The following is a 115,343-nucleotide window of genomic DNA, read 5'->3' on the forward strand; positions in this document are numbered from 1 at the left end:
GGCATGCACGTCTGCGTCGTCGAGCCGGCGCAGCGCTTCGACCATCGTGCGGGAACCGCCACCGATCACCACCGAGACCTCGTCGACACCGGATTCGTACGCGGGTTCGCCGAGACCGATATCCGCGAGAATGCGCTGTGCGGGCGCCGGATCCTGTCCGGGTTCCAAGGTGATGGTGAGACGTTCCCCGCCGATGGAGGATTTGAGTTCGTCGGCCGAACCGCGGGCGATGACCCGGCCCTTGTCGAGCACCGTGATCTGGTCGGCCAGCCGATCCGCTTCCTCCAGATACTGAGTGGTGAGCAGGACGGTGGTGCCGTCACTCACGAGTTCCCCGATGACCCGCCACATATCGTTACGGGCCCGTGGGTCCAGCCCGGTGGTCGGTTCGTCGAGCACCACCACCGGTGGGCGGGCGACCAGCGCGCCGGCCAGGTCCAGCCGCCGGGTCATTCCGCCGGAATAGGTCCCGGCCCGGCGGTCCGCCGCCTCCTCCAGCCCGAATTCACCGAGGAGTTCCCGGGCCCGGGCCGCGGCCTGCTCACGCGACATACCGTAGAGCCGCGCGACCATGCGCAGGTTCTCATACCCCGTCAGATTGGCGTCCACCGCCGCGTACTGCCCGGACAGTCCGATGAGCCGGCGGGCCGCGGCCGGATCGTGGAGGACATCGACTCCCGCGACGTGCACGGATCCGGCCTGGGGCCGCAGCAGGGTGGTGACGATCCGGACGATGGTGGTCTTACCGGCGCCGTTGGGCCCGAGTAGACCCATCACTGTGCCGGCGGGAATTTCGAGGTCCACCTCGTCCAACACCCGGATTCGGCCGTAGTTCTTCACCAGGCCGGTGATTCGCACCGCGGGCTTCACTGAGCTGTCTCCTTTGTATCGATAGCGAGCTGAATTTCCGATGCCGCACCGCATCGCGGGTCATCGAGGTGTTTCCGGAGTACGGGCCCGATCACGGCCAGCGATTCCACGGTCGTCATCTCGGCGTGGGTACACGCCACCTCGTGGGCGCGCACCGTGCCGGTGACGAAATCCCGCCAGGCCTCGGGGGTGCGGTCGTCGGCCGCGCGGTTCACCGGGTCGGCGGCGGCGGCGAAGAACAGGAGGTCACCGTCGAACACACCGGGACGGAATCCATGGGCTTGGGCGTGGCCGTCGGCGTAGCCGGCGTACAGCCGTTCCAGATGTTCCGCGGTGAGTGCCGCGAACGGCCCCGGCCGGGATCGCAGGAGCTCCGCGGCTTCGGCGAGGGTGGGTTCGGCACCGTCGCCGCCGAGTTCGCCGCCGAATTCACCGAGGATCTCGCCGAGTCCGGGAACGGCTTCGGCGGCCAGATCATCGGAGAGCCGGTAACTGTCCAGCAGGCTCAACAGCGCGACCTCCTCTCCGGCCGCCTGCAACCGGACTGCCATCTCGTGGGCGATCAAACCGCCGAGAGACCAGCCGAGCAGATGGTAGGGGCCGCGTGGCTGCACGGTCCGGATATGCCCTATGTAGTGCTCGGTGGCTTCGGTGATGGATCCGAAGCCCGGCTCCCCGTTCGCCTGGGGCGCCTGCAGACCGTAGACCGGCTGATCGACCGGCAGTTCGGCGAGCAGCCCGGCGTAACACCAGGACAGCCCGATCGCCGGATGCACACAGAACAGCGGCGCGCGGCCGGAACCGGTATCCGGGCGCAGCGGCAGCAGGGGCGCCAACGCCAGGCTCATGGCGTCGGCGGTGGTGCCGTCACCGAGGCGTGCCGCCAGGGCCGCCGGAGTGGATTCGCCGAACAGCAACTGCATCGGCAGATCGAAACCGGCTTCCCGGGCCCCGGCGACGACCTTCGTGGCCAGCAGCGAGTTACCCCCGAGTTCGAAGAACCCGTCGTCGGCGCCGACCCGCTCCAGGCCGAGGACCTCCGCGAAGATCTCGCACAGGGCGGCTTCGGCTACGGTGGCGGGCGCCCGGTATCCCTCGGCCGTGCTGAACACCGGCTCGGGCAGGGCCGCGCGGTCCAGTTTGCCCACGGGGGTGAGCGGCAACCGGTCGATCAGCATGATCGCCTGCGGCACCATGTAATTGGGCACCAGTTCGGACACGTGAGCGGTGAGCTCGGCGGTGGTGGTCCCCGGACCGGCCTTCACATACGACACCAGGGCGGTGGCCCCGGCGGCGGTGCGATGACCGAGGGTGTGGGAGAACTCCACGGCCGGATGCCGGCCCAGTGCGGCGTCGATCTCACCTGGTTCGATCCGGAAACCGCGGATCTTCACCTGATGATCGGTTCGGCCGACGTATTCGATATCACCGGGTCCGCCGTCCGCACCGGTACGGAGACGCACCAGGTCGCCGGTGCGGTACATCCGCTCCCCCGGCTTGCCGAAGGGATTGGCCACGAAACGCTGGGCGGTGAGTGCGCAACGATCGTGATAGCCCCGCGCCAGCGCGCCACCGGCCAGATAGAGCTCACCGGTGACCCCCAGCGGCGCCGGCCGCAGCCGCGCGTCGAGCACCATGGCGGCGACACCGCGAATGGGTTCACCGATCGGAATCGGCCCGCCCGGCACCAGCGGTGGCGAGATGACGGTGACGATGGTGGTCTCCGTGGGCCCATAGACATTGTGCAGTTTCCGGCCCGGCGCCCAGCGGGCCACCACCTCCGCCGGGAGCGCCTCGCCGCCGACCAGCACATGCTGGAAATCGGTGATCCCCGCCGGGTCCACGGTGGCCAGCGCCGCCGTGGTGATGAAGGCGTGGGTGATCCGCTCGGCGATCAGCACGCGGGCCAGATCCGCGCCGCCCACCACGCCGGGCGGGGTCAGCACCAGGGTCGCGGCGCCGCCGAGCGCGAACAGCAGGTCCAGCATGGCGGCATCGAAACTGGGGGTGGCGAAATGCAGAACGCGGCTGTCCGGCCGCACCTCGAAACGCTGCGCCGTCTCCGCCGCGAAGTTGGAGAGTCCGCGATGGGTGACGACCACGCCCTTGGGTGTGCCGGTGGACCCGGAGGTGTAGACGACGTAGGCGGGGTTGTCCATGCGCAGCGGCGCGATCCGGTCCGCGTCGGTGACCGGCGCACTGGACGCCCGCAGCACCTGCGCGCGGACGGCCTCGTCGTCGAGAGCCAGCCAGCGGACCTCGCCCGGCAGGTGGTCGCGGTATTCGGCGAGTGTGACACCCAGCGACGCGGCGGAGTCGGAGAGCATATGGCTGATCCGCGCCGCGGGGTAACCGGGATCCACCGGAACGAACGCCGCGCCCGTCTTGGTGACCGCCAGGACGGTCGCCACGGATTCGACGGTCCGCGGAATACCCAATGCCACCAATGTTTCCGGGCCGACACCGGAGCCGATGAGAACCCGGGCCAGCCGGTTGCTCCAGCGGTCGAGCGCATCGTAGGTGATTTCGGTGCCCGCCGCGGCCAGCGCGACGGCCCGCCGATCGACGGCCACCGCGGCGGCGAATACCTCGGGCAGAGTGGCCGGATGGTCCGGATCGGCCCGGCGCACCGGGGCCAGCGCCGACCATTCTTCGGGTTCCAGCAGTTCCAGATCGCCGACCGGCACGCTCGGATCGGCCGCGATCGCGCCGAGCAGGCGGACGAACCGCCGGCCGAGCCGGGCCGCGGTCGGCGCGTCGAACAGGTCCGAGCTGTAGTTCACCGCCACGGTGATCCCGTCCGGCGCCCGGCCGCCGGTACGGCATTCGGTGAGCGTGAACTGAAGATCGAATTTCGCGATACCGGCATCGGTATCCATCACCTCGATGCTCAGGCCCGGAAGTTCCAGGGCCCGCACGGGTTCGTCGCGGACCGACAACATCACCTGGAACAGCGGGTGGTGGGCCTGGGATCGGGCCGGGTTCAACACCTCCACCAGCCGTTCGAAAGGCAGTTCGGCGTGACCGAACGCGTCGAGATCGGTATCGCGCACGGTCTCCAGCAGATCGGTGAACCGCTCACCGGGTTCGACCCGGGTCCGCAGGACCAGCGTATTGACGAACATGCCGATCATGCGGTCCAGTTCGGGCCGGCCGCGGCCCGCCACCGGGCTGCCGACAGCGATATCCCCGGCCCCGCTCAGCCGATGCAGCAGTACCGCCAGGGCGGCGTGCAGCACCATGAAGAGGCTGACATCGTGGCGTGCCGCCAGTTCCCGCAGCTCCCGGTGCACGCGGGCGTCGAGCCGTGTCTCGACCGTACCGCCGCGGTAGGACGGGACCGCCGGCCGCGGACGGTCCGCCGGAACCGTCAGCAACTCGGGCAGGCCCGCGAGGGCCTCGCGCCAGTAGTCGAGCTGGGTACGGATCAGTGAGTGGGGATCGTCCTCGTCGCCGAGCAACTCGCGCTGCCACAGCGTGTAATCGATGTACTGCAGCCGGTCGGTATCCGGTTGCGGACCGGCGCCGAGGCGTACCGCGCGATAGGCGGCGGCCACATCGGCGGCCAGCGGTTGCAGCGACCAGCCGTCCATCGCGATGTGATGCACCACCAGTACCAGGATGTGCTCGTCCGGGGCCACCGTGAACAGCGCCGCCCGAAGGGGGATATCGGTGGCCAGGTCGAACCCCGGCGCGATGAACCGCTCGATCGCGGCCTCGTACTCCTCCGGCCCGGCCTGCGGTGTGTGCAGGGTGACCGCGGCGCGGGCGATATCGAGCACCACCTGGGTGGGCGTACCGCCGACCTCCCGGAACACCGTCCGCAGCGTTTCGTGCTGTTCCTGCACCCGGTGCAGCGCGGTGACCAGCGCGACGCGATCCAGCGGCCCGCGCAAGCGCAGCACCACCGGGATGTTGTAGGCGCCCCCGGACGCGCCGGACCCGCCGAAACGTTCCAGGAACCACAGGCGCTGCTGGGCGGGCGAGAGCGGTACTCGTTCCGGTCGTTCCCGGCGCACCAGCGCCGGTCCCCCGGCGGCGCCGGGATTCTCGCCGTCGAGCCGAGCGGCGAGTTCGGCCACTGTCGGGGCGCCGAAGACCGTACGCACCGCCAGGCGTACGCCAGTGGCCGCGCTCAGCCGGCCCACCAGCTGGGTGGCCAGCAGTGAGTTCCCGCCGAGGTCGAAGAAACTCTCGTCCACATGCGCTATCGCGACGCCGAGCAGCTCACCCATGATCGCGGCGACCAGGCGTTCCCCGGCCGTTTCCGGAGCGCGACCGGCCCCGGCCGTGGGCAGCGCCCGCGGTTCCGGCAGGGCGCCGACATCCAATTTGCCGACCGGGGTCAGCGGGATCTCGTCCAGCAGGGCGAACGCCGCCGGGACCATATGCCGGGGCAGCCGCTGCGCCATATGGTCACGCAGCTCCTCCGGTTCGGGCGCGCGGGCCGGGTCGGCCGGCTGGACATAGGCGACCAGCCGGTCCACCCCGCCGAGCGCGCGGACCTCGATATGGGCGAAACGAACCGCCGGATGCGCGGTGAGTACCCCGGTGATCTCGCCGAGTTCGATACGGAAACCACGCACCTTCACCTGGTTGTCACTGCGCCCCAGATATCGCAGATCACCGTCGCGGGTCCAGCGGACGATATCGCCGGTGCGGTACATCCGGGTGCCCGCCGGACCGCAGGGATCTGCCACGAACCGGGCCGCGGTGAGCGCGGCTCGCTCGTGGTAGCCGCGGGCCAGGCCGGGACCGCCCAGGTAGAGCTCGCCCGGAACACCGGTGGGCACCGGTCGCAGTCGTTCGTCCAGGACCAGCGCGCGGCTACCGCGGATGAGATCGCCCATGGTGGCGGGATGGTCCGCCGTCACCGGGGTCACCGATACCACCACGGTGGTTTCGGTGGGGCCGTACACATTGAACATCCGCCGGCCCGGCGCCCAGCGCGCCACCACTTCCGTACCGACGCGTTCCCCACCGACCATGAGCCCGCGCAGCCGGGGCAGCGGCCACCGCATGTGATCGATGGTCGCGAGCGCGGCGGGGGTGATGAAGGCGTGCGTGACCGCGGCGTCGGTCATGAGTTCGGCCAGTTCGTCGCCGCCGTAGACGTCCGGCGGGACGAGCACCATGGCCGCGCCCGCGCCCACCGCGAACAGCAGTTCGAGCACGGCCGCGTCGAAACTCGGCGACGAGAAGTGCAGAACGCGCGCGACCGGGGTCACGGCCAGCCGGTCCCGGAATTCGTCGGCGAGATCGGCGAGCGAACCGTGGGTGGCGATCACTCCTTTGGGTTTTCCGGTGGAACCGGAGGTGTAGATCACATAAGCGGGATCGGCGACCCGCACCGGGCGGATCCGGTCGGTATCGGTGACCGGATCGCCCGCACAGCCGTCGATTTCGCGGCGCCCGGCGGGGGTGTCGAGCAGCAGCCAGTCGATATCGGCACCGCCGGCGGCGCGCAACCGGTCGGCATGGCCGGTCCGGCTGATCCCGGCAGCGCATCCGGAGTCGGCGAGCATATGCCGGATCCGTTCGACCGGATAGTTCGGATCCACCGGGACGAAGGCGGCTCCGGATTTGGCGATGGCGAGCGCGGCGGTCACCGAATCGGGGGAGCGGGTGAGACCGAGGGCGACCTTGTCCCCCGTGCCCAGTCCCCGCCGGATCAACGCCCGCGCCAGTCGATTGGCGCGGCGGTCGAGTTCGGCGTAGGTGAGCACGGTATCGCCGGCGTACAGCGCCGGGCGGGGGCCGTGGGCGAGCGCCGCGGCGCCGAAGAGCGCGGGCAGGGTTCGCGGGATACCGGGAACCGGCCCCCGGGCCGGGGCCAGGGCGGCACGTTCGGCGTCGGTGCGGGTATCGATATCGCCTACCGGCACCGCCGGATCCGCCGCGATCGCGGCGAGTACGCGCAGGAACCGATGGGCCAGCACCTCCACCGTCGCCGCGTCGAACAGTTCGTCGGCGTAGACGAATTCCAGCTCGCCCGTGGAGAGATCGCCGGCGCGCAGTTCCAGATCGAATTTGGCGCGCGCGATATCGAGGGCCGATGCCCGCACCGAGAGCCCGGGCAGCTCCAGCTCCGGCGCCGGGACATCGCGGACGGTGAGCGCCACCTGGAACAGGGGATGGCGGGCACCGGCGCGCGGATCGTGCCCCAATGCGGTGACGACCTGTTCGAACGGGATATCCGCGTGCGCGAGGGCGCCGAGCTCGGTGTCCCGATCGGCGCGCAGCAGCTCGGTGAACGCGCGGGCGGGGTCCACATCCGAACGCAGCACCAGCGTGTTGACGAACATGCCGACCAGATCCTCGAGCCGGCGGTCGGTACGCCCGGCGACCGGGGTGCCGATGGCGATATCCCGGCCTCCGGTCACCGATCGCAGGAGCACCGCGAGCGCCGAACGCAGCAGCATGAACGGGCTGACGCCCTGCTCCCGGGCCAGCTCGGCCAAGGCCCGGCGCGTCCGCTCCGGGATATCGCAGCGCACGATCCCGGCGGTCTGTTCGGGTTCGGCGGGGCGGGGCCGGTCGTAGGGCAACGGCAGTTCCTCGGGCAGTCCGGCGAGCTGCTCGCGCCAGTAGCCGAGCTGCCGGGCCGCGAGACTGCCGGAATCGTTGTCGGCGCCCAGGTATTCGCGATGCCACAGACCGAAATCGGCGTACTGCACGCTCAGCGGCGCCCATTCCGGATCGGTCCCTTCGCACCGGGCCCGGTAGGCGAGGACCAGATCCCGGGTGAGCGGTGCCATCGACCACCCGTCGGCGGCGATATGGTGTACCACCACGCCGAGCCGGTACCGGTTGTCCGCCACCCGCAGCAGTACCGCCCGCAGCGGGGTACCCACGGTGAGATCGAATCCGGTGGTGGCCACCCGGTGCAATGCCTCGGCGGCACCGGCCGGATCGGTTTCGGTGAGATCCAGCGCGGGCAGCGCCCAGACCGTCGGCAGGATCCGCTGCTGGGCGCCGTGACCGTCGTCGGGGAAGACAGTGCGCAGCACCTCGTGCCGTTCGACGATATCGCCCAGCGCCGCCCGCAGCGCGGGCATATTCAGCCGGCCTTCGATATCGAGAACGAACGCGATGTTGTAGGCGCTGGACTCCGGCGCGAACCGGTTCAGGAACCACAACCGTTGCTGGGGCAGCGCCAGCGGAATCCGTTCGGGGCGTGGGTCGTACGCCGTGAGCGGCAGCCGGGCCGTAACCGGGGTGCGCACCACGTGTTCGGCCAGCGCGGCCACGGTCGGCGCCTCGAATACGGTACGCACCGGCAGGTCCACACCGAACCGTTCGTGCAGCAGGGCCACCAGCCGGGTGGCCAGCAGCGAGTTACCGCCCTGGTCGAAGAACCCGTCCTCGGCACCGGTGACCTCACGGCCCAGTACTTCGGAGAACATCTGCGCGAGGGCATGTTCGGTATCGGTCTCGGGCGCCCGGGAGGTGGCGTGCGCGCCGAAGAACACCGGCGCGGGAAGCGCCTTGCGGTCGAGCTTGCCGGAGGGGGTCGTCGGGAACTCCGCCAGCACGGTGACCGCGTCGGGGACCATATAACCGGGCAGTCGCCGGCGCACGGCCGCCCGGACGGCGGTCGTGTCCAGGGACGGGTCCGCCACCACATAGGAGACCAGGTGCTCCCGGGAATGCGCGTCGGTGTGCACCACGGTCAGTGCCGACCGCACTCCGGGATGGGCGCGCAGCACATGGTCGATTTCCGTGAGCTCGATCCGGAAACCGCGCAGTTTCACCTGATCGTCGGCGCGGCCCAGGAACCGCAGCCGGCCGGACCGGTCGGCGACCACGAGATCCCCGGTCCGGTACATCCGCTCCCCGCGGCGGCCGTACGGGTTGGCCGGGAAGCGGGCGGCGGTCAGCCCGTGCCGGCCGTGGTATCCGCGAGCCACCCCGGGACCGGACACGTACAGTTCCCCTGGAGTGCCCGGCGGCACCGGGAGCAGGCGCGAGTCCAGGAGGAACAGCCGCATTCCGCGCACCGGGTGCCCCAGCGGGACCGGGCGCCCGGGGCGCATGGGCCCGGAGATGGTGGCGGCGACCGTCGCCTCCGACGGGCCGTACATATTGTGCATGCGGTAGCGGCCCGCCCAGGCCGCCACCAGCTCCGGCGCACAGGCCTCGCCACCCACCATGACCGAACGCAGCCGGTCCAGTCCGGTGGGGTCGACGGTGGCCAGCGCCGCCGGGGTGACGAAGGCGTGGCTGATGTGTTCGTCGCGCAGGAAGGTGGCCAGTTCGCTACCGCCGTAGAGCTCCGGGGGTGCGATCACCACGGTCGCCCCGGAGACGAAGCCGAGCAGCAGTTCGAGTACCGAGGCGTCGAAGCTCGGCGAAGCGAAGTGCAGCGTGCGTGATGCCGGGGTGACCCCGAACAGATAGCACTGTTCGGCCGCGAACGAGGCGAGCCCGGCGTGGGTGATCACCACCGCCTTCGGGGTGCCGGTGGATCCGGAGGTGTAGACGAGGTAGGCCGGATGCGTGGTGCGCAGCGGGCGGATCCGGTCCGTATCGGTGACCGGCGCGGACGACACCGCGGCCACGGCTCGTTCGACCTCGGGGGTACCGAGTACCAGCCAGCCGGCTACACCGGTCCCGGTGGGCAGCGAGGGGAACTGATCCGGGCCGGTGATCCCGAGCCGTGCGCCGGAATCGGAGAGCATATGGGCTATCCGCTCCGCCGGGTAGGCGGGATCGACCGGTACGTAGGCGGCGCCGGATTTGGCCACCGCCCAGAGCGCGGTGATCGCGTCCAGGCCGCGCGGCAGCGCGAGGGCGACCACGGTCTCGGGCCCGGCGCCCCGCGCGATCAGCAGCCGGGCCATCCGGTTCGCTCGTTCGTCGAGGTCCCGGTAGCTGATATCCCGGCCGCGGTAACGCACCGCGATACCGTCGGGATCGCGGACCGCGGAGCGGCCGAGGAGTTCGGCCAGCGAAACCGGGGGTTCGGCGGGTCCGCCGGCCACCGGCACCAGGTTGCCGTATTCGCGGCGGTCCAGGACATCGATATCGCCGATCGGCCGCTCCGGTGCGCCGACCACCGCCTCCAGCACGGTGACGAACCGGCGGGCGATCGCGGCGACCGTCCGCTCGTCGAAAACGTCGCACGCATAGCCGATTTCGGCGTGCAGTTCGGCACCCGCGTTGTCGTCGTGCACTTCGAGCTGCAGGTCGAACTTGGCGATATCGCTGTTCAGCGGCAGTATTTCGGTGTGTACGCCGGGCAGGTCCAGTTCGGGTTCCCCGGCGTTGTCGTAGGACAGCATCACCTGGAAGAGCGGGTGCCGGGCCCCGGAACGTTCCGGGTTCACCACCTCCACCAGCCGCTCGAACGGCACATCGGCATTGGCGAAGGCGTTCAGATCGGTTTCCCGGACGATATCGAGCATCGTGGTGAAACCGGCCGCGGGATCGACCTCGGTGCGCAGTACCAGGGTGTTGACGAACATCCCGACCAGCTCGTCCAGCGCCGGGTCGGAGCGGCCGGCGATGGGGGTACCGATCACGATATCGGTGCTCCCGCACAGCCGGGACAGCAGCGTCGCCAGCGCGGCGTGCACCACCATGAACATGCTCGCCCCGCGCGCGGCCGCCAATTCGGCCGCAGCGCGCCGGGTTTCCGCCGGGATGGTGAAGGCGATCCGGCCGCCTTGGGTGGACCGCTGCGGCGGACGCGGCCGGTCCAGCGGGAGATCGAGTTGTTCGGGCAGGCCGGCCAGTTCGGCCCGCCAGTGGGTCACCTGACGGCTCAGCGCGCTCGCCGGATCGGATTCCTCACCCAGCAGTTCCCGCTGCCACAGCGCGAAATCGGCATACTGCACCGGCAGCGGAACCCAGTCGGGGGCACGGCCCGCCGCCCGCGCCGCGACCGCGCTGGTCAGATCGCGGACCAGTGGCGCCACCGACCAGCCGTCACCGCAGATGTGGTGCAGCACCAGAACCAGCACATGGCAATCGGCTTCGGTGGCATACAGGGCCACTCGGAAGGGGTATTCGGTGCGCAGATCGAACGACCGGGAGACGAAATCGGCCGCCAGATCGGTTACCTCGCCGCCTTCGGCCTCGATCACCTCCAGCGCGACCGGTACCTCGGAGACCGGATGCACCAGCTGGTGCGGGCCGTGTTCACTGTCCGGGAACGTGGTGCGCAGGCTCTCGTGGCGCTCCACGACGTCCAGCAGACCCGCGCGCAGAGCCTCGATATCGAGGTTGCCGTCCAGCTGGACCGCCAGCGGCATGTTGTAGGCGGCGGCGTGTTCGGCGAACCGGTTCAGGATCCACAGCCGCTGCTGGGCCGGGGAGAGCGGAATCCGCTCCGGGCGCGGCCGCGGCGTCAGCTGCGGGGAGGCCAGATCCGGCTCCTCCATGGTGAACCGTTCGGTCAGTACCGCGATCGTGCCCGCTTCGAACAGGTCTCGAATGGTCAGGGCGGTACCGAGGGTGGTGTTGATCCGCGCCACGGCGCGCGCCGCGACCAGCGAATTACCGCCCAGTTCGAAGAACCCGTCGTCGATTCCGACCGCGGGGACCCCCAGCAGTTCGGCGAATATCCGCGCCAGCTCCGCTTCCACCGCGGTGCGCGGCGCCGTATGGGACCGGGCCACGGCCGGCCCGGGAAGCGGAAGACCGGCCCGGTCGATCTTGCCGTTGCTGTTCAGCGGCAGTTCGGCGAGCTCGGTGATGGTGGCGGGCACCATATAGGTGGGCAGTGTGCGGGCCAGGCGGGTCCGGAGCGAATCGGTATCGAGCTCCGTATCGCCGCGGGCCACCACATAGGCGGCCAGTTGATCGCCCGTGGGAGTGCTGTGCGCGATACAGACCGCGCGGGTGATGCGGTCATCGGCCAGCAGGGCCGCTTCGATTTCCCCGAGTTCGATCCGCAGCCCGCGGATCTTCACCTGGAAATCGGTGCGCCCCAGATACTCCAGCACCCCCTGCCGGGTGTCCCGCGTGCCCACTCGCCAGCGGGCGAGGTCACCGGTGCGATACATTCGCGCCCCCGCTGTGAACGGGTCGGCGACGAACCGCTCGGCGGTCAGCGGCGCCTGTCCGAGGTATCCGCGGGCCAGTTGCACACCGGACAGGTACAACTCACCCACCGCTCCCGGCGGGACCGGCCGCAGCGCGGCATCGAGGACATAGGTGCGGGTGTTCCACACCGGTGAGCCGATCGGGACCACGTCGGCGTCCGGCGGGCAGGGCCAATAGGTGACGTCGACCGCGGCTTCGGTGGGTCCGTACAGGTTGTGCAGCCGCGGACCCGGCAGGGCGGTGTGGAAATCACGCACCGTCGCAGGCGGTAGCGCTTCACCGCTGCAGAAGACCCTGCGCAGCGACACACATCCGCCGATTTCGGCGTCGGTGACGAAAACCGAGAGCATGGACGGTACGAAATGCGCTGTGGTGACGCCCTTTTCCTGGATGATCCGGGCGAGGTAGACGGGGTCGCGATGTCCGTCCGGCCGCGCCACCACCAGTCGCGCGCCCGTCTGCAACGGCCAGAAGAACTCCCAGACCGAGACATCGAAGGTGGCCGGGGTCTTCTGCAGTACCGCGTCGGTGTGGTCGAGCGGATACTCGTGCTGCATCCAGCACAGCCGGTTCACGATCGCGCGGTGGGTGACGCCCACACCCTTGGGGGTCCCTGTCGATCCGGAGGTGAAGAGCAGATAGGCGAGATGGTCGGCGCGCAGTGATGCGCCGCGGTCCGTATCGGTGACGGGCGCGGGGTCCAGGGCGGACAGGTCGAGAGTGTCGAGTGCGAGGGTACGGACGTTCGCGGGTGCGGTGAGTTCGTCGCGTGCGGCCGTCAACAGGAGAATCGGCCGGGCCCGGGCCACGATCTCTTCCAGCCGCTGGACCGGATGCTCCGGGTCCAGGGGCAGATAGGCGGCACCGGATTTGACCACCGCGTACATCCCCACGACCAGTTCGAGACCGCGGCGCAGGCACAGGCCGACCACCCGTTCCGGGCCGGCTCCCGCGGCGATCAGCAGACGGGCCAGCCGGTTCGAATGCGCGTCGAGTTCCCGGTAGGTCAGCGCCGCTCCCTCGAACTCCACGGCGATGGCGTCGGGGCAGGTGGCGGCCCGTTCGGCGAAACGATCGACGAGTGTGCCGGACCGCACCTCGGCCGCGGTGTCGTTCCAGGTGTGCAGTACCTGTTGCTGTTCGGCCGCGGTGATGACGGGCAGATCGCGCACCGGGGTGCCGGTCTCGGCGGTGAGGAAACGGTTCAGGAAATCCTGGAACCGGTGATGGTGCGCGCCGACTTCCTCTTCGCTGTAGAGCAGCGGGTTGGCCTCGAAGTCGAGGTGGACCCGGCCGCTACCGCCGTTGTAGAGGTTGACCGACAGATCTTCCACCGGGCCGGTGGCCAGCACATGAAAGGAAGCCTCGAGGTCGGCGAACCGGACCGGCTGGACGAACAGCATGATGTTGATCATCGGCCCGAAGAAACCGCGGGTATCGCGTTCGTATCCGCAGTCCCGGCGGATATCGTCGTGCCGATAGCGCTGATGCCGCAGGGCACCGGTGATCTGCCGTTCCACCGCACGCACCACATCCACCACGGTGGTATCGGGTGCGAAACGGAGGCGCAGCGGCACCACGTTCGAGACCACTCCCGCCGATCGGCGCAGCGATACCGTGGTGCGCGCGGAGACGGGCAGGCTCAGCACCACGTCGTTCTCTCCGGTCATGGCTCGCACGTAGCAGGCCATGGCCGCGATGAACAGCGGCGCCTCGGAGGTGTCCCGGGCCGCGGCGGCCGCGGCGACCGCGGCCTCGGTGTTTTCGCCGAGCGCAGCGGAGACCCAGCGCCGGTCCGCGGCCGTGGCGGCTTCGGTATGGGGCACGGTGGACAGGCTCACCACCTCGCCCACTCCGTCGAGGACCTCACGCCAGTACGCGGCATCGGTGGCGCAACGCTTCGAATGCCGGTACTCCATCTCCCCCGCGTACAACTCGCGCAGTGGGGTGGCGCGGGAGACCGACGGCTCCCGGAACTCGCGGTAGGCGTTGTAGATCTCCGCCGTGCGGGTCAGGCTGTTCGACGCGGCGTAGCCGTCGACGCTGATGTGGTGGGCCCGGGAGTACCAGATGTAGTCGCGGTCGCCCGTGCGCAGTACGGCGTTGAGGATGAGGGGATCGCGGTCGAAATCGAGCGGTGTCCTGGTGCGCTCCTTCATCCAGCGCAGCGCCGCGGCATGCGGATCGGGTTCGTCCCGCAGGTCCAGGCGGGCCCACCCGAGCCGGCGATCCGGATCGAGCACCTGATGCGGTACACCGTCGATCTGCACGATTCGCTGCGCCGCCACACCGGTCTCCACACCGAAGCGTTCGATCGCGTACAGCAGCAGTCCCGGATCCAGATCGCCGTGGAACTCCACGTACTGGGCGATGACGAGGGGGATATCCGGCTGTATGCGCTGCGCGTACCACATAGCCGTCTGCGCCGGCGTGAGTGGAAAGGGTTCGGCCGAAACTTCCGCCGACGAACTGCTTTCGACCCCGGTGGCCGACGATCTCATCAATCACTCCGTTCTACAGCTTGATACTCCCCGAACAGCCCGCGACCGACCCCGACCGGTCGTGGGGTGTGATTCACGACTGTTTATTCGGAGCATCGCCTTGTATGGATTGGCAGTCGAAACCGAATAGTTATCTCGCGCCGGAGAACTCGACGAACAACCCTGTCCGAAAACCGGCACATCTGTGACGCCACGATCCGGAATCCCGGCCAACTTCTCACTCGGGGCGCCGGACACCGATCTAGATACTACGCACAACGAGCCGTTGTGCTTACCCTGCGAGAGCGAAAACCAAACCGATTACCCATCGGTACGAAATCGTATCCAGCAAATATTCGGCAACGCGGCGAGTGGTGGCACCACACCCGGGCTGCCGTTTGTCGTGGAACACCTACGCCATCGCCGGCTCAGCGGCGCGTGTTACACCGGCGCAGCAGTACGACCCCCGCGCCCAGTACGGTCAGGAGCACGGCGGCCAGCTCCGGCCAGGGCCCCAGAAAGGTGGCCGGAGTACCGGTATCACGCAAGGGAACCGCCGCGACCAGCGCTTCCGGTTCGAAGAGCGTACTTTCCTGCCGCACACTGCCATCGGCGGCGATGATCGCGCTGACCCCCGAGGTGGCGGCGACGACGAGCGACCGGCCGTGCTCCACTGCCCGCACCCGCGACATCGCGAGTTGCTGATAGGTCATTTCACTGTCACCGAATGTCGCATTGTTCGTGGGCACAGCCAGCAATTGCGCACCGGACCGTAACGAATCCCGGAAAGCCCGGTCGAAAGCCACCTCGTAACAGGTTGCCACCCCGATTTCCGTACCGGAAGCCCGAATTGTGCCGTCGCCGTGACCCGGAACGAAGTAACCGGCCCGGTCGGCATAGTCGGAGAACAACCGGAAGAAACCGCGCATCGGCAGGTATTCGCCGAAAGGCTGGACGATCTTTTTATCGTGACGCTCCCCCGGCCCGTCCTCCGCGGTCCAGACCATCACCGAATTCGTCGTGGTCCGATCCCCGTTCACCAGCACGGCGCCCACCAGAATCGGCGCGGAGATACGCCGCGCCGCCCGGGTTATGAGCGCGGCGGCATCCGGATTGCGCAAAGGGTCGATATCGGAGGAATTCTCGGGCCAGACGACCACATCCGGCGCCGGAAACCGACCGGCGCTCACCTCATCGGCCAGTTGTTCGGTCCGCCGGACATGATTGTCGAGCACGGCCCGGCGCTGCGCATTGAAATCCAGGCCCAATCGGGGCACGCTGCCCTGGATCGCGGCCACGGTGATGGTGCGATCCCCGTCGTGCGGACCGGGCAGCGCGGCACGTAGCGCCGATCCGGCCACCGGAAGCAGCAGGCAGGTCAGCGCGGCCACCGCCGTCGCGACCCGGCGGCCGCGGTCGTCGTCGCGCGGCATCGCCTCCACGGCACGGAAACGGCCGGATCGGACAACAGCGAGGACGACGGCCGCGCCGCAGACACCACAGAGGGCTACGGCGAAACTCACCAGCGGTGCCCCGCCGAACGCGGCCAGCGGTAGGAACCATCCATCCGCCTGACCGAAGGCCAGCCGTCCCCAGGGAAACCCGCCGAACGGGAAACTCGAGCGGGCCCATTCGGTGGCCGTCCAGGCCAGCGCGAGCCACAGCGGCCAGCCGGGTAGCCGGCCGACCACCCGTGCCAGCACCCCGAACAGGCCCAGATACACCGCGCAGGCCGTGGACAGGGCCAGCCAGGGCAGCGGACCCACATAGATACCCGTCCAGGGCAGCAACGGCAGGAAGAAGCCCCCTCCGGCGAGGAAGCCGTAGCCGAATCCGGAACGCCACCGGCTCCCGCTCCGCAGCACCAGGGTGAGCAGCGCGATCCCGGCGGGTGCGAGGAACCACCAGGGCCGGGGCGGGAAACTACCGAACAGCAGCAGTCCGGCCGCCACCGCGGCGGCCGATCGTAGGAGCACCGGATACCGGGTGAGCCGCTCGGTCCACCGGACTGCCGTCCTATCGCCCTGAATCACGATTCACTTCCTGTTGTTCCCGAATACGGATCCGAGAAGCGCTCTCGAAGCCGCTTTCTCGCCCTGTGGGCGGCCGCCGCCGGCCGCGCACCTCGCCGTTCCCGCTACCGCCGCCCGGTTCTGTACGTACGGGTGCACGTGCAGACCGGATGCCGGACGTACGGGCGGGCCGGAACGCGGGCCGGCGGGCGGAGTCACGCACCGAACACGGTGACGCCCCGGTGCACGGTGCACAGACAGCGGGGCAGCGCGTGCTCCGGGCTCAGCGGCGGCAATCCCGGAACCCGGGAGCGCGGGTCGGTGGACCAGCGCTGTACCGAATCCGCGGGCGCGGTGACCACCAGCTCGTCCGCTGCCCAGACCGCGTACGAGGCGGGCGCACCCGGAACCAGCGTGCCCGCCACCCCGTCCCGCACCCCACCGGCGCGCCAGGCACCCCGGGTGGCCGCGGCGAACGCGGCCCGGGGAGAAAGCCCGTGCCCGGGGGTGCGGTGATACACGGCAGCGCGGATCGCGGCCCACGGATCGAGAGCGGTCACCGGCGCGTCGGATCCGATGGCCAGCGAGATACCCGCCGCGGCCATGGCCGCGAACGGGTTGAGCGCGGCGGCACGGGTGGCGCCGAGCCGTTCGGCGTACATACCGTCGGGGCCACCCCATTCGCGGTCGAAGACGGGCTGCACGCTGGCGATGACCCCCCAGGACGCGAGGGCCTCGATCTGCGCGGAGTCGAGCAGTTCCGCGTGCTCCACCCGATGGCCGCGCGCCGCGACCGCCGGTCCGCCCAGTTCGGCCACCGCCTGTCCGAAGCCGGCCACCACCGCGTCGAGCGCCGCGTCGCCGATCGCGTGGAAACCGGCCTGTACGCCCGCCTCGGTACAGGCGCGCACATGGGCCGCGATCCGGTCGGCATCCAGATAGGAGACACCGGTGCCCGGGGCGTCCGCGTAGGGATCGCGCAACCAGGCGGTATGCGAGCCGAGGGAACCATCGGCGAACAGGTCGCCGGCCAGGCCGTGGGCCCCGAGTTCGGCCAGCAGCGATCGTGCTTCCCCGGCGGTGCTCACCGCCTGTCCCCAGTACGCCCGCACCTGCACCCCGTGCTCGAATTCGAGCAGCTCCCGCAGATCGTTCTCCCCCTCGATATCCGGCCCGGCGCATTCGTGCACCGCCACCACTCCGTGCGCGGCGGCGGTATCCAGTGCGGCTCGGCGCGCCGCATCGCGCTGCGCGCGGCCGATACACGCCCGGGCGGCGGCCCGGACCAGATGGTGCGCCGCGGCCCGGACCGGTTCACCCGGCCGGTATCCGGACGCCGCGCGCAAGCCGGGGACCGCGTCCAGCAGGGCCGTGGAGGCCACCGCCGAATGCGCGTCCACCCGGGCGAGGTAGACCATGCGCCCGGGCTGTACGGCGGTGTCGATCTCCTCGGGCGACGGCGGCCGCCCTTCCGGCCAGCGGGTTTCGTCCCAGCCGTCGGCGAGGATCGCGCCGTCCGGGTTCGCGGCGGCGAAACCGGACAGCAGGTCCAGGCAGTGGGCCAGTGACCGCGCCCCGGACAGATCGAGGCCGGTGAGTTGCAGGCCGTAGGCGGTGGTGTGCAGATGGGGTTCCACGAACGCGGGGGCTACGAAGGCACCGTCCAGGTCGATGACCTCGGCACCGGGGTGCAGTGTGCGTCCCACGTGGTCGGCGCCGAGCCACACCACCACACCGTCGGTCACCGCCATGGCGGTGGCATCGGGCGCACTCGAACTATAGATCCGGCCTCCGACCAGCAGCTGCGTACTCACAGGGGTCCAGTCTGCCGCACCACCGTGGGCCAAGCGCGGGCCGGTCCGCGGGTATCGGCCGTATCCGCTGCGTGGTGCGGTACCGCCGCTGCCGCGCCGGCCGGCCGCGCGCGAATTACGCTGCGTACATGAACGATGCGCTCGGTGCGGTCGGCACCGCCGACTACGTCCTGCTCACCACCTTCCGTAAGGACGGGACTCCGGTTCCGACCCCGCTCTGGGCCGTGGCCGAGGACGGCAAACTGTACGTCTGGACCGTCACCGACAGCTGGAAGGTGAAGCGGTTGCGGCGCGATCCCGCGGTGACCCTGCAGCCGTGCGATTACAAGGGCACGCCGCGCGGTGAGGTACTGCACGGTACCGGCCGGATTCTCGATGCGGACGAGACCGCGCGGGTGCGCCGCCTCATCCGCCGCAAGTATCGGTTGACGGGGCCGCTGGTGATGTTGGGCAGTCTCCTGCGCCGCGGTAGGGCGGGCACCGTAGGGATCGAAATCACCCCGCGTACGGAACCCGCCGGAACCGAGTGACAGCCGGGGCCCGGGCGCCCCGCTTCACTCCCGTGCCGGTGCCAGCCATTCGGCGAGATCGTCGGCAGCACGGAGTTCGTCGGCGAGTTCGCCACGTTCGGCGTCGGTGAGTTCCAGCGCCGCCAGATCGGCACGGCGTGCGGCCGCCTTGTCCGGTTTGCCGAGCGCGATCGCCAGCTCGGCGAGTGCCGCGTGGGCGCGGGCGCGCTCCAACCGGCCGGCTTCGGCACCGTAGCGGCGCAGTCCGGCTTCCAGGGCCCGTTCCGCGGCTCGGTCGTCGGATTTGAAATCACGCAGGATGCGGGCGTTGTCCAGTACCTTGGCCAGGCCGGTCAGCTCGGCCGCACCGCCGTATTCGAGTTTCGGTGGCTCGTTCCTTTCTATATAGGTGATCCAGTTCCCGTCCGGGTCGATCAGGCTGAACCGGGTCTGCCCGGGACGGAGGCGGGTGAGGCGCCCGGAACCACGCGCGGGTACGCGCCCGTATTTTTCGCGCAGCGCCGCGGTGAATGCCCGGTGCCGGGCCGCCACATCGTCCACCATGACCAGGCAGCCGGTGCGCTCACCACCTTCGTCGCCCGGCGCGGCGGCGTGGAAGTGGAGGTCGCAGTCGTACGCGGTGACCGCACCGTAGGCGTAGGGCCGGCTCTGTTCGTGGGTGACCGTGTAGCCGAGCGTCGCGTAGAACTCGAGCGTGCGGGTCAGATCGTGTGTGGGCAGTACAGGTACCGCGGTATCTCCCATGAGGAACCCTCCCGATAGTCAAGTTTGACTACCGGAGACTAGAGCCGCGGCCGTCCGGTGGTCAAGTTTGAGTACCGTACTGTTCCGGTGACGAAAGGAGCGGGGATGTCGGCGGTGCGGCTGCTGGTACTCGGAGTGACACGTCGGCGGCAGCCGACCCACGGCTATGCGGTGCGCCGCGAACTGCTGTCCTGGCGAGCGGACACCTGGACCAATGTGCAGCCGGGATCCATCTATCACGCCATCAAACAGCTCACCCAGGAAGGAAAACTGCGCACCCTCGGCACCGAGGACGGTGGACGGGGCCCCGGCCGCACGCTGTTCGAACTCACCGCGGCGGGGGAAGCGGAGTTCCAGGAGCGGATGGACGCGGCCCTGACGAGCGTGGATATGGAAGAGCTCGGCGCCGGGATCGCCTTCATGGACGCGCTACCGCGCAGCCGGGTGATCGCGAAACTACGCGAACAACGCGACCGCAGCCGCGAGGTCCGGGACGAACTACTCGAGATGGTGGGCGACTACCCCGGCCGCTACGAACCCCCGCACGCGACCGACCTGCTCGAGTTGTGGAGTGGTGTCTTCGACAATCTCACCGGCTGGACCTCGGGACTGCTCACCCGGCTCGAACGCGGGGAATACGGCCTCGCGGACGAGCCCCCCACCCCGGGTTAGCGCCGCGGACCGGGACCCGGCCGGAAGCCGGGACCGAGTTCACCGGCGATCGTGGATTTCCGCGGCTCGTCGGTGTACCACTCGTCCACCACCACACCGTCGGCGATATCGGCATCGATCACCGTCGCCGACCGATGCGGAACGGAGGCGGCGAGCCCGGCGACCCGGCGGGCCGCCAGCACGGCGACCACGGGGCGCAACAGTGCGCGGGTCGGCGGGGCCAGAAACAGCAGACCGAGCACCGAGGTGACCAGCCCCGGTACGAACATCAGCACACTGCCGAGCCCGACCAACGCACCGTCGGCCACCGCGGCACCCGGGGTGATCTCGGCGCGGGAAGCGCGCCGGAACTGTTCCCCCACCCGCCGCCACTGCGAGCCGAGCAGCAACACACCCGCAGCGGAGCTGGCGATGAGCAACAGGATCGCGGGCATCGCGCCCAGCCAGGCGACGACGGCGGCGAAGGTGGCGATCTCGACGACGAGATAGACGAGGAAACCGAGGACGGGCATGGGGCGAACCTTTCGGTCGGACTACCCGGCCAACGAACGAACCTCCGGTTTTGCTCCCGGCTCAGCCGCCCGGACGGACCAGACCGGTTTCGTAGGCCAGCACCACGGCCTGCACCCGGTCGCGCAGCTCGAGCTTGGTCAGCACCCGGCCCACATGGGTCTTCACCGTGGCCTCGGAGAGGAACAGCTGCGCGGCGATTTCGGCATTGGAGCGTCCGGCGGCGATCTGTTCGAGTACCTCGCGTTCGCGGGCGGTGAGCACCTCGAGGACGGCCGGGTCACGGGAGGAGGTGGGTTCTTCGGCGATCAACCGATCGAGCAGCCGTTTGGTGACCTTCGGCGAAACCACCGCGTCTCCGGCCGCGACACTGCGGATGGCCGAGATCAGATCTTCCGGCGGGGTGTCCTTGAGGAGGAAACCGCTCGCGCCCGCGCGCAGCGCGCCCAGGGCGTGCTCGTCGAGATCGAAGGTGGTCATCACCAGTACCCGCGTTCCGTGGCCGGCCGCGAGGATCCGGCCGGTGGCGGTGACCCCGTCCACCACGGGCATGCGAACGTCCATGAGCACCACATCGGGGGTGAGTTCGGCGGCGCGGCCGATCGCGGTGGCACCGTTGTCGGCCTCACCCACGACCTCGATATCCGGATGTGCGCCGAGCACCATCTTCAGTCCCACACGCATGAGTTCCTGGTCGTCCACAACAAGCACGGTGATCGGCACGCAGACCAATGTAGTGGCGGGCCCCGCTACTCCCCATCCGGTACGGCGAGCGGGATCCGCGCCCGCACCCGCCAGGCGCCGTCGGGGGTACGGCCCGCCTCCATCTTCCCGCCCAGTACCGCCATCCGTTCCCGCATTCCGGCCAGACCCAGGCCGCTGCCCCGGATCCGGTGCTCCGGCCGCACCGGAACACCCCCGGAGTCGGTGACCTCGACCTCGATGTCCTCGGCATGCCGGCGCACCCGTACCCACGCTTTCGGGTGGGCACCCGCGTGCCGCAGCGTATTGGTGAGCGCCTCCTGCACGATCCGGTGCACGCCCAGGCTCACCTCGGGCGCCACCTCGTCCAGTTCCCCGGCCAGCTCCAGGTCCACGGCCAGCCCCGCGTCCCGCATGAGCTGCGCCACCTTGGCCAGCCCGGCGGTTCCGTGCTGGGGGACCTGGTCGGGGGCGTGTTCGGTGCGCAGCAGGGCGACGGTGCGGCGTAGTTCGCGCAGCGCTTCGCGTCCGGTACCGGCGATGGTCACCAGCGCCCGCTCCGTGGTGTCGGGGTCGGTGCGCAGCGCGAAGCGGGCCCCGTCGGCCTGCACGATCATCACGCTCACCGCGTGCGCGACCACATCGTGCAGTTCCCGGGCGATCCGGGTGCGCTCGGCCGAAACCGCGTCGTGCGCGCGGCGTTCCCGGTCGGATTCGGCGATCGCCAGCCGGGCCGCCACCTCGGCGTCGTAGGCCCGGCGGGCGCCCGCGAATTCGGCCAGCGTCCAGCAGAACGCGAAGAAGACACCGACAGAGACGAGATCACCGATCCGGAAACCGCTCACCACCGCCATCCCATAGGCGGTATCGGCGATGAGCGCCACCGCGTACCACAGGCCCTCCCGGCGGCCGAGGTAGGCGACCAGTGTGTAGAGCATGATCCCGTGTCCGAGGAGAGCGCCGTGCACAGTCGGGTCGTGCACGATGGAACCGATGGCGCTGGCACAGAACGAGAGCACCATGAAGGTCGCCGCCATGGCCCGGGGGTAGACCCGCCGCAGGACGATCGGCACCGGGATCAGGACCGAGAACACCAGGAACGCCGCCGGGTTCGCGCTGTCGCGGGCCACCACGAGATCGATGATCAGCAACAGCAGCGCGAGCAGGGAATCGGCGACGATGGGATTTTCACGGAGCCACAGACTGAACCGGCGCACCCACCCAGCCTAGGAGGGAGCGGGTCGCGCCCCGGCGGCGAGCATACGACTGTGCCGACCGTCTGGTTTCCTGGGCGGGTGGATGTGACGGACTGGCTGCTACTGTTACCGGCCGCGGCGGCGGCCGGCTGGGTGGACGCCGTGGTGGGCGGTGGCGGATTGATCGTGCTGCCGACCCTGCTGCTGGTGGCCCCCGGTCTCGCCCCGCAAACGGCGCTGGGCACCAACAAACTGGCCGCGGTCGCCGGTACCGCCACCGCGGCGGCCACTTTCGCCCGCACGATCCCGCTGCGGTGGCGGCTGCTGATCCCGGCGGCCGTACTGGCCGCGGTCACCGCGGCGGCCGGCGCGGCGGCGGTGGCGCTCATCGACCGGGACCTGTTCATCCCGATCGTGCTGGTGGTGCTGGCCGGCGTGGCGATCTTCGTCACGGCCCGCCCCTCGATCGGTATCACCCTGGCCACCCATCCGCCCTCCCGGCGCAAGGTGGTGCTGGTGGTGGCCTCGGCCGCCGGACTGATCGGCGCCTATGACGGCCTACTCGGGCCGGGCACGGGAACATTTCTCATCATCACGTTCGCGACCCTGCTGGGTACCGAGTTCGTCCGGGCGGCCGCCATGGCGAAGGTGATCAACTGCGGCTCCAATATCGGCGCGCTGGTCTACTTCGGCCTGACCGGTCATGTGTTGTGGGCGCTGGGCGCGGCCATGGCGCTGGCCAATATCGCGGGGGCGGTACTGGGTTCGCGGATGGCGCTGGACCGCGGCGCGGAGTTCGTGCGGGCGGTGCTGCTGATGGTCGTGGTGGCGATGGTGCTGCGGCTGGGCTGGCAGCAGTTCGGCTGAGCGCGGCCCGCGCCGGCGACGGACATAGCGCCCACAGAAGGCGAGAGCCGACTAAGTTGTGCAGGGTGAGCATGGCGACGTCCACCGAATCGGGCGGGCAACCGTCCGGGCACGATATCGATCCGGAATTCGCGGACCTACCGCTGGCGGCGCTGGCCGAAGCGGCGCTGTCCGCGGCGCGCGCGGCCGGGGCCGAACACGCGGACCTACGGGTACACCGGCTGTGCACCCAGGCGCTGCGGTTACGTGACGGCCGGGTGGAAGCACTGACCGATACGGTCGAACTCGGTTTCGCGGTGCGCGTGATCGTGGACGGGACCTGGGGTTTCGCCTCACACGCCGCCCTGAACACGGCGACGGCGGCCGAGGTCGCCCGGTCGGCGGTGGCCGTGGCGACCACGCTGCGAGCGCTGAACCGGGAGCGCGTGGAACTGGCGGCCGAACCGCGGTACGAGAACGCCCGCTGGGTCTCGTCCTACGATATCGACCCCTTCACCGTTCCCGCGGCCGACAAAGTGGCACTACTGCAGGATTATTCGGGGCGGCTGGCCGCTGCCGACGGCGTCGACCACGTGACGGCCGCGCTACTCCAGGTCAAGGAGCAGACCTACTACGCCGATACCGCCGGTTCCTCGATCACCCAGCAGCGCGTGCGGTTGCACCCGCAGCTGGAGGCGATCACCGTGGACACCGCCTCGGGTGCCTTCGAGACCATGCGCACCCTGGCCGCTCCGGCCGGGCGCGGCTGGGAATACGTCACCGGGGCGGACGGGGTCTGGGACTGGGAGACCGAACTGGCGCGGATCCCGGAGTGGCTCGCCGAGAAGGTGCAGGCGCCGAGCGTCGTACCGGGCCCGACCGATCTGGTGATCGACCCCACCAATCTGTGGCTCACGATCCACGAATCCATCGGGCACGCCACCGAATACGACCGGGCGATCGGCTACGAATCGGCCTACGCCGGAACCTCGTTCGCGACCCCCGACCAGCTCGGCACCCTCCGTTACGGCACGCCGATCATGCACGTCACCGCCGATCGGGTGCAGCGGTACGGGCTCGCCACCGTCGGTTACGACGACGACGGCGTGGCCGGGCAGCGGTGGGATCTGGTGCGGGACGGCGTGCTGGTGGGCTATCAGCTCGACCGGGTGTTCGCGCCCCGGCTGGGGCTCGACCGGTCCAACGGCTGTTCGTACGCCGATTCCCCCCATCATGTGCCGATCCAGCGGATGGCCAATGTCTCGCTGCAACCGGACCCGGCCGCCGATACCACCACGGCCGAGCTCATCTCCCGGGTGGAGAACGGCATCTACATCGTCGGCGACAAGAGCTGGTCCATCGATATGCAGCGCTACAACTTCCAGTTCACCGGGCAACGGTTCTTCCGGATCCGCAACGGGCGGTTGGACGGCCAATTGCGCGATATCGCCTACCAGGCGACCACCACGGATTTCTGGGGGTCCATGGAGGCGGTGGGCGGCCCGTCGACATGGCAGTTGGGCGGGGCGTTCAACTGCGGTAAGGCTCAGCCCGGACAGGTCGCGGCGGTCAGTCACGGCTGCCCGTCGGTACTGGTCCGCGGAGTGAACGTACTCAACACCCGGACGGAGGCCCGGCGATGACGGCGACCGGTGCGGGTGTGCTGCCCGCCGCGGTGATGGTGGAGCGGGTGCTGGAATTGTCCCGCGCCGACGAGGCGATCGTGATCGTCACCGACGAATACGAGGCCGCGCTGCGCTGGGCCGGCAATTCCATGACCACCAACGGCGCCTCGGTGGCGCGGCGCTGGTCGGTGATCTCGGTGTACCGGGCGGGACCGCGCTCGGCACGGGTCGGCAGCGTGGCCTCGACCAGCGTGGACCCCACCGAGATCGCAGCCGTCGTGCGGGCGAGCGAAGCGGCCGCCGCGGCCGCCGAACCGGCCCGGGACGCCATGCCGCTACTGGACGCGGATACGGTCGCGCCGGACCCCGACTGGGAACAGGGGCCCGGAACCACCGGAATCGAGGTGTTCTCCGGTCTCGCCGCCGATCTGGCCTCCGGTTTCGACGGCGCCGACCGGCTCTACGGTTTCGCGCATCACCAGGTGCACACCACCTGGCTGGGCACCTCCACCGGGATCCGGCGGCGTTACACCCAGCCGACCGGTTCGGTGGAGATCAACGGAAAACGCGGGGACGGTGCCGAGCTGGCCAGCGCCTGGGTGGGCGCGAGCACCGGCGATTTCACCGATGTCGATATCCCCGGCCTGCTCGCGGAGCTGTCCCGGCGGCTGGACTGGTCGGCCCGCCGGGTCGAGCTGCCCGCGGGTCGCTACGAAACCCTGCTGCCACCGTCGGCGGTGGCCGATCTGCTGATCTACCTGTACTGGTCGATGGAGGGCCGGGGCGCGCAGGAGGGGCATACCGCCTTCTCCGCACCGGGCGGCACCCGGGTCGGGGAGAAGCTCACCGATATCCCGCTGACCCTGTTCTCGGACCCGGCGGCCCCCGGCCTGCAGTGCCTGCCGTTCGTGGCCACCCAGGCGTCGTCGGAAACGGTTTCGGTATTCGACAACGGGATGGCGGCCCAGCGGGTGGACTGGGTACGTGACGGTGCGGTCGCCGATCTGGTGTATCCGCGGGCCATCGCCGCCGACTACGGCGTCTCCCCCACCGTCGCGGTACAGAACCTCCTGCTCACCGGCGGTTCGGCGGCTTCGCTGGACGAGATGATCGCGCGCACCGAGCGCGGTCTGCTGCTCACCACGCTCTGGTACATCCGCGAGGTCGATCCGGCCACACTGCTGCTCACCGGCCTCACCCGCGACGGTGTGTACCTGGTGGAGGACGGCCAGGTCACGGCGGCGGTGAACAATTTCCGTTTCAACGAGAGCCCGCTGGATCTGCTCCGCCGCGTCACCGAGGCCGGGGCGACCGAGCAGACGCTGCCCCGGGAATGGAAGGACTGGTTCACCCGTACGGCCATGCCGCCGTTGCGGATCCCCGATTTCCATATGTCCTCGGTGAGCCGGGCCACCTGAGCGGGCGTCGGCCGGGCGGTCCGGCAGGGGCTCAGGCCGCGGTGAGGACCCGCGGACCGTCCGCGGTGACGGCCACCGTGTGTTCGGAATGCGCGGTGCGCGAACCGTCCGCGGAGCGGATCGTCCAGCCGTCCGGGTCGGTGACGATACGGCGGGTCGTTCGGGCGAACCACGGTTCGAGGGCCATGGTCAGCCCCGGACGCAGGCGGAATCCTCTGCCCGGTGTGCCGTCGTTGGGTATGTGCAGGTCCTCGTGCATGGTGCGGCCGATACCGTGACCGCCGAATTCGGTGTTCACGGGGTAGCCGTACGCACGGGCGACGGCGGCGATGGCCGCGGAGACATCACCGATCCGGTTCCCGGGCACCGCGGCTTCGATCGCGGCGGCGAGCGCTTCCTCGGTGGCCCGCACGAGCCGCTGGTCCTCGGCCCGGGGTGTCCCTACTATCACCGTGACCGCCGCGTCGGCGGCCCAGCCGTCTACGCGGACCGCGAGATCCATGCTGAGCACATCGCCGTCGCGCAGGGTGTAGTCGAACGGCAGCCCGTGCAGGACGGCGTCGTTCACCGAGAGACAGACCGTGTTCCGGAAGGGCCCGCGACCGAAGGAGGGTGCGTAGTCCCAGTAGCACGACTGGGCGCCGCGCTGCCGGATCCGCTCTCGCACGATCCTCTCCAGCTCCAGCAGGTTCACCCCGACCGCGGCGGTATCCCGTAGTTCGGCCAGGATCTCGGCCACGAACGCTCCGGCGACGCGCATCTTCTCGATCTCGCCGGGCGTTTTCAACTCCACCATCACAACCTCCATGAGACTCGGTATTTCTATACCATTCTTGCGGTACTTTAATACCACTCTTAAAATGTCGCTATGGTCCGCCTCCCACTCACCCCCTCCCAGATCGACGCCGGCCGCCGACTCGGAGCCCGATTGCGAACCGCCCGTGAAGGACGCGACCTCGCCGAGGTGGCCCGCGCGGCCGGTATCTCCCCCGAAACGCTGCGCAAGATCGAAACCGGCCGGCTCCCCTCCCCTGGTTTCGGCACCGTCGTCTCGCTGAGCCGCGTTCTCGAGCTCCCTCTCGAGGAACTCGCCGAGATCTGGACGGCGGGCGATTTCGCCGAATCCGCTTGACGGCGCATCCGGTCGCCACCCCTGCCGCTGCCCAGCGGTGCGGCTCATCTCGGCGAACCGGTCCGGCCGGCGCAGGGCCGCATCACGTGGCGATACCGCACGATGCCCAGCGGTGCGCGATGAACTCCCCGATTCCGCCGGGCATCCCCTCGCGACACCGGGGCCGCAACACCACCGCGATCACCGGGCCCACCGGCACGAACAGCCGGAAGCCGTAGCTCGCGGATCGCCGCGCGGCTACTCGCCCGCGCCGGCAGGGCGGTAATCCTGGAATTCCCACCGGGCGAGCCGGCCGATTTCCGCCGCCAGTTCTTCCCAGGTGGGGCGTTCCAGCTCCTGGAGGTACTCACAGACGAACCGGGCGATCGCCGCGGCGTCGATACGGTCGAGAACCAGGCCGCGTTCATCCGGGCGGAAACCGAGCGCCTCGGTATCCACCCCGTCTCCACGCGGTGTACGGACAACGAGGTCGAAGGACTCCGCCCCCGGTTCGCCCGCCGGGCCGATCATCAACTGTACGAGCAGGGCATCGACCGAGAGCGGGCCGGCGAGATCGGCATCCGGGCTGTGCATTCCTTTGAGTTCCGCTTTCATCACTGCTCCGCGATCTCCAGATGCGCATTGCTTTCCCAGTGACGGCTCGTCCGGGACCGCGCCTCGAAGTTGGCCTCCACTCCTCTTCCGGACGGCTTCTGCTGAGGTGGACGGTACTGACGCAATCCATCCTTGCTGACCCACCGGTAGGTATCGGCGTACGGCCGCCTGTGCGCGTCGAAACCCACCCACACCAGGCCGGCGGCATCGGCTTCGGCGCGGCGGGCCCGGCCGATACCGAAGTTACCCCGGCCGGCACCGGCGTTACGCACGATATCGACCACTTTCCGGCCGAGGGGTACCAGCGGCTCCTTCCCTTCGGCCGGGCGTGGCGCCGGGGGACCCACGTCGGCCCGAGGGCTCCGGATTTCCGTGCCGTGGTGAGCGGAACCGGCCGCGTTCCGGAGACCTTCGGCCGCCGCCGCGTCCTCCGCCGCCAGCCGACGGGGAGCCACTTTCGCCCCGGCGTCGATCACCTCTCCCGCTGCGGCGCGGGTTGTTCGAATGTAGGTCTCGATATAGGTGGACAAGCGGCCGGCGAACGCGGCGTATTCGTTCGCTATGCGTGCCACCGGCACCCCTCCGAGAAGACCTACCAAAAAACACTGGTCAGTCTACTTTTAGCTTTCGAGGCCGTTGACCCTGGTCGCACATCGGGTCCGTGATCGTCATCGTTTCCGGTTGCCCACGCCGGGGCCTGTGGTCCGTATCGGTCACGCCGACACCACCACCCCACTACCGCCGCCGATCCGGTCGGCTGCTCGCCGGAGCCGGGAGGAGATACCGGCATCGGCGCCGGAAGAACTTCGCCGTTCATCGGGTCAGGATTTCGCGGCTCGCTCGACAAGAGCGGCGCGCTGCTGCCAGGCCGCCTCCGAGGGGTCGGTCAGCGCGTAGGAGGTCGGCCACAGCCCGCTGTCGTCATCGAGCGCCGCCTGCACGCCGAAACCGAATGTCGAGTACCGCTCCTTGTCCATCTGCCCACTTCGGAAGAAGCACACCACTTTCCCGTTGCGTGCGTAGGCGGGCTGTCCGTAGTACAGCTTCGGAGCCAGTTCCGGCGCGACCGTGGTCACGATCGCATGTACACGTTCGGCCATCACCCGGTCCGCGGCAGGCATTTCCACGATCTTCGCCAGTACATCCGCCTCGTCAGCGGCAGCTCTCTCGGCGCCGCGGGCGCGCCGTGCGGCGTTCTTCACCTCGGTGACGCGCTGCTTCATCGCGGCGCGCTCCTGTGCCGAGAATCCCGACTCCGACAACGCTTCGTTGCTGTCCCCCCGACTTCTCTGTTCGCGCCACAGTTACTCCTCTGCTCGGCCCCTGTACCTGATACTCCGCCACGTTAAGAGGTCTGGTGCGGCCTCCGCTTCTCGATTCGTGATCGGTTACGGCACGAGGTCCCGCATCACGGGGATCGGCTACCGCCGGTCGTGCACTGTCGGTGACATGGGCGGCCATTGCCAGCAGTACCGCCCGCGTGGCGTGGTGACCGCGATGGCTACGACACAGGTAAGGGCGGGCCCCATCCTCACTACTTGTGAAACACCGCCCAGCCGGGTGGGGATTTCCGTGCGGCGGCGACCAAGGGCACGATGGCCAGGGCCAGGAGAACATTCAGAGCCGGGACGGTGAATTCGATCCACCACGCCGGCGGGGGAAGGCCGGCGCAGGAGACGCTCCGGAATCGTTTCGTCGATGTGTACTTCGAAGCCGAAAGCCGACTCGATGTCGGCCGCCGGCAGGTCGGCGCCTTGACGCGCTGTCTCCTGGTCCATGGCTCTATCCTGCCGAATAGGGGACGGTGCAACGGTCGATACTGGGCGTGTGCGGCACCGGAGGCCTGCACACTCGTGCCCATCACGATCGCCGAGGCCACCGCGAAGAGCAGCGTTCGACCGAATCGGCCCATCGGCCTCGACGTGATGGACCGGACCTGCGTGGTGGTTGGCGCTGCCGGACCGGATTCGGTGGGGTCGACTATGATCGCTCTTGCAGCGCGGATCGTGAACTGGATCACGGAAGGGGCCGCGCCCGAGGCAGGAAGACACACTTCCCGTTGATGACGGGCCGGCCGGTGGATTCCGCGACGGCTGGACGGCCAGGGGCGTGCTTATGTCGACGGGTGAGAAGTTGCGCGCTCCGGGCCGCGAGGCATGATCCGTGGGCACGCCGGCGCCGATGCCAGCCGCCCGATCACTACAAGGCCGAACCCGCACGCCGCCAGGACACCGCAATCGCACCGAGCAGGGCTGTGAGAAGGATCAGCGCCAGGAAGACCTGTCCGTGCAGGCCGAGAATGAAAAGGGTCTGATCGGCGAACTCGGGATCGTAGGTGGCGGTATCGGGGAACAGCAGCGCGCCGATCATCCCGAGCCACGGAGTGGCGACAACTGCTGCGGCGTACAGCGTCCGGCCGCGGGGGTCCCGGCCCGGTCGCAGGGCGAGTGTCATGCCGATGATGCCGAGGAGCACTGTCATGACCATGTATTGAGCGTCGTGGAACTTCGCATGGGGTGGCCAGTTCGGGTTGAAGGCGTGCTGTGCGGCCAGGTCGGGGATGACCAGGTCGGCCAGTACGGCGCTGACCATCGTGATCACCGCGACAGCGGCGATCACGATTCGAGGAAAGGGCATCGAGCCGGACCTTTCGTCTTGGGTGGATTGAAGGTTGGGGTAGGCCAGAGCGTCCAGGTGTAGGCGGGCGTGATCGAACGACCGCAGAATGCGCTGGGCAGGAACGGGAGCGCGGTGTCGCGTAGCACGGTCGCCGATGGTGAGGTCCAGTGCACGGGTGCGCCGACCCGGCGCGGCGTCACCGAGAATCGCGACTTTCCCGCGGACGTAGGTGCGCAGGTTCGGCAGCTCAACGACGTCGCGCATTCGAGCGGATCTGGACTGCCGCCACCACACCGCCGCCACGACCAGTGCAGCCGCCAGAAGCACCCACCACCAACGATCCACGCCCCTCCTAGAGGTTATAAAATTATTTAGAGGCATTAATAAATCATAGAGGCTCTCGGATGTCAACGAGTGCAATGAACCGGCAGAAGGGTGACGATGTCGACACAGATCGGCGGAAGGCGCGGGTCACGAAGCGCTGGTCGGCGCAGTGACTGCGAATTTCTTCGACGAGCCGGCTGCGGCGATGGAACAAGTCCGCGACGCTCATGCCCACGCGCCGGTCGGCGAACGCATACTGGCGGTCTGCCGCGCCATGCGCACTTGGGCGATCACCCGCCCGGCCGAGTTCGGCTGGATCTTCGCCGCCCCGATCACCCCGCTCAACAGGCGACCGGATTCCGAACGCCACCGGGCCGGGTAGCGGTTCGAACGGGTGCTGCTGGATCTGGCGATCGAGCTCCGACACGCACAGCCGCATATGAAACCACCTGCGACACAACCTCACTCGCAGTTCTGTCTGAGGTGCCCGGCTCCCTCCGGGCAGTGCCCCCTGGTACGGCGGTTACGGGAATGTGAGGGAAAATTGGTCGTGGCTCACCAGCGGAAGAAGTACTCACCCGAGTACAAGGACGAGGCCGTGAAAATGGTCCTGGAAAGTGACGGCCGTTCGATCGCGGCGGTCGCACGGGATCTGGGAATCAATTCCGGGACGCTCACCAATTGGGTGGCAGCCTACCGGAAGAAGCATCCGGACGAGGAAGAACCACTGGCGATTTCGGAGCGGGCGCGACTGCGTGAGCTGGAGCGGGAGAACCGCGAACTCCGGATGAAGGCCGAGTTCCTGGAAAAAGCGGCGGCCTTCTTCGCGAGCCGGCAGCAGTGAAATACGCATTCATCGCAGAACTGGACGCAGAGAAGGCCTACTCTGTTGCCTTCATGTGCAGGAACCTGGGTGTGTCCAGACCGGGCTGTTACGAATGGTGTACCCGACCGGCGTATGAGAACGAGAAGCGGCGTGAAGAGCTGAAACTGATGATCACCGCGATCTTCGACGACTCCCACGGCACCTACGGGCACCGGCGAGTCCACGCGGTGCTGCTCGCCTCGGGCCACCCGGTCGACGACGACACCGTCCGTAAGCTGATGCGGGAGCCGGATCTGGTGCCGTGCCAGCCGAAACCATGGCGGCCGGTCACGACCGACGCCGATATCGACCACCGGATCCCCGATCTCGTGGCACGTGACTTCACCGCCACGGCACCGGGTGAGAAGTTCGTCTCCGATATCACCTATATCCGGACGAAACAGGGGTGGCTGTATTCGGCGACCGTGATCGACTGCTACACGAAAAGGGTGGCCCGCTGGTCGATGGCCGACCACTACCGCACCCCGTTGATCGCCGACGCGCTCGATATGGCCGCGACTCGGATCGATATCCGGCCGCGGGCGATATTCCACAGCGATCGCGGCTCGAACTACACCAGCTATGATTTCGGGAAGAAACTGCGACAGATGAACATGCGGCAATCCGTCGGCCGTACCGGAGTATGCTGGGACAACAGCATGGCCGAATCGTTCTTCGGTACCCTGAAGAACGAATGGTTACATCGCACGGCATTCGAAACACGGGATCAAGCTCGGCGCGCGATTGTGGAATACATCGAAACCTTCTACAATCGCACACGTCTTCACTCGGGACTCGGCTACAAGGCGCCACTGCAGGTGCACGCCGATTACCTGAATCAGCAGACGGCAGCATGAAATAGCCTTTCAGGCCGCTGTCCGGAATCCACCGGGCCCCTCAACCACTCTCAGGAGAATTCGACCACGTACCCACCGGTAGGAAGCCTCTATTCACCGACATTCCAGCGTCACCTGCCCACCAACGGTTCGGTACAGCCCCTCGGGTGGGATAGCCCCGCTAGGACCAAGCCGTCTCGACTTCTCGCCCTCTGGGCCACCCCCTGAGAACTAGGGCTCACAGCAACCTTCAGGACAAGTCGACGGAGCGACCGCCGTTCGCGCAGGTCGCCGCGGCGGAAGGGTCAAAGACCAGGCCCGACAGCGTGGATGCCGCTATCACCGCAGTCGAGCCGGTAGACCGCAGGCATCGGCATCGCGCGATGGAAATCCCAGTTGATACCGGAGCAGCCGAGCCCGAGTAGCGCCCGAGATATGAATGTGCCGTGGCTACCGACGAGAACCGGCTGACCAGCAGAGTCAGTCAGGTCGATCAGGGCGCCGACCGCGCGCTCGGTGAGTTCATTCAGGCTCTCGGCGCCGGGGCGTGCCCGCTGTGGGCGAGCCCAGCTTTCCTCGTAGTGGCGCTCGTAGTCGGGAGCCGGTGCGATTCCCGAATCCCACTCCCGTAGCCGCTCGTCGATACAGATCGGCAAACCGAGCAGTCGGGCAGCCGATTCGAGTGTTTGCACAGCACGCAGGTAGGGGGTGGACACGATCGCGCTGGGCCTGATGTCAGCGAGTTGATCGGTGAGCCGATCGCCTGGGCCTTACCCGGCTCGGTTAACGGACGCTGGTAGTCACCGGGCCCGGCTGGTGTGGGTGGGACGGACTGGGCGTGGGCACCAGGACGATCGAGAACCTCACGCGCACAGTGTTCCAGCACTCGGCAACCACTCTCATCATGGCCTCTTCAGCCATATGGTGAATACCGTGGAGTGGGTTGTGCAGACAGGTGCTGGAGTCCGGGTCGAGTGGGGCCAGGCCAGCGCCCGAGCGTTGGGTCCGCACAGCGCGGTGCTGGTGGTAGTCGATGTGTTGTCGTTCACCACTGCGGTATCGGTAGCCGTCGACGCCGGGACCGGGGTGCTTCCCTGCCCGTGGCGGGACGGTGGCGCGGAGGAATTCGCGGCACGACATGATGCTGCTTTGGCGGTTGGGCGCCGCGCGATATCACCGGATCGACCCTGGTCGCTGTCGCCCGCCACACTGAGGGGCGCACCGGCGCCGCGCCGGTTGTGTTGCCGTCACCGAATGGCTCGGCGATCGCGGCGGCTGTCTCGGGCGTGCCGGTGGTCGCTGCGTGCCTGCGCAACCCCAGCGCTGTTGCCGCGTGGCTGACCCAACAGGGGTGAGGCACCGCCGACCGGCCGGTTGCGATCATTCCCGCCGGGGAACAGTGGCCCGGCCAGGACGCTGTGCGGCCGGCCATCGAAGACTGGGTCGGCGCTGGGATGGTCGTTGCCGCTCTGGTCGAGGCAGGCGCGGCGCCGCTGTCTGCGGAAGCGTTGGCGGCCAAGGCGCTGTACGACGGGATCATCGACGTGCCGGGTCTTGTATTCGAATGCGCGTCAGGCCGTCAGCTGGCCGACATGGGGTTCGGCAACGATGTCGCGGTTGCCACAGAAATGGACACCACCACTACGGTTCTGGTGCTCACCAATGGCATGTTCGTCGATGGCGCCGCCTCTCCTCGCTTCGTCCACCGTGCCGAACAGAGACAGACCTGATCTCTTCTCTCCGACTCCCGCCGCACGGTGTTGATCGCCGAGTACCTGCGGCACTGCCCATCAGGCGGCTGATCCACGCAGGCTATCGCGGGGTAGAGCCAACTGACACTTTCCTGTCGCGCCCGGCTGACATTTTGCTGTCGTCTCTCAATCGGCTCCTCTGCCGCTGTCAGGCCGCGGGGGTTGGACCTGCGTGTAGGGTTGACCGTATTCGGTGGCAACACGCGCGCTGACCAGCAGAGGTTGCGCCGTCCCCGAGTTCATCCGATCCGGCCTTTTCCCGGATCGTGGCAGGAGCGTCCCATGACGCCACGACAGACGAATGCGCCTTTGGCCCCATTCGGCAGCACCTCCACTCGTACGCCACGGTTGCGTCTGCGTCCGGACTCGGTGGCGAGCGGCTATATCGATGTGGCCTGGTGGCCACGATCGAGCAATCTCGCGACCGAGCTACGCGAGCTGATTCCCGCACTCCGGGCGCTGACCGGGAAGATAGGGCGCATCGTCTACCACCCGCGCGCCTGGTCATCGACCGATCGGCATCGGATCACCGACGGCACCATCCGGCTGGAGCCGTACCCGTTCGAACTGTTCGGCACCATGTACCTGTGCGGCACCCACGGCACGGTGATCGTGTTGCAAGCCCTCCCCTAGGGCACCGACAACGCCCTGGCGGCGTCCATGCTCGCGGCGACAGGGGAACCGGCCCGATCCGATCTGATGCCGAGGTGAGGGTCATGAGAAACGAACCACGATCGCGCCCCATCACCAACCACGCCGCGATGGGCGCCGCGCCGCCGTCTGCCGGTAACCGGGGTCCCGGTAGTAATCGCGCGGAAAACAACGAAGTTGGCTGGACCAGCAGTGACGACGGGTGCTGATGCTCCAGGTTCAATCGAAACGTCTCGTACAGGTCGCATCCCATGCGCGTCCACGGCCCACGGTGTCCGCAGACCTTTCCAAGACAACCGCGGAGGCAACAAGTTTCCGCAGGTCGAGCCTGTACATGTGCCCTGTACGGAGCAACGTCACTCGCTCGGGGCTGGCGATGCATCTGCGGGAGGTGCTCCCGACCAGGCCGACCCCCATATCCGTTGTTTTTTCCGCGATTACTACCGGAACCCCCTGTCGCCGGGCCGGTTCGGGCGCCCCGGGGTGCCGCGGTGGGTGGATCCGGTGCTCGTCGGCGATATCGAGTACCGCGAGTACACCGGTGAGGGGCTGCGGCATCCCAGCTGGCGGGGCCTGCGCACCGACAAGGACCCCGCCGAGGTCGCCGAGGATCGGCCCACCGTGAAGCTGGTCGCGCACTGCCGCCGGTGCCATGGCTGGTTGCTGTCGCCACGGTCTGTGGCCGAGGGGATCGGCCCGACGTGCGCGGCGCGGGAACGTGCCGAGGAGCGCGACCAGGCTTCGGCGGCTCGACAGGAGCTGGTTTTGTTCGATATCGCGGCGTGAAGCCGGGCCGGCCGGGCAAACCGGCGCTACATGCCCAGTACGCCGCCGCGGCTGGGCCCGCGTGACATGCCTACCACGAGATTCAGAGACGTTTCGTCATATCCAACTTGCCCGGCAACACCATCACGAGGTCTGTCTTCAGATCGATCTTGCGCTTGGCGGCCCGCACCACCCGACTCCGCGCGGCCAGATCATGTAGCGCCTGACGCCGAGCCGCCGGAATGGCCGCGAGCACCAGGCTGACCGCAAACGACAGCATCCCGAGTATGGCCAGCATATTGAGGATGCCTGACTCCGGGAATCCCCCGGACAGCGACAAAAACACGAACGGCAGAAAGATGATCAGTATCCGAGTCACGGCAGGTCGCACACCGATACGGGGCGCGACCGTCTCCACTGCCGGCACGACCCGTAACCCGAGCAGCCCTTTGCCAAGGGTCTGCCCTTCCCGTCGAACCAGCAGAAACACCTCCAGCCCGACATAGGCGATGAAGTAGCACATCGCCGCCCCCAGCCCGTACACGAGGTCCTCATCCGCCCCCTCGGTCACCAGTCCGATCGGAATCCAGAGAATCGATACCGGTATGGCGACAACGAACGTCAGAACAAGACAGAACGCCAGATCCAGAATTCTGGCAGCGAGCCGCCGAAAGAAGGGCGCAGCTTCGTAGGACATCGGACCTCGCCTGTGTTCGAGCACCCGGGACGAACAAATTCCCAGCAGCGCAGCTTTTCAATATACGCAGAGATCGGCCCATCCACACCGGCCGTTACCGCTTCACTTCCATCGCTACTACGTTGTCCCCGAATGTATTTTGCAACACGGCCTGACCGCCCCCGTCGCTGATCAACTCCGCAAGGCCCGTCGCCTGAGTGGATCGGTCGCCCGGGCCGGATCCACCGGCCGCTGCGGGTGCGCGACACCCTGTTCTGACCGGTCCCGGCGTTACCCCAGGGCCCGGTTCGTGTGCTCGTGGTCGAGCCATTCGGTGGTCCTCATGTCCGGGATCAGGTCCGCGCAGGATCGTCCGTCCTGGGTCCAGTCGTGGTCCCAGGCCCGTGAGTGGTGCGGTCCGGCGATGTAGCCGAAGGAGTAGGGGCGCCCTCGACTCCGATCCACAGCTTGTCGGCGGTGATGCCCGCCCACTGGCGTCCGGTGTGCCGGCTGATCACCCGCCGTGCCCGGCCGGTCCAGACGTGCAGGGCGTATTTCGGGCTCGCTGTGGGTGACGCCGGGATTCCATGCCGGCTCCTGGGTCGACTGTGCGGGCGGGGCGTCTGGTCGGCCGGTGACCGCGGCGCCGAAGGGGCCGCGCGTCAGTGGGGGCGATGCGGTTCGGCGTCGCGTTGGTCGGTGACATGCGTACTCCAGGTCCACGCTTCCCGCCGGGCGGTGTACGTCGGGGACCTCGCGGTTCCGAATGGCGAGCCCGGCATATGCAGAGGTTAGGACTTACTGCGTGCGAAGAGAATCGCTTGCTGAGCTTTCGCATCCGGGTCGAGCAGCATCTGGGCCTCGACCACGAATCCGGCATCGTGCAGCCAGGATGCCACCTGGTTCGGCTGACGGTGGTGGACATGGACCTTCATCGGGTGACCGCCGTAGCCCTCCGTCTTCAACAGCGATTCGTCGCCGACGTGGAACAGCAGTTGCAACGGTCCGCCGGGACGCAATGCTCGGTGGAAGCGCCCGAATACGGTCGGCACCTCGTCGTCGGGGATGTGGATCAACGACTGCCAGGCGAGCAGGCCGGCCACCGAAGCGACGGGCAGGTTCAGTTCCGTCATCGAGCCCACCTCGAACCGCAGGCCGGGGTGGTCGCGCCGGGCCACGTCGATCATCGCCGGGGAGAGGTCGATACCGAAGGCGTCGACACCGAGCTCATGCAGGTGGGCGGTGACTTCACCGGGGCCGCAGCCGACGTCCGCGACCGGTCCGCCGCCAGCGGTCCGCACGCTGTCGGCGAACAACGCCAGAGCCGCGCGAAGGTACTGGTGTCCGGCGAGGGCGCCGCGCACTTGGTCGGCATAGCTGACCGCGACCGTGTCATACGAGGTTCGGGTGTCGGCCAACCAGTCATCCGTGGTCATGACCGGCACGATATTCCATCCTCCTGCCCGCGGGGACCCGGCTCTCGCGGCGCACCAGCGCGCTGTTGAAACGGCTGCCCTCGGTGCGGGCTCAGGTGTCGAAGAACATCGAGCTGACCGAGAACGACAGTAGGGAAGAACCCGTGACCGGTGTCGGTCGCGACAGCATATGGGGTGTACTGCGCGGCCCGGCCGGTGAATTCGATGCCGCCAACGCCCTGGCCGCACGGCTGGTGCTGCGCCTCCCGCTCGATCGGCCCGGTCGCGCGCTGGCTCACTTGCGCACCCCGACGCTGCTGTGTGTCTGCGACAACGACGCGGCCGCGCCCGCGAAAACCACCAAGCGTTACGCGCAGGGCCTGGCACACGTGCACGTCCAGAACTACCCGTGCGACCACTTCGACATCTACGTGGGCGAGCACTTCGAACGCGCCGTGCGTGACCAACTCTATTTTCTGGCGACACAATTCGACTGCACCGCCCCCACCACGCAGTAGGGCGCCCCGAGCTCGTGGACGTACGGGAGACCAGGCACACTCAGCCGGCGGCTGCGGCAAGACTGCGAGCGCTGTTGAGCAACGTCTCGATCACCGCGCGCCGCTGAGTCTGATCCCCCGGATGCGTCAGCAAGCCCTCGACAACGAAAACGCCGATCGTGACCAGCGAATCAACTTCATCGGCGGGCACACCGAGCTCGATCAGCTCTGCCCGGAACAATCCCTCGGCCAGTGCGTGGAACTGCTCGTGCCATTCACGGATGGACGCGGACTCCTCGGCGCGCGTGTGCACCGTGCTGACCAATCGCCCCAGTTGCTCCAATTCCTCGACCAGCCACAACAACCGATCGGCCAGCCCCGAACCCAGCACTTCGCTGTAGGCGGCCATCGAGTCGGCCAGGACCGCATCCAGGACCGCGATCAATACCGCGTCCTTGTCCTGGAAGTACCAGTACAGCGTGTTCGATACCACTCCGGCGTCGCGGGCGATCCGCGTCATCGACGCCGCGTGGTATCCCTCCTCGACGAACAACCGCCGGGCAGCCACCACGATCTCCGCGCGCTTCTCTTCCCGATCCTGCGGACGTCTGTTGCGAGGCATCTCCAGTCCTGACCTAGTACCGGCCCCGATGCTATCTTGACCGGCCCCCAAGAACGGCCCCGGCAGGCGAACGGTCGGGCAGGCGGTCCGATCATCCGGGTAGCAGATTTTGCGCGAGACCCGATCGCCGCATCAGGCGCCGGCCACGGTGAACAACTCCCACGCCCGCGTCGGCGCACCGGCCGGGCCTGGCTGCGTCTGTCTGTTCATTAAAGGCGCATTCCTGGACGGATTCGCACCGGAACATCGCTGACCAGCGATTATAGTTCGCAGAATTGTTCAACAATGCATCCTTTTACGAACGATGCGCAAGGTGGCCCTGTGGCCGGCTACCAGGAATGGTCAGTTGGGTCGGATGGTCGCCTCCTCCCACGCCTCGATCACCGCGGCGGGGATACGCCCGCGGTCTGGTAGGTCGTAGCCAGCGGCTCGAGCCCACACGCGAACGACACCGGATGCGGCGGCGCGTGCTGCGTTCGGTTCGGGATCGGTAAGTGACCCCATCGGCTTCCGCTCGGAATGAGCAGAGAAGCCGACCCCGCCATCGAGAAGATCGTCGGGGAACAGGGGCACGTCGATCCGGCCGCTGAAGACCGCGGCGAGGAACGCGACCAAACCGCCGTCGAAGGTGTACCAGTCCGGGCCGCGAGCTTCGTTGACGGCTATTCGCCAGGAGTCGGGATCGTCCGCGGGTTCGGTGACCCAGAAGACATACTCGCCGTTGTCGGTCACTCCACAGGCCAACAGGTCATCCGGGTCGTGCGCCACCGGAAATGCACCACCCTCGCGATCCTCTCGCAGTTGTCGGCACAAATTGGCCGGCATCGGGCCGAGGAGATCGACCCACTCGGTTGGGCCGTGCGGGTGATAGATCGACAAGTACTCGCAGAAATTGCCGGGGCCGTACATCGTGGCGAGCTGTTTGTAGTCGGCGGGCAACGTGACACCGAGGTCGCTTTCGACCGGCTCCCAGTCCACCGAGACCGAAGCCGACGGCGGCGGACACATCTGCATGAGGTCTGCGAGTTCGTGCATAACGGTGCGACCTTACGGCAGGGCGCCGACGCCCTCACCGCACTCCGCACAGCCTTCACCTAACTGCCGCCACCGAATCCTCGGCCCTTCGCGCGGCACCGGGGCCGCCGCCATCGCCCGGAAAACTCCTGTGCATTTATGGGTTGTTTATGACCATTCACTCGCCAGGAAACATCGCTGAAACGAGGAGTCCGGCCTGGTCGAGCGGCGGGGTGACACGTCCGACAAGCGGGTCACGCTGGTGTGCCTGACCGAGGCCGGCGCCTCCTATGTCCGGATGCGTCGTCGCCGGCAGCGCGCTCACCGTACTGCCGCTGCCGTTCGCGTGGCTGCTGGCCGGCAGAGCGGCCCAGGGCGTCGGGCTCGGGCTGACCGCGCTGATGATGGGCGTGGCCCGGGACCACCTTCCCGAAGAGCGCAGCGCGGCCGTGATCGCACAGATCTCGGTGGTCTCGATCATCGGGGCCGGCGTCGGCGGGTGCTCGCCAGCGTCGGCAACCGGGTCGACGCACACGAAGCCGGAATCGCCGAGCGCGTCGTCCTGATCGAGTTCGACAGCTTCGAACAGGCGGTCGCCGCACGCGCGAGCGCGACCACCCGGCTTCAGAGTCGGTATGTCGTGATCGGTGTTCAGTTGATGTCGCAGCCCACCGGGTGGTGGGTGTGGGTGCAGGCCGATGCACAGCCACCAGGACCCGCTCGGCCGCAGCCAGCAATTCCCCGTCGTCTCCCGCGCCGGCCGCCCTGCAAACCCGGAGCTGCGGCAAAACCAGCCCACCGCAGCCTATCTCGGACCTCGCCCGGCCAAGGAAGATTCGGCTCAGGCATGCGGCCTTGCGGAACAGGGTGTTCGGCCTCCTCGTGCCGAATGCAGGACACCCCTGCTGCGACCGGTGGCGTCAGATACCGAACGCCGGGGGTAGGCGACGGTGCCGCCGGCAACAGACCGGGTGTCGTCCGGGGCCAGGGCCATCATGGCCCCACCGGTTCAGCGGTTCGGTCCGTGGCTCACCTCGGCGAACCGGTCCAGCTCGCGCAGCGTCGCATCGTGGGGCAGCACCGGAGCAATACCCAGCAACGTACGGTGAATCCCCAATTCCGCCAGTCTTTCCAGATCGCCGCGCCGGGGCCGGAAGAGGGTCGCGATCACCGGTACCGGTGCTCGGCCGTGACGATCGGCCAATGCCTGGAGTTCACGGACCCCCTTCGCCAGCTCGTCGAGTGGAATACCCACCGGGGCCAGCCACCCGTCGGCGTGGTCGAGGATGCGTTCATGGGTGGACGGCCCCCAGCCGCCGAGCCAGATCGGCGGACGCGGGCGCTGGCGGGGCTTCGGCCAGGAGTACAGCGGGTCGAAATCGACGAATTCGCCATGGAATTCGGCTTGCCGCTGGGTCCAGATAGCCGTCATCGCAAGCAGCCGTTCCCGTTGTAGCGCGACACGGGTCCGGGGGTCGGTACCGTGATTGCGCATCTCCTCACGGAGCCAGCCGACGCCGACGCCCAGCTCGAACCGGCCCCCGGAGGCCAGATCCAGACTGGCCACCTCCTTGGCCAGGGTGATGGGATCGCGTTGGACGACCAATGTCACCGCCGTGCCGATCCGTAACCGCTGTGTCGCCGCCGCCGCGAACGACAAGGTGATGAACGGGTCGAAATTCCGGTAGTAATCGTGCGGTATCTCGTCGCCACCGGGGTACGGCGTGGTGACGGTGACCGGTATGTGCGTGTGTTCGGCAACGAACAACGATTCGAAGCCGCGGTCTTCCACCGCTCGGGCGAGGTCGGCGGGGCCGATACTTTCATCGGTGACACCGGTGAAGATTCCGATCTGCATGCGGTTACGGTAAACATTGACACTGGCGTCAAGGTCAAGAGCGAAGTCGGGGTGAGTGGAATGCGGATCGGCGAGTTGGCGCAGCGCACCGGCAGCAGCACCAGGGCGCTGCGCTATTACGAGCGGCAGGGCCTGCTGACAGCGGACCGGAGCGGCAACGGCTACCGCAGCTTCGACGATTCCACCGTGGACACCGTGTTCCGTATCCGCGCGCTCCTGGCGGCGGGACTGTCCACCGATATCATCCGCCGGGTATTACCGTGCACCCGTGACGCTCGGCCACGGGTGGAACCGTGCGCCGAGGTCGTAGCGATTCTGCGGTCGGAGCTCGCCCGGATGGACGCGCTCGCCTCGGATCTGGCCCGTTCCCGCCACCTGCTCGCCTCGATTCTGCTCGACTCCGGCTCGCCCGCACCCGCTCCCCATCCCGCCCCTTGACCTGAACCGCTGTTCAGCTTTACCGTGGCGCGACGAGACGCCCGGCTCCCTCACCCGGGGCCGGGCACCTGTCAGGAGCGATCAACCGCGATCGAAACCGCCGCCCTTGGCGACCGCCAGGAACGCATCCCATTCACCGGGGTGGAAGAGGAGGGCCGGACCGGCCGGATTCTTGCTGTCCCGTACCGCGACCGACCCCGCCCGCAGATGGGCGGCCTCGACACAGTCCTGGCCCCCAGCGCTGTGCGAACTCTTGAACCATTGCGCTTCGGAAAGGTCGATCATGATCTGAACTCCTTCATCGCTCGCAGCATCAGATCCCTGGATGCCACCTGAGACAACGCTACACGCCGAATCAGAACCGCTTCACGGGAAAAGCGATTGACCTCGACGTCGCGCTCCATATAGAGCCCTCCGGTCAAGGTCTCCAGGTAGGCCACCGGAGGGGATTGGAGCTTGGAGGCCGGCAGCGGCGGAAAACTGAACAGAACGAAACTGTTTCCGACCAGCCCCACCGGGTTGGTTTCGTCGAAGGGCACGATGCGCACCTCGACGCCGGGTATCTCGGACTGCTCCACAAGATGCTGTATCTGATCCGCGATAACCGCCGCACTTCCCACTCGATGTCGGATAACCGCTTCGGAAAGCAGGGCTTCGAATCGAAACCCCTCCCGTCCCAAGGAGTTCTGCCGCTCAGCGACCAGGTCGAGTTGTCGCTCGACCTCCTCGGGAGCCCCGTTCGGCAACAGTGCCCAGGTGAGGGCTCGTCGATATTCCCGGGTCTGGAGCAATCCCGGCACCACCGTCGTCTGCCAGGAGGTCACCCAGTTCGCTGCCTCCTCCAGCGCCAGGTAGTGATCGAACCCCTGCGCGATCGCGTCCGCGTAGGCCCGCCACCACCCCGCCCCCGAGGCCGAGGTGGCCCGGATCTCCTGGGAGAGGTCCAGCAGCAGCCGGCGTTCGGCGTCGGTGGCGTGATAGGCGTTCGCCAGGGCGTTGAGAGCCAGATCGGTGACCTTGGTGATCCGGCCGTCCTCGAGCCGGCCGTAGGACTGCGGGCTGATCTCGGCGACTCGTGCCGCGGCGGATTGGCTGATCGCGTTGCGTTCCCGCAGTTTCCGCAGCTGACGGCCCAGCGCCCGGCGCGGCAGCGTCGACCCGATGGTCATAATCGTTCCCTTTGCTAATCGGTTGCGTGGAATATGGAATGCCCCGCCGTGAAAGTGCGGGGAGAAACATGGGAAAAATCCACGCTGCCGCTGGAATCACCGACGCGGCAACGCTCTACTCGAAGCGCGCCCGGTGCAGGCCCCTCCCCCCATTGCCCGTGGGGGAACACCGACTCGACGTCAGGAGTGCCGAAAGCCGGTGGTCCGTATCGGTTACGTCTACACCGCCGCCGGACCCTGCACCGGGTGCACACCAACACTATGCCAGCAGTACCGGCGAATGCACGTGATCGCCTATCCGGAACAGGAGTCGATGAAAATGCCGCCACCCGAAAGTCTTCGTCATCGCGCCGCGATCCCCTCGCCGCCGCGCCCACGTTCCGTATCGAACAGTCGCTCGTCGCCGATGGGCCCCCATCGATCCGGTGCGCACTGAACGAGATACCGGAACATCCGCTGCTGGTGACGATCACACCCACCGCGGCCCGTACCCGGCGCCCGGGAGGGCGATGGTCTCCGGTACGGCGATATCACGGGCCGGGAAATGGCTCGGTCCGTGGCACAGGTGAAGCGGAGCACCGTATCGGAATACCGGAAAGCCCCCGGAGAGGAACGACTTCTCATCCGGGGGCATCCACCGGGCGATACCGACGGCACAGTCGGCGGCGGTGATCCACGGTGTTACCACGCGGGCGTCCGCACGGCGTGCGGACGCCCGGCCCTCAGTGGCCGGACCGTTTCGTCGTGGTGGATTTTCCGGGCTTCTTGGTTTTGCTCTTACCGTCGCTGTCCGGCTCCCATTCGTAACCGGGAGTGTTCTTCTCGCAATAGGAGTTGTCCACCTTCGTATCGGTGGCGTCGAATTCGCACCAGCGGTCTTTGTTGCCGCACGCGGCCGTACCGAGCCCGGCGGCGAGGACGATGACCGCGGTGCAGGTGATGGTGCGCAGGCGGGTGCGGGCGTACATGTTCTCTCCTGAGTGGTGGTCGATGGATCGAGGGGCGGGCGAAGGCGGATCAGGTGGACAGGCGCAGGCGCGCCAGCACGGCACGATGATCGGTGCCGGGGATGCTCACGGTACTAGCATGATCCGCGCCACCCCCGGCGACCAGTATGTGATCGATTCCGATCAGCGGGCCCCACGATTCATCGGCCGGGTAGGTGAGCAGCGGGCCCGCGCCCGCCTGCGCCGCGGCGGCGGCGAAATCACCGCTCACCAATCGGCGGAAGGCGGCATGGTCACCGGTCGCGTTGAAATCCGCGCCGACCAGTGCGGGGCCGGAGGAGGACCGCAGGATGCCGTCCACGGTGGCCATCTCCTTCGCCCAGACCGCGTGGTCGGCGGTCGGCGGGAGGGGATGGAACGCGTAGACCCGGACGGGGCCGAGCGCAGGGTGGGTGAGCGTAGCGGCGATATTGTGCAGGACGAAACCGTCGTAATCCACCGTCTCGGTGAGCGGGAAGCGGCTGTAGATACCGGTACCGCCGCCGCCATAGGCGGGTTCGGCGTAGCGGAAGGGCAGCAGCGCGTCGAGACCCGAGGCCCGCAATCGGGCCACGGCGCCCGGAGTCAGCTCGTTCAGGGTGAGCACATCGACCCGCTCCTCCCGGACCGCCGCGACCACCGCGTCGGTATCGGCCTCACCGAACAACAAATTGGATTGCAGCACCGTCAGCTCGGCACCCGCGGCGGCACGGCTGTCCGGTACGAACAGCGGCACCTGGGTCCACAGCACCCCGGTCAGCACGACGGCCGCGGCCACCGCGCTGCGCCAACCGCGCGCGAGCAGGAACAGCAGCAGTGCGGCCAGCGCTCCCGCCATCAGATACGTCGCGCCCGAGGCGAGCAGTATGAGCTCGCGGCGCTGCCATCCACCCAGATAGAGGGCGATACCGGTGATCCCGGTGAGCAATGCGCACCAACCCACGCCGAGTAATACCCGGCGCACTCCTCGCTCCGTCATACCGTGAATCTATCGACCGCGCTCGAGAAAACCTTATGGAAGCCTTACGGAACGACCTCCCGGAGCGGCTCGGGCGCAGGTATCGGTGCCGCTCTCCTCAGAGTGCGCCGCCGGCGTCGATCAACTGGGTGGTACCGGTGATGTAGCGGGCCTCGTCGGAAACCAGATGCAACACCGTGGCGGTGATGTCCTCCGGCTCGAGAGCGACGACCGGCAGCCGGTTGAGGGTGCGGGCCGCCTCCTCGAAATCGGATCGGCCGGGAGCTTCCAGGTCGGGACGGAAAAGGCGATAGGTCGCGTCGTTGAGAATCATGGGGGTGGCCACGGTGGTGGGATGCACGGTGTTGACCCGGATATCTTGCGGGGCCAGCTCTTTGGCGAGCACTTTCATCAGCATCACCAAACCCGCCTTGGCCGCCGCGTAGTGCGCGGTGTTCTCGTTGGCGTACACCGCCGCCAGCGAGCTGGTGATCACGACGGAACCTCCCCGGCCGCCCTCGATGATGTGGGGTACCGCGGCCTTGAGCGTTTTCCACACACCGGTGAGGTTGATATCGATCATGTCCTGCCAGACGTCCTCGCTCATCTCCAGCGTCGGCGCGGGGCTGGAGATACCGGCGTTGGCGAGGACGATATCGAGTCGCCCGAAGGCCTCGATTCCGGCGGTGACCGCGGCGGAGAGGGCGGAATAGTCCCGGACGTCGGCGTCTCGCGCGACGATACGCCCACCCGCGGCCTCCACCAGGCGGACCGTCTCCGCGAGGTCCTCGGCGCCGGCCAGCGGGTACGGAACGCTGGCGACCGTCGCGGTGGTATCGACGGCGATGATATGCGCTCCCTCGCGGGCGAACCGGACGGCATGGCTACGTCCCTGCCCCCGTCCGGCGCCGGTGATGAATGCGACTTTGCCGTCCAGTGTGCCCATAATTGCTCCGTATCCGGTCGCTGATTCCGATACCCACCCGAAGATATGGCACCGATTGCCGAAACCCGAGCTCTACCAGGCGCTGTCACCACCGGCAACATGACGGAGCACCCACCCGTGGCAATGGCTAGCGCGGGATATAACGGAACATGACCGCCGCCCCGGCCGTCGAGACCACCCCCAGCCCGGCCACCGCCACACCGAGCGCCACCACGGTCGCCGCGGCCCCCGCGCGCAACGGGCCCGGAAACATCCCGAAATCACGAGTGAGCCGCCACGCCGCCAGGAATTCCGCACGTGTCGCCGCCGGTGCCACATCGGCACCGCTTCGGCCAGGTAACTCTGCCGGGCCAGCCCCCACACCGCGTTCGACACCCCGGTCAGCAGGGCACCGACCGCGAGCACCACCGGGATCCAGGCGACCAGTGACAGCAGCCCACCCCCGGTGCCGATCAGGATCCGGCGATGATCGAGCGGCGCTCCCCGAAACGGGCCATCTCCCGGCCGGCCGGGAGATCGCCCAGCACGGCTCCCAGCCCGACCAATGCCACGATCAGGCCCGCCGTACCTACCGAGGCCCCGAGATCGCGCGCGGTCAGCGCGATCACCGGGGAGCCGGCCCCCTGGCCGATACCGAAAACGGCGGAGGGGAGGAAAACCGTGGGCAGCAGCGGACGCAGCGGTGTCCGGACGGAGGTCATGTGTTCGGTTCGATCGTCGCGGCGCGCTTACCCGGCCACCTGCCCGTCGGGCCCCGCGTTCTCCGGATAGGTGCCGTTGGCGTACGGGTTGAACTCGTTGGTGTAGATATCCTGCGGCGACAGCGCGCCCGCCTCGAGTTCACCATTGCGGACCAGCCAGTCGATCCACAGCGCGATCTCCCGTTCGCGCACCGCTCCGCCGGAACCGGCCACGCCCGTGCTCTTCCAGTAGGCGGCCTTGTCCGGGCTCTCGTTGCGGCCGCGCCGGACGATGATGTCGGTGAATTTCGCGATCACCTGCTCCCGTGGCGTGATCTGCGCCCAGCGGATCGCTCGCGCGGTGCCCTGGACCAGATCGGCCACCGCCTCCCTGTTCCGGGCCAGGAAATCGTCGCGGACGATATAGGTTCCGTAGCTGAAGGCGCCGAAAAGATCACCGTCGGTGAACAGCGGCCGGACCCCGCCGCGGGCCACCGCCTCGTCCCGCCAGATATCGAAGAGCGCGACAGCGTCGATATCGCCCTGCCGCAGCGCCTGTTCGGCGTTCACCGGGGGCACCACGGTCAGCTCCACCCGAGCGATCTCCGCATTGGAGAGCCCCTGCTGGGCCAGCCACTCCCGCACCACGAACTCGTGGTGCGCGCCGAGGGTGTTCACCCCGAACTTCTTGCCGATCAGATCACGAGCGCCGCGGATCGGACTGTCCTCCGGAACGTAGTATCCGGTGAAATTCTCCGCGTCCGAGCCGTAGTAGCTGATCACGGAGGTCACCGGGGCACCCGCGGCGGCGAGTTTCACCACCGCGCCGTTGAACGCGCCGCCGATATCGGTGGCACCGGTGGCCGCGGATTGGATGTCCTGCGGACCGCTGGTGGTGTTACCGACCCATTCGAGTGCGATCTTCTCGAAATATCCCAGATCGGCGGCGAGTTCGGGGTAGGTCACCTGACTCGCCCACCCCTGATACCGGATGATCGTCCGGCCGTCGGGCGTGGTCCGGGTCGGCGCCGCACCACCGCAGGCCGAGACGAGAGAGACGACCGCGAGCAGGAGGACGAGCAGGGCCGCCGGACGTGAACGCATGGGGGCGATCATGGCGATCCCGGCAGCTACCGGCGAGGTTTGCGCTACCGGCGATTCCAATCGTTGTCCCGCCACCACGGGCTCGGGCAGCCTGGTATTCGTCCCGGCGGCCGATAGACCGCAGCGCACGGATCGAGGGGTTCGAATGAGCGAGACAATCGATATGAGCGCCGACGTTCTCGTGGTCGGCGGCGGTCCCGCGGCCACCTGGGCCGCCCTGCGCGCGGCACGGGACGGGGCGCGAGTGGTCCTCGCCGACAAAGGCTACTGCGGTACCAGCGGCGCCACCGCGGCCGCGGGCACCGGAGTCTGGTACGTCCCACCCGATCCGATCGAACGGGAGGCCGCTCTGGCGAGCCGGGAGAGTCTGGGCGGATATCTCGCCGACCGGCGCTGGGCCACCCGTGTACTGGACGAGACCTACGCGCGGCTCGACGAACTCGCCGAGGTGGCCCGCTTCCCTTTTCCCGTGGGCCCGGACGGCAGGCAACTACGCAACGGGCTCCAGGGTCCGGAGTACATGCGGCGTATGCGCATTCTGGTGCGCCGGGCCGGAGTACGTATCCTCGACCACAGTCCGGTCACCGAATTGCTGGTGGACGCGGAGGGGGCGGTCGCGGGTGCGGTGGGTCACCAGCGGCAGGCCGGGCAGGACTACCGGGTCCGCGCCGGGGCAGTCGTCCTGGCGACGGGCGGCTGCGCCTTCCAGTCCAAAGCGCTGGGTTGTGATGTGAACACCGGCGACGGCGCGCTGTTCGCCGTCGAAGCCGGGGCCGAACTCTCCGGAATGGAGTTCTCGAACGCCTACGGCATCGCGCCGGAGGGCACCTCGGTGACCAAAACGGCGTTCTACCATTTCGCCACCTTCTATCGCTCCGACGGCAGTGTGCTGGAGGGCGCGAGCAGCCGCAACCGCTCACCCATCGCCGCGGAACTACTGCGGGACCGGGTTCTGTGCCGGCTCGACCGGGCCGACGAGCCCGCCCGCGCGGCGATGCGCCGGGCTCAGCCGAACTTCTTCCTCACCTTCGACCGCCTCGGTATCGACCCCTTCACCGATACCTTCGCGATCACCCTGATCGCGGAGGGAACCGTACGCGGTACCGGCGGTATCCGGCTGGCCACCGACGACTGCGCGACCACCGTGCCGGGGCTCTACGCCGCGGGTGATGCCGCCACCCGGGAACCGATCTGCGGCGGTTTCACCGGCGGCGGCAGCCATAACGCGGCCTGGGCGATTTCCTCGGGTACCTGGGCGGGGGGCGGCGCGGCGCGTTACGCCCTCGCGCTCGGTGCCGGCGCCACCGAGCGCCGGGTACGCGGTATCGGGGAGGCGGGGGCCCGGCCGGCGGGGAGCTGCGCATCGCTCGAGCCGCGGGAGGTGGTCGCCGCCGTACAGCGTGAGGTACTGCCCTACGACAAGAACTATCTGCGGCACGGCCGCGTGCTCGCCGAATCCCTCACCGCCTTGGACAGCACCTGGAGCGAACTGCGCGAATCCCTGGGCGGCGACGGGGAACAGCGGATCCGCACCCGGCAGGCCGCGGCCATGACCGCCCACGCCCGCTGGATGTACCGCACGGCGCTCGCCCGCACCGAAACCCGCGGTATGGCCAAACGTCTCGACTTTCCCGACCAGGATCCGGATCAGCACCATCGGCTGATAACCTCCGGACTCGACCGGATCCGGGTCCGCCCGGAACGGGTGGCAGTAGCGGCGGAGGTGGCGTCGTGATCGAATTGGTTTCCGCGCAGCGGTGCACAACCTGCGATAAATGTATCGCCGTCTGCCCGACGAACGTCTTCGACCGCGGCGCCGACGGTATTCCGGTGATCAGCCGGCACAGCGACTGCCAGACCTGCTTCCAGTGCGAGGCCAACTGCCCCGCCGACGCCCTGTACGTCTCCCCTCGAACGACACCCGAGCCCGAATCCTCCTCCGCGGTGGACCAGCCGGACCTGATCCGGCGCGGCCTGCTCGGCAGCTACCGCGCGCAGATCGGCTGGGGCAAAGGCCGCAAACCCGGCTCGCTCACCGCCATCGGCCCGGCCCTCCGGCCCGAGGGGCCGCCGCTCACCAGCTGACGGCGGGTCCCGGGTGATCGTCCCGGGGCCTGCCCCGTGGCCGGGGCACGGCCCGGAGCTCGGTGGTCGACCGGCCGCAGTGGCCAAGGGTGGGCACCGGGCCGGCCGTAGCGCCGGAACAGCTTCCCGGCCGGGGCACCGGCGCGGTCTCGTGGTGGCCGGTGGTCAGGTATCGGGTCGGGCGTGGAGCTCGACGCAGCATTCGCCGGCGGCCGGGGCGAGGTCGGCCCGGATGGTTTCGGCTCGGAGTCCTCGAATCAGTCCGGTGAGGTAGGTGTGGTTGAGCGCGCACACCAGATCCGGCGCGCGGGCGGCGAGGGGATGGAACGGGCAGTTGCGCAGCCGCAGGCATGCCGGTGCGGTTCTGGTGGGTTCGAAGCCTTGTTCGCCGAGCACGGTGTGCAGCAGAGTGAGGGCACGTTCAGCGCCGAGCCGACCGGGGCGCAACCGTTCTCGCAGTTCACGCCCGGTATCGAGGCCTCGATCAGCGGCGACGCGCAGCGTCGCGTCGCGCGCGGTTTCCTCACCGCTTTCGGTGAGTACGGCGTTCAGCAGAATTTCGGCCAGGACCTCGTGGCGCCGCTCGGGGATAGTGACCCGTACCTCGATGTCGGCGGGCTCGTAGACCTTCGGTGCCCGGCCGACCCGCCGAATTCCGCCGATGTGTTCATAGCGGGCGACGAGCAGGCCGGCGGAAACGAGTTTGTCGAGGTGGAACGCGGCGAGTTTGCGTGAGATGCCGGCGTGTTCGGCCGCTTCGTCGCGGGTGACAGGACGTTGGGCTGCGCGGATCAGCCCGTACATGGCCCGGCGCAGTTCATCGTCGAGCGCGGCGACGGCGCCGATATCGGCTTCACTGGTCACCGATCCACAATAGCGCCGATCGTATCGGTCGTAAATGACCGGGTACAGCTCCGATCAGCACCTCTTGACCCCCGCACCTAATTACGCCAATATTTATTAGTGAAATAGCGGCCCGGAACCGAGGGGTGTCACGAGTGATGACATACGACAGATCAAGCGCCCGGTCAGCGCGGCGACGGCTCGGGGTGCGCAGTGGCCGCTCGCGATCGGCGCGCCGGTCCTGCTCACCGCTCTCGGCGTCGGCGGGAGCCGATTCATGACCCAGCCCGCCCTGCACGTCGTCCACGACACCGGCGCGATCGACCTGACCATCGCCGAGAACGCTGCCCGCACCTTCCTCGCCGCCCTGGGCGTCGACCTCGCCGGCGACCATCTCCAGGCCACGCCCCGGCGAATGGCCCGCGCCTACGCCGAACTGTTCACGCCACGCGCCTTCGACCTGACCACCTTCCCCAACGAGGAGGGCTACGACGAACTCGTCCTCGCCCGCCGCATCCCCCTGCGGTCGGTATGCGAACACCACCTGCTGCCCTTCGTCGGTGTCGCCCACGTCGGCTACCTGCCGGGCGACCGTATCCTCGGGCTGTCCAAACTGGCCCGCATCGTCGAACATTTCTCCCGGCGCCCCCAGGTCCAGGAGCGGCTGACCAAACAGATCGCCGACTGGCTCACCGAACAACTCGACCCCCGCGGGGTCGGCGTGGTGATCGAGGCCGAACACACCTGCATGACCCTGCGAGGTGTCCAGGCTGTCGGTACCACCACCGTCACCTCCACCCTGCTCGGCACCCTGCGCGAAGACGCCCGGTCTCGTCAGGAATTCTTCTCCCTCACCGGCCTCGCTCCCTGAACCCGGCACCGCCGCACCCAGGAGCGCAGGCCGATGCCGGCCGCCCGGATGTTCGGATGGCCGGCATCGGCCGATCACCGCCGGACCGCACCGGACGGAACGCGCGTCACGATTGCGGGGCTCAGGCCGCCGCGCCGACGGGCCGAGCCCGCTCGCTCGGCGCCGGGCGGGCGCGCAGGAGGAGCAGCCCCAGCACCGCGGCCGCCAGGCAGAATCCCGCGCTCACCCAGGCCCCGACCGACACCGCCTCGGTGAACGCCGTTCTCGCCTCCTCCGGATAACCGAGTTCGAAGGCCGCGCCGATGGATTCGCGCGCCGCCGCGGGAGCCGCCGCGGGCATGTTCGAGGTGAACACGCCGGCCAGCACACTGCCCAGGATCGCGATACTCAGGGCCATCCCGACCTGCTGCAACGTATCGTTCAGCGCGGAGCCGACACCGGCATGCCGCAGGGGGATGGCGTTCATGATCGCGGTGTAGGCGCTCGGCCCGGCCAGACCGCCACCGATACCCATCACCAGCATGCTCACCAAAACCCATACATACCCGCTGCCCACCGCCAGGACCGCGAAGGCAGCGGCCATCACCGTGAGCCCGGTGACGATGAGGGTCCGGTTGGCCAGGTTCTTGCCCAGGGTGGCGCCGAGACCGTTGCACACCGCCCCGGCCAGGGCATAGGGCAGCAACGCCAGCCCGGCCTTCATGGGGCCGTAGCCGAGGACGAACTGCAGGTACTGGGTGAGCATCAGCATGACCGCGCCCATACCGAACACCATCAGCAGAACGGTGGCGCAGGTTCCGGTGAAATCGCGGTTGGCGAACAGCCCCAGCGGCAGCATGGGGTGCTCCTGCCGCCGCTCCCACATCACGAAGGCGGCGGCCGCGCCCAGGGCCAGGACCGACGCGACGGGGTTCCATTCCCGTTCGATGATCAGGTAGACGGCCGAGCTCAGCGCGAGCACGGACAGCAGTACACCCGGCAGATCTATCGGCCGCTGTTCACCGGTGGTCTCGGGCATGAGGACCAGCGCCGCGACGATGGCCAGCAGCGCCACCGGAATGTTCAACAGGAAGACCGATCCCCACCAGTAGTGCTGGAGCAGCAGACCACCGAGCACCGGCCCGGCGACGATACCCAGGATGGATACGCTGGACCAGGCCGCCAGCGCCATCCTGCGTTCGGATTCGTCGAAGGTGGTCATCAGGATCGACAGTGTCGACGGCATCAGCAGCGCGCCGCCCACCCCCATGACCGCGCGGGCGGCGACGAGCTGCCACGGCTGGGCGGCCAGTACCGCGGCCAGCGACCCGGCTCCCAGGACGACCAGTCCGAGGACCAGCATGCGGCGCCGGCCGAACCGGTCCGAGAGGCTGCCCGCGGTGAGCAGTAACCCGGCGAAGACCAGCACGTAGGAATCCAGGATCCACTGGATATCCGAGGGGGTCGCGTCCAGTTCGCGGATCAGCGACGGGATGGCGATGTTCAGGACGGTGCTGTCGATCATCAGCACCAGCAAGGCGAGGCAGAGCGCCGCGAGGATCAACCACCGGCGCCCGTCTCGTACAGTGTTCGATTTCATTCGCACACTGTACGATCTAATCGCACAGTGTGCGAGCGAAGATAAGATCTCACTGTGACCAACCAGTTCAGTTCCGTATGGCTCCGCGAACCCCGCCGCCCCAAGACCTCGGGCCTGAGCCGGGAACAGATCGTGCGGGCCGCGGTGACGCTCCTGGACAAAAAAGGTCTGGAGGCGCTGAGCATGCGCAAACTCGGCGCGGAGCTCGGCGCCGGCGCCACCAGCCTGTACTGGCACGTCGCGAACAAGAACGAACTGCTCGAGCTCGTCCTCGACGAGATCTGGGGCCAGGTGGACGATGCCGGACTGGAACAGGCCACCACCCTGCGCCGGCTTCTCACCACCTACGCCTACAACCTGCGCGGCGTACTCCTGGCCCACCCGTGGTCGGCCTCGCTGGTCGGCCGGGTACCGAGTATCGGACCGCAGTTCTTCCGGCTCAGCGACCGGCTGCGCCGGGCATTCACCGCGGCCGGTTTCCAGCGCGTCGACGTCTACCTCGCCAGCGGTACGATCACGAACTTCGTCCTCGGTCAGGTGATTCCGGTGATCGCCCTGGAGAAGTCCCACGGCGGCGGCACCGACCCGGCGAGCGTGGCCGAAGCGGTCGGCAGAGCGGCCGCCGCCTACCCCGAGATACTCGCCGATTACCAGGCCATGATGTCCGAGGGCCATACGGTGGACAATGCGATGGGCTTCGATTTCGGCCTGCTGTGCGTGCTCGACGGATTGGAGGCGCGACTCCGCGCCCAGGCGGCCGGTACCGTAGGCCCGGCGACCGGAGACGCGGCCCACCGCGAACCGAGCACCACTGACCGCGAACGTTTCGACTCCCCCGGGAGATTCGTATGACCGACGGCGAATTCCTCGCGTTCGTCGCCGACCGGCTCGCCGCCCTGCCCGGGGTGGTGGCCGTCGCCCTGGGCGGTTCACGCGCCCTGGGCACGCACGGCCCGGACAGCGACTGGGATTTCGCGCTCTACTACCGCGACCGGTTCGACCCGGCCGGCCTACGCGCCCTCGGCTGGACCGGAGAGGTCTCCGAGCTCGGCGCCTGGGGCGGGGTGTTCAACGGCGGGGCCTGGCTCACGATCGAGAACCGGGCGGTCGATGTGCACTACCGCGACCTGACCGTGATCGAACACGAACGCGCGGAAGCCGAGGCGGGACGGTTCCGCTGGGAGCCCCTGGCCTTCCATCTGGCCGGGATCCCGAGCTATCTGGTGGTGGGCGAACTCGCCGCGGCCCAGGTATTGCGCGGAGCGCTGCCACGCCCCCGATTTCCCGAAATCATGCGGGAGACGGCGCCGCCGATCTGGCGGAACCAGGCCGCGCTGACCCTGCGCTACGCCCGCACCGCCTACGCACCCCACGGCAAGGTCACCGAGACCGCGGGAGCCCTGGCCACCGCGGCGATGCAGACCGCGCACGCGATCCTGGCCGCCCGCGGCGAATGGGTCACCAACGAGAAGCGGCTGCTGGAGCGGGCGGGACTGCGGGAGATCGATACGATCACGACCCGGCTGACCCCCGACCCGGGCGCGCTCACGCGAGGAATCGAGGCGGCTCGGCGGTTGTTCGAGGCCGCGGACAACGGGCACGGTGGCGGATAACGGATTCGTCTCGCCAAGATCGAGGATCACGGAACCGATACGAACCACCCTCCGGGTGCGGCGCCCACACGGGCCGGTTCTAGGCTCGCGGGTGGCCGCGGCCCCATCGACGGACCCGTGGTTGTTCGAACCGAGCGTTACCAGCACATGCCGACCACGTCGGCCGCCGATTTTCCGGTCGCACCGGGAGCAGACCCGCACCCGGTGGCCGATAACTCTCGAAGGACCCACCATGAAACGGACCATTGCCACCGCCTGCGCGGTCGTTCTCCCGGCCCTCGTCGCATTCCCCGCTACCGCCCCGGCCGAACCCACCCCCCTACCGCCGGAAGCGGTGATCTCCGAAAGGGCGCTCGCCGCCGGACCGCTGGGCACCACGATCCAGGTCCACAGCGGTGGGGATATGGCCGTCACCGTCCGGGCCACCGACGCCACCGTGCCGCCGAGCACCGACGGCCGGCAGAACCTGGTCTACGAACTCACCGCCGAACAGCGCACGGGAACCCCGTACCTCATCCCGACCCTGGACCTGCGCCTGGTGACGGCCGACGGCGATGTGATCTACCCGCTCACCCGGGTGCCCGGGGAATGCCCGTCCGGATTCGTCGAACCGGGCCGGCCGCATACCGGGCTCCTCGCCTTCGGCGTCCCCGAGGACCAGCGCCCGCAGGAGATCGTCTTCGCCACCGCCGACGACGTCGTACACGGGGCGTGGACGTTGTGAGCTCCTACTCGAGCTCGCCTTCGGTCTCCAGGTACACCTGCCGCAGCCGGTCCAGCGTCTCGGTGTCGGGTTCGGCCCACATCTTGCGCTCGGCGGCCTCGAGCAGTCGTTCGGCGATACCGTGCAACGCCCACGGATTGGACTGCTCCATGAACTTGCGGTTCGTCTCGTCGAATACGTAGCTGTCGGCGAGTTTCTCGTACATCCAGTCGGCGATCACATCCGTGGTGGCGTCGTACCCGAACAGGTAGTCCACCGTGGCCGCCATCTCGAAGGCACCCTTGTAGCCGTGCCGGCGCATGGCCTCGAGCCAGCGGGGGTTCACCACCCGGGCCCGGAAGACCCGGGTGGTCTCCTCGGAGAGGGTGCGGGTACGTACCGAATCCGGACGGGTGCTGTCGCCGATATAGGCCTCGGGGTTCTTACCGGTCAGCGCTCGCACCGTGGCGACCATGCCACCGTGGTACTGGAAGTAGTCGTCGGAGTCGGCGATATCGTGTTCGCGGGTATCGGTGTTCTTGGCCGCTACCGCGATCCGGCGGTACGCGGTGCGCATATCCTCGGACGCGGGTGCGCCGTCGAGATCACGGCCGTAGGCGTAACCACCCCAGGTGGTGTACACCTCGGCGAGATCGTCGTCGGTGCGCCAGCTCTTGGAATCGATCAGCTGGAGCAGTCCGGCCCCGTAGGTCCCCGGTTTCGAGCCGAAGATACGCGTGGTGGCACGGCGTTCGTCACCGTGCTCGGCGAGATCGCCGATCGTATGAGCGCGCACGTAATTGGATTCGGCGGGTTCGTCCAGCGCGGCCACCAGGCGTACGGCATCGTCGAGCAGCGCCAGCACATGCGGGAAGGCATCCCGGAAGAAACCGCTGATCCGCACGGTGACATCGATACGCGGGCGGCCCAGTTCCGCGAGGTCGATCACCTCGAGCGTGGTGACGCGGCGACTGGCCTCGTCCCAGACCGGACGTACCCCGAGCAGCGCCAGCACCTCGGCGATATCGTCGCCGGAGGTGCGCATGGCCGAGGTACCCCATACCGAGAGCCCCACCGACCGCGGGTATTCGCCGTGATCGGCCCGATAGCGGTCGAGCAGCGATTCCGCCATGGCCTGGCCGGTCTCCCAGGCCAGTCGCGACGGCACCGCCTTCGGGTCCACCGAATAGAAGTTACGTCCGGTGGGCAGCACATTGATCAGACCGCGCAGCGGGGAACCGCTGGGGCCGGCCGGGACGAAACCGCCGTTCAACGCGTGCAGTACCCGCTCGATCTCCACGGTGGTTCCGCGCAGCCGGGGAACCACTTCGGTGGCGGCGAAACGCAGCACCGCCGTCACAGCGGCACGGTCACCACCCGCATCGCCGAACAGCCGCGCGGCGAAACGATCGACGAGCCCGTCCACGGCATCCGGCGCCCACCCGGCGGCCTGGAGCGCGACGAGCAACTCCCGGGCCCGCGACTCCACGGCATCCACCCGCTCCCGGGCCTCGTCACCGGATTCGCGCAGGCCCAGCGCCTCCCGCAATCCGGGCACCGACAGCTCTCCGCCCCACAGCTGCCGCGCCCGCAGCATGGCGAGCACGAGATCGACCTCGCTCTCCCCCGCCGGCGCGCGACCGAGCACGTGCAGGCCGTCGCGGATCTGTACATCCTTGATCTCGCACAACCAGCCGTCGACGTGCAGCAGCATATCGTCGAAGGTTTCCTCGTCCGGGCGTTCGGCCAGCCCCAGATCGTGATCCATCTTCGCCGCGCGCATGAGGGTCCAGATCTGCTGGCGGATCGCGGGCAGTTTGGCCGGATCGAGCGCCGAGATGTTCGCGTGCTCGTCCAGCAACTGCTCGAGGCGGGAGATATCGCCGTAGCTCTCCGCCCGTGCCATCGGCGGGATCAGATGATCCACCAGCGTGGCATGGGCCCGGCGTTTGGCCTGGGTGCCCTCTCCGGGATCGTTCACCAGGAAGGGGTAGATCAGCGGCAGATCGCCGAGGGCCGCGTCGGTACCGCAGGCGGCCGACATACCGAGTGTCTTACCGGGCAACCACTCCAGGTTGCCGTGTTTGCCGAGATGCACCATCGCATCGGCGCCGAACCCACCGGCCGCGGGGTCGGCGGCCAGCCAGCGGTAGGCGGCGAGGTAGTGGTGGCTGGGCGGGAGGTCGGGGTCGTGGTAGATGGCCACCGGGTTCTCACCGAAACCGCGCGGCGGCTGCACCATCAGCACGATATTGCCGAAGCGCAGTGCGGCGATGACGATTTCGCCGCGCGCGTCGGACGAACGGTCGACGTAGAGTTCACCGGGCGGCGGTCCCCACGCCTCGACGACAGCGTCGCGGAGCCGGGCGGGCAGGGTGTCGAACCAGGCGGTGTACACGTCCGCGCCGATCCGGATCGGATTACCTTCCAGCTGTTCGGCGGTGAGCCAGTCCGGGTCCTGGCCACCGGCCGCGATGAGGGCATGGATCAGGGCATCACCGTCTCGCTCCGCGAGACCGGGAACCTCCCCCGCGGCGCCGAGATCGTAACCGGCACTTCGCAGTTCGCTCAACAGCTCGATCGCGCTGGCCGGGGTGTCCAGCCCGACCGCGTTACCGATCCGGGCGTGCTTGGTCGGGTACGCCGACAGCATGATCGCCAACCGCTTGCGCTCGGCCGGGATATGCCGCAGCCGGGCATACCGGACCGCGATACCGGCCACCCGGGCCGCGCGCTCCGGATCGGGTACGTAGGTGGACAGACCGTCCTCGTCGAACTCCTTGAAGGAGAACGGCACGGTGATGAGCCGCCCGTCGAATTCCGGCACCGCGACCTGGGTCGCCACATCCAGCGGGGACAGCCCGTCATCGTTGGCCTCCCATTGGGCGCGCCCGCTGGTGAGGCACAGTCCCTGCAGGATCGGCACATCCAGTTCGCCGAGGGCGCCGATATCCCAGGCCTCGTCGTCGCCACCGGCCGAGGCGAGCGCCGGTTTGCTACCGCCGGCGGCCAGTACGGTGACAATCAGCGCGTCGGCCTGCCCCAAGGTGGCGAGCAGCTCCGGTTCGGCGGTGCGCAACGAGGCGCAGTACACCGGCAGCGGTACCGCGCCGGCGTCCTCGATCGCACCGCACAGGGCGTCGATATAACCGGTGTTCCCGGCCAGATGCTGCGCCCGGTAGTAGACGACACCCACGGTCGGTTTCCCGGCCACCGGTTCCGGATCCCGGGCCACCCGCTCGAGGCGCCCCCAGCTCGGCAGCTGCACCGGCGGTTCGAAACCGTGCCCGGTCAGCAGCACCGTATCGGACAGGAAGTTGTACAGCTGGCGCAGATTCCGCGGGCCACCGGCCGCGAGGTAGTTGTGCGCGTCGGCGGCCACCCCTACCGGCACGGTCGAGCACTCCATGAGTTCGGCGTCGGGCGCCATCTCGCCACCCACCGCCACCACCGGCACCCCACTCGCCCGCACGGCGGCCAGCCCGTCCTCCCAGGCGCGTTTGCCGCCGAGGATCCGCACGATCACCAGATCGGCGTCCGCGAGCAGGCCGGGCAGGTCTTCCACCAGCAGCCGGGCCGGATTGGCCCACCGGTAGGCGGCGCCGCTGGCGCGCGCGCTCAACAGATCGGTGTCGGAGGTGGACAGCAGCAGAATCACAACGGTGACCTTCCTGGGGTGACGCGCCCGTCGGGGTTCGATGTGCTCGCCGGAGAGGGTCTGGCTGTGTCAGTGGCGCGACCGCACCGGAATCCCACCGGTTTCCTCGTCACCCGCCGAGCCCCCGGATGCTACCGCGCGCCGGGAGGAAGCCCGCATTCCGGGACCGTGCGCGTCTCCGTCGGGGAGCCGGTGCCGCGCGCACCCTGCCCACCTCATCTCATCCCGGCCCCCGGGGGCACGGCCCGGCGGGAGCCGACGGCGCGACCGGTTCCGGGGCGAAGACGCTCGACGGCGCTCGCTTCCGGGCGGTGCCTGCGCGAAGGCAGCGGTTCGCGCGGTTCGGTACGCCCGTAAACTGGCCGGATCATGGTGCGTACCGATCCCGATTCCTGCCCCGGTGTCCTGCGGCTGCACGAAGCCGCCGACGGCCCGCTGGCACGAGTGCGGGTTCCGGGTGGCGCGCTCACCGCGGCGCAGCTCCAGGTGCTGGCCGAGGCGGCCGCCGAGCTCGGCGACGGGAATATCGAACTGACCTCGCGCGGCAATGTGCAGTTGCGCCGGGTACGCGATGCGGTGACGCTCGGCGAACACCTGGCCGGCGCCGGTCTGCTACCGAGCCGGACCCATGAGCGGGTCCGCAATATCGTCGCCTCCCCTCTCTCGGGCCGCAGCGGACCGTATCCGGATATCCGTCCCCTGGTTCCCGCCCTCGACGCCCGCCTGCTCGACTCACCGCTGCTGGCCGAGTTGCCGGGACGGCTGCTGTTCGCTCTCGACGACGGCCGCGGCGATATGAGCGCACTGCGTCCCGATATCGGGGTGCACGCACTCGATGCGGACCGGTTCGCCTTGCTGCTGGCCGGCGCGGACAGCGGTATCCGGGTGACCACCGCCGAGGTGGTGGATGTGCTGGTGGCCGCCGCGCACGGCTTCCGGGAGATCGGTGCCGGTCACTGGCGGCTGCACGAGGTGGCCGATGGCACCGTCCGCCTGACCGAATGGCTGGGACTGTCTCCCGGTACCGAACGTCTGCGGTTCGCCGATACCGCCGATCCCCCGATCGGCTGGCTCCCGCAGGACGACGGGCTGGTCGCGCTCGGCGCCGGGGTACGCCTGGGGTCGTTACCGGCCCGCACGGCCGAATTCCTCGCCGCGGCCGGACGTCCCGTGCTGCTCACTCCGTGGCGCAGCCTGGTCGTCGCCGATCTCGAAGAATGGCCGGCCGAACAGGTGGTCCGGGTGCTGGCGCCGATGGGCCTGATCTTCGACGCGGCCTCACCGTGGCTACAGGTCACCGTCTGCGCGGGGCGGCCGGGTTGCGCCCGATCCCATACCGATGTCCGTGCCGATGCCGCCGCCGCGGTGGAATCCGGCCGCACCGCCGCCGCGGCCGCCGGTGGGCCGGACGCCGTGATCGCCGCGGCGGAGGTGGTCACCACCGGCCGGCAGCACTGGTCGGGCTGCCACCGGCGTTGCGGACGCCCTGCGGTGCCGGTCACCGAGGTCACCGCCGGACCGGACGGTTACCGGGTGACGCCTCCCGGAGCTCAGGCGTGAACAGGCGGCCGGGCCGACCGCACCCGGTCGATACCCGCGTAGGCGCGCGGCGCGTAGCGCATCCGCTCCGGTAGCAGCGGCCAGACGGTGCGCACCGTCGCCGCGAAAACCCCGAACAGCTTCTGGTCGACCGCGGTCCAGCGCAGGCCGAGGATCTCCCGGGCCCGCTCGGGCATGAGCGCGTTGGCCAGCCACACATTGAACGCCATGACCGGCCGCCAGATCACCGACCACACCGGTTCCGGAATACCCGGCAGCGCCGGAACCCGGTGGCGGCCGAGCCGCAACGCGAAATCGGTGGTGGCATTGGCTTCGAGGACCTCGTCGATGGTGCGGTTCCAGTATTCCTCGAACTCCGCGTAGTTCGAGACCAGTACCCGGTCCGATAGCCCGTACATCCGCCACCAGGTGACGCCCTCGGCGATCAGCTGATCCTTTTCGGCCGCGGTGAGCGGGGTTCCGAAATATTCGTTGATGGCGATGGTCAGTTCCACGAAAGTGGCGTGGGTCCACCAGTACACGTCGGGGTTGAGCGCGTGGTAGCGCTCGCCGCGGGAATCGGTGCCTTTCAACGGGCGGTGGTAATCGCGCACCCGCGCGGCCTGCGCCTCGTTGTCGGCGTCGTAGATCATGCCCTGGATCTGCGGCAGGGAGCGGATCAGGCGGTCCCACGGATCGTCGAAGAAGTTCGAGTGGTCCTGCAGGGCCGCGCCGACGGCGGGGTGCATGTTCTGCAGGATGCCGGTGCGCCCGAGGAACAGCATGTTCCGGAAGTCACCGGCGTATTTCCAGGTCAATGACCCTGGGCCGATCGGCGCGCCCACCGGGGCGGGCGTGTCGGCGGTATTCGGAGCACCCACGATCCGACCTCCATGTCTACCCGGGTTGAAATCTTGAGACGAATGCTACTTCAATATCTCAATTTCTCGGAACGCCGGGTTGCGCAGAACACTCCCGGCGGGAAGCCGGTATCACGGACGCGATCTCGCGGCCGCCCGCGCGGCGAGGATCTCCACTCCGCCGGGAGCGGTCGAGCCTTTCCACGCCACGCTCACACAGTCGCTTCTCGCCTCCGATACCCCCTCGCACGGCTACACTGTCGTATCGTCGTCCGGACGGATGTCCAAACACCTGTTCATCAAGCCCGGGCCCCGGCGCCCGGCCGGACGCCGAACCCGGGACGCTAGTACGGAAGTGAGTACACCGATGAAGACCAAAGGCGCTCTCATCTGGGAATTCGATCAGCCGTGGGCGATCGAGGAAATCGAAATCGGCGATCCGCGTAAGCATGAGGTGAAGATCCAGCTCGAAGCGGCGGGAATGTGCCATTCCGACCACCATCTGGTGACCGGTGGAATCCCGATGATGGGATTCCCGGTCCTCGGCGGCCATGAGGGCGCCGGCGTCGTCATCGAGGTCGGCGCGGGCGTGGAGGATCTCGCGGTCGGCGACCACGTGGTGTTGTCGTTCATCCCATCGTGCGGGAAATGTCCGTCGTGCCAGGCCGGACTGCGCAATCTGTGCGATCTCGGGGCGCTGCTGCTCGCCGGTACCTCGGTGACCGACGGTTCGTTCCGGATCCGGGCCCGCGGACAGGACGTCTACCCGATGGCCCTGCTGGGCACCTTCTCCCCGTACATGGTGGTACACCAGAGTTCGGTGGTGAAGATCGATCCGGCCATCCCGTTCGAGGTGGCCTGCCTGGTCGGCTGCGGGGTCACCACCGGATACGGTTCGGCCGTGCGCACCGCCGATATCCGCCCCGGCGAGGACGTCGCGATCATCGGCCTGGGCGGGGTGGGCATCTCCGCCCTGCAGGGTGCCGCACACGCGGGCGCCCGGTTCATCTTCGCGGTCGATCCCGTGCCGTGGAAACGCGAGCAGGCGTTGAAATTCGGCGCCACCCACGCCTACGCCACCATCGAGGAGGCGACCGCCGCCTGCGCCGAGATCACCTGGGGCGGAATGGCCAAGAAGGTCATCGTCACGGTGGGCGCGGTCCACGGCGAGGATGTCGACAGCTGGATGGGAATCACCGCCAAGGCCGGCACCTGCGTACTCACCGCCATGGGCAATCTCGCCGACAACAGCACCACCCTCAACCTGTCCATGCTGACGCTACTGCAGAAGAACCTGCAGGGCACCATCTTCGGCGGCGGTAACCCGCACTACGACATCCCGCATCTGCTGTCGATGTACCAGGTGGGCAAGCTGAATCTGGACGATATGGTCACCCGGCGCTACCGGCTCGAAGATATCAACGAGGGCTACCAGGACATGCTCGCCGGACGCAATATCCGCGGTGTCATCCGCTATACCGATGCGGACCGCTGAACGAATAATTGGTCTGACCACTTGACCTCTTACCGTCAGCGGCTCTACCGTCGTACCCATGGCCCTGAAACGGATCGCCCGCCGCTCGGTACCGGATGAGATCTACGACCAGCTCGTCGACGAGGTCCTCACCGGTGAACTCGCGCCCGGCGCCACCCTCCCCGCCGAACGGCAACTGGCCGAAGCGCTCGGGGTCTCCCGCCCGACCGTGCGCGAGGCGCTACAGCGGCTCGCGCGCGCCGGCCTGGTGGAAGTGCGCCAGGGCGGTAGTACGACGGTGCGCGATCCGCATCGCTCGGGCGGCCTGGAACTCCTGCCGCGCCTGATCCTGCGCGGGGGCCGGCTCGACCATTCCGTGGTACGCAGCATTCTGGAGACCCGGGCCGCGCTGGGCCGTGAAGTGGCGGCGCTGGCCGCCCGGCGCGGCGGCGCCGCCCGCGAACCGGAGCTCACCGCCGCGGTCACGGCGCTGGCCGCCCAGCAGGATCCGCTGGCCCGGCAGCACGAAGCACTCGTGTTCTGGGATCACCTCGTCGACGCCGCGGATTCGATCGTCTACCGCCTGCTGTTCAACCAATTGCGCGGGGTGTACGAACCCGCGATGGCGGCACTCACCGGTGTCATGGATACCGAGGTGGGCCGGGCGGATCGCTACCGCGATCTCGCCGCGGCCGTCACCACCGGCGACGCGGATACCGCCCGGACCCGCGCCGATGCCCTGCTGTCCCTGGCCGGCCGGGAATTCGATTCGTTACTGGTTCGTCTGGAGCAGTCTCCCTCATGAATTCGCCGAAGTTCGCACTCACCACACGTCTGCGGAACACCCTGCGCGCGAAGCGCTCCCGTGATTCCGAGATCGACCGCCTCGCCCACCGGCGCCTGGCCGACGAGGAGGCACGGACCGCCCGGCGTACACGGGTCGGTCTCGCCGATGTCTTCCGGACCTTCGTCCGGGCCCCCTCCCCCTGGGTGATCACCACTCTGTTCGCCACGGCCGTCACGGCGCGGATCCTGGTGGGCGACTGGCAGATGAGCGATGCGCTGATACCGGTGCTCATGGTGGCCTCGTTCCCCTTCGTGGAATGGGTGATCCACGTCTGCGTCCTGCACTGGCGGCCACGCACCCTCGGGCACCGGCGGATCGACTCCCTGCTGGCGCGGAAACATCGTGAGCACCATGCCGATCCCCGCCGCACCGAACTGGTCTTCATCCCCTGGCAGACCTTCCTGTGGCTGCTGCCGGCCCTCCTGGGGATCGCGGCGATCGCGTTACCGGCCTTCGGCCACCCCGGCCCGGGTCTGACCTTCCTCGCCACCGTCGGCGCGCTCGGCCTCGGATACGAATGGACGCACCACCTGGTGCATACCGATTACCAACCGCGCGGCGCACTCCTGCGCGCGATACGGCGCAACCACCGCCTGCACCATTTCAAGAACGAGCACTACTGGTTCGCCGTCACCACCGCCGGGACCGCCGACCGGCTGCTCGGGACCTACCCCGACCCCGCGCGAGTGCCCAATTCGCCCACCGCCAAAGCGCTGCACGAGCCGAGTGCCGCCTGACGCTCAGGCGCGGCGCAGCTCCAGCACCGGGATGGAGCGGATCCCGCGGGTCTTCTCCTCGTACTCGGCGAAACCGGGGTAGCGGCGGGCCTGCTCGGCGTAGATGCTGTCGCGCCGCTCACCGGTCACCTCCGCGACCGTCACCGGATAGGAGCCCGTCCCACGCTCCACCGTGCCCTTCCCGGCCGCGGTCAGGTTGTAGTACCAGTCGGGATGGGTCGGCGCCCCGGCTTTACTGCCGAATACGTAGATCAGGTCGTCGGGATGCTGTTCGTCGGGCATGTACATCATGGGGGTCACGAACTCACGACCGGACCGGCGACCCCGATGGTGCACCAGCACGATCGGCGCCCCCTCGAAAGGCCCGCCCACCCGGCCCTCGTTCGCGCGGAATTCGGTGATGATCCGATCGTTCCAGTCGTCCGCCATACGCGGCATTATGCCCCGGATCCGAGTCCGCGCGGCGGCATTTCCGGCGTGCGTGGCGTGGGCCGGAAGTGCCGCCGCGGCCGGACCACCGCGGCCGGGAAGCTGTCACACTACGGAATATGGCGTTCACCGACGATCCCGACGGCGACCAGTTCTTCGCACTGCGTACTTTTCGCGCGGACGGCTCACCGGTCACCACCGCGATCCGGCTGGCGTCGGCAGGCGGCCGGTGGTATGGCTACACACCGGGCCGCTCGGGGAAGGTCCGGCGTGTCCTCGCCGATCCTCGGGTCGAGGTCGCACGTTCCACCTTCGACGGAACTCCCACCGGTCCATGGTGCCCGGGCACGGCGCAGGTGCTGTCCGCGGGCGGGCTGTGGACGGCGAAACGGGCGATGACCACCAAGTACGGGATGAAATTCCGCCTCTTCGCACTGACCGTCCTGCTCGGCGGTTTCCGCCCGAACGGCGGACGGGCGGTGGGGCTCGAAATCGATATTCCGGGCGGCCTTCCCGTGCTCCGGCGCTGATGACGGCCACGCTCGGACCACGCTTACGGGGAAGAACCGACCCACCCGGTCCGGGCCCACGACGGAAGCGACGCCGCAGGCCCGGCCGGAACGGCGCTGTTCACCGCAAACACAACGGTGCGATATCGGAGATCCCGCCGGTGACCGGCGAGGTCAGATATATACACGAGCTCTGCCCCGCCGCGGCGATCGCCGCCCGCACCTGGTCCCAGGACGGGGCGTCCAGTGTGGTCCCGCGGGCCAGGACGAAACCCGAGAGCCGGCTCGGATCGGTGACCACAGCCCACGAATAGTCGGGGGCGAGGGCGGTGACGATGTAGTTGGTGGGCCCGTCGATCATGTCCTGACCGGGGACCCCGCGAAAGCTCACGTGCAGCTGCGCCCGGGTCACCGGGTCGTTGACCACGGCGGTGCCGTGTACCTCGTTACGGCCTCCGGACCACGTGGTGCACTGATTGCGCACGGCGATGTTCCCCTGCGGATCCCGTGTGTAGTCCGCTCGGGTATCGCGGGCGCAGGCGAGATTGTACGGTTGCGGGACGGCGGCGAGCTGGTTCCACGTACCGAGATACCTGTCGAGGTCCAGGAAGGGAACGGGAGCCGGACCGGCACCCGGCTCGGCGCCGGCGCCGGCGGCACCGAGCACACCGAGACCGGCGACGGCGGCGACGAGACAGAACGTACGGCGGATTACGCGATGTATGGTCATGACGACTCCTCGCGATCGGTGATCCATGGTCTACCTCGAGATCCGAGCGAATCACCAGCACGAACTCGCCGGACTCGGCGGGGTCGATCATCTCATGACCCTACACGGATGCCGTGGATCCGCACGCTCATGACCGCGGCGGAGCCGGGAACCGGAGCGAATTTCTCCGGAACGGGGCCGGCACCGGTTCCGCGACTCCGCTCGATTCAGGCGCGTACCTGATCGTGACTGTCGACGAAGGCCAGAAAGCGCGGAATCACCTGCTCCGGATTCGCCCAGAGCAGGTCGTGGCCGACACCCGGATAGATCTCGATCTCCGCCGAGGGGATGAGAGCGCGGACGCGGGCGGCACCGCGTTCGGGATCGCTGACCACGGTATCGGCACCGAAAAGCACCAGTAGCGGCGCGGTCAGTGCGGTCATCTGCTCAGATGAAGCGATGCCATACCATCCCGTTGCCCGAGATCCCCGGCAGCAGCAGGATCGGGACGCCACCACCCCTCCGGATCCGCGGACTCGCGTTGTCCCGAAAGAGGTTTCGATATCGCTGATCGTCGACGGCACCGGCCATCGCTGCGCCAGGGTGTTGTACGCGCGCTGATGGACGGCTTTCGCCTCGTCGTCGGTGAATTGCCCGATCTTCGGCATGAGCTCCCTCTCCTCCGCTTTTACGATATGAACATACCACCAAAGTGGTATGGACATACCATAAAATTTCGCCCTCACGGTTGCGGGGAAAGGCAGCAGACCCGTGCCGCGATGGGTCGATCACGCAGTACGACGCCGGGAGCTCACGGATACCATCCGCCGCGTGATCGTTTCGGACACCCGCACACGGTGACCTTCCAGACGGTGGCCGCCGGAGGCGCTTCACCCGGTGCGTTCCGGAACTCCGGCCAGAGGCGCCGCCCGCGAATCCGTGCCGATCGATCACTCCCGACGAGCGGCCGCCCGGACGGACGGAAGGCGCCCCGCACCACATTCATCCCCGGGCACGGGCGTCGATCAAGCCCTGGATATCGATTCTCGTCATGGCATGGACCGCCTGGAGAATTCGCTCGGCCGCCTCCGGGTCGGCCTCCCCCAGCAGTTCGGCGAGCGCCGTGGGGACGACTTGCCAGATGACCCCGAAGCGGTCGATCAGGGAACCACCCGGGCCTTCCCGCCCACCGTCGGCGAGAATCGCCCACGCCGTATCCACTTCCTCCTGGGTGTCACACTCGAGATACAGCGAGATCGCGCCGCCGGCAGCGGACCGCGAACCACCGTTGTAGGCGATGTACCGCTGCCCGGCCAGTTCGAAGACCACGGTGGTGACCCGGCCGTCCGCGTCCTGTTGCCGGTCGAGTATCGCCGCGTCGGCGAAGAGGCGGGTGTAGTGTTCGGCGGCTTCCTCCGCGCAGCCGTCGAACCACAGGAATGTACTCGTTCGCATAACCTTTTCCTTCTACCGGGATTTCAACGAGCCGCCGGGATCCGGCATTCGCCGAGGTCGATGGTGTCGGCCACCTTCTCCATGCCACGACCGACGAGGTTTCTCGGCAGGTACCGCAGCATCCGGACCATCCGGTTGCGCAGCCAGATCTGCGCCGGCGAATCGGGCATGAGGCCCCCGTCTCCGGCACCGCGGGCGAATTTCTGGGCACGGTCGGTGAACAGGCGCATCTTCTGCTCGTAGGCGGCGTAGGCGCGGCTGTGCTCTCCGTCGGCCGCGGCCAGTTCGCCGGCCAGGACGTAGGCGCCCACGAGCGCGAGACTGGTGCCGATACCGGACATCGGCGAGGCGCAGTAACCGGCATCCCCGAGCAGTACCGTCCGGCCGCGCGACCAGGTGTCGACCTCCACCTGGAGCACCCTGTCGAAATAGAAATCGGTTGCCTCCCAGATGGCGGCCAGCATCCGGGGAACCTCCCACCCATCTCCTTCGAAGGCACGGATCACGATCCGCTTCTGCTCATCGATATCGTTGCGGTCGTAGCGCAGCGGGGCCGAGCGCAGGAAGAATCCGGCCAGCGCGGTACCGGGCTCGGGCTGCGGATAGATACCCGCGGTCCGCCCGGGCCGGCCGTTGCCCGCCGGCATGGTGTACATCAGCCGCCAGCCGTCGTGGTCCATCTCGGTGCCGATGGTGAACAACGACAGGTAGCAGCCGAGGTCGCGCAGATACCGCTCCGCCGGCCCGAAGACGAGCCGGCGGACGGTGGAATGCACCCCGTCCGCGCCGATCAGCAGATCGAACCTTCTGGTGGCGCCGCGCCGGAACCGGACGTGTACGCCGTCGTCGCCCTGCTCGACGGCGGTGATCGTCTCGTCGAACACATACTCGACGTCGTCGCGGGTGACCTCGTAGAGGATCCGCGCCAGATCGGTACGGCGGATCGACAATTCGGCGACCGGGCCGCCCGAATGCCCGAAGACCTCCGCACCCATGGTCGCGACGCGCTTGCCCGAGGCATCGACGAACGCCATACCCCGCGCTCCGGTGTTCGCCGCGCGGACCTGCGCGACGATACCCATCCGGGCGGCCACCTCCCGGGCAGTTCCGCGGATATCGACCGCGTGACCGCCGCTGCGCGGTTCGGGGGCGCGTTCCACCACGGTCGGCCGGAAGCCGTACCTGTGCAACCAGTACGCCAGGGCCGGCCCGGCGATTCCGGCACCGGAAATCAGAATGTTCCGGTTCTCCATTGATTCTCCTGCTGTCTCGTCGGAGCCGACGACCCGCCCCGGCGGTTGCCGGTGACCGGAAGTGGCGATGGACGTGCGAAGGTCCGCACTACAGCGACTCGTACGTCGTATTTGTTCCGGTTAGAGATTAGGCATAAACGTTGCCGAACAACACTTTTGATGACAATTGGTGTACTAGTTCACCGCCGCCGGTGAACTAGTACACTCTGATGGACACGGACCGTATCGGAACATCGGAGGGGCCATGCCGTCACCGGCACGACATCCGGGACCGCCCTATCAGGCGATCGCCGCGGAGATCCGCGCCCGGATCACGAGGGGCGACCTGCGCCCCGGCGACCGGGTGCCCTCCATCCGGCAGATCGCCCAGCGGTGGGGGGTCGCGGTCGCGACCGCCACCAAGGTGACAGCGGTCCTGCGCGCGGAAGGGCTGGTCGAAGCACGGGTCGGCGCGGGCACGGTGGTCAGCGCGTTCGGCGGCCGGAGCCGGAGGACCGACTCCCCCGCGCCACACCCGCGCACCACTCCGACGATGCGGCGGCCCGGACCCACCGAACGGGAGCCACACCGGAAAGCCCTGCTGCGCAGTGCTATCGAGATCGCCGATACGGAGGGGCTCGACGCGGTATCGATGCGGCGTCTCGCGGCCGAACTCGGTGTCGGACCGATGTCGCTGTACCGCTACGTCGCGAACAAGGACGAACTGCTGACCCAGATGGCCGATGAGGCCTTCGGTGAGCTCCCCCTCCCGCAACCGGGGTCACGCGGGTGGCGCGTCGACCTCGAACGGATCGCCCGCCTGCAATGGCAGTTGTGCCGACGGCATCTCTGGCTGCCCGGAATCGTCTCGTTCACCCGCCCCCTGCTCGCTCCCAACATGATGGCGCATACCGAATGGATACTCCGCGCGCTCGACGGGCTGGGGCTTTCCGCCGAGATCCGGATGCGCGAAGCTCTCACCCTGCACTCACTCGTTCTCACGGTTGCGTTGTCCAGAACCGAAGAAGCCGAAGCCGAGCAGAACACCGGCGTCACTCTCGACGGATGGCGGACGGCGGCACGGGCACGTACGCAAGAACTCCTCGGGACCGGGCGGTTTCCGTTGCTCGCGGCGACTCCCGAGGATACGACGGCAGATCTCGACGGACTGTTCGAATACGGACTCGCACGGCACCTCGACGGCTTCGCCGTGCTGGTCGCAGGCCGGACCGGGAAAAGCTCGCGAGGCACGACAGAACCGTCGTGAGCGGTTACCGAAGGGGTGACGTCCGCGATTCACGCCAGGCCTTGACACCACTCCGTCCGTAGTACTATGGTTCAAACCACTGCAGGCAGAGTACTACGAATGAAGCGGTACGGCTCGGGATTTCTCTTACGCCCTGCCGGAAGCCCGGCTTCTACGGTTTTCACGAAAGGCGCGATTTCTATGCGAAAGCAGCACGGCACCTACCCCATTCGCCCTGCCGCGCAACGTTACGTGGCGCGCCCCGTGCCACCACGGAACACCGCTACCGCCAGGAACGGATGGTCCCGGCACGGCAGGCACGGGGCCAGGTAGGGCCCGGTCGTACCCAGAATTCCCCGACGAGGCCGCAACGGCCGGAAGGACATGCTCTGCGCTATGCGTGATGTGAAAATCTGGAGTGAGGAGTTCGGCGCCGCAACGGACGCGCCGATCCTGTTGATCATGGGGTCGATGTCGCAGGGCATCCTGTGGCCGGAGGAATTCATCGGCCGCCTCGTCGCCGGAGGACGCCGGGTGATCCGGTACGACCACCGCGACACCGGACTGTCCGAGACCGTCGACTTCGCGGCGGAACCGTACACGTGGCACGCCATCAAGAACGACGTGTACCGCGTGCTGGACGCCCACGGCCTGGCGAGCGCGCATCTGGTCGGCCATTCGGCGGGCGGACTGCTCGCCCAGTTCGTGGCGGTGGAGCGGCCGGAGCGAGTGCGCTCACTGACCGTTATCGGTTCCTCCCCGCTTGGCGGCAGCGAAGGTCAGGTGATCATGCGGGCACTGATGGGGCAGCCGCAGCCCGAGGGGAGCCTGCCCGAACCGACGCCGGAGTTCGTGAACTTCTACCGCTCGCTGCTGGCCGCCCCGCCGCCGGAGAACCGGCGCGCCGCGATCGACGGCATGATCGCCGAGCAGCGCGTACTGCACGGCACCGGGCTACCGTTCGACGCGGACGCGGCACGCCGGCTGCAGGAACGGATCCACGACCGGGCCCGCGACCTGTCCGCGGTGGCCAACCACCGGCTGGCCGCGGCAGCCGATCCGGATTTCGAACCGGTGGGCGCGCTCTCTCGGATAACGGCACCCACGCTGGTCGTCGAAGGCAGCCACGAACCGGCCAAACCGGGTCACAGCGCGATCATCGCCGAGCAGATCCCGGGCGCGCGGCTGAAGATCGTGGCGGGTATGGGCCATACGCTGCCGCCGGAGGTACACGAGGAACTGGCCACCGCCGTCCTCGCCCATACGGCCGAATGATGCCCGCCCGGACCGCGGCACCCGCACCGAGCCGGTACCGGCCGGCTCGGTGCGGTCCGTACCGCCACGGCTTCCGTTCTCCTCCCGCCGGAACTCACTCCGGTGGAGTCAACTCACGCAGTACCGCGCAGAGGGTGGCGTGAACCGACGATTCCGTACCGGCGTTCCCGGGCTCCCAGGACGGTTCCGGCGCAGCCGCGCTCGCCGGGCCGAACAGCCACCACACATTCCGCCCCGGATCGATGAACCGCGCGAGGGACGAACCGCCGTAGCACGGCTGGTCTCCGCCGCGAACGCGTTGAGACTACCGTAGCCGTTGCCGAGGTCGAGGGTGCGTCGGATCAACGGTGGAACAGGCATGGAACGAGGCTCACACCCTTTGCCGACAGCGCGTATCCGCAAAGCGACGGCCACGGAAACTCCTGCCATACAGCAACGTAGCGGGGCGGGCGCGCCGTGGGCCGGCTGCGGCGGAACGGCTGCCGGTCAGCGGGAATCGGCGATCGCGGCCAGTTCGGCCGCAGTACCGCCCATGATGGTGGCGGCGTGCGCGGTGATCAGGTCGGTCGGCCAATCCCACCAGCGTGCCCGCAACAGCAGCTCGACCTCCTCCGCGGTGAAACGGGTACGGATATGCCGGGCGGGATTGCCCCCGACGATCGCATAGGGTTCGACATCCTTGGTCACCACCGCGTGCGCGGCGACCACCGCGCCGTCTCCGATCGTCACCCCGGGCATGATCGTGGCCGAACGCCCGATCCAGACATCGTTGCCGATCACGGTATCGGGCAGCGGATCGATCCCGGTGAACACCTCGAGCGTATTCTCCGTCCACTCACCCCCGAACATGGTGAACGGGTAGGTCGACGGCCCGGCCATCGGGTGGTTACCGCTGGGCATCACGAATGTCACCCGCGGGGCTATCGCGGTGAACCGCCCGATCACCAGCCGCTGCGGCCCGTAGTTGTAGAGAACGTTCGCCTCCTGGAACGGCACGCCGCTGCCCTCGTCGTCGAAGTAGGTGAACTCCCCTACCTCGATGAACGGCGAATCCACCTGGTTGGCCAGGAATATCACGTTCGTGAGATCCGGACGGGTGGACGGATACAACAGGGTGGGGTCGGGAGCGGGCACGGGCGATCCTCCTGCGGTCGAGCATTGTCACAACAGTGAACGGCAACCAATCTACGGTGCCGGTGCGGCGGGTCCTCCGGTAGCTCGTGCGCGGGAGGCCGAGGGCCTATCACCGTGGCGGCGTGCCGGGAGCGGCCCGGTTTCCCGCCACCCACACCGGCTCGGCACCCCGGCGCGGCATAGGGTGTCGGCATGCCCGACGCACCGACCAGCTACCTCACCGACGCGGACGAAATCTACCGCCGGTCGTTTTCGATCATTCGATCCGAGGCCGCGCTGGACCGGTTTCCGGCCGATATCGCGCAGGTGGTGGTGCGGATGATTCACGGCTGCGGCCAGGTCGATCTCGCCGGGGACGTACTGTTCACCCCCGGCGTGGTGCGGGCGGCGCGGACGGCGCTGCGGGCGGGGGCGCCGATCCTGTGCGACGCGAATATGGTCGCCTCGGGTGTCACCCGTAACCGGCTGCCCGCCGGCAACGAGGTGCTGTGCCTGCTGCGGGACCCGCGGGTGCCGGATCTGGCGGCCCGGCTCGGCACCACCCGTTCGGCCGCCGCGCTGGAGCTGTGGCGGGACCGGCTAGGCGGTGCGGTGGTGGCCATCGGGAACGCCCCGACCGCCCTGTTCCACCTGCTGGACATGATCGCGGCGGGCGCACCCGCCCCCGCCGCGGTGCTGGGGATACCGGTGGGGTTCGTGGGGGCGGCCGAATCCAAGGAAGCACTGGCCGCGACCACCGGCCTCGACTACCTGACGGTGCGGGGTCGCCGCGGCGGCAGCGCGATCACCGCCTCGGCGCTCAACGCGATCGCGACCGAAGAGGAATGACCGTGCGGACCGGAAAACTGTGGGGTGTGGGGCTGGGCCCGGGCGACCCGGAACTGGTGACCGTGAAGGCGGCGCGGATCATCGCCGAAGCCGATGTGATCGCGTTCCACAGTGCCCGCCACGGGCGCAGTATCTCGCGGGGTATCGCGGAACCGTATATGCGGCCAGGGCAGCTCGAGGAACATCTGATCTATCCGGTGACCACCGAGACCACCGATCATCCGGGCGGCTATCAGGGCGCTATCGACGAGTTCTACGCCACGGCCGCCGAACGGCTGGCCGCGCATCTGGCGGCGGGCCGGTCGGTGGCCCTGCTGGCCGCCGGCGATCCGCTCTTCTACAGCTCCTACATGCATATGCACCGCCGGCTCGCCGACCGGTTCGACACCGAGATCGTCCCCGGCGTCACCTCGGTGAGCGCGGCCTCGGCGGCGCTGGGGACGCCACTGGTGGAGGGTGAACAGGTGCTGACGGTCCTGCCCGGCACCATGCCCACCGCCGAACTCACCCGTCGCCTCGCCGACAGCGACGCGGCCGCGATCATGAAACTGGGCCGCACCTACCCCGGTGTCCGCAAGGCGCTCGCCGATTCCGGCCGGCTGGATCGCGCGTACTACGTGGAGCGGGCCAGTACCGGGCGGGAACGGGTACTGGCGGCGGACGAAGCGGACGACGCGCAGGTCCCGTATTTCGCGATCGCCATCGTTCCGGGCCCCGAACCCACCACGGCCCTCGGGAGAACCCGGAGCACAAGTGGAACGGCCCGCCCCGCCACCTCGGACGCCGCGCCCGGAACACACCGGACGACCGCACGCCCGGCCGCGCCCGGGGCCCCTCCCGCGTCGTCCGGTACCGGCGAGGTCGTGGTCGTGGGACTCGGTCCGGGCGATACGAACTGGACGACCCCCGAGGTCACCGCGGCCCTGGCCGCGGCGACCGACCTGGTCGGATACACCACCTACATCGATCGGGTACCGGTCCGCGCGGGACAACGCCGGCACGCCAGCGACAACCGGGTCGAATCCGAACGCGCCGCCATGGCCCTGGATCTCGCCCGGCGCGGCGCCCGGGTGGCCGTGGTGTCCTCCGGTGACCCCGGAGTGTTCGCCATGGCCGCCGCGGTGCTGGAGGAATCGGCCGATCCGCAGTGGGCCGGTGTCCCGGTGCGCGTACTGCCCGGTGTGACGGCGGCCCATGCGGTGGCCAGCCGGGTCGGTGCGCCGCTGGGCCACGACTACGCGATGATCTCGCTGTCCGACCGCCTCAAACCGTGGGATGTGGTGGCGCGGCGGCTGGCCGCGGCGGCAGCGGCGGATATGGCGATCGCCGTGTACAACCCGGCCTCGAGCCGGCGCACCTGGCAGGTCGGTGCGATGAAGGACATCCTGCTCGAGCACCGGAGCGCGGATACACCCGTGGTCGTGGGACGGGACGTCGGCGGGCCCACGGAGTCGGTACGGGTACTGTCCCTCGGCGATCTGGATCCCGACGAAGTGGATATGCGGACCCTGTTGATCATCGGCGCCTCCACCACCTCCGTCGTCGGCGACGGCGGTACGCCCCGAGTCTTCACCTCCCGCCGCTACCACGCCTGATCGCGCGTCATCCGATAGCATTCCACTATGGAATAGTGTCGGTGGAAGGAAGATGTGGTGAACGGCAAAACGAAGCGGCCACTGAACTCCACGGCCGCCTCACTGCTCGGATTCCTGCACGAGGGGCCGATGTCCGGCTGGGATCTGGTGACGCGCGCACAGGACTGTATCGGCGATTTCTGGACCATCACCCAGAGTCAGGTCTACCGGGAACTCGCCACGATGGACGCGGCCGGTCTGGTGGTCAAAGGGGAGACCGGAGCCCGCGACCGCACCCCGTACCACATCACCGATGCCGGGCGCGCCGAGTTCGCCGAATGGATCGCCCGCGATCCGAGCGCGGAGACCATCCGTTTCCCGCTCCTGCTCACCCTGCATTTCGGCGGCCACCTCGATCCCGCGCATCTGGCCACCATCATCGACAACAGTCGCAAGATCCACCAGGAACGGCTGGACCGCTACCGCGCCGAGGACCTCGAAACGCTCTCGCCCTTCACCCGGGCCACCCTCGAATTCGGTATCGGATACGAACGCGCCGTACTGGATTGGTTCGACCGGTTACCCGGACTGCTCTCTCCGTGATCCCACCGCCCGGAATCGCGTGCACACCGGGCCGCCGCCACCGGCTCTCCCGCGGCCGATACGGGTGGAATATCAATCCGGTGCCGTTTTTCCCTCGGCGCCGGACTCCCGGGCCCTGTGCTCCACCACGAGTGCCCGCGCCGCCGCGACCGTACCGGCCACCACCACATCCGGTGGCACGGCGGGGCGGTCGATCATCACCACGGGGATACCCGCCGCGCGGGCGGCGGTGAGTTTCGCGACGGTGGCCGCGCCCCCGCTGTCCTTGGTTACCAGCACATCGATACGGTGGCGGGCCAGCAGTTCGGATTCCTCGTCCACCGTGAACGGCCCTCGGGCAAGCAGGATCTCGTGGCGCGGCGGGAGTTCGGGGCCGGGCGGGTCGATGGCCCGGATCAGGTACCAGGGCCGGGCGTAACCGGCGAACGCGCCCACCCCCTGCCTGCCGATGGTGAGCAGAATGCGACCGCCCAGCCCGGCGGCGGTGCGCGCGGCGGCGGGCGTGTCGAGGACCCGGTACCAGCGGTCGCCCGGCCCGGCGGTCCAGCCGGGACGGCTCAGCCGGATCATCGGAAGCCCGAGTTGCGCGGTGGCGCGCGCGGCGTGGGCGGTCATGGTCGCGGCGAAGGGATGCGTGGCATCTATCACGAGGTCGATCCGGTGGTCCACCAGCCAGGCGCGTAACCCGGTGGCGCCCCCGAAACCACCGATCCGTACCGCGCCGGCCGGTAGCACCGGATCGGAAACGCGACCGGCGAGCGAGGACACGATCTCGAGTCCCCGCTCGCCGGTGAGTGCGTGGGCGAGTTCCCGGGCTTCGCCGGTACCGCCCAGCAGCAGAATTCTCAGGGCTGGCCGCTGAAGTAGGCGATGGCGGCATCCAGCAGCGGCGGGCCGCCGGCGACCGCCAGGCCGATACCGGCCCCGATGATCGCGCCCGGAATCAGGCCGACACCCAGGAACAGGAAACCGACACCGGCGCCGATCGCCGCACCCACGGCCGCGCCCAGCGAGGCCCGCTGCAGCTCGCTCATGAACCACTGCTGGGCGCCGATGAATTCCGCCTGCGACGGTGCGCCCGCGACCGGGGTGGCCTGCGGGGTGAGCGTCAGCCGGCTGCTGTCCTCGTCGATGGTGGCGGCCACCGCGACGACCTCGCCGCCGGTCTCCTGGGAAAGCGGAATACTGGTCAGGCGCTCCCCGGCGGCATTGGTCAGCACCACCGCGTTGTTGGCGGCATCCAGGCTGAACGCGCCCCCGGAGACGGTGGTGACCAGCGCGGTACCGGCCTCGGCCAGGCTCAGGGTGTAATCCACGCCGCGATCGTGGCCGGTGACCTCCGGAACCGCGTTCTGCTGCTGTTCGACGGCGGGAGCCGCGGGAGCAGGGGCGGCGTACCCGGTGCCTGCGGCGATACCGGTGGCGGCGGCCGCCATGATCGCGGTCGCGGCGAACTTCTTGTATTTCACTTATCGTTCTCCCCGTTGCGCGCGGGTCCGCGTGACCCACGCTCGAACCACAGTGACCTTACTACCGATACCCGATTCGTCCATTCGGGTTCCCGCCTCCGAGAACGGCTTCCGCTCAATATTTCACGACCGACCACTGCGTCACCGGCAACTGTGGCCGCCAGGTGGTGAAGCGGCCCAGCGGTTCCCCGCGGTAGATCTGGAACCGGCGCAATTCGCCACCGTGTGCCGCCGACCAGCGCACCAGCGCGGCTTCCGATTCCGCGGTGACCGCGTTGGCCACCAGCCGCCCGCCCGCGCGCAGCCGGGACCAGCAGCGCTCGAACAGACCGGCGGTGGTGAGCCCGCCGCCGAGGAAGATCGCGGTGGGCGCGGTGAGCCCGGTGGCGGAGCCGAGTTCGGCCATCGCCTCACCCCGTATCTCGAGATCGGGCACACCCAGCGCGGCGGCATTGGCCGCGATCTGCGCGCGGCGCCGCTCCAGCATTTCGAACGTCACGGCCCGGCAGGCCGGATGCGTGCGACACCATTCGATGGCGATGGTGCCCGAGCCGCCGCCGATATCCCACAGCGTCTCACCGGGGGCGGGCGCGAGCGCCGCGAGGGTGAGCGCCCGGATCTCGGTCTTGGTGAGCTGGCCGTCACCACCGTAGACACCGTCGGGCAGTCCGGGTACCCGGGTGAGCCGCGGCCGGACCGCTTCGCCCACCGCGGCGACGGCGACGATATTGAGCGGATCGCCCGGTACTTCGTGCCAGTCGGCCGCGGTACCGGTCACCAGCCGCTCGGCAGGTCCGCCCAGCTGCTCCAGCACCGTGAGAGTCGATGGACCGAAACCGTTGCGCCGCAACAGTTCCGCCACCGCGGCGGGAGTTCCGGAGTCGGCGCTGAGCACAAGAATCCGGCGGCCGTCGGCCAGTTCGGGTAGTAATCGTTCGAGCGGCCGGCCGACCGCGCTCACGATGCTCACCTCCGGCAACGACCAGCCCAGCCGGGCGCATGCCAGGGACGCCGAGGAGGGCTGCGGGAACACCCGCAACGATTCGGGCCCGAGCAACCGGGCCAGCGTGGTACCGATCCCGTAGAACATGGGGTCACCGCTGGCCAGCACCCCGAACTGGGTATCGCGGTGGCCGGTCAGCACCTCGGGCAGCGCGGGAAGCAGCGGTGCGGGCCACGGCTCGCGACGAGCCTCCACCTCGTCGGGGAGCAAGGCCAACTGACGGGGCGAACCCAGCAGCACCACACACTCCCGCAGCACCGCCCGCGACCGCTCCGGCAGACCGGCCCAGCCGTCGGCGCCGATACCCACGACGGGAACGGGAGCACCCGTCCAGCGGAACCCGGTGGCCGGGGCACGAGTCACCACCGCCGCCGGTACCCGTTCCGCGGCGGGGCCCGGAACACGGCTCACCGTGGTAGCCGCCGCCAGACGGCCTGGGGCAGCAGCCGCATACCGAAGAACACCGGGCGCAGGATGCCCGGAATCCAGATCCGCCCCGCACGACGACCGAGGGCGGCGACCACCGCCGTCGCGACCTGGTCGGGAGTGCTGGAGAACGGGGCGGGGTGCATACCCTCGGTCATCCGGCCGACGACGAAACCCGGTCGCGCGAGCAACAGGTGCACACCGCTGCCGTGCAGAGCGTCGGCGAGACCGCTGGCGAAACCGTCCAGTCCGGCCTTGGCCGAGCCGTAGACGTAGTTGGCCCGCCGCACCCGGACACCGGCGACCGAGCCGAACACCACGATCTGACCGCTGCCCTGCGCGCGGAGTTCGTTGGCCAGGACGGTGAGCACGCTGAGCTGCGCCGTGTAATCGGTGTGCACCACGGCCAGGGCGTGGGCGGGATCCGATTCGGCCCGGACCTGGTCGCCCAGCACCCCGAACGCCAGCACCGCGACACCGATCGGCCCGTAATCGGCGGCGATCTTGCCCAGGAGAGCGGGATGGCTCGCCGTATCGTCGGCGTCGAATTCGATCGGATGCACCGCTGTCGCCCCGGCCGCCGTGAGCGCCGCGATCTCGGCGTCCAGATCCTCGCACCGCCGCGCGGCCAGCACGACCGCCCGGCCCGGTGCGAGGCGCAGCGCGACCTGCAGGCCGATCTCACTGCGGCCGCCCAGCACCAGCACCGTTCCCGGGTCGATCTCTCGTGTACGACGCACAACCATGCGCTCAGTCTGTCATCCGGGCGGGCATACGCCCCGAACCGGGAGACACGGTCGTGTCCGGTGACACCGGCCGAGATACGTCCCCGCCGCCCGCTACGGTCTGTACATGGCGCTCAGCACTGTCGAATTGTCTCCGGCCGCCGTCGAGTTCCTCACCGAACGGCATCTGGCCACCCTCACCACCCTGCGGGCGGACGGTACCCCACACGTGGTGCCCGTCGGATTCACCTGGGACGGTGACGCCGGGCTGGTCCGGGTGATCACCAGCGGGGATTCGGTGAAGGCACGGAACGCCCGGCGCTCCGGCTATGCCGCGGTCGGTCAGGTGGACGGACGCCGCTGGCTGACCCTGGAGGGCAGGGCCGTGGTCCTGGACGATCCGGCCGCGGTCCGCGAAGCCGAACGCCGCTACGCCGAACGCTACCGGACCCCGCGGGAGAATCCGGCCCGGGTGGTGCTGGTCATCGAGGTGCAGCGCGTGCTGTGCGGAGTCGCGCTGCACAACCCGTGATCCGGTGCGCCCCGATCGGCGTCCGGCTGCGCGGTGATCCGGCCGGCCACCGGCCCTGCCGGACCGCGTCGTAGACGCGCTCCCGGCGAACGGTCAGGCGGGAAGCACGGTGAGACCGTGGGGGCGCTGGTTCATCGAAACGCATCCGTCCTCGGTGACCACCACGATGTCCTCGATGCGGGCACCCCATTCGCCGGGGAAGTAGATGCCCGGCTCGATACTGAAGGCCATCCCGGGCCGGAGTTCGAGATCGTTACCGGCGACGATGTAGGGCTCCTCGTGGACCGACAGCCCGATACCGTGGCCGGTCCGATGCACGAAGGCGGGACCGTAGCCCGCCGCCTCGAGCGGTTGCCGGGCGGCCGCGTCCACCGCTTCGGCCCGGACACCGGGACCTACCGCGGCCACCGCCGCGGCCTGGGCCTGTTCCAGTACAGCGCAGCGGGCGGCGATATCGGCATCGGGTTCACCGAGCACATAGGTGCGGGTGGAATCGGAATAGTATCCGGGTTCCACCGGGCCGCCGATATCCACGACGACCACGTCACCGGCCGCTATCCGGCGGTCGGAGAGCTCGTGGTGCGGGTTGGCGCCGTTGGGCCCGCTACCGACGATGACGAACGCGGCCCCGGTATGCCCCTCGGCCACGATGGCGTCCGCGATATCCCGGCCGACCTCCGCCTCGGTCCGCCCGACGCGCAGGAATTCCGCCATCCGGGCGTGCACCCGGTCGATGGCCGCACCCGCCCGCTGGAGCGCGGCGATCTCGGCGGCGTCCTTGATCATCCGCATTTCGCGCAGGACGGGAGTCGCCGAGACGGGCAGACCGCTGAAACTGCGGGCCAGCGGCAGCAGATGCAACGCCGGCATGGCATCGGCCACCGCCACCCGCGAGCCGATGTGCAGGGCCGATCGCACCAGCTGGTACGGGTCGACGCCGTCGACCCAGTCCAGGACCCGCAGGCCCAGTTCGTCCACCGCGGAATCACGCAGCCCGGCCAGCTCCAATTTCGGGACCACCACCGAAGGGGTGGCCTTGTCCGAGGTGACGACCAGGCAGGTGAGCCGCTCGAACGATTCGGCGGCCGAGCCGATGAGATACCTCAGATCCGGGCCGGGGGTGATGAGCAGCGCGTCCAGGTGCGCCTCGCGGATGAGTTGCACCGCCCGCTCCAGTCGTTCCCCGTAGACATCTGCCGCGAACCGTGATTCCGAATGCGCGCTCATGATCTCGAACTTACCCCGCATCATGGGGCGGAACACCTGATCGGTCGGTGCCGCCCGGTAGATTCGCCGGGTGACTACGACCGAATCCACGCCGCGTCCGCTGCTGCTGCTGGACGGAGCGAGTCTGTGGTTCCGGGCTTTCCACGCCATCCCGGACAAGATCATCGCACCCGACGGCCGCTCGGTGAACGCGCTGCGCGGTTTCACCGATATGGTCGCCTCCCTCATCACCCGCCATCGGCCCGCGCGGCTCGTGGTATGCCTGGACCTGGAGTGGCGGCCGCGCTTCCGGGTGGAGCTGGTGCCCACCTACAAAACCCACCGCCTCGATACCTCGGCGACGGCCGCGCCGGGCGCCGAGGACGTACCGGACCGGCTCACCCCACAGGTCGAGATGATCCTCGAGGTCCTGGCCGCCGCCGGGATCGCCACCGGCGGTGCCACCGGTCTGGAGGCCGACGATGTCCTGGGTACCCTCGCCTCCACCGAGCGCACCGACCCGGTGATCGTGGTCAGCGGTGACCGTGATCTGCTGCAATTGGTCCGTGACACCCCCGAACCGACGGTTCGGGTGCTGTATGCGGGTCGTGGCCTGGCGAAGGCGGAGCTCTTCGGTCCCGCCGAGGTGGCGGAGAAATACGGTGTGCCGCGGGAGAACGCCGGCCCCGCCTACGCGGATATGGCGACCCTGCGCGGGGATTCCTCCGACGGCCTGCCGGGTGCGGCCGGTATCGGCGAGAAAACCGCCGCCACGTTGATCCGACGGTTCGGTTCGCTCGAGGCGCTGCGGGCCGCCGTGGACGATCCCGGTTCGGACCTCGCCCAGGGGGTCCGCGCGAAACTGCGGGCCGCGGCGGAGTATCTGGACGCGGCGGCCCCGGTGGTACGTGTGGTTCGGGACGCGGATGTGATCCTGTCCCGGCCCGATATCCTGCATCCCATCCCGGCCGACATGGACGCGCTGTACGAACTGGCTCGCCGCTACAACGCGGAGAGCCCGGTCGAGCGGCTCGTCAAGGCTCTGGCCACCTGCGCCTGAGTTCCCGCGGCCGCACCGGCGGGCCGGACATCGAACGGTCGCCGGGATCGGTGCCCGCCCGGCGGGGTGCGACTCGCTTATCGAGGCGAAGGGAGCTCCCCGGTATCGGAGAGATATCCGGCGATAACGGCGAGTTTGGTATTCGTATGCTGGCTGGCGCGCACGAGCAGGGCGAAAGCTTGATCGGCGGTGAGTTTGTGCCGCTCCATGAGAATGCCCTTGGCCTGACCGATCAGATCACGGGTATCGATCGCTTGCTCCAGTTGGGTGACCTGCTGGGCGGAGGCCATGGCCACGGCGGCATGGGCGGCGAAAAGCGGGCCGACCCGCTCGGATTCGGGGGTGAAAGCCCGGGGCAGAGGAGAATAGACGTTGAGGGCGCCGAGGTCCTGAGCGGTGACGTAGAGCCGGAAGGACAGCATACTGCCGATGCCCAGCTCGGCGGCCCGGGCGGCGAAACGCGGCCACCGGGGTTCGTCGGAGGTATCCGGCAGGGATACGGTATGCGTTTCGTACAGCACATCGAGGCACGGTCCCTCGCCCGTGTCGATCTGGGCTCGGTCGACCCGGTAGACGATATCCGCGGAGGCGACCGGGGTACGCATCGTCTTCCGCCCGGCGAAAACCGAGATTCCCGCGTAGGCCGCGCCGGGCACCGTGTGCACCGCGGTCTCGACGATCCCCGCGAGCGTCGATTTCACATCGTCCTGGGCTTCCAGGTAGCGGGCCAGATCGCCCAATCGCACGGCGAGATCTTCCGCGGAGCTCCCGGTAGCGGTGGTCTCCTGCCCCGGCTCATGGCCCGGGCCGCCGTGCGTCTCCGCCGTCATCGGTGCGATACCGCCTTTCGGACAGTCCCCGCCCGGACACCGCGCGGCGAGGACGCCCGGCTCCGCTTCCGGGGAATGGGTGCGTAGCACCCACCTTATGTCGCCCTTCGGCGTGACGTTCGGCAGCGGCGCTTCGGCGACAGCCACGGCGGCGGAAGCGATCGGTATCCCGGACGCGGCTACCGGCCGCGCCGCAGGGAAGCCGGTTGCTGCGGACCCTGGAAATCGCTCCCGGGCCCGGCGGCGTTCCCCCCGGACAGCAGGCGCAAACGTACTTCGGGTTCGAATTCCGGCTCGTCCGGAAGAATCCGCGGCGGCTGGTAGCGGGGCGGGCGGACGACCGACGGTGTGCTCCGCTTGTGCAGTTCGAAAACGGTCAATGCCCCGACCACGGTCGAGCGGACGGACAAATGGGCGAGCCGGGGGTCGCCGCCGGCGATGCGGACGAGCCGGACGTCGGAGGTGACCAGGCATATCTCCACACCGTCGCCACGGCACCGCCGGGCCTCCTCCGCCAGGGCGGCAAGGGTGCGCAGCGAGAGGAAGTCGAGCCTGGTGGCGTCGACGATGAGCGCGCCCCGAGCGGTTCGAGCCGCCTCGACGGCCTCCCGCACCTGCTGCCGCCACAACGGCAGGGTGTAGGCGTCCGCCTCGCCGCGGGCCGACAGGACGATGATGTCCCCTCGGCGCCGGAGGCGGAAAGCCAGTTGCTGGTCGGGTGATCTCATATACCGGCGTGAGGAAGGAGTCGAAAAGACAGGCGCAGTGCTGACATGGGGATTCATATGCATCCGAATCGGATCGGGATGCGCGAAGCATCCGGTCACGCCAACCCTGCTTCTCAAGGCAAATTCGTGAACCCGTGCTCCCACAGCATACATGCCGGCACTGTTCGTGCCGGAAGAGCAGCCGAGCCGGCACCTCGGCCGCTATCCGGCGCGGCGGGACCGAGCACCCCGGGAGAACACCGCCGGGCCGACGGTTCGCGCACACCCACCGGAAACGGAAAAACCCCGCCGGTAGCAGCTTCCGGCGGGGACGAACCGTCGTGCGAATCAGCTGGGGCGGCCGACCTCGTAGGTGCCGTCCTCCTTGGTGATCTTGATATTGACCTTCTTGGCCTCGCCGCCGACCTTCAGATCACAGGTGAACGTCGCGTCCACCGCGACCTCCTGGCCCGCCGGGCACTGGACATCCTTCACATCCTCGATCCCGTAGGAATCCTCGAGCACCTTCGCCACCCCGGTCTGCACGGCCGCCTGATCGAGCTGGTCCTTCGAGGTGAGCAGCAGAATCGCCGCGACCACGCCACCGACCACCACCAGGGCGGCCACCGCGAGTCCGATGATCAAGCCGGTTTTCTTGCCGCCCCCGGAAGCCGGCTGCTGCCCCCACTGCTGCGGGGCGGGCTGGCCCCACTGCCCGGACTGCGGCTGCTGCTGGCCCCACTGCTGCTGACCCGGATCACCCCACTGCTGCTGCGGTTGCTGCTGACCGGAGTCGCCCCACTGCTGTTGCGGTTGCTGCTGGTTGGGGTCACCCCACTGCTGCTGGGGCTGCTGCCCCCACTGCTGCTGCCCCTCCCACTGCTGCGGCTGGGGCTGCTGCGGTTGCGGCTGTGGCTGGCTCCACTGCTGCTGCGGGGGCTGGGGCGCGGGCTGCCACTGTTGCGCGCCCGGATCGCTACCCCACTGCTGAGTGGGCTGCGCCTGCTGCGGATCGGGCTGATTCACCGGGGGCTGCGAGGGCTGCTGGCTCCCCCACTGCGGCGCGCCGCCGGGCGGCTGCTGCCCACCCCAGACCTGGGTGGGATCGTTACGTCCCTCCCCGGTTCCCGGGACGTCGTTCGGTCCGTACGGCCCGCTCATCTGGTTGCCTCCACTCGCATCGTCAAACACACGGTAGCCCCCCGCGTGCGGTTGAAATCAAATCACAATCGATGGTCTCACGCCGCGTCCACCGCGACGACGCCACGCCGAATCGCCCGCACGGCCTTGGCCGCGGTCGCCGCGACTTCGGTATCGTCCGCGGTGGTGTGGATCTGATCGAGCAGATCGATGACCTGCCGGCACCAGCGCACGAAATCCCCGGCCGACAGCGGTGTTCCCTGATCACCGCTGGCCAGCAGCGAATCCGCCAGCGCGTCACCACGCGCCCATTTATAGATACCGGTCACGAACCCGAGATCGGGTTCCCGGCTCGGCGCCAGCCGGTGTTCGGCCTCGTCTTCGCGCAGCTGGGACCACTGGGAAATCGTATCGGCCACCGCGCGCCGAATGGGCGCCGTCGGGCCGGCGGCACCGAGATACCCGCCCTCCGAGCGCGATTCGTACACCAGGATCGATACCACGGCGGCCAGTTCGGCCGGCCCGAGCCCGCGCCACAGGCCCTGGCGCAGGCATTCGGCCACCAGCAGATCGCTTTCGGCGTAGATACGGGCCAGCCGCCGCCCGTCGGCGGTGACCTCCCCGTCGCGGACGAACCCGCGCTCCTCGAGCAGGCCGACGATCCGGTCGAAGGTGCGAGCCAGCGAATTGGTGGTCGCCGCGACCTTCTGCCGCATGGTCTCGGTCTCCCGCCGCACCCGGTTGTACCGTTCCCCGATGCGGGCCAGTTGTTCCCGGTCCGGCCGGGAATGCGCCGGATGGGCACGTAAGGTGCGCCGCAGCGTGGCGAGCTCGGGATCATCGGCCCCGTGGGCGCGTTTGTCACGGCGCGGCCGGTGCGGCGCGGTGATTCCGGTACTGCGCAGTGCCGACGCCAGATCGCGGCGAGTGCGGGCGGTCCGGTGATCGACCCGGCGGGGCAACCGCATCCGGCCCAGCGGCTGCGCCGGAACCGGGAAATCGGCGACCGAAACCCGGCCGGCCCACTTGTCCTCGGTGAGAACCAGCGGCCGAGGATCGCCAGGGGTGGCGTCGGGCTCCAGGATCACCGCCAGCCCGGCCCGGCGCCCCGCGCCGATGGCGACCACATCACCGCGACGCAGCTCGGTGAGCGCGGCGACCACCGCGGTGCGCCGATCGGTCCGGGTCTGCTGATCGAGCCGGCGTTCGCGCTGTTTGATCCGCTCCCGCAAGGTGAAGTATTCGAGGAAGTCACCGTCCTCGCCCCCCAGCTGGGCGGCCAGCTTACGCAACTGCCCCTCATTGCGTTCGATACCGCGCACCAGCCCGACCACCGACCGGTCCGCCTGGAACTGCGCGAAGGAACGCTCCAGCAGCATACGGGCCTCTTCGGCACCGAGCCGGTCGATCAGGTTGATCGACATGTTGTAGCCGGGCCGGAACGAGCTGCGCAGCGGATAGGTCCGGGTGGAGGCGAGACCCGCGACCGCACTGGTGTCCACCTCCGGCTGCCACAGCACCACCGCATGTCCCTCGACGTCGATACCGCGACGCCCGGCCCGCCCCGTGAGCTGCGTGTACTCCCCCGGGGTGAGTTCCGCGTGCGTTTCCCCGTTGAATTTGACCAGCCGTTCGAGCACCACCGTGCGGGCGGGCATATTGATACCGAGCGCCAGGGTCTCGGTAGCGAAAACGGCGCGAACCAGCCCTTTGACGAACAGATCCTCCACGGTGTGCCGGAACGCGGGCAACATCCCGGCATGATGCGCCGCCAGGCCCCGATGCAGCGCCTCCCGCCATTCCCAGTAACCGAGCACCTCGAGATCGGAACGAGGAAGCTCCCCGGTGTGCTTGTCGATGATCGCGTCGATCACCTCGGGATCACTGTCACCGCTGAGATCCAGTCCGGAGCGCAGGCACTGGGCCAGCGCTCCATCACAGCCGGCCCGGCTGAACACGAACGTGATGGCCGGCAGCAGACCTTCGTCGTCCAGCTTGGCCAGCACCTCCGGCCGGGGCAGCGGACGGAAGAAGCGCCGCGGACCGCCACGCCCGCGGGGGCCGCCCCAGCCCTCCATCCGATCGGCGGCCTCGCGCTGTTTGATATAGCGCACCAGATCGGAATCCACCAGCACCCGCTGGTCGGAGGATTCGCTGTCGAACAGGTCGAACATACGACGGCCGACCATGACGTGCTGCCACAGCGGCACCGGACGGGTCTCGTCCACCACCACCGTGGTGTTCCCGCGCACGGTCTCCATCCAGGCACCGAACTCCTCGGCATTGGACACCGTGGCGGACAGGCTCACCAGCCGCACCTCGGGCGGCAGGTGGAGAATGACCTCCTCCCAGACCGCGCCGCGGAACCGGTCGGCCAGGTAGTGCACCTCGTCCATCACCACATACGACAGCGCGCGCAACGCATCGGAGGAGGCGTAGATCATATTCCGCAGCACCTCGGTGGTCATCACGACCACCTGGGCGTCCGGGTTGATCGACTGATCGCCGGTGAGCAGACCCACCCGCGCTCGACCGTAGCGTTCGGTGAGGTCGGCGAATTTCTGGTTGGACAGTGCCTTGATGGGGGTGGTGTAGAAGCATTTGCCGCCGGAGACCAGCGCCAGATGCACCGCGAATTCCCCGACGACGGTTTTACCGGCGCCGGTGGGCGCGCAGACCAGTACCCCGTGCCCCTCCTCGAGGGCGGTACAGGCCTGGCGCTGGAAGGGGTCCAGCTCGAATGTCAGCTGGGCGGCGAACCGGGACAGTTCGGCGGTCAGCGACGCGTTCGGTGTCACGGGTCCGAGACTAATCGAGGAACCCGACACCGGTCGCGCCGATAAACCGCGCGAACCGGCCGGTGACGATCAGAGAGTGTCCGAATAGTCCGTGGTGGTCCGGTCGGTGGAACCGGGAGCGGGTACCGGATCGGCGGGCCGGATCGGCGTCGCCGGGCCGACCGAGCCCGGCGCCTCGATCCGGGAGGCCTCCTCGTCGTCGAGCGTGCCCCATTCCCGCTCCCGGCGCCGGGCCCGTCGTTTGTCGTTGACCCGGGCGAACTGCACCGCGAACTCGAAGAGCACGGTCAGCGCCAGCGCCAGCGCCAGCATCGAGAACGGATCCTGCGGCGTGACGATGGCCGCGAAGACGAACAGACCGAAGATGATGCCGCGCCGCCACGCCTTCAAACGCTCGTAGGGAAGGATCCCGATCAGATTGAGGCCGATGATCAGCAGCGGCGTTTCGAAACTGACACCGAAGATGATCAGCAGCTGGATGATGAAACCGAAGTACTGCGAACCGCTCAAGGCGGTGATCTGCACATTGTCACCGATGCTGAGCAGGAAGCTCAGGGCGTGGGCGATAACCCAGTACGCCAGCACCGCGCCACCCACGAAGAGCACCGAACCGGTGGCCACGAACCCGATCGCATACCTGCGTTCCTTCGGGTACAGACCCGGCGTGATGAAGGCCCACGCCTGATAGAGCCACACCGGGCAGGCCAGCACCACACCCGCCGTGACACCGACTTTCAAGCGGAGCATGAACTGCTCGAACGGTGCCGTGGCCAGCAATCGGCATTCCCCGTCCGGGGAGAGCGAGGCGCGCGTGGACGCGGGGAGGTCACAGTAGGGGCCGCGCAGGATCTCACCGAGACTGTCCAGGCCCAGGAACGAATGCGCATACCACAGGAAGCCCACGATCGTGGTGAGGACAACGGCGGCGAGCGAGATCAACAGCCGGGTCCGCAGCTCCCGGAGATGCTCGACCAGCGACATCGTGCCGTCGGGATTGGTCCGGCGTTTACTGCGCCGGGGGTCGAACGGAATTCGCATGGTGTATGGATGCCCTCGTATCAGCGTGCCTCGCTCCGCTCGGCCTGCGGCACTGCGCCATGGCCCCGTGACGGTTTCTCGCCCGGGCTACGGTCAGGGCCCGGTCGGCAGCGCCGGGTCGACAGCCGTCGTATCCGCGGCGCCGGCCGGCCGACTCCACGGATACGGGCCTCAGAGCGTTTTCGACTCGCTCCGGGTCTCCGTGGTGGACGTACCCGCCTCACGGCCGGACGGCAGCTCCGGAGCCGGCTGCGCGGCGGGGCTCGCGGATTTACCGTCGTTGTGCATCTCGCTCACCTCGCTCTTGAAGATGCGCAGCGACCGGCCGAGACTGCGGGCCGCGTCGGGCATCCGCTTCGCGCCGAAGAACACCACGAACAGCGCCGCGATGATCAGCCAGTGCCAGATGCTCAGACTGCCCATTGTGGTTACCTCCCAAGACTGTGGTCTTACCGATGCTACCTGGCGCAACGGCGGCCCCGAACGCAACCGGGAGCGACGACCCACACATCGCACCGCGGGTGAACCGGTGGTTACCGGAACACCGGATTCCGGGGTCGCGTGCCCGCCCGGCCCCACTCGGACCGGCTACCCCAAACCGGCCGCGGCATAGGCCGCCAGCGCCGCCTCGGACCGATCCCGCACCGCCTCCACCAGCTCCGGCGGGCCCAGTACGGTGATCCCGGAACCGAACCCGAGCACCAGGCGCGCCATCCAGTCCAGGGTGGCGAACCGCATCGTCGTCTCCAGGCGACCGTCCGGGTGGAGCGCCACCCGGTGCATCGGATACTGCTCCAGCACCCAGGCGTGATCGGCGGCGATCGACAACCGTGCCAGCGGCACCGCGGGATCGTCCTGGAACAGGTCCAGCCCTTCCGCGGTATCGCGGACCTCACGCGGCGGGTGGGCCGGCTCGTCGAGCTCGGCCGCCGATTCGATCCGGTCGAAGCGGAACAACCGCACGCCCTCGGCCTCGCGGCACCACCCCTGCAAATAGCTGTTGTCGTCCACGGCGACGATACGGATGGGATCGACCACCCGCTCCGAAACCACATCGCGACTGGCCGAGTAGTACTCCAGGCGCAACGCCCGGCGCGCCGCCACCGCCGAACGCACGGCGGCCACCGCGGGGGCCTCCGCGGGCGGATCACCCGCCGCACCGCCACCGGTGACACCGGTCGGCGCGGCCCCCGATATCGCCGCCTCGAGTTTGGCGATCGCCGCATGCGCGGCCGTCGGATCCACCATGCCGGGCAGGTCCACGAGCGACCGCAGCGCCACCAGCACCGCGGTCGCCTCGGTGGAGGTCAGTCGCAGCGGACGTTCGATCCCGGCGGTGAAGGTCACCTGCACGCTCTCCTCGGAGAACGACAGATCGATCAGGTCACCGGGCCCGTACCCGGGCAGGCCACACATCCACAGCTGATTGAGATCGGCCATCAACTGTTTGGTGCTCACCCCCAGATCCGCGGCGGCCTCGGCCGCGCTGATACCCGGATTGGCCACGAAATACGGCACCATGTTCAACAGGCGCGACAGCCGCGCGGACAGCCGGGTACTCACAACGCCACCTCACTGCGGCCGATCACCGAGCGCAGCCGCGCCATCACATCGGCCCGCAGTTCCGCGGGCTCCAGCACCAGTGCGTCGGGGCCCAGCCCGGTGATCAGCCGGGCCAGCCAGTACTGCGAACGAATCGGCACCTCCAGCACACTCCCCGGCCGGCCCGCGACGACCCTGCTTCCGGTCACCTCACCGATCCGGCGCAGATCCCGCCCGCGGCCCTGCGCCACCCAGATCGTCGCCGAACCGGTCACCGGCGCGCTACCGGTGACGCGGGTGACGATCTCACGCAGGTCGGTCCCGGCGGGCGCGCGGACGGCGTTACGCGGACCATAGGGCGTGATCTCCTCGCCGATCCGGGACAGCCGGAAGGTACGCACGGCGTCACGGTCCCGATCGTGCCCCACCAGATACCAGCGGCCCCGTAACGTGACCACACCCCACGGCTCCACATCGCGCATCAGATACGGGGCGTTGCTCGCGCCCCGATGCTCGAACCGCACCGCTCGACCGGCGTCGATAGCGGCCAGCAGTTTTCCCAGCACGGGCTCGGACCCGCGGGTACGCGCGGGCACCGCGGGGATTGCGGCGAACGCGGTATCGGTCTCCACATGCACCCCGGCGGCCCGCAACTTCAACAACGCCCCGGCGGCGGCCGACGCGAGCTCGGGAGACTCCCACATCTGCAGGGCCACGGCGACAGCCGCGGACTCCTCACTGGTCAGGTCGATATCGGGTAGTTCGTAGGCGTCCCGGTTGATCCGGTACCCCTCGATGGTGGAGAACTGCCCGGAGGGCCCCACCTCCAGCGGTATGCCCAGATCCCGGAGCTCGTTCTTATCCCGCTCGAACATACGGCTGAACGCCTCGTCGCTGGCACAATCCTCGTAACCCGCGACGCTTTCCCGGATTCGCTCCGCGGTCAGGAACTGCCGGGTCGACAGCAGCGCGATGACCAGATTCATCAGCCGCTCGACCTTGGATATCGCCACCCGAACAGGGTAATGCAGTGTTATTTGGCGGCGCCTGCGGCGCCGCGGGGTTGAGCCCCCTTGGCGTCGTGCTTCAGCACTCGAGACTCGCGCCTGCGGCGCATGCGCTTCGCGGGCTGAAGCACGACGCGGGCTCAACCCTTTATGGGCCTCGCAAGCCTCGGCGCTGGGTGGTTACGCCAGATGCGGACCATCTGTTCCCGAGGTCGGAGCTGCCGGACTGCGGGGTGGTTCCGTGTGGGGAGTGCATACGGGTGACTTCCCTGGCCGGGGGGTGTCTCGGTGGTTGTGTTTTCGCGGAGGGTGTCCTCCGTGGTTCGGGGCCCGTCTCGGGTCTGGAGCGACCAGAGGGAGGGAGCGCAGCGACCGACCGGCGGGAGTGAAGACCCGAGACACAAGGGGGCCCCGAACCCGCGCGCGCCAGCGCGCCAAAAACACAGCACCTTCGCGAGGCGGTTCACCTCCCACCTCAGCGGCCCAACTCACCTCCCGGCTCAGCGGCCCAACTCACCTCCCGGCTCAGCGGCCCAACTCACCTCCCGGCTCAGATAGCCGGGCCACCCCTGCCCCGGCTATCTGTACGCCGACCATGTGTGCGTCCGTACACAGCAGTGCACAAGGGCGGGGAGCACCTGTGGATCCGGGCCTTCTACATCGAGGCGATCAGGCGGTCCACCCGTTCGTCCACCGAGCGGAACGGGTCCTTGCACAGCACCGTGCGCTGAGCTTGATCATTCAACTTGAGGTGTACCCAGTCGACCGTGAAATCGCGGCCGGCCGCCTGGGCGGCGGTGATGAAATCACCGCGCAGTTTGGCCCGGGTGGTCTGCGGTGGGGTGTCCACCGCGGCGTCGACCGCGTCGTCCTCGGTGATCCGTTTGGCCAGCCCCTTGCGCTGCAGCAGGTCGAAGACGCCGCGGCCGCGTTTGATGTCGTGGTAGGCCAGATCCAGCTGGGCGATCTTCGGGTCGGACAATTCCATCCCGTAACGGTCCTGGTAGCGCTGGAACAACTTGCGTTTGATCACCCAGTCGATCTCGGTGTCGACCTTGGCGAAATCCTGGGACTCCACCGCGTCCAGTGTGCGGCCCCACAGATCCACCACCTGGTCGATCTGCGGATCGCGTTCCCGGTTGCGCAGATGCTCCACGGCACGCGTGTAGTACTCACGCTGGATATCGAGAGCGCTGGCCTGCCGCCCACCGGCCAGCCGGACCGGACGGCGACCGGTGAGATCGTGGCTGACCTCCCGGATCGCCCGGATCGGGTTGTCCAGGGCGAAATCGCGGAACGAGACCCCGGCCTCGATCATCTCCAGCACCAGCGCGGCGGTACCGACCTTGAGCATGGTCGTCGTCTCGGCCATATTCGAATCGCCCACGATGACGTGCAGCCGCCGGTATTTCTCGGCATCGGCGTGCGGTTCGTCGCGGGTGTTGATGATCGGACGCGAGCGGGTGGTCGCCGAGGAGACCCCCTCCCAGATGTGCTCGGCCCGCTGCGACAGGCAATAGGTGGCCGCCTTCGGGGTCTGCAGTACCTTACCGGCCCCGCAGATCAACTGCCGGGTGACCAGGAACGGCAACAGCACATCGGAGATCCGGGAGAATTCCCCGGCCCGCACGACCAGGAAGTTCTCATGGCAACCGTAGGAGTTGCCGGCCGAATCGGTGTTGTTCTTGAACAGGTAGATGTCCCCGCCGATTCCCTCCTCCGCGAGGCGCTGCTCGGCGTCGATGAGCAACTCCTCCAGTACTCGCTCCCCGGCCCGGTCGTGGGTGACCAGTTGGACCAGGCTGTCGCATTCGGCGGTGGCGTATTCCGGATGCGAACCGACGTCGAGGTAGAGCCGGGCGCCGTTACGAAGGAACACATTGGAGCTGCGCCCCCACGACACCACCCGGCGGAACAGATACCGGGCCACCTCGTCGGGGCTGAGCCGACGGTGTCCGTGGAAGGTGCACGTCACACCGAATTCGGTCTCGATCCCCATAATTCGTCGCTGCACACTATCGAGGTTACAGCGCTGGATGATTCCTGCGGGTCGGTGTGGAAAACCCGATGTATACGGCTTCGCAACGATTCGCTCGGCGATCGTTCGCCGAATGGGTGCCGGACGCGAGAAATCCACTGCCGCGCGGCCGTCCCGCGACGAACGGAAGACCATCGCCCCGCGCCCGCCGATCGTCACTTTCGCGCAGCGTTGCGGGCCGCACGCCTGTGGCGGCGTGCGGCCCGCAACGGCGAATACGCGGCGGAGCCGGCCGCGATCAGCCGGATGTCTTCTTCTCGCCCGGTTCGCCGTCCTCCACCGTCCCCGACGCCAGCAGTTGCTCCAGCGCTGCCCGGCCGATGCGGCGGAACGCCCGCCGCGGCCGTGCCTGTTCCAGGGTGGCGACCTCCAGCGAACCGACGCCGAGTGTCCGCTTCTCCTTGTCGATACCGTCGGGCATACCCGCCTGCAGGGCAGCGACCGCCACCCCGACCGCGGACGGAAGATCCAGGCCCGGGCGGTAGGAATCCTTCAGCGCCGCGGTGATGGGCTCGGTGGTCCCGCCCATCACCACGTACTCGCGTTCGTCGACGATCGAACCGTCGAAGGTGATCCGGTAGAGCACCGATTCCGGCTCCTGCTCCGGATAACCCACCTCCGCGACGCAGATCTCCACCTCGTACGGTTTGAGCTGATCGGTGAAGATCGATCCCAGACCCTGGGCGTAGGCGTTGGCCAGGGCTCGGCCCGTCACATCGCGCCGGTCGTACTGGTAGCCCCGCAGATCGGCCTGCAGGATCCCGGCCCGGCGCAGGTTCTCGAACTCGTTGTACTTACCGACAGCGGCGAAACCGGTCCGGTCGTAGAGTTCGCTGACCTTGTGCAGGGTCGCGGACGGATTCTCCGCCACGAACACCACGCCCCGGTCGTAGGCCAGTACCACGACACTGCGGCCCCGGGCGATACCTTTACGCGCGAGCTCGGTCTTGTCGCGCATGATCTGCTCGGCGGACGCATACAGCGGCAGGGTCATGCCCGGGCGCTCCCTTCCTCGGCGGCCTCGCGGTCCGCGGCGATACCGCGCGCGATCTCCTCGAGCCGGGATTCGGCGACCTCGACCGCGCCCTCGTCGTCGATGAGGATCGCCGTCGGGTAGATACCACGCAGCAGATCCGGCCCGCCGGTGGCGGTATCGTCGTCGGACGCGTCGACCAGGGCCTCGACCGCTATCCGCAGCGCGCGATCGGCGTCGATACCCTTGGCGTACAACTTCTTCAACGAAGTCTTGGCGAACAGCGAGCCGGAGCCCACGGCGGTGAAACCGAACCGCTCCTCGCTACGCCCGCCGACCACGTCGAAGGAGACGATGCGGCCGGCCCGGTCCGGATCGGTGGCCTGCTGGTCGTAGCCGACCAGTAGCGGCACCACCGCCAGCCCCTGCATGGCGGCCGGTAGGTTGTCACGCACCATCTTCGACAGCTTGTTGGCCTTACCGTCGAAGGTCAGCGAAACACCCTCGATTTTCTCGTAGTGTTCGAGTTCCACCGCGAACAGGCGCACCAGTTCGATGGCCATGCCCACGGTCCCGGCGATACCGGTCGCCGAGTAGGTATCGGTGATATGGACCTTCTCCACATCGCGGCCCGCCAGCAGGTTGCCCTGGGTGGAGCGCCGGTCGCCGGCGATCAGGACCCCGCCCCGGTAGGAGACCGCCACCACGGTGGTTCCGTGCGGTGCGATATCCCCCGCGGCACCGCCGCCGGGATTCCCGGCGGCGGTGGGCTGGTTCAGCGCATCGAATCGGTTGCCCGGCAACAGATCCGGTGCGTGCTGACGCAAATGTTCGGAAAAGGACGACAGGGCGTACCCCAGATGGAGACGCGAGGGGTCACCTGCGGTCACTGGCCACCTTTCTGCACGTAGGCACGAACGAAGTCTTCGGCATTCTCTTCGAGCACATCGTCGATCTCGTCGAGCAGGTCGTCGGTGTCCTCCGCCAGCTTCTCGCGCCGCTCCTGACCCGCGGCGTCGACGCCGTCCAGGCCCTCGTCATCGTCGCCGCCCCCGGCGCGTTTGGTCTGCTCTTGTGCCATCGCAGCCGACCTCCTCTGTTTTCCACCGACCGGACGCTGGTGCGTACCGGACGAATCGTGAGCAGCCTCTGTGCTCGTTCTTCAACACTACCCAGCCGGGACGACACGTAGTCGGATTACGTCCGACCCGGGCGGTGGCGATACCGTGGCGACCGCCCGGGAACGAACTAGGTGGTCAGCTGTTCCACCAGTTCAGCGGCGGTGTCGACACCGTCGAGGAGCTTACCGACATGGGCTTTGGTCCCCCGCCGCGGCTCGAGGGTGGGGATCCGCACCAGCGAATCGCCGCCCAGGTCGAAGATCACCGAGTCCCAGCTGGCGGCCGCGATATCGGCGCCGAACCGGCGCAGGCATTCACCTCGGAAGTACGCGCGGGTATCGGTGGGTGGCTGGGTCATCGCGTCGAGCACCTGCTGCTCGGTCACCAGGCGTTTCATCGAGCCCCGGGCCACCAGCCGGTTGTACAGGCCCTTGTCGAGCCGCACGTCGGAATACTGCAGATCCATCAGATGCAGCTTCGGCGCCGCCCAGCCCAGGCCCTCCCGGCTGCGCATTCCCTCGAGCAGCCGCAGTTTGGCGGGCCAGTCCAGGAGGTTCGCGCATTCCATGGGGTCGCGTTCGAGCAGGTCCAGGACCATCGACCAGTTGTCGAGGATATCGCGCACCCGCTCGTCCTCGTTGCCCTGCTCCTCGACGAATTTCGCAACTCGTTCGTGATAGAGCCGCTGAATGGCCAACCCGGTGAGTTCGCGTCCGTCGGCCAGGGCCACGGTGGCACGCAGGGTGGGATCGTGGCTGATGGTGTGCACCGCGGTGACGGGGCGGGCCAGCTGGAGGTCGGAGAGGTCCGCGCCCGATTCGATGAGGTCCAGTACCAGGGCGGTGGTGCCCACCTTGAGGTAGGTCGACATCTCGGCGAGGTTGGCGTCCCCGATGATGACGTGCAGCCGGCGGTACTTGTCGGCGTCGGCGTGCGGTTCGTCGCGGGTGTTGATGATGCCGCGTTTGAGCGTGGTCTCCAGACCCACCTCGACCTCGATGTAGTCCGAGCGCTGGGAGAGCTGGAAACCGGCGTTGTCGCCCGACTGCCCGAGCCCGACACGTCCGGATCCGCAGATCACCTGGCGGGAGACGAAGAAGGGGGTGAGCCCCAGAATAACCGCGTTGAAGGGGGTCTCGCGGCTCATCAGATAGTTCTCGTGGGTGCCGTAGGAGGCGCCCTTGCCGTCGACGTTGTTCTTGTACAGCTGCATACGCGGCGCACCCGGCACGCTGGAAGCGTGCCGAGCGGCCGCCTCCATCACCCGCTCACCGGCCTTGTCCCAGATCACCGCGTCCAGCGGATCGGTGACCTCGGGGGCGGAGTACTCCGGATGCGCGTGGTCGACGTAGAGCCGGGCGCCGTTGGTGAGGATCATATTCGCCGCCCCGACCTCGTCGGCGTCGATCACCGGTGCCGGACCGTTCATCCGGCTCAGGTCGAAACCACGGGCGTCGCGCAGCGGCGATTCCACCTCGTAATCCCACCGGGTGCGCTTGGCGCGTGGCACCCCCTCCGCGGCGGCATAGGCCAGAACCGCCTGCGTCGAGGTGAGGATCGGGTTGGCCGACGGCTCGGTAGGCGTGGAGATTCCGTATTCGACCTCGATACCGATGATGCGCTGCATGGGTTCGAGAGTAGGCGACGACGGGCGAATCATCCGTCGAGTGGTACTTCCGGCGGATGCCGTGGCGGGTACCGGCCCCACATGCTCGAACCATGACCCGCACCGCCGCCGACCCCCTCGTTCCCGGTTCTCCCCCGCCCCGGCCGGCCCGGCTGGCAGCCCTGGACGTCCTGCGCGGAATCGCGATCCTGGGCACCCTCGGCACCAATATCTGGATCCTGACCGATCCGCAGGGCATGCCCGGCTATCTCGACCGGTTGACCACCGCGCCCACCGACGGATGGATGTGGGCGGAGAAGGTTCTCCAGCAACTGGCCCAGGGCAAATTCCTGGGCCTGCTCACCGTGATGTTCGGGATCGGCCTGGCCGTTCAGCAGGCCTCCGCGCGCCGCGGCGGGCGGCCCTGGCCGGGCGGTTATCCGTGGCGGGCGGCGCTGCTGCTGGTCGACGGCCTGCTCAATTTCCTGTTGATCGCCGAGTTCGACGTGCTGATGGGTTATGCCGTCACGGCCCTGATCGTCGCTTTCGTACTCTCTCGTGGCCCGCGCACACAGGGGCGCTGGCTCGGCGCCGCACTGGGCCTGCACCTCACCCTGATCGCCCTCTATTTCCTTTCCCTGGCAACCGCCCCGCCCACAGATCCGGATCCTTCCCGGCCGCTGTCCCCGAATCCGTACGCCGACGGTTCGTTCCGGGATCTGGTGGTGTTCCGTGCCGAGCACGCGCTCGCCTTCCGCTTGGAGGTGATACTCATCCTGCCGCTGTCGATCGCGCTGTTCCTGGTGGGTGCTCGGTTGTTCCACGCCGGCGTGTTCCGCCCCGAGGGCAGCCGGGTCCGGCGGCGGCTCGTGATCGTCGGTTTCGGTATCGCCGCACCGCTGGATCTGCTGCTCGGTCTGCTCGGTGGGGGCGAGCAGATACTGGTGACCCGGTATCTGCTCGCTCCGTTCGTCGCCCTGGCGATCCTGTCCCTGGTCGCCGAGGTGTATCTGCGGCGGCCCCGGGTGGGTTTCGCCGGGCGCCGGATGAGCGAGATCGGCCGGACCGCCCTCAGCTGCTACATCCTGCAGAACCTGGTGGCGTCGATCCTGTGCTACGGCTGGGGGTTCGGCGCGGCCGCGCGGTTCGCCCCGGACCACCGCCTCCTCTTCACGGTGGCGGTCTACCTGGTGGTGGTCGCGGTGATCGCGCTGTTCGCCCACTACTGGCTACGCCGGTTCGACCGCGGCCCGGTGGAGTGGCTGTGGCATACGAGCTACCAGCGCCTGACCCGGGCACGGCGGGACCACCTTCCACCCGCCGCTCCGGGCCGGGCCGAACGCGGCGCCGAGCCCGGCCCGGCTGTCGCCCGCACCACCCTGCCGCACCGGACGGTATCCGAGTGAGCCGACACACCCGTTCATCCCCTCGTCGGCGGCCCGGTGAACTGCCACGATTGTTCCCGGCGCCGACCGTGGCGGGCGACCTCCACCGGCCGGAGCCGAGCACGAGAACAACCGTAGTGGTGACGGAGGACAGCGATGGGCCCGAACAGCGCCGGCGACGATACGGGCACCCACACCCGGGCGACCGCCCCGACCGCGGGGATCGGAACACGACGCCGGATACGGATCTGGGCCGGGCCCCTCCTGGTCGTGACCCTGCTGATGACCCTGCTGGCGACCATGTACCTGGGCTATGTGGTCGATCCGGAGAAGAATCTGCACGATTTTCCGATCGCCCTGGTCAATCAGGACGACGGCGAGATCCGGGACGGCGAACAGGTGAACGTCGGTGACCGGATCACCGCCGCGCTCACCGACGGGATCCCCCGGGACAAGATCGACCTGCGGATCACCGGTATCAGCGAGGCGCAGCGGCTGCTCGCCAACGGCGAGGTCTACGGCGCCGTCATCCTGCCCAGCGACCTGTCCAAACGACTGTCGATCCTCGGAATGGGCGGGGTGGTGCCCGGGGAGATCGAGCAGCCCGTGATCACCGTGCTCACCAATCCACGAACCGGCACCTATGCCACCCAGATCGTGCAGTTGGTGAGCCGGCGGGCACTGGACCAGGTGAATGCGGAGGTCGGCCGGCAGCTGGTCGAGACGGTCGACACCGAACTGGCATCCGCGCCCGGCGCGACCACCGAACTCTCCGGCGCCTCCCGCCTGATGCTGGCCGAACCGATCGAGGTACTCGTCGAACCGTACCGGCCGCTGCCGGACGGGACCGGGCAGGGGCTCTCGGCGTTCTTCTACACGCTGCTGGTGGTGCTGGCCGGTTTCACCGGCGCCATGATCGTGCATTCCATGGTCGATTCGGCCCTCGGGTTCATGCCCACCGAGTACGGGCCCTTCTTCGTTCACCACCCCACATCGTCGCACTCTCGTTTTCGTACGCTGCTGCTGAAATGGGGGGTGATAGCGGTCACGGCACCGCTCGTCTCCGGTGTATTCCTCGGGGTGGCAGCGCTGCTGGATATGCCGCTGGATCACGCGGCGGCGCTGTTCTTGTTCAGCACTCTGGCGATCATCGCGGTAGGCGTCACCGCGCTGTCGGTACTGGCGGTGTTCGGGTCGGCGGGACTGCTGGTGAACCTGATCCTGTTCATCGTGCTCGGTCTGCCCTCGGCGGGCGGGACCATCCCCTTGGAAGCCACCCCGCGCTATATGGCCTGGCTGGCCACGTTCGAGCCGATGCACCAGGTCTATCTCGGCATCCGGGCGATTCTCTATTTCGACGCCCACGGCAACCCCGGATTGGCGCGCGGTGTCTGGATGAGCTTGGCGGGGCTGGCGATCGGCCTGCTGCTGGGGGCAGTGGTCACCGTTGTCTACGACCGCAAGGGTCTGCGGCGCGGCAGCCGCTGAGCCCGCCTCCCGGGGTACAGGGCAAGATCGGTCAAGCGCGCCGGAGGGGTCGCACGACACACTCGACAGGTGAGCAACCGACGTGACCGCCTGCGGGAGCTGCTGGACGCCGTACTGCACGAGGACAACGCGACACTCGGGCAGATGGCCGCCGGCGCCTACTCGTCCCCGTACCATTTCGCGCGGCAGTTCAGCCGCGGCACCGGCGAATCGCCGGTGAGTTTGCGGCGGCGGGTACTGCTGGAACGCGCGTGCTGGCAACTCGCCGAGGGCGCGGCGGTGACCGATGCCGCCTTCGCCGCTGGGTACGACTCGGTGGAGGGTTTCAGCCGGGCATTCACCCGTGCCTTCGGCCACCCGCCCAGCGCCACTCCACCGCTGACCGGCCGGGGGCCGCGGTGGCTGCCCTCGGTGAACGGAATCCATTTCCATCCGCCCATGTCGCTGTGGGTGGAGGGCGAGCCGAGAGGGCGTTCCGATATGGATCCCACCGCGCTGCTGGTGCACCACGATCTCGACGACACACGGCTGCTGCTGAAGGCGGCGGCCGGACTGACCGAGGAGCAGTACCGCCGCTCACGGGCGGGCGTCACCATGGTGCTGCCGTGGGACGGTCCGGAGGATTCGATCGCGGCGATGCTGGATCACCTGATCCGCGCCAAGGAGATGTGGCTGGCCTCGATCGACGGCGCCGATACCCCGCCCCGCGGCGGCGACGACCTGCCTTCGCTCATGGCCCGGCTCGACGAGGTGGCGCCGCGCTGGCTGGACACGATCCGCGAGATCGATCGACGCGGCGGCTGGGGCGACACGCTGATCGACGCGCTGTGCGAGCCGCCGGAAAGTTTCGTACTGGGCAGCGTGATCGCCCATGTGCTCACCTACTCCGCGTATCGCCGCCAGCAGGTGCGGTACTGGTTACGCGGTGATTCACCCGAGGAAAGCGCCGGTTGGGGCGATCCGATCGACTGGCTGCGAAGGAGAGGCTGAGATGACCGCATCGGCAACCACATCCAGGATGGTGTACTACACGGCGACGAGCCTCGACGGCTACATCGCCACCACCGATCACTCGCTGGATTGGCTGTTGTCCCGGGAGTCCGAGGAGAACGGTCCGATGAACTACGGCGAGTTCATCGCCGATATCGGGGCAATCGTCATGGGAGCCAATACCTACGGGTGGATCCTCGACCATCACAGCGACGAGCCGTGGCCCTATTCCGTGCCGGCCTGGGTGTGCACCCACCGCGAATTCCCCGTACCGGACGGCGCCGATGTGCGCTTCACTCAGGAGCCGGTCACCTCGGTCCACAAGGCGATGACGGCGGCAGCCGAGGGCAGAAAGCTGTGGGTCGTCGGCGGCGGGGATCTCGCCGGGCAGTTCGCCGATCACGGTCTGCTCGACGAGGTACTCGTCTCGATCGCCCCGGTGACCCTCGGTGCGGGCGCGCCGCTGTTACCACGGGAACTGGAGCTGCGGATCACCGAAGTAGCGCGTAACGGCGAATTCGCCTGTATCCGTTACGCGGTCGTGCCCGCCGGTGCCTGATCCGCCGCGGCACCTGCGACCACCATCGGGGCGGGCCACCTATGTGGAGGAGACCGAGGCGGTCCAGGAGGCGAAAGCCCGGGGGTTGCGGGTCTGCAACAGCACCCGGCCGGGGCCGGTGAAATCGAAAACCAGGCCCTCACCGGATTTCAGCGATTGCAGAGACCGTCCCGATACCGCACGCCGGATGGTGAACTGCATCGACAGGTCGTAGGCCACCACATGCCCGGTGTCGATGGTGATCGGTTCCCCGGGCGCCAGATCGATCACGTCGATCGCACCGAACACCCCGACCACCATCTCACCCTGCCCGTGCGCGCGCAGACCGAAACCGCCTTCACCACCCAGCAGGTTCGCGAAACCACCCCATTTGCCCTCCACCTGCACTCCGGAGGAATTCGCGATCCAGCCGCCGCGACTGATGAAGTACGGCCGGTCCGGTGCGATGGACAGGGCCAGCATGTCCCCGGGCAGCGACGGCGCCACGTCCACCCAGCCGCCCTGTGGCGGTGCGGTGAAGGTGGAGACGAAGAACGATTCCCCCGCCAGCATCGACCGTTTGAGACCGGCCAGGATGCCGCCCTCGGCCTTGGCCGCCAGGTTCACCCCGGCCGAATGCGCCACCATGGCGCCGGCTTCCACCCGCACCGGTTCGCCACCGGCCAGTACGCACCGCGCCACTGTCGACGACGGACCGTGCCGTAGTTCAACTTTCATGAACCGACACTACCGCTACCTTCCGGCCACGAGTGGTCTTCCTGCGCGGGCTCCGCGGCGGCGGGGCTCGGGGCCGGACGGGATCGCCGGGCGGATGATCGCCCGAGGGGCCCGCGCGGTGGACAACGGTTCACCACGCGCGCTGCCGCCGTAAACCACCGCCATCCCCGCTATCCCCCGGCAACCGGCTGTCGACTCAGTCCAGCGAACGCAGGGCATCCGGGTCACGAGCGACCACGGCGCGCCCGTCGGCGGCGAAGACGATGGGACGCTGGATGAGCCGCGGATGCTCGGCCAGCGCGGTGATCCAGCGTTCCCGGTCGGCGGGGGTGCGCCCCCACTCGGCCAGTCCCAGCTCCGCGGCGATGTCCTCACCCGTGCGGGCGATATCCCACGGTTCGGCACCGAGTCGCTGCAGCACCGCCCGCAGTTCCGCGGCCGAGGGCGGCTCGTCCAGGTAGCGGCGCACCGAGTAGGCGGTACCGGTGGCGTCCAGGTGTGCCAGTGCCGCCCGGCTCTTGCTGCAGCGGGGGTTGTGCCAGATCTCGGCTTCCGGAGTGCTCATATCAGTGAGGGTAGCGTTCACGTTTTCCGGTCCGTACCGTGTGGCGGCACTCGTCACATATGCATCCATTCCGGCCAGACACGCGCCCACGATTCGCGCGGCTGCGCGCATTTCCACAGCGTGACGTCGTTCGTGTTGTCCAGGAAACCGAGCCGGCTGTCGACCCTTCCGATCGGCTCGAGAACGGCGAACTGGGCGCGCCATCGCTCCTCGTCGCCGCCTACGCACACCATGGTGGCCGCCGAATCCGGCGGGGCCCCGAAGTACCCGAACCCGCGGGAGGGACTGTAGACCTCCGGGAGGTCGTCACCCGCCAGGTAGTCCAAGGCACCCGCCTGCCAATAGGTATGCGCTATGACCGCCGACCGGGTTCGTTCGGCCGGAGTCAGGGATTCGTACGCCGCGACCACCCCGGCGGTCAGTTCCGGCCAGCCGAATTCACCGTAGAGCCCGATCTGCATCGCCGCCTCGGCCTCACTGCCGGCCGGCGCGATGTCCTCGGCCGCCTGCCACGGCGTCGCAGCCAGCACCACCACCACCGAGACCACGCACAGCACGCCTCCCGAGACGGTGAGCACCCGGCGGCGCCGGGCCGTCGCGGACCGGTTCACCGTCTCGGCCAGAGCCACGGCACCCGCCGCGAAGGCCACCCCGTACATACCGGCCAGGTAGTAGGACCGGCCGCCGGTGACCGCGAAGAGCACCAGCAGAAACACCAGGGCGGCCCCCAGAAAACGGTACGGCCGCAGCGTCCGGTCCCGCAGCAGCGCCCAGGTCCCATAGCACAGCAGCACGGCGCCCAGCGCACCCGCGAGGAGCACCGCCAGCGGGGCGAACGCCACGGGGCCACCGGCGTAGCTCTGTTCCTCCCGCACGACCGCTCCCAGCACCAGCTGAGGCCAGCCGTGCTCGGCCTGCCACAGCAACGCGGGCACCGAAGCGGCGAATGTCAGGAATCCGCCCAGCCACAGCAGCGGCCGGCGCACCAGATCGCGGGGCCCGAACACCAGGGAGGCGATCACCGTCGCCAGCCAGAAGAACGGGATCAGCCATTTCACCTGCGTATCGATTGCGGTGAGCACGGCCGCTGCCAGCAGCAGACCGTCACGACGGGTCCGGACCCAGCGCACGATCAGCCAGGTGATCAGGACCCACAGCGCGCAATCGATGGCATTGGTTGACAGATTCTTGCCCTGTAGCAGCAGGAATGGCGAGGTCGCGTACGCCACCGCGGTGAGGATCTGGGCACCACGACCACCACCGAACTCCCGGGCGATCCGCGCGCTCACCACCACGGCCACCACGGTCAGCACGATGGCGGGCAGGCGCAGCGCCACCAGCGAACCGGGGGCGACGGTGTCCATCAGCCAGGCGAGAAACGGCAGGACCGGCCCCTGGTCGGCATACCCGGTCGAAAGCCGCCGGCCCGCCGCCAGGAAGTACAGCTCGTCCCCGAAGTAACCGTATCGGGGAGCCGAGAGCAGCAGGACGAGGGCGGCCGCGGCGGCCACACCCACCACCGGCACGGTGGCGAAAGGACGGAGGGGGTCGGCAGGGGAGCGTGCGGGCTCCACGTCGGTGATCGTGCTCACGGATACTCCTGGGGCCGAACGAGACCCTTCGAACATAACCGCGCGGCACCCGCACCGCCGTCCCCCTGCCGGACCATTCCGGGATGAGCAGTGCGAGCTACCCCGGGTCATCCGGCAGGCGTACCCGGTATCGGCACCACGGCGGGCCGGACGCACGAGGGCCGCGCCCCCGGCGGGGTGCGCGGCCCTCGGGTCGGCCCGGTTACAGGTACTGACCGGTGTTCGACTCGGTATCGATCGCCCGGCTGGCGCTGGCGTTCTTACCGGTGACCAGCGTGCGGATGTAGACGATCCGCTCGCCCTTCTTACCCGAGATACGGGCCCAGTCATCGGGATTCGTGGTGTTGGGCAGGTCCTCGTTCTCGGAGAACTCGTCCACGATCGAATCGTAGAGATGCTGGATCCGCAGGCCGGGGTTACCGGTGTCGAGCACCGATTTGATGGCGTACTTCTTGGAGCGGTCCACGATGTTCTGGATCATGGCACCGGAGTTGAAATCCTTGAAGTACAGGACTTCTTTGTCACCGTTGGCGTAGGTGACCTCCAGGAAGCGGTTGTCCTCGCTCTCGGCGTACATCCGGTCCACCACCCGCTCGATCATGGCGTTGATGCAGGCCACCCGGTCGCCGTTGAATTCGGCCAGGTCGTCGGCGTGCAGCGGCAGCTCCGGGGTGAGGTACTTCGAGAAGATGTCCTGCGCGGATTCGGCGTCCGGACGTTCGATCTTGATCTTCACGTCCAACCGGCCGGGCCGCAGGATCGCGGGGTCGATCATGTCCTCGCGGTTGGAGGCGCCGATGACGATGACGTTCTCCAGCCCTTCCACACCATCGATCTCGCTCAGCAGCTGCGGGACCACGGTGGTCTCCACATCCGAGGACACCCCGGAACCGCGGGTGCGGAAGATCGAGTCCATCTCGTCGAAGAACACGATCACCGGGGTGCCTTCGGAGGCCTTCTCCCGCGCCCGCTGGAAGATGATCCGGATATGGCGCTCGGTCTCACCCACGAACTTGTTCAGCAGTTCGGGACCTTTGATGTTGAGGAAGTAGGACTTGGCCTCCTTGGCGTCCTCACCCCGCGCCTCGGCGATCTTCTTGGCCAGCGAATTGGCCACCGCCTTGGCGATCAGCGTCTTACCGCAGCCCGGCGGACCGTAGAGCAGCACGCCCTTGGGCGGGCGCAGTGCGTACTCGCGGAACAGGTCCTTGTGCAGGAACGGCAACTCCACGGCGTCGCGGATCTGCTCGATCTGCCGGCCGAGACCACCGATATCGGCGTACCCGACATCGGGCACCTCTTCCAGCACCAGGTCCTCGACCTCGGCCTTGGGAATACGTTCGAACGCGAAACCGGCCTTGGTATCGACCAGCAGCGAATCGCCGGGACGCAATTTGCGCACCGGAGAGTCCGGATCATCCAGATCGTCGGCATCGGCGAGCCTGGCCAGCGGGCCGGAGAGCCAGACCACACGTTCCTCGTCGGCGTGCCCGACGACCAGGGCGCGCCGGCCGCCGTCGAGGACCTCACGCAGTGTCCCGATCTCACCGATCGAATCGAAGGTACCGGCCTCGACCACGGTCAGGGCCTCGTTGAGCCGGACGGTCTGACCGTAGGCCAGGGTCGACGTCTCGATGTTCGGCGAGCAAGTCAGGCGCATCTTGCGGCCGGAGGTGAACACGTCGACGGTCTGATCCTCGTACACCCCGATCAGAATCCCGTAACCGCTGGGCGGCTGACCGAGACGGTCGACCTCCTCACGCAGCGCGACGAGTTGCTGCCGCGCCTCTTTCAGGGTATCCATCAGCTTGGTGTTGCGAATGGTCAGCGAATCGATACGGGCTTCCAATTCCCGTGTGCGATCCGGTGAATCGGCGAGTTGCCTCCGGAGTGCAGCCGCTTCGGCGCGTACCGCCTCGAGTTCTCTCCAGGCCGCCGAATCCGAATTCTCGATGGGGCTCATATGCTGCTCCTCCCAATCCCGGTCTATCAACGCTACCGGGCGCGGCCCGTTTGCGCTGTCCGACATGGTTTCGTCGTGATCACATCTGGTCCGCGGCCATCTGCTGGTCAAACCATGTTAGCCTGCCCTAACCCAACAACGGTGGGCGTACTCACCGACTAGCCGAAAGGTTGCCAGCTATGCACCTTCCCGCCCGCAGACTGCGGTTGACCAGGGTCACGGCGGCGACAGCCGCCGCCCTCGCCCTGGCGGTAGGACTCACGGCCTGCGGCTCCGACGACTCGGGTTCCGACGCCGCCGCCACCAGTACAGTCGCCGGCAGCAGCGCGGTGGCCACCGGCGCCGCGACGGACGATCACGACCACGACCACGGCGAATCCGGGGATACGCCCACCGCGCAGAGCCTACAGGCCGGGCTGGAACAGATCGCAAACCCGGATGTCTCGGTGGACGAGAAGGTGGATCTCGTCGTCGACGGCGAGAAACGGCGCAGCCATTTCGAACAGCTCAACGCCGCTCTGCAGACCTACCGGGGGATCACCTTCCAGGTCGCCGATATCCAGGTGAACGGGGAGACCGCCACCGGGCAGACCACCATCACCAGCCCGATGGGTCAGAGCGCCCCGCCGATGGAGCTGATCTGGCAGCACCAGGACGGTACCTGGAAACTGTCCGATTCCGGCGCCTGTGTACTGCTCGGTTTCGCGCAGATCCCCTGCGCTCCGGCCTAGCCGCGCCTGCCCCGCGCCCGGCCACGGGATCGCCGGTGATCCGGCTCTCCCGTGGCTCCGCGGCCGTCCCGGGGACGATTCAGCCCTTCGACGGCCGGCGCTGCGGCTTCGGGGTGACCACACCTTCGGCCAGCCGCCGCGCGCTCACCAGGAAGGCCGTATGCCCCTGCATCCGGTGCTCGGGCCGCACCGCCAGACCCACCACGTGCCAGCCGCGCACCATCGACTCCCAGGACCGCGGTTCGGTCCAGCACTGCTGCTCACGCAGCGCCTCCACGACCTTCGAGAGCTGGGTCACGGTGGCGACGTAGACGATGAGCACTCCGCCCGGTACCAGGGCCTTCGCCACGGCCGGTAGCGCGTCCCAGGGGGCGAGCATATCCAGGACCACTCGATCCACCCGCTCCCCCGCGTAGTCGGCGACATCCCCCACCGTCAGCTGCCAGTTCGCAGGGTGTTCACCGAAGAACCGCTCCACATTGCGCACCGCGTGCTCGGCGTGGTCCTCGCGGATCTCATAGGACAGCACCGCGCCCTCGGGCCCCACCGCGCGCAGTAGCGAGCAGGTCAGCGCGCCCGAACCCGCGCCCGCTTCCAGAACCCGGGCGCCGGGGAACATATCGCCTTCGTGCACGATCTGCGCGGCATCCTTGGGGTAGATCACCGCCGCCCCGCGCGGCATCGACATCACATAGTCGGTGAGCAGCGGGCGCAGGGCCAGGTAGGGGGTGCCGTTGTTCGAATGCGCCAGAGTGCCCTCCTCGGCGCCGATGAGATCATCGTGGGCGATGGCACCGCGATGGGTGTGGAACTGTTTGCCCGGTTCCAGCAGCACCGTGTACAGCCTGCCCTTGGCATCGGTCAGCTGCACCCGGTCGCCGACGACGAATGGCCCGGTCCGTCTGGCCGTCATGGATCTCCGTTCCGCGATATGGTCCGCGCGGATATCCGCGCGCGGGCACCGGTGTCGGTGCCGCCGGATAGCCTGCCAGGTATGGCAGCGCCCCCGAGCACACCCCCGACGACTCGCGGCCCCGAACCCGCACCCCGGCCCACGCGGCCGGCGCTGTCTCCTTCGCGTGCAGCGGATTTCAAACAGTGCCCGCTGAAGTACCGCTTCCGGGCGATCGATCGGATACCGGAACCGCCGACCCGCCGGGCCGTACGCGGCACGGTGGTGCACGCGGTGCTGGAAGCTCTCTACGCGCTGCCGGAGACCGAGCGCACCCCGGAGCGGGCCACCGCGCTGGCCGGGCCCGCGTGGAGCCGGGTGCTGGGCGAGCAGCCCGAGGCCGCGCGGCTACTGGACGGCGAGGGTGAACTCGAGACCTTTCTCGAGGAGGTACGCGCCCTGGTCCACACCTACTACCAGTTGGAGGATCCGCGGCGCTTCGAGCCGGAATCGTGCGAGACGCGGCTCGAGGTCGAACTACCCGGCGGCGCCCCGCTGCGTGGGTTCGTCGACCGCATCGATGTGGCCCCCACCGGGGAGCTCCGGGTGGTGGACTACAAGACCGGCCGGGTACCGAGACCCGACCAGGAGACCCGCGCCCTGTTCCAGTTGAAGTTCTACGCGCTCATGCTGCTGCGCACCCGCGGGGTGGTACCGGCCCAGCTGCGGCTGATCTACCTGGCCGACGCCGAACTGCTCACCTACACCCCGGACGAAGCGGAGCTGCGCCGCTTCGAGCGCACGCTCACCGCCCTGTGGCAGGCGGTGCGCACGGCCGGCAGCACCGGAGATTTTCCGCCGAACCCGGGTTGGCTGTGTGATTACTGCGCCTACAAATCGCTGTGCCCGGCGTTCGACGGGAAGCCGCCGCCGTATCCCGGCTGGCCAGCGGAGGACGAATCCGCCCCCGAAACCTTGTCCGAATCGGTATCGGATTGACGCTGGGCGGCGCCTGCGATGCCTCCGGCGGTCGCCGTCCCCGGACAGGCCGGGTCGCACGATCGCGATGCCCGGGCTTCGGAACGAACACGGGCCACGGACCGAAAACCCGGTGGACCCGGCTCGGCGCCGAGACGTGAGCTCGGCGCCGAGCCGGAAGAGGCAGGGTTGCCCCGCCCGGGTCAGAAGGCGCGGCAGGAGCGGATATCGGTGGCGAGGATGGCGCGGGCGCCCAGGTCGGCGAGCTGATCCATCAGTTCGTTGCCCCGGCGCCGCGGGACCAGCGCGCGGACCGCGACCCAGTCCGGATCGGCCAGCGGTGCCACGGTCGGCGATTCCAGTCCGGGCGTGAGCGCCGCGGCCTGCTCGAGCAGGCTCTTGGGGCAGTCGTAATCCAGCATCAGATACTGCTGGGCGAACACCACACCGCGGACCCGGGCAATCAGCTGGTTACGGGCCCGGTCACGCTGATCGGAGTCGGCGCGTTCGATGAGCACCGCCTCCGAATCACACAGCGACTCCCCGAACGCGACCAGGTTGTGCTGGCGCAGCGTCCGGCCGGAACCGACCACATCGGCGATCGCATCGGCCACCCCGAGCTGGATGGAGATCTCCACCGCCCCGTCGAGCCGGATGACCTCGGCCTCGATTCCGTGCCGGGCCAGGTCGGCCAGCACCAGATTCGGGTAGGAGGTGGCGATGCGCTTGCCCTGCAGCTCGCGCACCGTCCACTCCCGCCCCTGCGGTGCGGCGTAGCGGAAGGTGGACCCGCCGAACCCGAGCGAAAGGCGTTCCTGCACGGGGGCGCCCGAGTCCAGGGCCAGATCACGGCCGGTGATACCGAGGTCCAGTTCCCCGGAACCGACGTAGATGGCGATGTCCTTGGGCCGCAGGAAGAAGAATTCCACCTGGTTGGCCGGGTCGAGCACGGTGAGATCGCGGGAATCGGTGCGTTTGCGGTAACCGGCCTCGGTGAGGATGGCGACCGCGGATTCGGAGAGTGCGCCCTTGTTGGGTACTGCGACGCGCAGCATATGGCTGCTCCTTTCGGCTTCGGCGGAACGATCGGGGCGTCTACAGATGTCGGTAGACGTCCTCCAGCCGCAGCCCGCGGCCCACCATCAGTACCTGCACCCAGTACAGCAGCTGCGAGATCTCCTCGGCGAGCGCCTCGTCACCCTCGTGTTCGGCGGCCAGCCAGACCTCACCGGCCTCCTCCAGCACCTTCTTGCCCTGGGCATGGACACCGGCGTCCAGTGCGGCGACGGTACCCGACCCGGCGGGCCGGGTGGCTGCGCGATCCTGGAGCTCGGCGAACAGGGCCTCGAAAGTCTTCACGGCAGGCCATTGTTTCAGACCACCGCGGCGCGCCTCCGCCCGAGTGCCACCGCTGTGTCGTGACACCCGTCCGGCCGGGGACCGGCGGCCGCACGCGGCGCCCGGATCACCGTCTCCCGGGCCGGGGCCCGGACCGGGAGACGGCACGCTCACCGCACGGGGCGCCACGCGCTCGTAGCACCCCCGCCACGATCACTGCTCGGAGAGCAGTGCCTCCAGTTCGGCGACCGCGGTGCGCAAGTGGCCGGCGAAGGCGTACATCTGGTCGGCGACCGGAGCCGGCGTGGCCAGGTAGAGGTTCCACCGGTCGGGCAGCAGGACATAGGCGATGCCGATGCATTTCGGGCTGGTGGAGCCGAAACCGAAGTAGCGGATGTTCACCGAGGGCGCGGAGCTGGTGCTCAGGTAGTCGTCGCGCATGATCGTCCATCCGGGACTGCGGTAGAGCGGGATCTCCTCGGTCACCCCGAGCTCGGCGCCGCGGCGGCGCTGGATCCACTCGAGCTCCCACAGATGCTGTTCCGGGGCCTCGCCGGACTGGCACTGTTTGGCGCGGGTCACATGCGCGGCGGCGGCGGTGCGGGCCGCGGCCAGTTTCGCGGCGGTATCGGCCGCCGGATCCTGCATGGTGTCGACGAAGACGATGATCTCCGGCGTCACCACCCGCATGGCCTCGGTACGGCCGTTGCGGTACTGCCGGGTGGCGATGGATTCGTAGGTGGCGCCGGTGAGCCCTTTGCTGCGGCGGTGCGCGAGCTGATAGCTCAGCTGAGCGAACGCGTCCGGGGAGATCCCGAGCTGTTTGGCCCGGGCGGTTCCGAACTCGTCGAAGGACACCGTGGTGGTGGCATTGTCGGCGGCGTACTGCGCGAATGCCGCGCCGGCGGCGGTCACCGCGGCACGCTGGTCGTCGTCGAGGCGGAATTCGATCTGCTCCACCGGCGGCAGTCCCTGGCCCCGCGCCCCGGAGCGTTCGGTATGCCCGGTGACCGGCGTTTCCAGCAGGGTGTCGACGAACGACAGGATGGTGGTGCCGTCCAGCCCGCAGTGCTCGACATTGATACCGGCCTGCCCGTCGGCGAAGACGATGAAGGACACCGATTTGTCGAACCAGCGGTTGGCGCTGTCGCCGTGTAGCAGGGTGTCGGAGGCGTGCAGATCGTCCCGCGGCGCGAAATCCTCCAGACATACGCAGAACAGCGCCGTCTCGACGGTGTCGAGCGCTGCCGCGTTGTGCGGATCGGTCAGCAGTCCGGCTCGGGCGCGGGCCCAGTCGGCGCGGGCCGCGGTGGTCAGCTGGCCCACCGATGTCCCGGCCGGTGCCGGCTCGGTGGCGGATTTCAGGATGGCGCCCAGTCCGGCGACGAGATCCTCGAAAGCATAGGGATCACCGTCGGGGCCCAGCACGTCCATCCGGAACATGTTGCCGCGATGGAAGACCAGGATGTGGCGAGCCGTGGAGGGGCCCGGCCATTCCTCGGTGTAGGGAACCCGCACGGTGTCCTGTTCCGCTCCCGGAATCCGGGTTTCGGAGAACAGGTATTTGTTCTGCCACATGGACAGGCGCTGCCCGCGCTGGGTGGCCGGCGGGATCTCTTCCCGGTCCAGGGCCAGTTTGTAATCGACCGCGGCCGCGACCAGCGCGGCGGCGCGGTCGGCCTGGGTCGCCGCGGTGGAGGCGGCCAGCGCCGTATCGTCGCGGAAGAGGAAGAAGAAATTGGCGTTCAGCGCGATCCGGTCGCGCCGTCCCAGGTACCGCGACGGCCAGAACAGATCGAGCCAGCTGCCCACCCCGGGGGTCGCGTCGTATTCACGGAGAGCGGCATGCAGTTTCCGGCCGGCGCCGTCGGGCCGCAGCAGATCGGCCACGGCCCGTTCGGTGACCTCCAGTTCCTCGGCGGTCAGCAGGGGTGTGCACCATTCCAGGAAGCGCGCGCAGCTGTCCTCCAGGGTCGGCAGCGGTACCCGCGGGAGTCGGTCTTCGGCGGCGAAGGTGGGTTCGGTCAAGTCGGTCTCTCCGGTCGTTCGGTCGTCGGATGGTGCCCGGTGGCTCATGCTGCAGGTTGCGACGAAACCGGCCGGGACACATAGAGATTGGCATACAGCCGGCCTTCGTCCTCGAGCCCCGCGGTATCGATTCCACGGGTGGCCAGCGTATCGAGCACCTGTTCCCGTTCGGCGTCGGAGGCGAACCGGCGCTGGGCGAACTCCCCCGGCATCCGCTCGGTGCGGTACCCGAGCGCCGTCAGTTCCGCCTCTATGGTTTCGAAACCGTACATGCGCAGGACGAAGTGCGCCATCCAGGGGCGCCGGTCCGGGTTCGCGGTGACGATCCGTGTGATGGTCTTCTCGGTGACGTAACCGATACAGCCGGTCGAGATCACCAGATCCGCCGACGCCAGGAGCTCGCGCTGTTCGTCGCTGGGATCGGCGGCTTCGAGATCGGCGTGCACCACCGCGTCCAGCAGGCCCGCGGCGCGCGCGTAGTCCAGCGCGGGCGCCGAGGCGTCCATTCCGATGAATCGCACGCCCGGCAGGGCGTTCGCCTCGGCCAGGGCGGCCCGGTCGCGGGCGATGAACTCCGCTGTGCCCATATCCGGGTCCGTGTAGGACGCGGCCAGCTCCGTCAGTGTTGTGTCCAGCCGCAGCAGTGCCGCGTTCACCCCGTACGAACAGCCGATATCGAGGACGGTGGGCGCCGCGCCCGCCGCCTCCCCGCATGCGGTGATCTGAGCGCGTAGATGGGGTTTGGCCAGTTCCGGGATGCGATAATCCAGTTCGGCCATGCGCGCGTAGTAATCACGCGGGTCGGGTCTCGAGTAGATATCGTCGAAAGATGCTTTCCCGGTGGTGTGCAACGGCACTGGCACGTTGTATTCCTCTCGGTCGGGCCGAATCCACTCGATCGCGTTCACTGCTCAATCGAGCAGCCGGTCACCTCGTACGGCGTCGGCCGCGGCGAGATGTTCCGGAAGCACCCGCCCGAACAGCTGGCGGGTGCGTTCCACGGTGCCGATGACACCGGGACGGTCGCTGTAGGCGAAGATCGCCGTGTGCCGGGCCGCGTCACCGCGCACCGGTGAGACCCGGTGCAGCGAGTATCGGCCCTGGAAAAGTTGTAGATCGCCGGGGCGCAGCGTCAGCCGTCGGATGAGCCGGTCGTCCGAACCGGTCAGCACCGCACGCACCTGCGCGAGGTTCTCCGTCCGGGGGGAACGGATACCCGGGCAGTACTCGAACACTCCCCCGGCCTCCGGCAGCGCGGTGAGCATGCTGACGGTGAACTCGTTGGTGTCGAAATGCCAGGGATGCGACTGTCCGGGCGCCACCACATTGAGGACGAGACCGGCGAGCGGGTCGGCGAATTCGTGTAGTTCGGTGCGGCCGAAGCAGTCGGCGACGAACTGCTGGAAACCGGTATCGGTGTAGAGCCGATGGATGAGCGCGTCGACGGGGATGCGATCGCGCGGCACGAAGGCGTTACCGCGTTCGAAGACGATCCGGCCCGGATGTTCTTCGGGGAGTTCCGTATCCAGCGGAATGTTGTAGGCGTTCACCCGCTCGGTGCGGTAGTAGGCCTGCGGCGCCATCTTTTCCCCCTGCTCGGCGAGCCGAGCGTGCAATTCGGGCCGGATGAACTCGCGTAATACGGTGCAGCCGTCCTCGGCGAGATCGGCGCGGGCGGCGGCGACCGCGTCGCGCCAGCCGGGCGAACCGGGTTCCGTCAACGGATAGCGGGTGGTATCGACGATCTCGTCCAGGGTCACCGTGGCGGCCATAGCGATATTGTTATCGGACGATCTGCAACACGCCCGGCGAATGTACGAAATAACCCGTGAGCCCCATCACGGACCGGTCGGTCTTCGCATCGGGCAACGCCGTCCGGTCGCCGGACTCGCCACTCGCCACCGTGGCTAACGCCGGGCGAACGGAATCCGGCCCCGGGCCCGAGACCGGCGACGACATACCCGCTCCGGCGTGAGACGTCGGACACGATCGGCCCCTTCGGTTTGCCACTCTCCCCTCGGGGGAGAGTACCGTCGCTCGGGTCGAGCCGATAGCGCCCGTCTCCTCCCGGAGACTGGCATCGTGGCCGGGCCCGGGATTCCCGAGGCGCTCGAGCCGTTGCTCGGCGCCCCCCTGTTTTTCATCGACCCAGCCGGTGAGCCACGGTTTTCCGGCGGCGCTGCCGTGCGCGCGGATTCTGGACGGAGTATCGGATGATTTCCACAACTCAGCGGCCACCACTGGTCGAGGGGTCGGTGTGGTCGGCGCTGCGCAGCCCGAAACGGTTGCGGATCGAGGTACTGGCGGGGCTGGTGGTCGCCCTGGCGTTGATTCCGGAGGCGATCTCGTTCTCCATCATCGCCGGGGTGGATCCACGGATGGGGTTGTTCGCCTCGTTCACCATGGCGGTCACGATCGCACTGGTGGGTGGTCGCCGCGCCATGATCTCCGCGGCCACCGGCGCGGTCGCACTGGTCGTCGCGCCGGTGGTGAAGGAGTACGGTACGGATCACCTGATCGCCACCGTGCTGCTGGCCGGGGTGCTGCAGATCGCGCTGAGCCTGGCGGGGGTGGCGAAGTTGATGCGGTTCATCCCCCGCAGCGTGATGGTCGGATTCGTCAACGCGCTGGCGATCCTGATCTTCACCGCTCAACTGCCGCACCTGCTGGGGGTGCCGTGGCTGGTGTATCCGATGGTCGCCGCCGCGCTGGCGGTGATCGTGTT

At 68.4% G+C, this 115,343-nt stretch carries 100 protein-coding genes and 4 pseudogenes (2 of these 104 only partly in view); 40 read left to right on the plus strand and 64 right to left on the minus strand.

Features of this window, described 5'->3' with window-relative positions:
- The 4 genes from ACYR7D_RS24015 to ACYR7D_RS24030 all read right to left on the minus strand — a co-directional run.
- Positions 1 to 870: the 5' portion of an ATP-binding cassette domain-containing protein gene (locus tag ACYR7D_RS24015; protein WP_459546790.1), read on the minus strand. 120 nt of this gene lie to the left of the window's left edge; the window shows 870 of its 990 coding nt (coding positions 1–870); the start codon lies at positions 868 to 870; its stop codon lies beyond the left edge, outside the window.
- Positions 867 to 14,420, minus strand: a complete 13,554-nt coding sequence (locus ACYR7D_RS24020; RefSeq protein WP_459546791.1) for an amino acid adenylation domain-containing protein — start codon at positions 14,418 to 14,420, stop codon at positions 867 to 869. Before ACYR7D_RS24020 ends, ACYR7D_RS24015 begins: the two co-directional genes overlap by 4 nt.
- Before the next feature lie 407 nt (positions 14,421 to 14,827).
- A complete protein-coding gene (gene lnt, locus ACYR7D_RS24025) occupies positions 14,828 to 16,375 on the minus strand; it encodes an apolipoprotein N-acyltransferase (protein ID WP_459546792.1) in 1,548 nt (515 codons plus the stop codon).
- A 251-nt stretch (positions 16,376 to 16,626) separates the two neighbouring features.
- Complete coding sequence (locus ACYR7D_RS24030; protein ID WP_459546793.1) at positions 16,627 to 18,225, minus strand: amidohydrolase; 1,599 nt, start codon at positions 18,223 to 18,225, stop codon at positions 16,627 to 16,629.
- 128 nt (positions 18,226 to 18,353) lie between these two features.
- Between ACYR7D_RS24030 and ACYR7D_RS24035 the strand changes: the two genes are divergently transcribed.
- Positions 18,354 to 18,755: a PPOX class F420-dependent oxidoreductase gene (locus tag ACYR7D_RS24035; RefSeq protein WP_459546794.1), complete on the plus strand. Its 402-nt coding sequence runs from the start codon at positions 18,354 to 18,356 to the stop codon at positions 18,753 to 18,755.
- Between the two features lie 24 nt (positions 18,756 to 18,779).
- On the opposite strand, the gene ACYR7D_RS24040 is transcribed toward ACYR7D_RS24035, so the two are convergent.
- Positions 18,780 to 19,499 carry a VOC family protein gene (locus ACYR7D_RS24040; protein WP_459546795.1) on the minus strand — a complete coding sequence of 240 codons (720 nt, stop codon included), beginning with the start codon at positions 19,497 to 19,499 and terminating at the stop codon, positions 18,780 to 18,782.
- Between the two features lie 87 nt (positions 19,500 to 19,586).
- On the opposite strand from ACYR7D_RS24040, the gene ACYR7D_RS24045 reads away from it, so the two are divergent.
- Entirely contained in the window at positions 19,587 to 20,171 is a 585-nt protein-coding gene (locus tag ACYR7D_RS24045) for a PadR family transcriptional regulator (RefSeq protein ID WP_459546796.1), read from the plus strand.
- On the opposite strand, the gene ACYR7D_RS24050 is transcribed toward ACYR7D_RS24045, so the two are convergent.
- The 3 genes from ACYR7D_RS24050 to ACYR7D_RS24060 all read right to left on the minus strand — a co-directional run bounded on the left by ACYR7D_RS24050 (position 20,168) and on the right by ACYR7D_RS24060 (position 22,600).
- Positions 20,168 to 20,683: an FxsA family protein gene (locus tag ACYR7D_RS24050; protein ID WP_459546797.1), complete on the minus strand. Its 516-nt coding sequence runs from the start codon at positions 20,681 to 20,683 to the stop codon at positions 20,168 to 20,170. The genes ACYR7D_RS24045 and ACYR7D_RS24050 overlap by 4 nt on opposite strands.
- A gap of 61 nt (positions 20,684 to 20,744) precedes the next feature.
- Positions 20,745 to 21,404 (minus strand): response regulator, encoded by a 660-nt coding sequence (locus tag ACYR7D_RS24055; RefSeq protein WP_459546798.1) that lies wholly within the window; start codon positions 21,402 to 21,404, stop codon positions 20,745 to 20,747.
- A gap of 26 nt (positions 21,405 to 21,430) precedes the next feature.
- The gene (locus ACYR7D_RS24060; RefSeq protein ID WP_459546799.1) at positions 21,431 to 22,600 is read right to left on the minus strand and encodes a sensor histidine kinase; all 1,170 of its coding nucleotides are present in this window, start codon (positions 22,598 to 22,600) and stop codon (positions 21,431 to 21,433) included.
- Positions 22,601 to 22,678: 78 nt separating this feature from the next.
- On the opposite strand from ACYR7D_RS24060, the gene ACYR7D_RS24065 reads away from it, so the two are divergent.
- The 3 genes from ACYR7D_RS24065 (at position 22,679) to ACYR7D_RS24075 (ending at position 26,468) form a co-directional block, all read left to right on the plus strand.
- Entirely contained in the window at positions 22,679 to 23,446 is a 768-nt protein-coding gene (locus tag ACYR7D_RS24065) for a TSUP family transporter (RefSeq protein WP_459550264.1), read from the plus strand.
- A 71-nt stretch (positions 23,447 to 23,517) separates the two neighbouring features.
- Positions 23,518 to 25,068 (plus strand): TldD/PmbA family protein, encoded by a 1,551-nt coding sequence (locus ACYR7D_RS24070; RefSeq protein WP_459550265.1) that lies wholly within the window; start codon positions 23,518 to 23,520, stop codon positions 25,066 to 25,068.
- A 17-nt stretch (positions 25,069 to 25,085) separates the two neighbouring features.
- Positions 25,086 to 26,468, plus strand: coding sequence for a metallopeptidase TldD-related protein (locus tag ACYR7D_RS24075; RefSeq protein ID WP_459550266.1), 1,383 nt, complete (start codon positions 25,086 to 25,088; stop codon positions 26,466 to 26,468).
- A gap of 31 nt (positions 26,469 to 26,499) precedes the next feature.
- On the opposite strand, the gene map is transcribed toward ACYR7D_RS24075, so the two are convergent.
- Positions 26,500 to 27,264, minus strand: coding sequence for a type I methionyl aminopeptidase (map, locus tag ACYR7D_RS24080; protein ID WP_459546800.1), 765 nt, complete (start codon positions 27,262 to 27,264; stop codon positions 26,500 to 26,502).
- Positions 27,265 to 27,336: 72 nt separating this feature from the next.
- Between map and ACYR7D_RS24085 the strand changes: the two genes are divergently transcribed.
- Positions 27,337 to 27,600, plus strand: coding sequence for a helix-turn-helix domain-containing protein (locus ACYR7D_RS24085; RefSeq protein WP_459546801.1), 264 nt, complete (start codon positions 27,337 to 27,339; stop codon positions 27,598 to 27,600).
- A gap of 237 nt (positions 27,601 to 27,837) precedes the next feature.
- Here the strand turns inward: ACYR7D_RS24085 and ACYR7D_RS24090 are convergent, their stop codons facing one another.
- The 4 genes from ACYR7D_RS24090 to ACYR7D_RS24105 form a co-directional block, all read right to left on the minus strand.
- Complete coding sequence (locus ACYR7D_RS24090) at positions 27,838 to 28,194, minus strand: Imm8 family immunity protein (RefSeq protein ID WP_459546802.1); 357 nt, start codon at positions 28,192 to 28,194, stop codon at positions 27,838 to 27,840.
- Complete coding sequence (locus ACYR7D_RS24095; RefSeq protein WP_459546803.1) at positions 28,194 to 28,766, minus strand: hypothetical protein; 573 nt, start codon at positions 28,764 to 28,766, stop codon at positions 28,194 to 28,196. The genes ACYR7D_RS24090 and ACYR7D_RS24095 overlap by 1 nt, the downstream gene beginning before the upstream one ends.
- A gap of 249 nt (positions 28,767 to 29,015) precedes the next feature.
- Positions 29,016 to 29,417, minus strand: a complete 402-nt coding sequence (locus ACYR7D_RS24100) for a DUF1801 domain-containing protein (protein WP_459546804.1) — start codon at positions 29,415 to 29,417, stop codon at positions 29,016 to 29,018.
- 976 nt (positions 29,418 to 30,393) lie between these two features.
- The gene (locus ACYR7D_RS24105; protein WP_459546805.1) at positions 30,394 to 31,077 is read right to left on the minus strand and encodes a DUF6640 family protein; all 684 of its coding nucleotides are present in this window, start codon (positions 31,075 to 31,077) and stop codon (positions 30,394 to 30,396) included.
- Positions 31,078 to 31,306: 229 nt separating this feature from the next.
- Here ACYR7D_RS24105 and ACYR7D_RS24110 point away from each other — a divergent pair, with 229 nt between their 5' ends.
- Complete coding sequence (locus ACYR7D_RS24110) at positions 31,307 to 31,519, plus strand: hypothetical protein (protein WP_459546806.1); 213 nt, start codon at positions 31,307 to 31,309, stop codon at positions 31,517 to 31,519.
- A gap of 168 nt (positions 31,520 to 31,687) precedes the next feature.
- Positions 31,688 to 32,859 (plus strand): IS3 family transposase gene (locus tag ACYR7D_RS24115; RefSeq protein ID WP_459546807.1). Its coding sequence is split into 2 segments (ribosomal slippage): positions 31,688 to 31,943 and positions 31,943 to 32,859, totalling 1,173 coding nucleotides; the frame shifts between segments, so codons are not numbered across the junction.
- A 284-nt stretch (positions 32,860 to 33,143) separates the two neighbouring features.
- On the opposite strand, the pseudogene ACYR7D_RS24120 reads toward ACYR7D_RS24115, so the two are convergent.
- Positions 33,144 to 33,584 (minus strand): annotated as a pseudogene (locus tag ACYR7D_RS24120) (histidine phosphatase family protein); the annotation flags it as partial.
- Positions 33,585 to 34,256: 672 nt separating this feature from the next.
- On the opposite strand from ACYR7D_RS24120, the gene ACYR7D_RS24125 reads away from it, so the two are divergent.
- From ACYR7D_RS24125 to ACYR7D_RS24140, 4 genes and pseudogenes are all read left to right on the plus strand, one after another.
- The gene (locus ACYR7D_RS24125; protein WP_459546808.1) at positions 34,257 to 34,568 is read left to right on the plus strand and encodes a 2-phosphosulfolactate phosphatase; all 312 of its coding nucleotides are present in this window, start codon (positions 34,257 to 34,259) and stop codon (positions 34,566 to 34,568) included.
- 303 nt (positions 34,569 to 34,871) lie between these two features.
- Positions 34,872 to 35,222 (plus strand): DUF5994 family protein, encoded by a 351-nt coding sequence (locus tag ACYR7D_RS24130; protein WP_459546809.1) that lies wholly within the window; start codon positions 34,872 to 34,874, stop codon positions 35,220 to 35,222.
- A 507-nt stretch (positions 35,223 to 35,729) separates the two neighbouring features.
- Positions 35,730 to 35,843 (plus strand): annotated as a pseudogene (locus ACYR7D_RS24135) (ATP dependent DNA ligase); the annotation flags it as partial.
- A 24-nt stretch (positions 35,844 to 35,867) separates the two neighbouring features.
- Positions 35,868 to 36,026: pseudogene (locus ACYR7D_RS24140) on the plus strand (DUF6011 domain-containing protein); the annotation flags it as partial.
- An 82-nt stretch (positions 36,027 to 36,108) separates the two neighbouring features.
- On the opposite strand, the gene ACYR7D_RS24145 reads toward ACYR7D_RS24140, so the two are convergent.
- Positions 36,109 to 36,702: an RDD family protein gene (locus ACYR7D_RS24145; RefSeq protein ID WP_459546810.1), complete on the minus strand. Its 594-nt coding sequence runs from the start codon at positions 36,700 to 36,702 to the stop codon at positions 36,109 to 36,111.
- 770 nt (positions 36,703 to 37,472) lie between these two features.
- Positions 37,473 to 38,117 (minus strand): class I SAM-dependent methyltransferase, encoded by a 645-nt coding sequence (locus ACYR7D_RS24150; protein ID WP_104359737.1) that lies wholly within the window; start codon positions 38,115 to 38,117, stop codon positions 37,473 to 37,475.
- 65 nt (positions 38,118 to 38,182) lie between these two features.
- On the opposite strand from ACYR7D_RS24150, the gene ACYR7D_RS24155 reads away from it, so the two are divergent.
- Positions 38,183 to 38,614, plus strand: coding sequence for an alpha/beta fold hydrolase (locus ACYR7D_RS24155; RefSeq protein ID WP_459546811.1), 432 nt, complete (start codon positions 38,183 to 38,185; stop codon positions 38,612 to 38,614).
- Between the two features lie 40 nt (positions 38,615 to 38,654).
- Here the strand turns inward: ACYR7D_RS24155 and ACYR7D_RS24160 are convergent, their stop codons facing one another.
- Both ACYR7D_RS24160 and ACYR7D_RS24165 read right to left on the minus strand, forming a co-directional pair.
- Positions 38,655 to 39,215: a TetR/AcrR family transcriptional regulator gene (locus ACYR7D_RS24160; protein ID WP_459545080.1), complete on the minus strand. Its 561-nt coding sequence runs from the start codon at positions 39,213 to 39,215 to the stop codon at positions 38,655 to 38,657.
- A gap of 342 nt (positions 39,216 to 39,557) precedes the next feature.
- The gene (locus tag ACYR7D_RS24165; protein ID WP_459546812.1) at positions 39,558 to 40,193 is read right to left on the minus strand and encodes an Lsr2 family DNA-binding protein; all 636 of its coding nucleotides are present in this window, start codon (positions 40,191 to 40,193) and stop codon (positions 39,558 to 39,560) included.
- A 326-nt stretch (positions 40,194 to 40,519) separates the two neighbouring features.
- On the opposite strand from ACYR7D_RS24165, the gene ACYR7D_RS24170 reads away from it, so the two are divergent.
- Positions 40,520 to 40,795 (plus strand): hypothetical protein, encoded by a 276-nt coding sequence (locus tag ACYR7D_RS24170; protein ID WP_459546813.1) that lies wholly within the window; start codon positions 40,520 to 40,522, stop codon positions 40,793 to 40,795.
- Positions 40,796 to 41,238: 443 nt separating this feature from the next.
- On the opposite strand, the gene ACYR7D_RS24175 is transcribed toward ACYR7D_RS24170, so the two are convergent.
- Positions 41,239 to 42,087 carry an LLM class F420-dependent oxidoreductase gene (locus ACYR7D_RS24175; RefSeq protein WP_459546814.1) on the minus strand — a complete coding sequence of 283 codons (849 nt, stop codon included), beginning with the start codon at positions 42,085 to 42,087 and terminating at the stop codon, positions 41,239 to 41,241.
- Positions 42,088 to 42,147: 60 nt separating this feature from the next.
- Between ACYR7D_RS24175 and ACYR7D_RS24180 the strand changes: the two genes are divergently transcribed.
- Positions 42,148 to 42,525 carry a MerR family transcriptional regulator gene (locus ACYR7D_RS24180; protein ID WP_459546815.1) on the plus strand — a complete coding sequence of 126 codons (378 nt, stop codon included), beginning with the start codon at positions 42,148 to 42,150 and terminating at the stop codon, positions 42,523 to 42,525.
- A gap of 81 nt (positions 42,526 to 42,606) precedes the next feature.
- Here ACYR7D_RS24180 and ACYR7D_RS24185 read toward each other — a convergent pair whose 3' ends face one another.
- From ACYR7D_RS24185 to ACYR7D_RS24215, 7 genes and pseudogenes are all read right to left on the minus strand, one after another.
- Entirely contained in the window at positions 42,607 to 42,810 is a 204-nt protein-coding gene (locus ACYR7D_RS24185; protein WP_459546816.1) for a DUF397 domain-containing protein, read from the minus strand.
- A complete protein-coding gene (locus tag ACYR7D_RS24190) occupies positions 42,807 to 43,694 on the minus strand; it encodes a helix-turn-helix domain-containing protein (RefSeq protein WP_459546817.1) in 888 nt (295 codons plus the stop codon). Before ACYR7D_RS24190 ends, ACYR7D_RS24185 begins: the two co-directional genes overlap by 4 nt.
- 722 nt (positions 43,695 to 44,416) lie before the next feature.
- Positions 44,417 to 44,662, minus strand: coding sequence for a hypothetical protein (locus ACYR7D_RS24195; RefSeq protein WP_459546818.1), 246 nt, complete (start codon positions 44,660 to 44,662; stop codon positions 44,417 to 44,419).
- A 49-nt stretch (positions 44,663 to 44,711) separates the two neighbouring features.
- Entirely contained in the window at positions 44,712 to 45,659 is a 948-nt protein-coding gene (locus tag ACYR7D_RS24200; RefSeq protein WP_459546819.1) for an endonuclease/exonuclease/phosphatase family protein, read from the minus strand.
- 97 nt (positions 45,660 to 45,756) lie between these two features.
- Positions 45,757 to 46,584: a mycofactocin-coupled SDR family oxidoreductase gene (locus ACYR7D_RS24205; RefSeq protein WP_459546820.1), complete on the minus strand. Its 828-nt coding sequence runs from the start codon at positions 46,582 to 46,584 to the stop codon at positions 45,757 to 45,759.
- Positions 46,585 to 46,756: 172 nt separating this feature from the next.
- Positions 46,757 to 47,285: pseudogene (locus ACYR7D_RS24210) on the minus strand (MFS transporter); the annotation flags it as partial.
- A 27-nt stretch (positions 47,286 to 47,312) separates the two neighbouring features.
- Positions 47,313 to 48,380 carry an ABC transporter substrate-binding protein gene (locus ACYR7D_RS24215; RefSeq protein WP_459546821.1) on the minus strand — a complete coding sequence of 356 codons (1,068 nt, stop codon included), beginning with the start codon at positions 48,378 to 48,380 and terminating at the stop codon, positions 47,313 to 47,315.
- A gap of 133 nt (positions 48,381 to 48,513) precedes the next feature.
- On the opposite strand from ACYR7D_RS24215, the gene ACYR7D_RS24220 reads away from it, so the two are divergent.
- A complete protein-coding gene (locus ACYR7D_RS24220) occupies positions 48,514 to 50,103 on the plus strand; it encodes an FAD-binding protein (RefSeq protein WP_459546822.1) in 1,590 nt (529 codons plus the stop codon).
- A complete protein-coding gene (locus ACYR7D_RS24225; protein WP_459546823.1) occupies positions 50,100 to 50,453 on the plus strand; it encodes a 4Fe-4S dicluster domain-containing protein in 354 nt (117 codons plus the stop codon). Before ACYR7D_RS24220 ends, ACYR7D_RS24225 begins: the two co-directional genes overlap by 4 nt.
- A gap of 165 nt (positions 50,454 to 50,618) precedes the next feature.
- On the opposite strand, the gene ACYR7D_RS24230 is transcribed toward ACYR7D_RS24225, so the two are convergent.
- Complete coding sequence (locus tag ACYR7D_RS24230) at positions 50,619 to 51,317, minus strand: helix-turn-helix transcriptional regulator (protein WP_459546824.1); 699 nt, start codon at positions 51,315 to 51,317, stop codon at positions 50,619 to 50,621.
- 256 nt (positions 51,318 to 51,573) lie between these two features.
- Between ACYR7D_RS24230 and folE the strand changes: the two genes are divergently transcribed.
- Complete coding sequence (gene folE / locus ACYR7D_RS24235; protein WP_459546825.1) at positions 51,574 to 52,167, plus strand: GTP cyclohydrolase I FolE; 594 nt, start codon at positions 51,574 to 51,576, stop codon at positions 52,165 to 52,167.
- Positions 52,168 to 52,288: 121 nt separating this feature from the next.
- Here folE and ACYR7D_RS24240 read toward each other — a convergent pair whose 3' ends face one another.
- A complete protein-coding gene (locus ACYR7D_RS24240; RefSeq protein WP_459546826.1) occupies positions 52,289 to 53,746 on the minus strand; it encodes an MFS transporter in 1,458 nt (485 codons plus the stop codon).
- 54 nt (positions 53,747 to 53,800) lie between these two features.
- Between ACYR7D_RS24240 and ACYR7D_RS24245 the strand changes: the two genes are divergently transcribed.
- The 3 genes from ACYR7D_RS24245 to ACYR7D_RS24255 all read left to right on the plus strand — a co-directional run bounded on the left by ACYR7D_RS24245 (position 53,801) and on the right by ACYR7D_RS24255 (position 56,083).
- Positions 53,801 to 54,598, plus strand: a complete 798-nt coding sequence (locus ACYR7D_RS24245) for a TetR/AcrR family transcriptional regulator (protein ID WP_459546827.1) — start codon at positions 53,801 to 53,803, stop codon at positions 54,596 to 54,598.
- Positions 54,589 to 55,359: a nucleotidyltransferase domain-containing protein gene (locus tag ACYR7D_RS24250; protein ID WP_459550267.1), complete on the plus strand. Its 771-nt coding sequence runs from the start codon at positions 54,589 to 54,591 to the stop codon at positions 55,357 to 55,359. Before ACYR7D_RS24245 ends, ACYR7D_RS24250 begins: the two co-directional genes overlap by 10 nt.
- Positions 55,360 to 55,591: 232 nt before the next feature.
- On the plus strand, positions 55,592 to 56,083 hold the full coding sequence (locus tag ACYR7D_RS24255) for a DUF4352 domain-containing protein (RefSeq protein WP_459546828.1): 492 nt from the start codon (positions 55,592 to 55,594) through the stop codon (positions 56,081 to 56,083).
- 4 nt (positions 56,084 to 56,087) lie between these two features.
- On the opposite strand, the gene cobN is transcribed toward ACYR7D_RS24255, so the two are convergent.
- A complete protein-coding gene (cobN, locus tag ACYR7D_RS24260) occupies positions 56,088 to 59,720 on the minus strand; it encodes a cobaltochelatase subunit CobN (RefSeq protein ID WP_459546829.1) in 3,633 nt (1,210 codons plus the stop codon).
- A 369-nt stretch (positions 59,721 to 60,089) separates the two neighbouring features.
- On the opposite strand from cobN, the gene cobG reads away from it, so the two are divergent.
- On the plus strand, positions 60,090 to 61,280 hold the full coding sequence (gene cobG / locus ACYR7D_RS24265; protein WP_459546830.1) for a precorrin-3B synthase: 1,191 nt from the start codon (positions 60,090 to 60,092) through the stop codon (positions 61,278 to 61,280).
- On the opposite strand, the gene ACYR7D_RS24270 is transcribed toward cobG, so the two are convergent.
- Positions 61,271 to 62,140 (minus strand): oxygenase MpaB family protein, encoded by an 870-nt coding sequence (locus ACYR7D_RS24270; protein WP_459546831.1) that lies wholly within the window; start codon positions 62,138 to 62,140, stop codon positions 61,271 to 61,273. The two genes, cobG and ACYR7D_RS24270, sit on opposite strands and share 10 nt — an antisense overlap.
- A 346-nt stretch (positions 62,141 to 62,486) precedes the next feature.
- Between ACYR7D_RS24270 and ACYR7D_RS24275 the strand changes: the two genes are divergently transcribed.
- Genes ACYR7D_RS24275 through ACYR7D_RS24285 form a run of 3 tightly spaced genes read left to right on the plus strand, consistent with a single transcriptional unit; the run spans position 62,487 to position 65,177 of the window.
- On the plus strand, positions 62,487 to 63,614 hold the full coding sequence (locus ACYR7D_RS24275; RefSeq protein WP_459550268.1) for an NDMA-dependent alcohol dehydrogenase: 1,128 nt from the start codon (positions 62,487 to 62,489) through the stop codon (positions 63,612 to 63,614).
- 58 nt (positions 63,615 to 63,672) lie between these two features.
- Positions 63,673 to 64,398, plus strand: coding sequence for a FadR/GntR family transcriptional regulator (locus tag ACYR7D_RS24280; RefSeq protein WP_459546832.1), 726 nt, complete (start codon positions 63,673 to 63,675; stop codon positions 64,396 to 64,398).
- Entirely contained in the window at positions 64,395 to 65,177 is a 783-nt protein-coding gene (locus ACYR7D_RS24285) for a sterol desaturase family protein (protein ID WP_459546833.1), read from the plus strand. Before ACYR7D_RS24280 ends, ACYR7D_RS24285 begins: the two co-directional genes overlap by 4 nt.
- 3 nt (positions 65,178 to 65,180) lie before the next feature.
- Here the strand turns inward: ACYR7D_RS24285 and ACYR7D_RS24290 are convergent, their stop codons facing one another.
- A complete protein-coding gene (locus ACYR7D_RS24290; protein ID WP_459546834.1) occupies positions 65,181 to 65,606 on the minus strand; it encodes a nitroreductase family deazaflavin-dependent oxidoreductase in 426 nt (141 codons plus the stop codon).
- 119 nt (positions 65,607 to 65,725) lie between these two features.
- On the opposite strand from ACYR7D_RS24290, the gene ACYR7D_RS24295 reads away from it, so the two are divergent.
- Entirely contained in the window at positions 65,726 to 66,136 is a 411-nt protein-coding gene (locus tag ACYR7D_RS24295; protein WP_459546835.1) for a PNPOx family protein, read from the plus strand.
- 100 nt (positions 66,137 to 66,236) lie between these two features.
- Here the strand turns inward: ACYR7D_RS24295 and ACYR7D_RS24300 are convergent, their stop codons facing one another.
- The 4 genes from ACYR7D_RS24300 to ACYR7D_RS24315 form a co-directional block, all read right to left on the minus strand.
- Positions 66,237 to 66,845: a lipocalin family protein gene (locus tag ACYR7D_RS24300; RefSeq protein ID WP_459546836.1), complete on the minus strand. Its 609-nt coding sequence runs from the start codon at positions 66,843 to 66,845 to the stop codon at positions 66,237 to 66,239.
- Positions 66,846 to 67,051: 206 nt separating this feature from the next.
- On the minus strand, positions 67,052 to 67,267 hold the full coding sequence (locus ACYR7D_RS24305; protein WP_459546837.1) for an alpha/beta fold hydrolase: 216 nt from the start codon (positions 67,265 to 67,267) through the stop codon (positions 67,052 to 67,054).
- 559 nt (positions 67,268 to 67,826) lie between these two features.
- The gene (locus ACYR7D_RS24310) at positions 67,827 to 68,279 is read right to left on the minus strand and encodes a VOC family protein (RefSeq protein ID WP_459546838.1); all 453 of its coding nucleotides are present in this window, start codon (positions 68,277 to 68,279) and stop codon (positions 67,827 to 67,829) included.
- 23 nt (positions 68,280 to 68,302) lie between these two features.
- On the minus strand, positions 68,303 to 69,532 hold the full coding sequence (locus ACYR7D_RS24315; protein ID WP_459546839.1) for an FAD-dependent monooxygenase: 1,230 nt from the start codon (positions 69,530 to 69,532) through the stop codon (positions 68,303 to 68,305).
- 244 nt (positions 69,533 to 69,776) lie between these two features.
- Here ACYR7D_RS24315 and ACYR7D_RS24320 point away from each other — a divergent pair, with 244 nt between their 5' ends.
- Together ACYR7D_RS24320 and ACYR7D_RS24325 are read left to right on the plus strand one after the other, a co-directional pair.
- Complete coding sequence (locus tag ACYR7D_RS24320; protein WP_459546840.1) at positions 69,777 to 70,778, plus strand: TetR/AcrR family transcriptional regulator C-terminal domain-containing protein; 1,002 nt, start codon at positions 69,777 to 69,779, stop codon at positions 70,776 to 70,778.
- A gap of 375 nt (positions 70,779 to 71,153) precedes the next feature.
- A complete protein-coding gene (locus tag ACYR7D_RS24325; RefSeq protein ID WP_459546841.1) occupies positions 71,154 to 72,032 on the plus strand; it encodes an alpha/beta fold hydrolase in 879 nt (292 codons plus the stop codon).
- Between the two features lie 486 nt (positions 72,033 to 72,518).
- Here ACYR7D_RS24325 and ACYR7D_RS24330 read toward each other — a convergent pair whose 3' ends face one another.
- On the minus strand, positions 72,519 to 73,166 hold the full coding sequence (locus ACYR7D_RS24330; RefSeq protein ID WP_459546842.1) for a CatB-related O-acetyltransferase: 648 nt from the start codon (positions 73,164 to 73,166) through the stop codon (positions 72,519 to 72,521).
- A gap of 192 nt (positions 73,167 to 73,358) precedes the next feature.
- Between ACYR7D_RS24330 and ACYR7D_RS24335 the strand changes: the two genes are divergently transcribed.
- From ACYR7D_RS24335 to ACYR7D_RS24345, 3 genes are all read left to right on the plus strand, one after another.
- Complete coding sequence (locus ACYR7D_RS24335; RefSeq protein ID WP_459546843.1) at positions 73,359 to 73,994, plus strand: precorrin-8X methylmutase; 636 nt, start codon at positions 73,359 to 73,361, stop codon at positions 73,992 to 73,994.
- Complete coding sequence (locus ACYR7D_RS24340) at positions 73,991 to 75,589, plus strand: precorrin-2 C(20)-methyltransferase (protein ID WP_459546844.1); 1,599 nt, start codon at positions 73,991 to 73,993, stop codon at positions 75,587 to 75,589. Before ACYR7D_RS24335 ends, ACYR7D_RS24340 begins: the two co-directional genes overlap by 4 nt.
- 129 nt (positions 75,590 to 75,718) lie before the next feature.
- A complete protein-coding gene (locus tag ACYR7D_RS24345; protein WP_459550269.1) occupies positions 75,719 to 76,171 on the plus strand; it encodes a PadR family transcriptional regulator in 453 nt (150 codons plus the stop codon).
- Positions 76,172 to 76,243: 72 nt separating this feature from the next.
- Here the strand turns inward: ACYR7D_RS24345 and ACYR7D_RS24350 are convergent, their stop codons facing one another.
- The 4 genes from ACYR7D_RS24350 to ACYR7D_RS24365 all read right to left on the minus strand — a co-directional run bounded on the left by ACYR7D_RS24350 (position 76,244) and on the right by ACYR7D_RS24365 (position 79,815).
- Positions 76,244 to 77,020, minus strand: coding sequence for a cobalt-precorrin-6A reductase (locus ACYR7D_RS24350; protein ID WP_459550270.1), 777 nt, complete (start codon positions 77,018 to 77,020; stop codon positions 76,244 to 76,246).
- On the minus strand, positions 77,017 to 77,640 hold the full coding sequence (locus ACYR7D_RS24355; protein WP_459546845.1) for a hypothetical protein: 624 nt from the start codon (positions 77,638 to 77,640) through the stop codon (positions 77,017 to 77,019). The genes ACYR7D_RS24350 and ACYR7D_RS24355 overlap by 4 nt, the downstream gene beginning before the upstream one ends.
- A 115-nt stretch (positions 77,641 to 77,755) precedes the next feature.
- On the minus strand, positions 77,756 to 79,009 hold the full coding sequence (gene cbiE / locus ACYR7D_RS24360; RefSeq protein ID WP_459550271.1) for a precorrin-6y C5,15-methyltransferase (decarboxylating) subunit CbiE: 1,254 nt from the start codon (positions 79,007 to 79,009) through the stop codon (positions 77,756 to 77,758).
- 41 nt (positions 79,010 to 79,050) lie between these two features.
- Positions 79,051 to 79,815, minus strand: coding sequence for an SDR family NAD(P)-dependent oxidoreductase (locus ACYR7D_RS24365; protein ID WP_459546846.1), 765 nt, complete (start codon positions 79,813 to 79,815; stop codon positions 79,051 to 79,053).
- A 106-nt stretch (positions 79,816 to 79,921) separates the two neighbouring features.
- On the opposite strand from ACYR7D_RS24365, the gene ACYR7D_RS24370 reads away from it, so the two are divergent.
- Positions 79,922 to 80,326 (plus strand): pyridoxamine 5'-phosphate oxidase family protein, encoded by a 405-nt coding sequence (locus tag ACYR7D_RS24370; protein WP_459546847.1) that lies wholly within the window; start codon positions 79,922 to 79,924, stop codon positions 80,324 to 80,326.
- Between the two features lie 93 nt (positions 80,327 to 80,419).
- Here ACYR7D_RS24370 and ACYR7D_RS24375 read toward each other — a convergent pair whose 3' ends face one another.
- A complete protein-coding gene (locus ACYR7D_RS24375; protein WP_459546848.1) occupies positions 80,420 to 81,553 on the minus strand; it encodes a M24 family metallopeptidase in 1,134 nt (377 codons plus the stop codon).
- Between the two features lie 70 nt (positions 81,554 to 81,623).
- Here ACYR7D_RS24375 and ACYR7D_RS24380 point away from each other — a divergent pair, with 70 nt between their 5' ends.
- Positions 81,624 to 82,592 carry a 5'-3' exonuclease gene (locus tag ACYR7D_RS24380; RefSeq protein ID WP_459546849.1) on the plus strand — a complete coding sequence of 323 codons (969 nt, stop codon included), beginning with the start codon at positions 81,624 to 81,626 and terminating at the stop codon, positions 82,590 to 82,592.
- Positions 82,593 to 82,669: 77 nt separating this feature from the next.
- Here the strand turns inward: ACYR7D_RS24380 and ACYR7D_RS24385 are convergent, their stop codons facing one another.
- The 13 genes from ACYR7D_RS24385 to dop form a co-directional block, all read right to left on the minus strand.
- Positions 82,670 to 83,422 carry a GAF and ANTAR domain-containing protein gene (locus ACYR7D_RS24385; RefSeq protein WP_459546850.1) on the minus strand — a complete coding sequence of 251 codons (753 nt, stop codon included), beginning with the start codon at positions 83,420 to 83,422 and terminating at the stop codon, positions 82,670 to 82,672.
- Between the two features lie 179 nt (positions 83,423 to 83,601).
- Positions 83,602 to 84,150 (minus strand): STAS domain-containing protein, encoded by a 549-nt coding sequence (locus tag ACYR7D_RS24390; protein WP_459546851.1) that lies wholly within the window; start codon positions 84,148 to 84,150, stop codon positions 83,602 to 83,604.
- Positions 84,151 to 84,477: 327 nt separating this feature from the next.
- A complete protein-coding gene (locus ACYR7D_RS24395) occupies positions 84,478 to 85,290 on the minus strand; it encodes a DUF4333 domain-containing protein (protein WP_459546852.1) in 813 nt (270 codons plus the stop codon).
- Positions 85,291 to 85,367: 77 nt separating this feature from the next.
- Positions 85,368 to 88,067: a DEAD/DEAH box helicase gene (locus ACYR7D_RS24400; protein WP_459546853.1), complete on the minus strand. Its 2,700-nt coding sequence runs from the start codon at positions 88,065 to 88,067 to the stop codon at positions 85,368 to 85,370.
- A gap of 69 nt (positions 88,068 to 88,136) precedes the next feature.
- Entirely contained in the window at positions 88,137 to 89,105 is a 969-nt protein-coding gene (tatC, locus tag ACYR7D_RS24405) for a twin-arginine translocase subunit TatC (protein WP_459546854.1), read from the minus strand.
- Positions 89,106 to 89,276: 171 nt separating this feature from the next.
- Positions 89,277 to 89,528, minus strand: a complete 252-nt coding sequence (gene tatA / locus ACYR7D_RS24410; RefSeq protein ID WP_459546855.1) for a Sec-independent protein translocase subunit TatA — start codon at positions 89,526 to 89,528, stop codon at positions 89,277 to 89,279.
- Positions 89,529 to 89,693: 165 nt separating this feature from the next.
- The gene (locus ACYR7D_RS24415) at positions 89,694 to 90,668 is read right to left on the minus strand and encodes a helix-turn-helix transcriptional regulator (RefSeq protein ID WP_459546856.1); all 975 of its coding nucleotides are present in this window, start codon (positions 90,666 to 90,668) and stop codon (positions 89,694 to 89,696) included.
- Positions 90,665 to 91,660 (minus strand): helix-turn-helix transcriptional regulator, encoded by a 996-nt coding sequence (locus ACYR7D_RS24420; protein WP_459546857.1) that lies wholly within the window; start codon positions 91,658 to 91,660, stop codon positions 90,665 to 90,667. The genes ACYR7D_RS24415 and ACYR7D_RS24420 overlap by 4 nt, the downstream gene beginning before the upstream one ends.
- A gap of 649 nt (positions 91,661 to 92,309) precedes the next feature.
- On the minus strand, positions 92,310 to 93,668 hold the full coding sequence (gene pafA / locus ACYR7D_RS24425; protein ID WP_459546858.1) for a Pup--protein ligase: 1,359 nt from the start codon (positions 93,666 to 93,668) through the stop codon (positions 92,310 to 92,312).
- A 262-nt stretch (positions 93,669 to 93,930) separates the two neighbouring features.
- Positions 93,931 to 94,686, minus strand: a complete 756-nt coding sequence (gene prcA, locus ACYR7D_RS24430; RefSeq protein ID WP_459546859.1) for a proteasome subunit alpha — start codon at positions 94,684 to 94,686, stop codon at positions 93,931 to 93,933.
- Positions 94,683 to 95,555, minus strand: coding sequence for a proteasome subunit beta (gene prcB / locus ACYR7D_RS24435; RefSeq protein ID WP_459546860.1), 873 nt, complete (start codon positions 95,553 to 95,555; stop codon positions 94,683 to 94,685). The genes prcA and prcB overlap by 4 nt, the downstream gene beginning before the upstream one ends.
- Complete coding sequence (locus ACYR7D_RS24440; protein WP_040835795.1) at positions 95,552 to 95,746, minus strand: ubiquitin-like protein Pup; 195 nt, start codon at positions 95,744 to 95,746, stop codon at positions 95,552 to 95,554. Before ACYR7D_RS24440 ends, prcB begins: the two co-directional genes overlap by 4 nt.
- 167 nt (positions 95,747 to 95,913) lie before the next feature.
- Positions 95,914 to 97,413 carry a depupylase/deamidase Dop gene (dop, locus tag ACYR7D_RS24445; RefSeq protein WP_459546861.1) on the minus strand — a complete coding sequence of 500 codons (1,500 nt, stop codon included), beginning with the start codon at positions 97,411 to 97,413 and terminating at the stop codon, positions 95,914 to 95,916.
- A gap of 92 nt (positions 97,414 to 97,505) precedes the next feature.
- Between dop and ACYR7D_RS24450 the strand changes: the two genes are divergently transcribed.
- The 4 genes from ACYR7D_RS24450 (at position 97,506) to ACYR7D_RS24465 (ending at position 101,814) form a co-directional block, all read left to right on the plus strand.
- Entirely contained in the window at positions 97,506 to 98,798 is a 1,293-nt protein-coding gene (locus tag ACYR7D_RS24450) for a DUF418 domain-containing protein (protein ID WP_459546862.1), read from the plus strand.
- Positions 98,799 to 98,933: 135 nt separating this feature from the next.
- A complete protein-coding gene (locus ACYR7D_RS24455) occupies positions 98,934 to 100,265 on the plus strand; it encodes a YhgE/Pip domain-containing protein (protein WP_459546863.1) in 1,332 nt (443 codons plus the stop codon).
- 69 nt (positions 100,266 to 100,334) lie between these two features.
- Complete coding sequence (locus ACYR7D_RS24460) at positions 100,335 to 101,255, plus strand: helix-turn-helix domain-containing protein (protein WP_459546864.1); 921 nt, start codon at positions 100,335 to 100,337, stop codon at positions 101,253 to 101,255.
- Position 101,256: 1 nt separating this feature from the next.
- Positions 101,257 to 101,814, plus strand: coding sequence for a dihydrofolate reductase family protein (locus ACYR7D_RS24465; protein ID WP_459546865.1), 558 nt, complete (start codon positions 101,257 to 101,259; stop codon positions 101,812 to 101,814).
- Between the two features lie 39 nt (positions 101,815 to 101,853).
- Here the strand turns inward: ACYR7D_RS24465 and ACYR7D_RS24470 are convergent, their stop codons facing one another.
- From ACYR7D_RS24470 to arc, 4 genes are all read right to left on the minus strand, one after another.
- Positions 101,854 to 102,531: a TIGR00266 family protein gene (locus ACYR7D_RS24470; protein WP_459546866.1), complete on the minus strand. Its 678-nt coding sequence runs from the start codon at positions 102,529 to 102,531 to the stop codon at positions 101,854 to 101,856.
- A gap of 196 nt (positions 102,532 to 102,727) precedes the next feature.
- The gene (locus ACYR7D_RS24475) at positions 102,728 to 103,096 is read right to left on the minus strand and encodes an arsenate reductase family protein (RefSeq protein ID WP_459546867.1); all 369 of its coding nucleotides are present in this window, start codon (positions 103,094 to 103,096) and stop codon (positions 102,728 to 102,730) included.
- 53 nt (positions 103,097 to 103,149) lie between these two features.
- Positions 103,150 to 104,688 (minus strand): glycosyltransferase family 39 protein, encoded by a 1,539-nt coding sequence (locus ACYR7D_RS24480; RefSeq protein WP_459546868.1) that lies wholly within the window; start codon positions 104,686 to 104,688, stop codon positions 103,150 to 103,152.
- Between the two features lie 202 nt (positions 104,689 to 104,890).
- Positions 104,891 to 106,651 (minus strand): proteasome ATPase, encoded by a 1,761-nt coding sequence (gene arc / locus ACYR7D_RS24485; protein ID WP_459546869.1) that lies wholly within the window; start codon positions 106,649 to 106,651, stop codon positions 104,891 to 104,893.
- A 179-nt stretch (positions 106,652 to 106,830) separates the two neighbouring features.
- On the opposite strand from arc, the gene ACYR7D_RS24490 reads away from it, so the two are divergent.
- A complete protein-coding gene (locus ACYR7D_RS24490) occupies positions 106,831 to 107,382 on the plus strand; it encodes a nuclear transport factor 2 family protein (RefSeq protein WP_459546870.1) in 552 nt (183 codons plus the stop codon).
- A gap of 79 nt (positions 107,383 to 107,461) precedes the next feature.
- Here the strand turns inward: ACYR7D_RS24490 and ACYR7D_RS24495 are convergent, their stop codons facing one another.
- Entirely contained in the window at positions 107,462 to 108,295 is an 834-nt protein-coding gene (locus ACYR7D_RS24495; protein ID WP_459546871.1) for a tRNA (adenine-N1)-methyltransferase, read from the minus strand.
- Positions 108,296 to 108,376: 81 nt separating this feature from the next.
- Here ACYR7D_RS24495 and ACYR7D_RS24500 point away from each other — a divergent pair, with 81 nt between their 5' ends.
- Positions 108,377 to 109,273: a RecB family exonuclease gene (locus tag ACYR7D_RS24500; RefSeq protein ID WP_459546872.1), complete on the plus strand. Its 897-nt coding sequence runs from the start codon at positions 108,377 to 108,379 to the stop codon at positions 109,271 to 109,273.
- A 182-nt stretch (positions 109,274 to 109,455) separates the two neighbouring features.
- On the opposite strand, the gene hisG is transcribed toward ACYR7D_RS24500, so the two are convergent.
- From hisG to ACYR7D_RS24525, 5 genes are all read right to left on the minus strand, one after another.
- Positions 109,456 to 110,307, minus strand: coding sequence for an ATP phosphoribosyltransferase (hisG, locus tag ACYR7D_RS24505; protein ID WP_459546873.1), 852 nt, complete (start codon positions 110,305 to 110,307; stop codon positions 109,456 to 109,458).
- 40 nt (positions 110,308 to 110,347) lie between these two features.
- Positions 110,348 to 110,629 carry a phosphoribosyl-ATP diphosphatase gene (locus tag ACYR7D_RS24510; protein WP_459550272.1) on the minus strand — a complete coding sequence of 94 codons (282 nt, stop codon included), beginning with the start codon at positions 110,627 to 110,629 and terminating at the stop codon, positions 110,348 to 110,350.
- Between the two features lie 174 nt (positions 110,630 to 110,803).
- Positions 110,804 to 112,618 carry a choline/carnitine O-acyltransferase gene (locus tag ACYR7D_RS24515; protein ID WP_459546874.1) on the minus strand — a complete coding sequence of 605 codons (1,815 nt, stop codon included), beginning with the start codon at positions 112,616 to 112,618 and terminating at the stop codon, positions 110,804 to 110,806.
- Between the two features lie 44 nt (positions 112,619 to 112,662).
- Complete coding sequence (locus tag ACYR7D_RS24520; RefSeq protein ID WP_459546875.1) at positions 112,663 to 113,481, minus strand: class I SAM-dependent methyltransferase; 819 nt, start codon at positions 113,479 to 113,481, stop codon at positions 112,663 to 112,665.
- A 48-nt stretch (positions 113,482 to 113,529) separates the two neighbouring features.
- Positions 113,530 to 114,390: a HalD/BesD family halogenase gene (locus ACYR7D_RS24525; RefSeq protein WP_459546876.1), complete on the minus strand. Its 861-nt coding sequence runs from the start codon at positions 114,388 to 114,390 to the stop codon at positions 113,530 to 113,532.
- A 441-nt stretch (positions 114,391 to 114,831) separates the two neighbouring features.
- Between ACYR7D_RS24525 and ACYR7D_RS24530 the strand changes: the two genes are divergently transcribed.
- Positions 114,832 to 115,343: the beginning of a SulP family inorganic anion transporter gene (locus ACYR7D_RS24530; RefSeq protein WP_459546877.1), read on the plus strand. The gene runs 1,012 nt beyond the window's last position; only the first 512 of its 1,524 coding nucleotides appear in the window; it begins with the start codon at positions 114,832 to 114,834; its stop codon lies beyond the right edge, outside the window.

Source organism: Nocardia sp. X0981 (genome assembly GCF_977089955.1).

Bases quoted from the DNA above. Each gene is read 5' to 3' on its own strand.
- ACYR7D_RS24020 (WP_459546791.1), bottom strand. From the start codon at position 14,420: ATGAGATCGTCGGCCACCGGGGTCGAAAGCAGTTCGTCGGCGGAAGTT.
- ACYR7D_RS24035 (WP_459546794.1), top strand. From the start codon at position 18,354: ATGAACGATGCGCTCGGTGCGGTCGGCACCGCCGACTACGTCCTGCTC.
- ACYR7D_RS24040 (WP_459546795.1), bottom strand. From the start codon at position 19,499: ATGGGAGATACCGCGGTACCTGTACTGCCCACACACGATCTGACCCGC.
- ACYR7D_RS24050 (WP_459546797.1), bottom strand. From the start codon at position 20,683: ATGCCCGTCCTCGGTTTCCTCGTCTATCTCGTCGTCGAGATCGCCACC.
- ACYR7D_RS24070 (WP_459550265.1), top strand. From the start codon at position 23,518: ATGGCGACGTCCACCGAATCGGGCGGGCAACCGTCCGGGCACGATATC.
- map (WP_459546800.1), bottom strand. From the start codon at position 27,264: ATGGTGGAGTTGAAAACGCCCGGCGAGATCGAGAAGATGCGCGTCGCC.
- ACYR7D_RS24085 (WP_459546801.1), top strand. From the start codon at position 27,337: ATGGTCCGCCTCCCACTCACCCCCTCCCAGATCGACGCCGGCCGCCGA.
- ACYR7D_RS24090 (WP_459546802.1), bottom strand. From the start codon at position 28,194: ATGAAAGCGGAACTCAAAGGAATGCACAGCCCGGATGCCGATCTCGCC.
- ACYR7D_RS24100 (WP_459546804.1), bottom strand. From the start codon at position 29,417: ATGAAGCAGCGCGTCACCGAGGTGAAGAACGCCGCACGGCGCGCCCGC.
- ACYR7D_RS24105 (WP_459546805.1), bottom strand. From the start codon at position 31,077: ATGCGCGACGTCGTTGAGCTGCCGAACCTGCGCACCTACGTCCGCGGG.
- ACYR7D_RS24130 (WP_459546809.1), top strand. From the start codon at position 34,872: ATGACGCCACGACAGACGAATGCGCCTTTGGCCCCATTCGGCAGCACC.
- ACYR7D_RS24145 (WP_459546810.1), bottom strand. From the start codon at position 36,702: ATGTCCTACGAAGCTGCGCCCTTCTTTCGGCGGCTCGCTGCCAGAATT.
- ACYR7D_RS24150 (WP_104359737.1), bottom strand. From the start codon at position 38,117: ATGACCACGGATGACTGGTTGGCCGACACCCGAACCTCGTATGACACG.
- ACYR7D_RS24160 (WP_459545080.1), bottom strand. From the start codon at position 39,215: ATGCCTCGCAACAGACGTCCGCAGGATCGGGAAGAGAAGCGCGCGGAG.
- ACYR7D_RS24170 (WP_459546813.1), top strand. From the start codon at position 40,520: ATGTCCGGATGCGTCGTCGCCGGCAGCGCGCTCACCGTACTGCCGCTG.
- ACYR7D_RS24175 (WP_459546814.1), bottom strand. From the start codon at position 42,087: ATGCAGATCGGAATCTTCACCGGTGTCACCGATGAAAGTATCGGCCCC.
- ACYR7D_RS24180 (WP_459546815.1), top strand. From the start codon at position 42,148: ATGCGGATCGGCGAGTTGGCGCAGCGCACCGGCAGCAGCACCAGGGCG.
- ACYR7D_RS24185 (WP_459546816.1), bottom strand. From the start codon at position 42,810: ATGATCGACCTTTCCGAAGCGCAATGGTTCAAGAGTTCGCACAGCGCT.
- ACYR7D_RS24190 (WP_459546817.1), bottom strand. From the start codon at position 43,694: ATGACCATCGGGTCGACGCTGCCGCGCCGGGCGCTGGGCCGTCAGCTG.
- ACYR7D_RS24195 (WP_459546818.1), bottom strand. From the start codon at position 44,662: ATGTACGCCCGCACCCGCCTGCGCACCATCACCTGCACCGCGGTCATC.
- ACYR7D_RS24200 (WP_459546819.1), bottom strand. From the start codon at position 45,659: ATGACGGAGCGAGGAGTGCGCCGGGTATTACTCGGCGTGGGTTGGTGC.
- ACYR7D_RS24205 (WP_459546820.1), bottom strand. From the start codon at position 46,584: ATGGGCACACTGGACGGCAAAGTCGCATTCATCACCGGCGCCGGACGG.
- ACYR7D_RS24215 (WP_459546821.1), bottom strand. From the start codon at position 48,380: ATGATCGCCCCCATGCGTTCACGTCCGGCGGCCCTGCTCGTCCTCCTG.
- ACYR7D_RS24220 (WP_459546822.1), top strand. From the start codon at position 48,514: ATGAGCGAGACAATCGATATGAGCGCCGACGTTCTCGTGGTCGGCGGC.
- folE (WP_459546825.1), top strand. From the start codon at position 51,574: ATGACCCAGCCCGCCCTGCACGTCGTCCACGACACCGGCGCGATCGAC.
- ACYR7D_RS24240 (WP_459546826.1), bottom strand. From the start codon at position 53,746: ATGAAATCGAACACTGTACGAGACGGGCGCCGGTGGTTGATCCTCGCG.
- ACYR7D_RS24255 (WP_459546828.1), top strand. From the start codon at position 55,592: ATGAAACGGACCATTGCCACCGCCTGCGCGGTCGTTCTCCCGGCCCTC.
- cobG (WP_459546830.1), top strand. From the start codon at position 60,090: ATGGTGCGTACCGATCCCGATTCCTGCCCCGGTGTCCTGCGGCTGCAC.
- ACYR7D_RS24275 (WP_459550268.1), top strand. From the start codon at position 62,487: ATGAAGACCAAAGGCGCTCTCATCTGGGAATTCGATCAGCCGTGGGCG.
- ACYR7D_RS24280 (WP_459546832.1), top strand. From the start codon at position 63,673: ATGGCCCTGAAACGGATCGCCCGCCGCTCGGTACCGGATGAGATCTAC.
- ACYR7D_RS24285 (WP_459546833.1), top strand. From the start codon at position 64,395: ATGAATTCGCCGAAGTTCGCACTCACCACACGTCTGCGGAACACCCTG.
- ACYR7D_RS24290 (WP_459546834.1), bottom strand. From the start codon at position 65,606: ATGGCGGACGACTGGAACGATCGGATCATCACCGAATTCCGCGCGAAC.
- ACYR7D_RS24295 (WP_459546835.1), top strand. From the start codon at position 65,726: ATGGCGTTCACCGACGATCCCGACGGCGACCAGTTCTTCGCACTGCGT.
- ACYR7D_RS24300 (WP_459546836.1), bottom strand. From the start codon at position 66,845: ATGACCATACATCGCGTAATCCGCCGTACGTTCTGTCTCGTCGCCGCC.
- ACYR7D_RS24305 (WP_459546837.1), bottom strand. From the start codon at position 67,267: ATGACCGCACTGACCGCGCCGCTACTGGTGCTTTTCGGTGCCGATACC.
- ACYR7D_RS24310 (WP_459546838.1), bottom strand. From the start codon at position 68,279: ATGCGAACGAGTACATTCCTGTGGTTCGACGGCTGCGCGGAGGAAGCC.
- ACYR7D_RS24315 (WP_459546839.1), bottom strand. From the start codon at position 69,532: ATGGAGAACCGGAACATTCTGATTTCCGGTGCCGGAATCGCCGGGCCG.
- ACYR7D_RS24320 (WP_459546840.1), top strand. From the start codon at position 69,777: ATGCCGTCACCGGCACGACATCCGGGACCGCCCTATCAGGCGATCGCC.
- ACYR7D_RS24325 (WP_459546841.1), top strand. From the start codon at position 71,154: ATGCGTGATGTGAAAATCTGGAGTGAGGAGTTCGGCGCCGCAACGGAC.
- ACYR7D_RS24335 (WP_459546843.1), top strand. From the start codon at position 73,359: ATGCCCGACGCACCGACCAGCTACCTCACCGACGCGGACGAAATCTAC.
- ACYR7D_RS24340 (WP_459546844.1), top strand. From the start codon at position 73,991: ATGACCGTGCGGACCGGAAAACTGTGGGGTGTGGGGCTGGGCCCGGGC.
- ACYR7D_RS24345 (WP_459550269.1), top strand. From the start codon at position 75,719: ATGTCCGGCTGGGATCTGGTGACGCGCGCACAGGACTGTATCGGCGAT.
- ACYR7D_RS24365 (WP_459546846.1), bottom strand. From the start codon at position 79,815: ATGGTTGTGCGTCGTACACGAGAGATCGACCCGGGAACGGTGCTGGTG.
- ACYR7D_RS24370 (WP_459546847.1), top strand. From the start codon at position 79,922: ATGGCGCTCAGCACTGTCGAATTGTCTCCGGCCGCCGTCGAGTTCCTC.
- ACYR7D_RS24375 (WP_459546848.1), bottom strand. From the start codon at position 81,553: ATGAGCGCGCATTCGGAATCACGGTTCGCGGCAGATGTCTACGGGGAA.
- ACYR7D_RS24385 (WP_459546850.1), bottom strand. From the start codon at position 83,422: ATGACGGCGGAGACGCACGGCGGCCCGGGCCATGAGCCGGGGCAGGAG.
- ACYR7D_RS24390 (WP_459546851.1), bottom strand. From the start codon at position 84,150: ATGAGATCACCCGACCAGCAACTGGCTTTCCGCCTCCGGCGCCGAGGG.
- ACYR7D_RS24395 (WP_459546852.1), bottom strand. From the start codon at position 85,290: ATGAGCGGGCCGTACGGACCGAACGACGTCCCGGGAACCGGGGAGGGA.
- tatC (WP_459546854.1), bottom strand. From the start codon at position 89,105: ATGCGAATTCCGTTCGACCCCCGGCGCAGTAAACGCCGGACCAATCCC.
- tatA (WP_459546855.1), bottom strand. From the start codon at position 89,528: ATGGGCAGTCTGAGCATCTGGCACTGGCTGATCATCGCGGCGCTGTTC.
- prcA (WP_459546859.1), bottom strand. From the start codon at position 94,686: ATGACCCTGCCGCTGTATGCGTCCGCCGAGCAGATCATGCGCGACAAG.
- ACYR7D_RS24440 (WP_040835795.1), bottom strand. From the start codon at position 95,746: ATGGCACAAGAGCAGACCAAACGCGCCGGGGGCGGCGACGATGACGAG.
- dop (WP_459546861.1), bottom strand. From the start codon at position 97,413: ATGCAGCGCATCATCGGTATCGAGGTCGAATACGGAATCTCCACGCCT.
- ACYR7D_RS24450 (WP_459546862.1), top strand. From the start codon at position 97,506: ATGACCCGCACCGCCGCCGACCCCCTCGTTCCCGGTTCTCCCCCGCCC.
- ACYR7D_RS24455 (WP_459546863.1), top strand. From the start codon at position 98,934: ATGGGCCCGAACAGCGCCGGCGACGATACGGGCACCCACACCCGGGCG.
- ACYR7D_RS24465 (WP_459546865.1), top strand. From the start codon at position 101,257: ATGACCGCATCGGCAACCACATCCAGGATGGTGTACTACACGGCGACG.
- ACYR7D_RS24470 (WP_459546866.1), bottom strand. From the start codon at position 102,531: ATGAAAGTTGAACTACGGCACGGTCCGTCGTCGACAGTGGCGCGGTGC.
- ACYR7D_RS24475 (WP_459546867.1), bottom strand. From the start codon at position 103,096: ATGAGCACTCCGGAAGCCGAGATCTGGCACAACCCCCGCTGCAGCAAG.
- arc (WP_459546869.1), bottom strand. From the start codon at position 106,651: ATGAGCCCCATCGAGAATTCGGATTCGGCGGCCTGGAGAGAACTCGAG.
- ACYR7D_RS24490 (WP_459546870.1), top strand. From the start codon at position 106,831: ATGCACCTTCCCGCCCGCAGACTGCGGTTGACCAGGGTCACGGCGGCG.
- ACYR7D_RS24495 (WP_459546871.1), bottom strand. From the start codon at position 108,295: ATGACGGCCAGACGGACCGGGCCATTCGTCGTCGGCGACCGGGTGCAG.
- ACYR7D_RS24500 (WP_459546872.1), top strand. From the start codon at position 108,377: ATGGCAGCGCCCCCGAGCACACCCCCGACGACTCGCGGCCCCGAACCC.
- hisG (WP_459546873.1), bottom strand. From the start codon at position 110,307: ATGCTGCGCGTCGCAGTACCCAACAAGGGCGCACTCTCCGAATCCGCG.
- ACYR7D_RS24525 (WP_459546876.1), bottom strand. From the start codon at position 114,390: ATGGCCGCCACGGTGACCCTGGACGAGATCGTCGATACCACCCGCTAT.